The organism is Hymenobacter sp. BT559, from assembly GCF_017571525.1.
In the GTDB taxonomy this organism is placed as follows: domain Bacteria; phylum Bacteroidota; class Bacteroidia; order Cytophagales; family Hymenobacteraceae; genus Hymenobacter; species Hymenobacter ginsengisoli.
The window spans coordinates 1-112,731 of sequence record NZ_JAGETY010000014.1 but is presented as its reverse complement, the minus strand read 5'-3'; the positions used below and the strand labels follow the sequence as shown (position 1 = coordinate 112,731).

The following is a 112,731-nucleotide window of genomic DNA, read 5'->3' as shown; positions in this document are numbered from 1 at the left end:
TACTACACCCTCCTCAATGAAAAATAACTCCCGGCACACCTGGCCGGCTACTACTAACGGCTCGCCTTCGGCTAGCGCTCGCATGGTCCATGCGGCGTCAATGAGCGAGCGGTCGGCAGCTGGAATTGGTTTAGAAAGTTGTAAATACTCGATAAGGGAAGAAGGCATAGCGAGGGATACTTTTAAACCGCCTGCCTGGCTGCAAATGGCCACTTGGCCTGCCGCCGGCTCCAGAGCAGAAAGGCCCCCGTGCCCAACGCCATCATGCCCAGCGCGGCAAACTGGAAATAGAGCTTGAAATGCATTCCGCCCCATGTCACTTCCGCCGGGGCGATGCCTGCAAATACGGCTAGCCACACGATAACGGCCACGATGACGGGCAACGGGTAGAGTGGCATTTTGAAGGGCAGTGCGGTCGTGCCGCGCCGACGGCGCAGCAGCACTAGCCCCACCGCCTGACCCACAAACTGGACTAGAATGCGCATGGCCAAAATAGCCGAAATGACCTCCCCTAGCCGAAAGAGCAGGCTAAACACGAAGCCCACGCCGCCCAGCAGCAGCAGCGACACGTAGGGAAACTGCTTGGTAGGGTGCAGCTTGCCAAATACGGGCAGAAACTCGCCATCGGCCGCCGCCGCGTAGGGGATGCGCGAGTACCCTAGCAGCACCGCAAACAGCGACGCAAACGCCACCAGCAGCACCAGCGCCGTGGCCGCCTGCGCCGCCGCCGGCCCGTAGAGCCGCTCCATAAACACGCTAATAATGAACTGTGACTTGTCGCCGGCGCCGGCCTGCCAGCCCTGCACTTCTTCCCACGGAATGACCGTGCCCACACTCCAGTTCAGCAAAAGGTAGAGCGCCGCAATGCCCAGAATGCTCAAAAAAATACTGCGCGGAATGACGCGCTCGGGCCGCACGATTTCGGCGCCGAGGTGGCACACGTTGTAGTAGCCGAGGTACGAATAAATGGTTTTGACGGCCGCTTGGCCCATGGCCACGCTTAGCAGCAGCGCCGGCAGCTTGCCCACGCCGCCAGCCGGTAGCCAGGCCACCGGGTGGTTGGGGTGCGTGACACCGCCGAAAATCAGCCAGCCCATGAGGCCTAGCACGCCCACCCACAGCGCCACGCCGAGCTTGCCAATGTCCTCGATGCGGCGGTAGAGCAGCACTACGAGCAAGAGCACCACCGAGCCTGCCACCAGCTTGGGCTGCCACCACAGCGGCAGGGGCACGAGGTAGCTGAAGTACTGAGCAAAGCCGATGGCGCCTGACGCCAGCACCAGCGGCGATTGAATCAGCGTTTGCCACACGTAGAGAAACGACATGTAGCGCCCCCACTTCTGCTCGCCATAGGCCAGCTTGAGGAAGCGGTACGAGCCGCCCGCCTCGGGGTAGGCCGCGCCCAGCTCGCTCCAAATGAGGCCATCGATAGCAGCCAGGGCCGCTCCCACCAGCCAGGCCAGCAGGAAGTTGGGGCCCATAAAGCCCATCACGAGCGGCAAAGTCACGAAGGGCCCGATGCCCACCATGTCAATCATATTGAGCGCCGTAGCCTGAACCAGGCCCAGACGGCGTTGAAGAGTAGGCTGCGACATAAGCGACGAAAGTAGTAGCGCGGACTTTCAGTCCGCGAGTAGAGGCGCTGATGGGCTACCGGTACTTGCGGACTGAAAGTCCGCGCTACTAACCCTAGCGGAGGCTGGCGGTTGGGTTGGCCGCCGTTATTTCCTGAGCTAGCCCTACTAATTGCGCCAGTTCGGCGCGGTCTTCAGCAGCGCCACGGCTGGCCTGGGCTAGCTGGGCGGCGCTTTGATAGGTGGCCGTGCCGCGCTGCGGGCTCTGGCGCAGCAGCAGGCCAAACTCGGCCACGGCGGCGGCCAGCTGCTGGTCGGCCGAAGCCTGGGCAATGGGCCGAGCCATCCCGCTTAGTGGCTGGGCCAGCAGCTGGCTAGGCCCTCCCTGGGGCGCCTGGTAGCGCAGCTTCACGGTGAGCACGTCGCCGTCGGTGGTGGGCAGCGCAGCGGGGCTAGTCGCGGTTGGCTGATACTTCAGCTTGTCAACCAAGGGGCTAGTGGAGCCCACGGGCACCAGCTCGTAGAGGGCCGTCACGGTGTGGCCCGCGCCCAGCTCGCCGGCGTCTTTGTGGTCGTTGTTGAAGTCTTCGTTGGCAAGCAGGCGGTTTTCGTAGCCGATGAGGCGGTAGTCGGCCACGCGGGCGGGGTTGAATTCGACTTGCAGCTTCACATCCTTAGCCACCGTGAAGAGCGTGCCGCCAAACTGCGCCACCAGCGTGCGGCGGGCCTCGTCGAGGTTGTCGAGGTAAGCGTAGTTGCCGTTGCCTTTGTCGGCCAGCAGCTCCATGCGGCTGTCGCGCAGGTTGCCGCGCCCCACCCCTAGCACGGTTAAGAACACGCCCGACTCGCGCTCCTGGGTAATGAGTTGCTCCATCGCCGCGTCGGAGGTTTCGCCCACGTTAAAGTCGCCATCGGTGGCCAGGATAACGCGGTTGTTGCCTTCGGGCCGAAAGTTTTGCCGAGCCACCGCATACGCCAGGCGCAGGCCCTCGCCGCCGGCCGTCGAGCCGCCCGCTTCCAACCGGTCGATGGCATCGAGAACAGTGGCTTGCTCGGCGCCCGAGGTGGGCGGCAGCACCAGGCCGGCGGCCCCAGCGTAGGCTACGAGGGCCACGTGGTCTTGGGGCCGCAGCTGGCGCACCAGCAGCTGCAAGCCGGCGCGCACCAGCGGCAGGCGGTCATCGCCCATCATCGAGCCCGACACATCCACGAGAAAGACCAGGTTGGCCGGGGGCAGGCTAGCGGCCTCCATTTTTTTGGCCTGAATGCCGATGCGCGCCAGCTGGTGGCCGGGCGCCCAGGGGCAGTCGCTGAGCTCGGTGCTGATGCGCACTGGGTCGGGGCTGGCGGCGGCCGGCGCGGGCAGCTCATAGTCGAAATAATTGAGCAGCTCTTCCACGCGCACGGCATCGGCCGGGGGCAGCTGGCCTTCGCGCAAGTAACGCCGCACATTGGCGTAGCTCGCGCGGTCCACGTCGAGGCTAAAGGTGCTCAGCGGCTCGCGGGCTACTGGGCGGAAGGTGTTCTCGTCGATTTTGGCGTAGGTATCGCCAGGCAGGTCGCCGATGGTATCGGGCGCTGGAGTGGCGGCGTAGGTGGCCGGCTCGGCCGGGGCCGTGAGCTCGACTTGCTGCGTTTCGTGGCAACTGGCCAGCACAAAGGGCACGGCGAGCAGGCAAAGCACTTTTTTCATGGCTTATCCGGGGGTAAGGAGGTATCTGAAAAAGTGGCTCTTCTGCGCAGAAGTCAGTCCGCCCTATAGTACCCGGAAGCAGCAATAAGTAACCCGCTAGCCCCGCCGCAGCGCCGCTCGCCACACGGCCCACATGAGCAGCGGCTGCAACGGCAGCCGCGCCCACAGCACCCAGGCCGGCAGGTGCAGCTCGTCGGCTAGGCCAACCATATATACATTGGCCGGAAAAACGGCCACCAGCAGCGCCAGCAGCCCCCAGCCGGCCCAGCGCCGGCTAGCGGGCAGCAGCAGGCCTAGCCCGCCCGCTACCTCGGCCACGCCGCTCAGCAGCACTAGCAGGCGCGGCGCAGGCAAGGCCGGCGGCACGATACGCTCGAACACTACGGGCCGGATGAAGTGCAGCACGCCCGCGCTCACAAAAAGCAGCGCCAGCCCGTAGCGCAGCCAGCGACGGCTGGCCGGCTCACGGGCTGGCGCGGCGGTTGGGTCGGGCCTAGCGGCCAAAGTCGTCCTGCACCCGCACGATGTCGTCTTCGTCGGAGGGCTGGTTGGCGTCGGTGTGCTGCCAGATTTCGGCCACCACGCCCCAGCCGGCCAGGCCCACGAGGCGGTGGCGCTGGCCTTTGGTTAGAATAATGCGCTCGCCGGGCTGGTACGATTTCACTTCGGTTTGCTCGTCGGTGTCGCTGATGGCCACGCCCACCGGGCCTTCTACCACCTGCCAGATTTCGGCGCGGCGGTGGTGATACTGCCAGCTCAGGCGCTGGTGCGGGGCCACGAGCAGAATCTTGGGGCTCAGCTGGCCCGAGATGCGCAGCTTATCTACCTCCAGGCCATTGAAATACAAGTCAGCAAACTGCTGAGCCTGGCTTTCGTCGAGCACGAAGAAGCCGCCCCAGGGCCGGGTGGGGTCCTGGCGGTCTACGCGCAGGCCCTGGGCGTGCAGGCGCTCGGCAATGGTTTGGAAAAGCTGCTGTTTTTGCGGATCGGGAGCTGACATATGCAAAGCGCTGGCTGAATAAGTATGGCGCCGTTGCCGAGCCAGCTGCTGGCGGCAAAGCTAGTAGCAGGCCACGTATACTTTTAAGTAGCTGGTTGGGTTAATGAGGCTGGCACGCTGCCCGCGCGCCCGGTTTTACCTTTGCCGCATAGCCTATGATACTCCGCGCCGAGCACCTCATCAAGCAATACAAAGCCCGCACCGTCGTCAACGACATGTCGCTCAGCGTCGAGCAGGGCGAAATAGTGGGGCTGCTAGGCCCCAACGGGGCCGGCAAAACCACCTGCTTCTACATGATGGTGGGCATGGTTAAGCCCAACGCCGGCCGCATTTTTCTGGATGATGAGGAGGTGACCCGCCTGCCTATTTACCAGCGGGCGCGGCGCGGCATGGGTTATTTGGCCCAGGAAGCCAGCGTATTCCGCGACCTGAGCGTGGAGGAAAATATCCTCTCGGTGCTCGAAATGACGGACCTGCCCAAGCAGGCGCAGCGCGACAAGGTAGAAGAATTGCTCGACGAGTTCAGCCTGGGCCACGTGCGCAAAAACCTGGGCAAGGTGCTGAGCGGCGGCGAGCGCCGCCGCACCGAAATAGCCCGCGCGCTGGCCGTAAATCCCAAATTCGTGCTGCTCGACGAGCCGTTTGCGGGCGTTGACCCCATCGCGACCGAAGAAATTCAGGGCATCGTGGCCAAGCTCAAAAACCGCAACATCGGCATCCTCATCACCGACCACGACGTGAACTCGACCCTGAGCATCGTGGACCGTGCCTACCTGCTTTTCGAAGGCAAGCTGCTGAAAGCCGGCACCGCCGAAGAGCTGGCCGCCGACGAAACCGTGCGCCGCGTGTACCTGGGCCGCAACTTCGAGTTCAAGCGCAAGGTCTTTGAATAAGACGTAGCCAGCACCTACCCCATGTGTCATTGCTTCGCAGGCTCGCAATGACACACGAGTTTTAAGTCTTAATTTTTATTACATAAGTTGTGCTCGACCAGCTAGTTGCCCGCGCCGTTCAGCTGGCTAGCCTGCCCCGGCTGGCGCGGGTGCAGCACGAGCCCCTGGCGGCGCAGGCCGCCGTGCTGCGCTACCTGCTGGGCCGCGCCCGGGGCACCGACTGGGGCCGGCGCTACGGCTACGCACCCGCCCTGAGTGCCAGCGAGTTTGCCGAGCGCGTGCCGGTGAGCACCTACGAGCAGCTATACCCTGAGCTTGAAAAGGTGCTGCGCGGCCAGCCCAATGTGCTGTGGCCCGGCACGGCCCCGCGCTGGCAGGCCCGCAGCAGCGGCACTACCAACGCCCGCAGCAAGTACCTCCCGGTCACGACCGAGGCGCTGCACGACAACCACTACCGCGCCGGGCGCGACATGCTGGCCCTAGCCACCCACCACTACCCTAGCCAGCGCGTCATCGGCGGCAAAACGCTGAGCCTGGGCGGCAGCGTGGGCCCTAGCCCCTTTGGCTCGCACGCCGTGGCCGGCGATGTGTCGGCGCTCATTATGCAGAGCCTGCCGGGCTGGGCGCAGGCCCTGCGCACGCCACCGCTGCCGCTAGCCCTGCTCGACGAGTGGGAGGAAAAAATCGAGCGCATCGCCCAGCACGTGCTGCGCCAGGATGTGCGCGTGCTCGCCGGCGTGCCCACCTGGATACTGGTGCTGCTGCGCCGCGTGCTGGACCTGGCCGGCGCCCAAGACCTGCGCCAGGTGTGGCCCCGGCTAGGGCTGTTTTTGCACGGCGCGGTGGCATTTGGGCCCTACCGCTCGCTGTTTGACGAGCTGATGCCCGGCGGGCAGCTGCGCTACCTCGAAATCTATAATGCCTCGGAGGGCTACTTCGCCCTGCAGGATGAGCCGGGCTCGCCCGACTTGCTGCTGCTGCTGGAACACGGCATCTACTACGAATTTTTGCCGGCTGAGCAGTTCGATAGCCCCGACCCTCGCCCCGTGCCGCTCGAAGACGTGACCATCGGCCCGAGCTACGCGCTCGTTATCAGCAGCAGCGCGGGGCTGTGGCGCTACCTGGTGGGCGACACCGTGCGCTTTACCTCGCTGCGACCCTACCGGGTGCGCATCACGGGCCGCACCAAGCACTTTCTCAATGCGTTTGGCGAAGAAGTGGTAGTTGAGAATGCCGAGGCGGCCATCGCGGCGGCGGCCCGGGCCACGGGCTGCGCCGTGCGCGACTTCACCGCGGCGCCCGTCTACTTCGCGGCAGCAAGCGGCACCTCGCGCGGCGGCCACGAGTGGGCCGTGGAGCTGAGCGGCCCACCCCCCACCGATGCGGCCCGATTCAGCCAATTGCTTGACAGCGAGCTGCGAAAAATCAATTCTGACTACGACGCCAAGCGGCACCGCGACCTGGCGCTAGCTCCCCCACGCGTGCACTTCGTGCCCACTGGCACCTTCGAAACCTGGCTGCGGCACCGCGGCCGGCTGGGCGGCCAGCGCAAGGTGCCCCGCCTGGCCAACTCGCGCCAGGTGCTGGAAGAAGTGCTGGCGCTGGTGCGCTAGGGCTGCCCATCGGGCCTACAGTGTTCGCCCCTGCCGGGCCAGCACTTCCAGCGTTTCGCGGTGGCGCTTTTCGGCCAAGTCTTGCTGGTAGGAAGCCACCGCCCAAATGGCGGCCGGAATCCAACCGATAAGCGTCAGGTGCAGCACGCCGCAAAGAATGCCTTTGAGCACGTGGCCCCGAAAAATCATCGAAATACCGGGCAACAGAATGGCAAATAGCATAAGGCAAGGGAAATAACCCCGTAAACGTACGCTTTACGGAGTCGGTTGGTGATGATAGTGAATACCAGACGGTCGAAGCACATCTCTGCGGAGAATGCGCACCTCATCTATCGCTCACAGTGCACATTCATTACACTCCTGGTTCTGCCTCCCAATTATTGTGGCAGCACAAAGCGCAGGCAGATTTAGTACGGTGCTGGCTAAATACCTGTTGGGCTATCGCTGCGGCTACTACCTTTTACTAAAACTGGCTCTTAAATCAGCAAAATACTTGGCGCCTAAATTTCCCTATTGAATTATACAGTATTGGCAGCAGCAACCAGACTTAAGAAGCATTTGTCGTTTTTAAGGTACCCTATTTGCTCCCCTAGGCCCACGCCAAAGCTGCCCCACCGTGCCGCTAGGGGCTACTAACCCAGTGGAGGGAGGCAGATGCTTTTATCGGCGAACCTTAGTGCATCCTGAATTCCTTTTTACTCGCAACCTACCTCATTTAGTATTGGCAGTCGAACGTTATCTTCTGCATTAAACAGAAATAGCGCTCAAGACAAAAACTACTTTAGGGCAATGCCTGTATAGCTGCTATATCGCGCTTGATAAAAACCATTTTTTATACAAGCATAAGCGAAATAAGAAAAGCGATAGCAAACGCATTCTCTAATTCTCAGACTGTGGAGAATCAATTATTCAATTAGCTTGTACTATTGCATTAGTATTCACCTTTCCTTCCAAAACACATGGCAATTAACCTAAACGAATTGCAAGAATTGCTCGATAAAGCAGAAGCTACCGTTGCCAGCGATAAAGAAATTCGTCGCAGCCTCGCCCGCATTGAAAACCTGATGGCCACCGCTGGGGAGGAAGTAACAAAAGTGTATGCGATTCTGGACGGCGCGACGCCAGCCAGAAAAGAGCGCAAAGCGCGGGCCCCGCGCGAGGCAAGCCCGGCCGACGCCGAGGCCCCTTATGGCCGCAAAGCCGATGGAACGCCCAAAAAGCGCCCGGGCCGCGCCAAAGGGGGCGAAGCCGCCGGCTAGTGTAGTGCAAGCCCCGCCTGGTAGCGGGCCTCAAATAAAAAGCCCCTCCGGCTCGGTGCCGAAGGGGCTTTTTGGTGGGCAGTATCGGAATCGAACCGATGACCTCTACCATGTCAAGGTAGCGCTCTAACCAGCTGAGCTAACTCCCCATAAAGGCGGGCCTACTAGGCCCGCCGGGCACAAAAGTACGCCGGCAGGCCGATTGCCGGGCGCCTGGCTCACAACTTTCGGCCTGCTGGGGCGTTGGGTAGCGTATGAAACACGCATTGCTGCTTCTTGTCTCGCTGGCGGCCACTGGCGCCGCCCACGCCCAGGTGCGGGGCCTGCCCTCGGCCAGCGACTACTCCGAGGGTCAAAGTACGACCTCGCGCAATACCGGCTTTGGCATAAAGGGCGGTCTGAGCTACAGTGACTTGCAGGGTAGCGGCACCAGCATCTTTACCAGTCGCGACAAGCTTAACACCTTCCACGCCGGGGTATATGGGCAGTATGGCTTCACGCATTTTGCCTCCTTGCAAGTCGAGCTGCTCTACTCGCGCAAGGGCTTCCAGAGCACGACTGCGGCCAGCGGCAGCCAGCAGGATAATCGCCTCGACTACCTGGCCCTGCCGGTGCTATTTGTGGGCAACATCACCGAAACGCTCAGCTTGCACCTCGGCCCGCAGGTGTCGGTGCTCACCGGTGCCCGCAGCGGCGGCCAGGACCTCGACGTGAGCCAGAGCGGCTACCACCGCTTCGACTTTGGGGGCGTGCTGGGCGCCGAAGCCCGGCTAGGCCCCGCCCGCCTGGGCGTGCGCTACGACCTCAGCTTTGCCAACCTTTATAAAGATGGCGCTAGCCTCACCTACAACGGCCAGCCGCTGAGCACGCTCGTCACCGACCCCAACATCCGCAACTCGGTGCTGCAAGTGTATCTGGGGCTGGGCATCGCGCACTAGCCCCGAGGGGCTTACTTTGTAGCCATGCTGCTTTCTGTATTGCCGGCCGGGCCGGCCTGGCTCGCCTCTTACCAGCACCACGAGCTGCTGCTGGGCCGGGGATTGAGCGTGCTGGGCGTCTGGGCTTTGCTCAATTTGTGCGTGAGCGGCTACCACTTGCCGCGCACCGACCGCCGCGCGTGGTCCCACCACTTTCACCTCATGAACTGCGGCTGGGCCTTCGTCAATGCTGTGCTGGCGGCGGTGGGCATCTTGCGCACACATCCCGGCCGGCCCGCGCCCGGCTTCGGGCCAGCTGCGGCGCAGGCCGATGTGCACTTCACCGGCCAGGTTTTCCTCGTTAATGCGGTTTTGGATGTGGGCTACCTCTTGGTGGCGCTGTGGCTGCTGAATCGCGCCGCCTACCCAACGGCCAACCGCCCCGAGCGCCTTTATGGCTTCGGCCGCTCGGTGCAGCTGCAAGGAGCTTTCCTGCTGGTTTTTGACGTGGCTATGTGGTGGCTGCTGGGCCGCTAGCCCCCTATTAAGTTATCCGAAACTCAAAAGCCTGATTAGGCTGGGGAGCGCAGCGCTTCCCAGCCTAATCAGGCTTTTAGATGCTGGATGCAGGCCTAGCTGGCGGTGCCGAGCAGCTTTTCCTCAATCTTCTTGTTAAAGGCATCGAGGTCTTCGGGCTTGCGGCTGGTGATGAGGTTGCCATCAACCACCACTTCAGAATCCTGCCACTGGGCGCCGGCATTGCGCAGGTCGGTTTTGAGGCTGGGCCAGCTGGTCATGTGCTTGCCGCGCACCTGGTCCGCCTCAATCAGCGTCCAGGGGCCGTGGCAGATGGCGGCCACCGGCTTGCCCGACTGCATAAACTCACGCACAAAATTCACCACCTTGGGCTCGAGGCGCAGCTTGTCGGGGTTAATCTGGCCGCCGGGCAGCACCAGAGCATCGTACTGGCTTACCTTGACATCGTCGATTACTTTATCGACGTCAACTTTATCGCCCCAATCGGTTTTGTCCCAGCCCTTGATGGAGCCGGACTTGAGCGAAACAATATCGACCTCGGCGCCTTCGTGCTTGAGAAATTTCTGGGGCTCGGTGAGTTCGAGCTGCTCGAAGCCATCGGTGGCCACGATGGCCACGCGCTTGCCCTTGAGCTTATCGCTGCTGAAAAGTGACATACTACTTGTGGAAAAGAGAGAACGGCAGGCATTTGCTGCCGCAGGTTTCCACTTTACGCCCCAGCTTGCCGCGGGGTTGCCACTGCGTGGGCTAGCCTAATCGGGCTGGCCGGCGGCGCGGCGCACCTTTTTGAGCTCCTGGCGCACGGCCTTCACACGGTCGTCGAAGCCGTCGGGGTCATAGTCGATGCCCGGCACGTCGAGCTCGTCGAGCAGGTCCATGAGGGCGTCGGCGTGGTCGGTGCGGGTGCCGGCGGGCAGCTTCACAAACGCCATTTCTGACCACAGCAGGGCGAGCAGGCGCTGGCCATCCTGCGAGCGCATCTGCATCTCGACCACCAGGTTAGAGTTGTCAAAATGAATGATTTGGGTGCTGATGCGCACCGTGGCGCCCTGCCGCGCCGGCTTGAGGTAGCTGAGGTGGTGTTTGGTAATGACCCAGGCGGCCTGCTGCTCGCGGGCCAGCTCGCCCATATTCAGGTCGTAGTGCTCGGCCACCTGGTCTTCGCGGGCGTTGAGGAAGTAGTCGAGGTAGCGGGCATTATTGAGATGGCCCAGCATGTCGCAGTCCTGGAAGTGAATGCGGTGCTGGGTTTCGGGGGTGCGCAAGAGCTTAGCCATGCGGCAAAGGTCGGGCTAGCGGCGGCATTGCGCCGCCAAGTAGTCGGCACGCCTACTACTTGGGCAAAAAGCCCTTATCTTTTCTGCCTCAATCTCTGTGCGTAAGCTCGCTCTCCTGCCCCACCCATGTTTGTGCTCACTCCCACCCGCCTAACTACCCTGCGCGCCCTGGCCGATACGTTTATTCCGGCCGGGCCTTCCCCGGGGGGCCTGCCGCCCGGCTCGGCCTTGGTAGACCTCAACAAGCTGGCGGCCGCCATTCAGGCGCAGCCGCTGGGGGCGCAGTCCGAGTTTGGGCAATTGCTTGACTTATTGCACAAACCGCTGGTGGGGCTTACGTGGTGGGGGCCCTTGCGGCCGTTTCATGCCCTGGCGCCGGCCCAGCGCGAGCGCCTGCTTCAGAGCTGGGCCGGCTCGCGGCTAGCCCCGCTGCGGCAGGGGTTTCAGGCGCTGCGCAAGCTGTGCACCTTTCTGTATTATGGCGACAGCCCGGCCGATGGCTCGCCCAACCCGGCCTGGGCGGCGCTCGGCTACCCCGGCCCCCTGCCCCCACCCGATGGCGACCCGCCCGGCGCCACCGAGCGCCCCCTCACGCCGCTAGCCCCTGCTACCGACACCACCTATCACTGCCAGGTACTGGTAATCGGCTCAGGGGCCGGGGGTGGGGTGGTGGCCGGCGAGCTGGCCCAGGCAGGCCACGACGTGCTGGTGCTCGAAGCCGGCCCATACCTGCACGGCCCCGACTTCACGCAGCGCGAAGTAGATATGATGGGCCGGCTCTACGATACCCGCGGCGCCCTCTGCACCCGCGATGGCAGCGTGGGCCTGCTGGCCGGCGCCTGCCTGGGCGGTGGCACCACCGTAAACTGGGCCGGCGCCTTCCGCACCCCCGACTATGTGCTGGAGGAGTGGGCCCGTGAGCACGCTGCGCCGCACTTTCTTAGCCCCGATTTTCAAAAAAGCCTCGACGCCGTGGCCGCCGCGCTCAGCGTGAACACCGACTACCCGCGCCACAACGGCCAGAACCAGGCCCTGCGTGACGGCTCGGCCCGGCTGGGGCAGGCCACGCGGCTCATTCCGCGCAACGAGAAGGGCCTTAGCAGTTCCGACCAGCATTTTCAGGGGCTAGGGTACTCAACCTTGGGCGATGCCCACGGCATCAAGCAAGGCACCCTGAACACCTACCTGCGTACGGCCGCCGCCCACAGCGCTCGCCTGCTGCCTGATACCCGCGTGGAGCGCGTGACTATAGTGGGCGGCCGGGCTACCGGGGCCGAGGCCATCCATACTACCCCCAGCGGCCAGCAACTGCGCATTGTGGTGCGGGCCGAGCGCGTGGTGGTGGCGGGCGGCGCCATTCAAACGCCGGCCCTGCTGCTGCGCTCGGGGCTGCGGCACCCGCACCTGGGGCGGCACCTGCACCTGCATCCTACGGTGGCGGTGGCGGCGCACTATCCTCACCCCATGCACTCGTGGCATGGCCCCAGCATGAGCGTAGTCAATGACACGTTTACCCGGCTAGGGGGCACCAACTTTGGAGTGAAGCTCGAAACGCCCCCCACCCACCCCGGCCTGCTGGCCATGGTGCTGCCCTGGCAATCGGGCACGCAGCACCGCCAGCTGCTGCAGGCGGCCGACCACCTGGGCTCGTTTATCGTGCTCACGCGCGACCGCGACGGCGGCCGCGTGCGCACCGACCGGCGCGGCGCCCCGCTCATTGACTATCGCCTGTCGGCCTTCGACCGCCAGAGTATGCTGGCCGGCGTGCGCGCCGCTGCCGAAATTCACGTGGCGGCCGGCGCCCACACGGTGTATCTGCCCCACGGCACGCTGCCCACCCTCCACGCCGAAGACAGGGTGCTGCACAACCCCGAGCTGCTAGCCAGCCTGCCGCGCCTGCCCTGGCACCCCAACCGCTTTGGCCTGTACAGCGCCCACCAAATGAGCACTTGCCGGCTCGGCGGCCAGGCCCGCACGCACCCCCTGCGCCCCGATGGCGAAACCGCAGAAGTGAAGAACCTGTACGTGGCCGATGGCTCGGCTTTTCCGGCCTGTAGCGGCGCCAACCCTATGCTCACCATTATGGCCCTGGCTCACTACATGGCCCAAGGCCTGAAGGCTGGGCGGGTAGCCTAGCGGCCGGCTCCGGCGCTCACCCGCTAAGCCACACATTTTTTCTGACGGGGCAGGCACTACTGCTAAAATGGGTAAGCAAACAACCTGAGCACTTTTTTTAGATAACCCCTCTGAAAAATACAAATTAAACAAACTCATAGTGCCATTGAATGTACAATTAAAAGTCAGCTGGCAAAGTCTTTAGCGCATATCTTTCCCGTATATTTGCTACTAGTCTACTTGCGCTCTCTGATTTTATGTCAATTGCTTTTGATTCTACCTCTATCCTATCCGCTTTACCTACGCATCCTGAAGACGATAAGAATTGGCGTATACAAGCTGAGACTCAACTTGCTGAGCTACGGCAGGCCCTAGCCCAGGCGCAAACCCAGCTTGAGGTGCAAAGCACCCGCCTGCTGGCGCTGCTCGGCACCGTGCCCGAGAGCATGGCGGGGCAGCCAAGCCCCCAGAGTGTGGCGCGGCGCCAGGCCGTGCTAGGCCCCGTAGCGGGCCTCTGGCAGCAGGAAGCCCACCTGACGCAGGTGCTGGACCAGAATCCGCATCCCATTGTGCGCCTCACCGCCACCGGCGAAGTGCGCTACGCTAATCCTGCGGCGCGGGCCCTGGGCCCCGTCCTGGCCACCGTAGGCCAGTCCAACGGCTACCTGCTGTCGCTGGTGCGCGCTGCCCTGCGGCTAGGCACCACGCAGCAGCAAGAGGTAATGCTAGCCGAAAACTGGTACTCGCTGCAAGTAGTGCCGGGGCCCGGCGACACTTGCGCCACGCTGTACCTGACCAGCAGCAACGCCCTGCATGCCACCGAGCAGCGGCTGGCCGAGCAGCACGAGTTTTACGAAGCCATCCTGAATGCCCTGGCCGTGGAAGTGGCCGTATTTGACCCCGAGCAATGCTTCCGCTTTGTGAATACCAAGGCCATCAAGAATGTCGGGCTGCGTGAGTGGGCCATTGGCAAAACTGACACCGAATACTGCACCTACCGCCAGCTGCCCGCCGAAGTAGCTGCCGAGCGCCGCCGCTACTTCGAAGAGGCACGCCAGTTTGGCGCCCTCACCCAGTGGGAAGAAACCCTGCTTACCGACCAGGGCCCCGAGCACTGCCTGCGGCAGCTGCAGCCGCTATACGGCCCCGATGGCAGCCTGCGCCTGATGGTGAGCACCGGCGTGGACACCACGGCCCGGCGCCTGGCCGAGCAGAAACTCACCGAGCAGCAGGCTTTTTACGAGTTCATTCTCAATCAGCTGCCTACCGACATTGGGGTTTTTGACGCACAATACCGCTATGTATTTGTGAACGAGCGTGGTATTCGTGACCCGGAGGTACGGGAGTGGGCTATTGGCAAAGACAACTTTGCTTACTTTGAGCGCACTGGCCGGCCCCGCGAAATGGCGGAGAAGCGCCACAGCCAGCTGGAGCAGGCCATGCGCCGCCGGCAGCTGATGACGTATGAGGAGAGCTTTGAGCGGCCCGATGGCACGCGCCACCTGCTGCGGTGCCTGCACCCGGTGTTTCACCCCGATGGCTCGCCCTACCTCATTGTGTGCTACGGGCTTGACATTACGGAGCGCGTGGAGGCCGAGCAAACTCTGACGCAGGCCAAGCTGGCCGCCGAAGATTCGTCGCGCCTCAAGGAAGCATTTCTGGCCAACATGAGCCACGAGATTCGCACCCCCATGAACGCCATTCTGGGCATGAGCCAGCTGCTGGCCAAAACTCCGCTGGCCGACGACCAGCTGGGCTATCAGCAGGCCATTGCGACCTCGGCCGAGAACCTGCTCGTTATCATCAACGACGTGCTCGACCTCTCGAAGCTCGAAGCGGGCAAGCTGGTCCTCGAAATCATCGGCTTCTCGCCCACGCACCTGCTCGCCCAGGTCGAGCAGACGCTGCGCTTCAAGGCCGCCGAAAAAGGCCTCGGCCTGGTAACCATTCTGAGCCCGCAGGTGGCCCCCGTGCTGCTCGGCGACCCCTACCGCATTCGGCAGGTATTGCTCAACCTGGCCGATAACGCTTTGAAGTTCACCAATAAAGGCATCGTAACCGTGGAGTGCCTGCCGGCGCCGCCCCAGCCCAATGCCCCCGCCGATACGGTAGCGGTAGAGTTCCGAGTGACGGATACGGGCATCGGCATCGCGCCCGAGTACATGGCGACCATGTTTACGGAATTCAGCCAGGCCGACTCGTCGGTGACGCGCAAGTTTGGCGGTACTGGCCTGGGCCTCAGCATTTGCCGCGACCTAGTGCAGCTGATGGGCAGCGAGATAACCGTCAGCAGCCAGAAAAATAAGGGCACCACCACCCGGTTTGTCTTGCACCTGCCGGTGGGCTCGGCCCAGTCGGTGGTGCGGCGCAAGCTGCCGCCACTCACCTCCGAGCAGCGCCAGCACCTGCAGGGCAAGCGCGTGCTACTGGTCGAAGACAATACGTTTAACCGTCAGATTGCCAAGTCATTTCTTACGCAGGCCGACGTGCACGTTATCGAGGCCGAGCACGGTGCCCAGGCCGTAGAGGCAGTGCAGCGCCAGCGCTTCGACCTGATATTGATGGATGTGCAGATGCCCGTGATGGATGGCTACGCGGCCACGGCGCTGCTGCGCCAGCAGCTAGCCCTCACCACGCCCATTATTGCCCTCACGGCCAACGCCATCAGCGGTGAGCGCGAAAAGTGCCTGAGCGCCGGCATGAATGGCTACCTGGCCAAGCCTTTCCAGGAAATGCAGCTGCTGCAGCTGCTGCACGACTGGGTGCTGCCGTCCGCCGAGTTGGGGGCCGGCCCCGACGACCTGATAGCCCAGGCCGAGCCCACGGCCGAGCCGGTGCGCCCGGCCCCCAGCGCCAACCTCTACAGCATCGACGACCTGCTGAAAGCCGGCCAGGGCGACCCTGAGTTTGTGGTCTTTATGCTGCACACCTTCAGCGAAAGCTGCGAGGAGGCCCTGCTGGACCTGCGCCGGGGCCTAGCCGAGGCCAACCTGACGGCGCTCAAAGACACGGCCCACGCCCTCAAGCCCAGCTTGCAGCACCTCAACGCCTGGCAGCCTCTGCCACCGGTAGAAAAGCTCAACAACTGGACCGGTGAATTTGAAGCCGAGCCGCTAGGGGCACTGGTCGATGCCATCGAGCCGCTGCTGCGCGCCGTGCTGGCCCAGATTGCGCTCGACTTGCAGGAAGACAACGTGATGACCCGTCTCCTGACGGTGTAATGAGGCCGGCAAGCTGAACCTAGCTTGCCAACAATGAACTGCTTAGCAACCCTTGCTGCAGCACGGCTAGCCTTTCCGGGCCTGGCCGTGCTGCTCTTGTTTGGCCACTGCTCGCAGAATGTGTACCGGGTACCAAGCCCACAATCCAGTAGGTTTTAGATAGCACCGCGGCGGCCCGGCGCAGTACGAGCGGCTTACCATTTCGGCCAGGCAATCAGCTTTACCGCTGCGCTACCCGCGCCACCTGCCCCGAAACGACTGCCAGGGCCGGGCATTTTGAGAAGGAGCGTTACCCGGCCGGGCAGCTTTTGCGTACCGTAGCAAAAGCGCTCTTTCGCCCTTCTCTTTCGCCATGACACCCGCCCGCCTCCTCCTTTCCGCCCTCACGCTCAGCCTGGCGGCTTCCAGCTGCTCTATTTTTCACCGCCACCGCGATGCCGCGCCGCCGGTAGTCGAAACCGTGCGCACGCCCGACTCGCCCACGCCGCCCACCGCCGCCCGCGACCTGGCCGACGCCATGACCACGGTGCTGCACCTGCGCCCCGACCAAACCAGCAAAGTGCGCCAGGTGCTCAGCTCGACCGTGGAGCAGGTAAACAGCGCCCGCCAGCAGTACCCGGCGCAGTCGCCGCAGCTCAACGCGGCGCTGGCCCGCATCAATACCTCGTCGGATAAGCAGCTGCGCACCATACTAGGCCCCACCACCTACCACGAAATGCAAGTGAAGCGCACCCAGATTCAGGCCGAGATGCAGCGCCGCTAGGCCTACTCCAGGCCCGGCAGCACGCGGCGCGGGGCCACGTCGGTGTCTTCGTAGAGTTCGCGCAGGGGCAGGCTCAGGCCGAGGTCGGGTATTTCGAGCACGTCATCAACCATGCTGAGCAGGGTATAGACCCACTGCCCGGCCTCGTCGCGCCGAAACCATTCGACCACCCAGGCACTCTGCGAAATCAGTAAATAGTGGCGCAGGCTCGGCAGCTTTTGGTAGTTGGCAAACTTCTCGGTGCGGTCGTACTCGGCCGTGGTGGGCGACAGCACCTCGGCCAGCAGCAGCGGGTGGCGCACCAGGTAGGGGTCGCGGCGGTCGGCCGGGTCGGTAGTCAGCAGCACGTCGGGGTAGGTGTAGAAAGCATTGGCCCGCACCACCAGCAGCACGCTTTCGTCGAGCACCCGGCCGCCGCGGCGCCGCGCCTGCGGCCGTAGCGCCGCCACCAGGTTGCCCTTGATAAGATTGTGCGCCAGGCTAGCCCCGCCTACCGCAAACGCTTCGCCTTCAATATACTCGTACCGAGCCGCGCTTTTTTCCTGCAGCGCGAAGTACTCTTTTAGCGTGTAGTGGCGGGGCGGATTGGCGGGTTGTCCCATAAGCAGCAATTTTCGTCAAATGTACACCGCGCCGCCAGGGTCCAGCCTATAAATACCTCAACAGCAGGCCTAGCAGGCGGCGTACCCTCCCGGTATAGGGTGGATAAAACTGCTTGATGCCGGTAAAGCCCACGCGCTGCTGCAGCACCGCCTTTTCATTGCTAAACGCTAGGAAGCCCGCGTAGCCGTGTGCCTTACCCAGGCCGCTGTTGCCTACGCCACCGAAGGGCAGGTCGGGGTGGGCTAGCTGGATAATGGTTTCATTCACAGCGGCGCCACCGGCCGCCACGGTATCGAGCAGGTAGCGGCGGTTGGCGGGGCTAGTGGTAAATACGTACTGCGCCAACGGCGGTAGGCGGGCATTGATATAAGCCGCCGCTTCGGGCAGGCGCTCGAAGGTGAGCACCGGCAGCAGCGGGCCAAATATTTCTTCTTCCAGAATGGCTGCCCCAGTGGGCACATCGGTCAGGATGGTAGGCTCGAGGTAGCACTGGGCCTCGTCGAAGCTGCCGCCCTGGGCCACGGTGGCCCCGCGCGCTTCGGCGTCTTCGAGCAGCGTGGCTAGCCGGGTAAAGTGGTGGGCATTGACAATGCGGGCGAAAGACTTTGACGCTTTAATTGCCTCATTATCGGGACCATAAAAGACCCCAATAGCGCGCCGCAACTCCACCAGCAGCGCCTCGCGCACGCTGGCCTGCACCAGCAGGTAGTCGGGCGCCACGCAGGTTTGGCCGGCGTTCAGAAACTTGCCCCACACAATTTTCTCGGCCGCGTCGCGCAGGTTGGCCGTGTCGTCTACAATGGCCGGGCTCTTGCCGCCTAGCTCCAGCGTCACGCCGCTGAGGTGCTCGGCGGCGGCGCGCATCACAATTTTGCCAATCTGGGGCGAGCCGGTGAAAAAGATATGGTTCCAGGGCAGGCGCAGCAGCTCGCTAGCCACCTCTTTGCCGCCTTCTACCACCAGCACCTCATCGGGCCGAAATACCTCCTCGGCCAAGCGGCGCAGCAGGGCCGAGGTAGCGGGCGTTTGCTCGGCGGGCTTCACTACCACGGCGTTGCCGGCCGCAATGGCCGAGGCCAGCGGGTCGAGGGCCAGGTAGAATGGGTAGTTCCAGGGCGCGATGATGAGCACCACGCCCTTGGGCTCGGCCTGCACCCAGCTGCGGGTGCCGAGCAGTGCCATGGGCGTACCCACCGCCAGGGGGGCTAGCCACTTCTTGAGCTGCCGGCCGGCATGGCGCAGCTCGGTGAGCGAGGGCCAGATTTCGGTGAGGTCAGTTTCTTCGGGCGGCTTTTTAAAGTCCTGATATAAGGCCTCCTGAATAGCCACTCGGTTGGCCGTGAGCCAGTTTTCGAGCCAGGCCAGCCGCTGGCGGCGGGCCGCCACGCCCTCGGCGTGCAGGGTCGGCGCATTGGCCCGGAGAGCCGCAAACTCGGCGGCGAAGCGGTTGGGAGCCATTGCTAGGGGGGGCGCGGCGGGCGCAGGGCTGGCAAGGTGCGGCATGGCGTGGACGAGGAGGAGGCGGCCGGCAGCGCCGCCGGCCTATCAGCTTGAAAAGGTGAAAGATAGTGTTCCCCCCTCAACTGCGGGCAGCGCTGAAGAGCCCAGCTGGCGAGCGGGTTTCTGCCAGCTGGTTATAACGCAAAAAAAGCTCGCCTCCTGAATGGAGGCGAGCTTTTTTCTGGCAGGCCCACAGCTTAAAACAGGCCTTTTTTCACGGTGCGGTGGCCGTTTTCATCGATTTTAATCTTCGTGCCATCAGCACGCTTGATTTTCACCGAGCCATCGGCGCTACGCTTGATTTTGGCGCCGTTTTCGTATTTCACCTTGTGGTCGGCGGGCTTGTTCTCAAGCTTCTTCACGCCCGAGCCCTGGCCCACACGGGCACCCAGGCTAGGCCGGGCGGCGGTGGTCGTAGTGGTGGTAGCGGTGTAGGGGCCAGCGTAGTAGTTGCCCTGGTTGGCAGAGTAGGTGTTGTAAGCGGCCGGGTCGGTTACAACTGTTTTTACCTGGCGGGTAGTCCTGTCGTTGAGGTCACGCACAGCGGCATAGCGGCCTACAGTGTCAGTACGCGCGTCGATATCGCGCAGGGCGCGGCCGCGGCTGTAGTAAATCTGCTGGAGGCGGGCCTTGGTGGCGGCATCGGTGGCGCGCACATCGGTAGCTACCTGGTTGGCCAGCTGGTCGGCGTTGCTGCGGTAGCTGGTGGTATCGGTAGTAGTAGTTGTGGTGGTGGTTTCGGTAGTGCCGTTGGGCACAACGACGGTATCGGTCGTTTCGGTTTTCTTTTCCTGCGAGCAAGAGGCTAGGGCCACCGTAGCGGCCGTAGCCAGCAGAAGTAGGTTGGATTTCATCAGTTTAAGAGCAAGTAAGGTGCGGCTTGGCGCCTGGTTCTGCCTTCATACGGCCAGCCCTAAACGATGTTGCCAGCCCCTGCACAAGGAGCTGGCAATCAAATCATTCAGTCAGGAATATCAGCTAGGCATTCACTACCGAGCCGCCGTTGGGGTGCAGGGTCTGGCCCGAGAAATACGAGGCGTCTTCCGAAGCCAGAAACACGTAGGCCGGTGCTACTTCGGAGGGCTGGCCGGCACGGCCCATGGGCACGTCTTTGCCGAAGAAGGGCAGCTTGAGCAGGCCGGCGCCCGTCACGAAGGGCGTCCAGATGGGGCCCGGCGCCACCGAGTTTACCCGGATGCCTTTCTTGATAAGCTGCAGCGACAGGGCCCTCGTGAAGCCCTCGATGGCCCCCTTGGTTGCGGTGTAGTCGATGAGCTGCTCGTTGCCCTTATAGGCATTCACCGAAGTGGTGTTGATAATGGCGGCGCCTTCCTTGAGGTGCGGCAGCGCGGCCCGCACAATGCGAAACTGCGCGATAATGTTGAGATTGAAGATGCTATCGAGCTCCTCGTTGCTAATTTCTTCGAGCGAGTCGTGCCAGTTTTGCTCGGCGGCGTTGTTCACCACCACGTCGAGCTGGCCATATTCGGCCACGGTGCGGGCCACTACTTCGTCGCAAAAGGCGGGCTGCTTGAGGTCGCCGGGCAGCAGCAGGCAGCGGCGGCCGTGGGCCTGCACCAGCTCGCGTGTTTTTTCGGCATCCTGCTGCTCGGTGGGGAAGTACACAATGGCCACATCGGCGCCTTCCACGGCAAAGTGGATGGCCACGGCCCGGCCAATGCCCGAGTCGCCGCCCGTGATAAGGGCAATTTTATTCTTCAACTTATCGGCCCCTTTGTAGCCTTCGCGAATGTGCTCGGGCTCGGGGGTCATCTTGTATTCGAGGCCGGGCTGGCCGGCGCCCGCATCCTGGTGCTGGGGCGGGAAAACAGTGGGTTTATCAGACATGGAAAAGGAAGGTAGTCAGTATAAAAAAGAAAGTGGCTCTTCCTAACGCTAGCCAGGTCAAGAGGTTGAGTATGCCGAGAGCATCACGCATTGGCTGGCCCATTCTTACTCACAACTCGTTCATAATCATCGAAATAAACTTCTTGCTACTTTTTCTACGGTTCGCTTAAACGAAGAGAGCTGTGTCCCTTCTAAGCGACACACTCACCAGCTGGTACGCATGAAACCCGTAGAGTTAGTAGTAGTGGGCGGCTGCCACGTGGCAGGCTTCCCTATTGGCCCCGAACAGGCTTTTCCGACGCAGCTGAGCGCGCTGCTAGGGGGGCGCCTCGTGGGCGAAGTATCGTATTTGAAGTTTACGAGCCTGCCCGAGCACCTGCGGCTTATCGACCAGCTGCGCCCGTCGCACGTGGTGCTGCAGCTAGGCAACCACGAGTTTGCCAATAGCTTTCGGCCCTTGCTGCGGCAGCTGAGCGCTGCGCTACTGCCGCAGCGGCCGGGCCGGCCTCTGGCTAGCCCGCCGCGCAAGTCGGCCAAGCCAGAGGCCGGCCCGGCCGGCACCCAGCTCCCGTGGCTGGGCGCCCGGCTGCGCCACTGGGTGCGGGTAGGCGGCCTGAGCCTGCTCACGGCGCTGCTGTGGCTGGTATCGCCCGCGCACCGGCGCAGCTTTTGGGCGCTCAATGCCTGCATTCGGCGGCATCCGGGCACCGAGTTCGTTTTTCTATCGCCTTTTCCCAGCCTGAACCCCACGCAACACGCCGTGCGGCACTTTGGGGGCTGGCTGTTGCGCCGGCACCTGGTGGCCCGCGCCAACTGCCATTGGCTCGATTCGCACCGCCTGCTGCGCGCCGACCGGCAGCTGTTTGTCGATGCCACCCACCTCAACCAGCGCGCCCATCGGGTGCTGGCCTACGGCCTGGCCACCGCCATGCTGGCCAACCTGGACGTGCTGCTGTAGCCCAGCTACCTGGGCTAGGGACCGTATTTTTGCCGACTATGCTGCCAGCCCCCGACCCTGCGCTCCCCCACCGCCACTTCGTGCTGCACAAGCCCTGGGGCTATCTCAGCCAGTTTACCAGCGAGTTTGCGAAGGAAGTAAACAAGAAGCGCTTTCTGGGCGAGCTCGGCGATTTTCCAACTGGCACCATGGCCATCGGCCGGCTCGATGAGGACAGTGAAGGCCTGCTACTGCTCACCACCGACGGCCGCGTGAGCGAGCAGGTGCGCAGCCGCCACGTCGAGAAGGAATACTACGCCCAGGTCGATGGCCAGCTCACGCCCGCAGCCCTGGCCAGCCTGCAAAGCGGGGTCGACATCAGCATTCACGGCACGCCCTACCGCACGCGGCCCTGCCAGGCGCGCCTGCTGGCCGAGGCCCCCGACCTGCCGCCGCGCGGCCGCCGCATCCGCGACGACCGCCACGGGCCTACCAGCTGGGTAGCTATTACCGTGAAGGAAGGCAAGTTTCGGCAGGTGCGTAAAATGACGGCTGCCGTGGGCTTTCCGACGCTGCGGCTGGTGCGCGTGCGCGTGGGCGACGTGCGCCTCGATGGCCTGCCAGCGGGGGCTAGCCGCGAGGTCAGCGGTTTTTCAAAAAATACCGAGTAAATTCGGGACTTATTCCGGTGCGAGGTGGTTCTACAATAGTCCGTTGCCGCCCGGTGCTGGTTTCACGCCGGCAGCAGCCGAATATCCTATCAACCCCCTATGGCCAGAGCGCAAGAAAGTTTCAGCAAGAAAGAAAACGAGAAGAAGCGGCTGAAAAAGCAGCAAGAAAAAGCCGAGCGCCGTGATGAGCGCCAGGCCAACAAGAAGGATTCGAGCCTCGAGGAGATGTTTGCCTACGTCGATGAGAATGGCAACATTACTTCGACCCCGCCCGACCCGACCAAGAAGAAGAAAGAAATCAACGCCGAGGATATCCAGATTGGGGTGCCCAAGCAGGAAGACCGCGAGCCCGAAGACACCCAGCGTACCGGCACCGTCACGTTCTTCAACGCATCCAAGGGCTATGGCTTCATCAAGGACGCCGCCAGCCAGGAGAGCATTTTCGTGCACGCCAACGCCTTAGGTGGCCTCACGCTGCTCGAAGGAAACAAGGTCACGTTTGAGGTAGAGCCGGGCATGAAGGGCCCGACCGCCGTGCGCGTGAAAATGGCCAGCTAGGTCCTCGTGCCTTTTGACTTATAAAAAAGCGTCTGAAATCTCGGGTTTCAGACGCTTTTTTGTGTCCTAGTCTTTCGCTAGCCGGGAAGCTGCGCGGCCTCTTGCTTTATGGAATACCTGTTTGGCTTTATTTGCACACTGTTCAAAATCGCCATTCAGGCCGGGCTGTATGTCACGGCTGCCCTTTGGCTGACGGGGCTAGCCGCCCGGCGCCCCACCAGCCTAGTGAAGCTGAAGCGAATGGGCTACGCTGGCTGGCAGCTCTGGCGGCGCCTCTTCGTGGTGACGTATATGGCGCTGTTTGTGTTTTCGTGCACCTATTGGGGCGACCACGGTCTCGGCGACTCGGCGCGCATCCCGCTAGGCCACGGCGAAGAGATGAGCGAGCTAAATGGCACCGATACCTATTTTGAACCCAAGGCCCCTTTTGTTATATCAGATATGGGTGGCGCCCAGCAGATTGACAAGTTTAAGGTAGTTGATGATATCCTCTGCGGGCAAGCCGAAGAGACTCGCTACTTTACCTATAACTTGGTGACGAAGCAAAGCCGCGTATTTGCCGACAGCCTTGCCTATAATGCCTACGCTGCCCCGCGCGGCTTGCCACCCAGCGGCGAATTAGAATCCTTTTGGAAGCAATACAGCCGCTACTGGGGCGGCTGGCGCTTCTGGCTGCTGGCCTAGCGGCTACTCGTCCGTAGCCGTGCCAAACGTGTCGTTGCTAGCCCCGGCGCTGGCGTAGTCGGTATCGGCCGTGGTAGTTGGCTTGCCCAGCTTCTTGACCAAGTAGCGCACGCCAAGGGCCCCTAGCGTGGCGCCGGCAATCACCTTTTGGGTAGTGCTGAGCTTGCCTACGCTGCCTTTGCCTAGCTTTTTGAGCGACTTGGCGGCGCCGCCGAGTAGCGTGGCCTTTTTGGCGGCTTTCTTTTTCTTGTTCTTTTTCATGGGTTCGGGGGTAAGACGCGTGAATTATTAAGGCTAGTCCAGTATCCGCAGGCGAAGGCAAAAGGTTGCGAAAGCAGGTAAACTCCTTGCGCAGAACACAACTGCTAACCGGCCCGCTTAGTCGAGGTCGGGGCTGGCGGCCTTCTTGCGCTTGCGTGGTGTGGGCTCTTCACTGGCCGCCGTATTTTTGTCGGCGTCAGCCTCAGGCGCATCAGCTTGCTGCTGAGCCAGGTACGTGAGTCCGGCCGCCAGCAGGGCTAGGCCGCCCACCACTTTCTGCCCGGTGCTGAGCTTCCCAACTTGCTTGGTCACCTTGCGAAACTTCTTGAGCGTAAGGTTTGCCGCATCCAGAATGTCGCTCGACAGTTCGTCTTTTTTCGAATGCTTTTTCTTATCCTTAGGCATGAGCGTGTAGCGTAAAGCTTGGGTGAGAAGGAACTCTAACGGAAAGGCCATAGCACAGCAAGGCAGCAGGCAGCGCCGCCGGTGGGCTAGGGTATTCGTAAGGGGCTAGCCGAAGGTTGCCTAGGCAGCGCTTTGACGGCAGGCTGGGCACAAAAAAGCGGCTGATGCCCGCGAGAGCTTCAGCCGCTTTTGCTTTACTGCTAATGCGATAATTACATATGAATGGCGCGGTTCTCGGTAGCCGCCAGGCAGGCCTCCTTCATAGCCTCCGCATAGGTCGGGTGGGCGTGGCTCATGCGGGCCACGTCTTCGGCCGAAGCGCGGAATTCCATGGCCGTTACGGCTTCGGCGATGAGGTCGGCGATGCGCGGCCCTATCATATGCACGCCCAGGATTTCATCGGTGGCTTTGTCGGCCAGCACCTTCACGAAGCCATCGGTGTCCATGCTGGCGCGGGCGCGGCCGCTGGCCTTGAAGGGGAACGAGCCCACTTTGTAAGCACGACCTTCCTGCTTGAGTTGCTCTTCGGTGAAGCCTACGCCGGCCACCTCAGGCCAGGTGTATACCACGCCGGGGATAAGCAGGTAGTTGATGTGCGGCTTCTGGCCCGCAATGGTTTCGGCCACGAACGTACCTTCTTCCTCGGCCTTGTGGGCCAGCATGGCCCCGCGAATAACGTCGCCGATAGCGTAGATACCGGGCACGTTGGTTTGCAGGTGCGCATCAACCTTGATGCGGCCGCGCTCTTCCATCTCGACGCCGGCGGCTTCGAGGTTGAGGCCGGCCGTATAGGGCGCGCGGCCCACGGCCACGAGGCAGTAGTCGCCTTCCAGCTTCAGCTCCTCGCCCTTGGGCGTGGTGGCGGTTACGGTCACGGTGTCGCCCTCGCGGGTGGCGCTGGTCACCTTGTGGCCGAGGTAAAACTCGATGCCGATTTTGCCCAGAATACGCTTCAGCTCCTTGCCCAGCGCCAGGTCCATAGTCGGGATGAGGCTGTCGGTAAACTCGACTACGCTCACCTTGGCACCCACGCGGGCGTACACCGACGCCATTTCGAGGCCAATCACACCGCCGCCAATTACAATGAGGTGCTTGGGCACTTCGCGGATATTCAGCGCCTCGGTGCTGGTAATAATGCGCTGCTTATCCTGCGCGATGAACGGCAGCACTGTCGGCTTGGAGCCGGTGGCGATGATAACGTTCTTGGTTTCAATCTGCTGCGCCTCGCCACCCTCGGTGGGCGCGATGCTGATGTGCGTCTTATCAACAAACGAACCGACGCCCCGCAGCACGTCGATTTTGTTTTTCTTCATCAGGTAGGCGATGCCGTCCACATTAGCCTTCACGACGCCGTTTTTACGGTCTATCATCTGGTTCATGTTCACCTGCAGGTTTTCCAGCTCAATGCCGTGCTCCTTGAAGGTGGTGTGGGCATTGTGGTAGTGCTCGGTGCTGTCGAGCAGCGCCTTGCTGGGGATGCAGCCCACGTTGAGGCAGGTGCCCCCTAGCGTGGGGTATTTCTCGATGAGGGCAGTTTTGAGCCCTAGCTGGGCGCAGCGAATGGCTGCCACATAGCCGCCCGGCCCCGAGCCGATGACGGTGACGTCGTATTGATTCATAGGAACAAAAACAGGCTCAAACTGCCGGTTGGTTCCGGCAAAGATACGTGGGCACCAGAGGCCGCTAGCCCCGGTGCCCGCGCTTTTTGCCGCAATCGTTATCGCCCGGGCCGGGGGCTCAGCGCCACACCGCCAGCCAGCACCAGGGCATCTTCGCCCGAGCCAATGGTGGAGCTGGCGATGCCCGTTTTCTCGCTGAGGCTTTGGCGCAGGTAAAAGGTCAGGAACGTGGCCGCTACGGCACCCAGGCTGCCTACCAGAGCTCCTTTGAGGGCGCTGCCGCCCTGGCTCTTATACCAGGTGGCGCCTACCAGCGCGCCCGAGGCGGCGCGGGTAGTGAGCTGCTGCGGCACGGTGCGGTTGGGGGTGCCGGGTAGCTTGTCGCCCACCAACTCGCCGGCGGTCAGCACTTTTAGCAGGCTAGCCACACCAGGCTTGGCCAGAAAGCGCAGCGGCGACCCCGCCATACCCGGCGCCAGGGCGCGGTGCGATAAGTAGTCGCTGAGAAACATGGGGCCACTGGTAGCCCGCGAGCCCGTGATGGCGGCAAAGCCCAGCGCAGGCCAGAACTTGGCGCCGCGGGGCGCGGCGGGGGAATTTGAATGCTTGGATTTCATGAAGCAGGGAATCAGGAAAAGGATTTACGGTTTAACGCAAAGCCTCCCAAAACGGCTAGCCCCTGGCACGCAAAAGCCCGGCCGCAGGGCGCGGCCGGGCTCTATAAGTAGCCGTATTTCAGCACTATATTAGCTAATGGCGGCAGCGTGCGAGCGCAGCACTTCCCGGGCGATGGCCAGGTTGGTATCGCGCGAGTTCACTACGAGGTAGATAAACTTGCTGCCCGCCGGGTTGAGCTTGAGCAGGTGCAGCTGGTTGGTCAGGGTAATCAGAATGTCCTCGATGGTTTCGCCTTGCAGCTTGAGGGCGGCCATGGCCTTCTGCTTTTGCTTTACTACTTCGGTATTATAAGCGGCAGCCGTTTCGGGATTGATGCTGGGCGTGTTGGAGTGCGAAGCCAGGGCCATGCCCGAGTTTACGTCTACAACGGCCACGGCCATCAGGCCGGGTAAGTCGGTAATAATTGCGTCAATTGCTTGCCCGGCGGGGCTATTCTTAGAGTAGGCCATGGTGGCTGAATAAGGGGTAATAGAGGGAGTTGGATTGGGTAAAGCTTCTTGCTGTTTTAGAGCGTCTTCTTGTTGTTTGCGGGCGACTAGCTTGCGGTAGATTCTCGCTTTCACATCGTCGGGCGGGGGCCGCTAGGCCCCGGTAAATCAAAAGATTAGAAAAACAGCCAGTGGCGGCGCTTGGGCGCCTTAGGCTGCAGCGTAACCGTAGCGCTGGCGGTGCTTTGGGTAGCCGCTACTTCTTGCTCGGTGTAGCCACCGTAGCCGTATTGCAGCATGGCCAGGCCATCGGCAGGCACCCGCAGCGAGTAATTGCCCTGGGCATCGGTGCTTGTGCCGTGGGCAGTGCCCTTGCGCAGCACGGTAGCGCCCGCTAGGGGCTCGCCTTTTTCGTTGAGGATGCGGCCGTGCACAAGCACGGTACGGGCGGCAGCCGGGGCCACGGCCGAGGCAGCCTCCAGGCTGACCACGGCAGGCACGGCGCTGGGCACCGCTAGCTTGGTCACGGGCAGCACGCTAGAGGGGCGGTTGGAAGCGGCCATGCTCACGCCGGCCAGCAGGGCGCCCACGGTCACCAGGCTCAGGGCGCGGCGACGGAAGCGCTGGGGCTGCTCCCGAATAAACCGCAACTGCTGCTGCACCCAGCTAGGGGCGGCAGGGGCGTCGTCGGCCTGTAGCTCGTGCCAGCGCGTTACGGTGGTGTGGGCCTGGCCGGCATCGCGGTGCAGGTAGGCCTCCACGGCCTGGGCCGAGGCGCGGGCCAGGTCGCCGCGCAGGTAGGCATCGCGATACACTGGCAGTAGCTCGCCAGTCTGCGGGTCAAATGGGGTAGCCGTGAGCTTCATATAAGAGGGGAAAAAGGGTGGAAGTCGATTGTGTACTATTATTTATAAACATTTTATTATTATGAATTTACCTAAAGCAGTTGCACGGCCTGCTGGGCTAGCTGGCGCAGCAGGGCCAGGTTAGTATCGTGGCTTGCAACAGCCAGAAACAGCGCCTGCCGGCCGCCGGGCCAAAGCCGCACTAAGTGCAGCTGGCTGGCTAGCGTAAGCAGCACCTCTACAGGCTCTTCATCGGCTTGGCCGTGGCTCAGCAGGTAGGCCTGCTGCACCACCGCTGCTACCGAAGGGGCTAGCAGGCTGGGCTGGTAAGTCCGCTCGGCTGCGTAAGTGGCTAGCAGCTGGCCACTAGGCAGGTCGAGCACCGCGGCCAACAACAGCTCAGGCAACTCGGTAAGCAAGTAATTCAATGCCGCTTCGGCCGAGCCGCCAGGGCTACTGCCAGCGCCTCTCACTACTTGGCGTATTGGGGGGCTGCCTAAGCCGGGCAGATAACGTAAGAATGGTAGATTCATAGCACCCGGGCGTCAACGGACCCGCGAGGGATGATGCAAACAGGCCAATACTGGATTTACCCCGCTTTCACCAAATCTGTTGAATAGGATAAATTTATTAATCTTTAAAAACAGGTATCGCTGGCTAGACTGGTTAATTTGCCTTATTTGTTAAAAAGAATTTCGTATCTGGTTTTACAAATCTCTAAATGAGGGCATTTTTTAAAAATGACAGCCATCATTTTTTTTGCTGATTTATATCAAAATATGAGCTAACATAAATAAAAACTATTTGCACTTTTCCCATACAGTTCTATCCACATTATTTGCATTGTCCCGCTTTGAAAGCGACTATTCTCAAATTGGCTCTGAAAGGATAGCCTACAAAAAAGCCAGCGCCCGAGTTGTACTCCGGACCCTGGCTCTTGCTTGAATAGTAGCCGGTGGCTTCAATCGTAGCGCGTGGAAATCGCCTGCAATTGGGCTTCATCGAGCAGCATAATCAGGCTGCCACGCGTAGCTACGACACCGGCATCCTTATACTCAGTAAGTAAGCGGCTTACCGTTTCCTTGGCTGTGCCTACCAGGGCAGCCAAGTCCTCGCGCGAGAGGGCCAGGGTGTAGGGCTCCGCCGGCGCAGCCACCGAATCGAAGGTGCGGCGCACTAGCAGCAGGGCCTCGGCCAGGCGCTCGCGCACGGGCTTGTAGGCCAGGCGCAGCATCTGCTCTTCGGCCTGCCCCAGACCGTTGGCTAGTAGCTGCAGCAGCGTATTGGCAAACTGCCGGTTGGACTGCACGAGGCGCAGCACATCGGGCCGCGGAATAAAGCATATCACGCAGTCGTCGAGGGCGATAGCCGAACTGGTGTAGTACCCGCCGCCTAGCAGGGCCCGGAAGCCGAGCGCATCGCCGTGGCGCACCAGCCGCGTAATGTGCTCTTTGCCATCGCCGCCGGCCTTCACTAGCTTCACTTTGCCTTGGTGAATGCAGTGCATACCCTGCGCCTGGCTTCCCTGCTGGTAGATGGTTTGCCCTTTATGGTAGAATTGCGCCGACTTGGTAGTCGTAATAAATTCCAGCTCCTCCAAAAGACACGACCCTAGCAGGGGGCTTTGGCGGCTGGGACACGAGTGACAATTTGGGGAAATAAAGCGGCCCATCCTGTAAAAATTGCTAAACAACAATCTCTCAAATATACCGCTTAATACGTAGCGCGAACCAGGTATAAATACGCATTATATGGAAATAACCTCATTCAGTTTCTTCGCACACAATCACTTATAAACAGCAGTTTTTCAACAAAAAAAGCCGCCTTTTTCAAGGCGGCTTTTAAAAGTTCTATCTTTACTTACTTAAACACCTAGCAGCAAGCGAGTCGGGTCTTCGAGTAGCTCCTTCACGCGCACTAGGAACGAAACCGACTCGCGGCCGTCGATGAGGCGGTGGTCGTAGCTCAGGGCCAGGTACATCATGGGGCGAATCACCACTTGGCCGTTTTCGGCCACGGGGCGCTGAATGATGTTGTGCATGCCCAGAATGGCCGACTGCGGCGCATTGATAATGGGCGTGCTCATCATTGAGCCGAAGATGCCACCGTTGGTGATGGTAAACGTGCCGCCCGTCATCTGCTCGATGGTGAGCTTGTTGTCGCGGGCCAGGCCGGCCAAGCGTACCACTTCCTTCTCCACACCCTCGAAGCTCAGCTTCTCGGCGTTGCGGATAACCGGTACTACTAGCCCCTTCGGCGCCGACACGGCAATACTGATATCGCAGAAGTCGGAGTACACGATGCTGTCGCCATCGATGTAGGCGTTCACGGCCGGCCACTCTTGCAAGGCCACGCATACGGCCTTGGTGAAGAACGACATAAAGCCCAGGCCCACACCGTTTTTCTCCTTGAACTTGTCCTTGAACTTGTTGCGCAGGTCCATGACGGGCTGCATGTTCACCTCGTTGAAGGTGGTGAGCATGGCCGTCTCGTTTTTCACCGATACCAGGCGGCGAGCCACCGTTTTGCGCAGGTTGCTCATGCGCTCGCGACGCTGGTTGCGCTCGCCAGCCGGGGCGGCTGGCGCGGCGGGGCTAGCCGCTGTCAGAGCGGCAACAGGTGCTGCGGCCGGGGCCGGTGCAGCAGGCTTGGCCTGGGCATTTTGGGCGTCTTCTTTGGTGATGCGGCCATCACGGCCCGAGCCGGCTACGTCGGCTGGGTTAATGCCTTTCTCACCCAGGATTTTGCCAGCGGCCGGCGAGGGTACACCCGTGGCGTAGGTGCTAGCCCCACTGCTAACGGGCAGGGTGGCAGTAGTCGGAGCGGAGGCAGCAGGGGCATTAGGCGCCGGTGCGGCAGCGGCGCCGCTACCGCCTTCAATACGGGCAATAAGCGCGCCTATCCCAATAGTTTCGCCTTCCTTCACGGCGTGGCGCAGGGTGCCGCTGCCTTCGGCCGGCAGCTCAAAAGTCGCCTTGTCCGATTCCAGTTCGGCAATTACCTCGTCGCGGCTCACCTGAGCGCCGTCGGGCTTCAGCCACTTGGCCACCGTCACCTCGGTGATGGATTCACCGACGGCGGGAATTTTCATTTCAACTACGCCTCCGCCAGCAGCGGGGCTAGCGGCCACCGGGGCTGCTGCGCCAGGGGCGCCAGGCGTGCTAGGGTCAGTATTGGGGCGGTCGGCGGGTGTGCCGCCGTAGCCGCTTTGGTCGCTGGCCTGCGGGTTTTGCTCGCCCTGCGAAACCGGGTCGGCGGTGGTAGCCGAAGCGCTTGCGGCTGGCGCAGCCTGGCTGTTGTCAGCCCCGGCCCCCTCGAGCTGGGCAATGGCCGTGCCGATACCAATGGTTTCGCCTTCAGCCACCAGAATTTTGAGCGTGCCATCGGCCTCGGCGGGCAGCTCGAAGGTGGCCTTGTCCGATTCCAGCTCGGCGATTACTTCGTCGCGCTTCACGGCGTCGCCGTCTTTCTTAAGCCACTTGGCAATGGTGACTTCGGTGATGGATTCGCCGACGGCGGGAATTTTGATTTCGGTGGGCATGAGAAGATGGCAGAGGGTATTGTAGGCAAAGAAACGGCGCTGGACGCCAGACCGCCGACTGCTAAAACGTAAGTAAGGAAGACTATTTCGCCGTGGCTACCCTAGCGGAGAGGCCAGCCACGGCGAACGTATTGGATACGGAAGGAGGGCCTAGCCGTCGATTGCTTTGTCGGCGGTGGCTACTTCTTTTTTAATCTGCTCGGTGGCTACAGCTTCTTTAGGCTTGTCGAAGGCGCGGGCTACAATCTCTTTCTGCTCTTTTACGTGCACCTTGTTGTAGCCAGTGGCAGGCGAAGCCGAGGGCTTGCGGGCTACTACATCCTCGAGCTCGCGGCGCATGAAACGAACCATGTAGTTCCAGTAACCCATGTTTTCGGGCTCTTCCTGCACCCAGTAGATTTTGGCTTTGGGGTACTTGGCCAGCTCGGCGTCGAGCTGCTTTTTGGGGAAGGGGTGCAGCTGCTCGAGGCGCACGATGGCCACATCCTTGCGGTCCGACTTCTGCTGCTCTTCCAGCAGGTCGTAGTACACCTTGCCTGAGCACAGCAGCACGCGCTTCACTTTCTTGGCATCGGCAAAGCCGTCGCCGAGCACTTCCTGAAAGCGTCCGCTCGTGAAGTCTTCGACCGGCGACACGGCCAGCGGGTTGCGCAGCATCGACTTGGGCGACATCACCACCAGCGGCTTGCGGAAGCTCCAGACCAGCTGGCGGCGCAGGGCGTGGAAGAAGTTGGCCGGCGTCGTGATGTTAGCCACCACGATGTTGTTCTCGGCGGCGAGCTGCAAGAAGCGCTCGGGGCGGGCGTTGGAGTGCTCGGGGCCTTGGCCTTCGTAGCCGTGGGGCAGCTGCATCACAATGCCGTTCATACGCTGCCACTTGCTTTCGGAGCTCACCACAAACTGGTCAATCATGGTCTGCGCGCCGTTGGCAAAGTCGCCAAACTGCGCTTCCCAAATCACCAGCGCCGTGGGGTTGGCCATGGCATAGCCAAATTCGAACCCTAGCACCGCGTACTCGCTCAGCAGCGAGTTATAGATGTTCAGCTGCTGGTGCTCGCCCTCCAAGTGATTGAGCGAGTTGTAAGGGGCCGAAGTTTCGGCGTCGTGCAGCACCGCGTGGCGGTGCGAGAACGTGCCGCGCTGCACGTCCTGGCCGCTCACCCGCACCGTGTGGTTTTCGCTCATCAGCGAGCCGTAGGCCAGCAGTTCACCAGCAGCCCAGTTGAGCACGCGGGTTTCGTAGAACATCTTCCGGCGCTCTTTCAGCAGGTTATCAATCTGCTTGATGGGTCGGAAGTTGTCCGGAACAGTAGTCAGGGCCTTGGCCACGCGCTCCACCACTTCTTCGCTGATGCCGGTTTCCGGCGATTGGTCGAAGTCCTCGTTGGTGCTGCGGCGCAGCGTGCGCCACTCGTTTTCGAGCGCTTGGTACTTATAAGGCAGCGGCTGCTGCTTCACTTGGTCGAGGCGGGCTTGCAGCATGTCGCGGAACTCCTTATCCATCTGGTTGGCCAGCTCAGCATCTACGTCGCCACGCTTCACTAGGGTCGCGTTGTACACCTCGCGCGGATTGGGGTGCTTCGAGATGACGTTGTAGAGCGTGGGCTGCGTGAACTTAGGCTCGTCCGACTCGTTGTGGCCGTGGCGGCGGTAGCACACCATGTCGATGAAGATATCGGCGTGGAACTGCTGGCGGTACTCGGCCGCCAGCCGCACTGCGAATACCACTGCCTCGGGGTCGTCGCCATTTACGTGAATGACCGGTGCGTCGATAATCTTGGCCAGGTCGGTGCTGTAAATTGACGAGCGAGCGTCCTCAAAGTCAGTGGTAAAGCCCACCTGGTTGTTAATCACGAAGTGAATTGTGCCGCCCGTTTTGTAGCCTTCTAGCTGCGACATCTGCGTCACCTCATAGCCGATGCCCTGGCCCGCTAGGGCCGCATCGCCGTGGATGAGGATGGGCAGAATCTGGTGGTAGTCGCCGCCGTACTGGTGCTCAATCTTGGCCCGCACAAAGCCTTCTACCACGGGGTTTACCGCCTCTAGGTGCGAGGGGTTGGGGGCTAGCTTCAGGTTGACTTTCTCGCCGTTGGTGGCGGTCACTTCCGACGAGTAGCCCATGTGGTACTTCACGTCGCCGTCGCCCATCGTCAGGTCGGGCGTGGCCGTTCCTTCAAACTCCGAGAAAATCTGCTCATAGGTCTTGCCCATGATGTTGGCCAGCACGTTGAGGCGGCCACGGTGCGCCATGCCTATCATCACTTCTTTCACGCCCAGCTCGGCGGCGCGGTTGATGATGGCATCGAGAGCCGGAATGGTCGTTTCACCGCCTTCCAGCGAGAAGCGCTTCTGCCCCAAGAACTTGGTGTGTAGGAAGTTCTCAAAAACTACCGCCTCGTTCAGCTTCTTGAGAATGCGCTTCTTGTACTCCACATCGGGGTTGAAGGCCAGCGCGCCGTGCTCGGCTTTCTGCTGAAACCAGTCGAGCACCTTGGGGTCGCGGATGTAGGTGTACTCGAAGCCCACCGTGCCAGCGTAGATGCTGGTGAGCGCCGCCACGATTTCGCGCAGCGTGGCACCCTGCCCCAGCCCAAGGTCTTCACCCTGGCGAAACTTAGTATCCAGGTCGGCGTCGCTCAAACCAAAATCGGCCAGGTTTAGACGAGCCTGGCGGTCTTTGCGCTCACGCACCGGGTTGGTTTTGGCGCGCAGGTGGCCCCGGCTGCGGAAGGCGTGAATGAGGTTGCGCACGGCCGTTTCCTTGTCACCGGCCACGGTGCCCTGGGCCAGGCCAGGCGCGTTGTTGGTCGAGGCGTTGGTATTGAGCACGCCGTAGTCGTCGGGCTGGGGCACGGGGCCGGGCGCGGGGCTAGGGGCAGTTTTGGGCGCGCTGCCATTGGTGGCCCCGTTGGCGCCGGGCACTACGGGCGCGCCCTCAGGAAACTGTTGCGAAAAGTCAAACCCCTCGAAAAACTTACGCCAGCCAAAATCGACCGATTCGGGGTTGTTCTGGTACGCCTGATACAGCGTTTCAATGGCCGCCGCGTCGGCGTTGGCGATATAGGAGTAAGTATCCATGACGGGAATTTGAAAAAGACAGTCTGATTAGGCGCAAAAGTAAAGTAACTGGCAATAAGCAGAAAACTTACATTCGGTTACACAAATTCGTTTGATAGACAAGTAATTGTTTTATAAAATTTTTGCTCGCATTCTTCAGAACGGCTAATTTAACGAGGATAGCGACGAATAGATGGCGTTTTCAAGTATGAATTTCGGCACTACGTAAAATACAAGGAATTTATATGAGATACTCAACGGCCAGCAAACTCAACATGACTTATTCAAGAAATAGTATAATTTTCTAAGACCAGCCTGCCCCTATTAGCCACAAGCGTTTAGTAATATTGGACAATCGGCTTAGCTGACAACCATTGCATCTGATTCACTGTTAAGGACTTTCTGCCCCTACTGGCAGTGGCCCAAAACGCCAGGCATAAATGGCGGTCAACTAACCATTTAACTGATGGAGCATGCAAAACTGATAACCAACCTACTACTGGCGGCAGCAACGCTAAGTGTAGCCCATCACCCTACTACCCCTGCCCCTGGTGAGCCGACGTCCAGCATGACCATTTTTTTGGCCACGGAAGGCAAAAGCCTTACGCACTGGCCGGCTACGCGCACTGCCCGCAAGAAGGAAACGGCAAAGACCCTGGTATATACCGTCACGGCTACGGCCTACCAACCAGTTGAGAATCAGACTGACGATGAGCCGTTTGTGACGGCCGACAATTCTGACATCAAGCCGCATTATAGTAGCAAGACGCGCTGGATGGCCCTGTCGCGCGACCTGCTGGCCCGCTGGGGCGGCGATTTTCAATACGGCGACCAAGTGGTGGTAAGCGGTATTTCGCCGCAGCTCGACGGCGTGTATACGATACACGATACCATGAACCGACGGCACCATCACTGCATGGATATCCTGACGCACGTGCGCGAAAAAATAGATATATACACTAAAAACGTTAAAATTCAGCTCGTTGCGGCCACCTCTTCTGCCGACTCTTCCCACAATGTGAGCACGGCGCGCGCTACTTCGCTAGCCCGGCTTCGCAGTGGCGCAGCTACCCGGGCTAGCAGCCCCGACTTCCTGGCTATCGGAGGCGATAAAAAGCGGGTAGACTACTTTGCCAGCGCCACCTTCTAAGACAATGCGGAGCAGGATGCAAGGCTAGCGCAGGCCCTTAATGCAAAGCAGCGTTTTGTTGCAAGCCGTGGGTGCTGCTTAGTACTTATTGGTGCTGCTGGAGCACACGAAGCGAACGTACCGGGCCATTTGGGGTGTTAGGTCTTGCACTACACTTTCCCTTGGCCCTCATATGCAGGCCGCTTTGCAGCACTTAACAAGCAACTAATGGCCGATATTAAAGCGCTGATAGTCTTCTTATTACTCACTACAGCTGCGAATGCAGCTTCGCGCCACCCCTCTACGCGTGGTGGGCAGCGGGCCGCCAGCGCGGCCAGCCGACGGCCTCATGCAGCTAAGCCCAAGCGTGAGAGAGCGGCTGTTGCTAAGCATGGTGCAGCTTCGCGACATTTAGTAACGCACTCGGCAGTAACTAAGCATCGCAAGCCCCGCGCGGCAGCTAGGCACAGCCACCTCACAGCCCAGCACCGCCGCCCGGCCCGGCGGCTCGGCGGCCGCGCCTACACCGTCACGGCCACCGTGTACCAGGCAGTAGCCCGGCAAACTGATTCCAGCCCATTCATCACGGCTGACAACTCGCGTATTCGGCCGCACTACGGCAGCCACACGCGCTGGCTAGCCCTCTCGCCCGACTTGCTGAAGCGTGGCGGTGGCAAGTTCGACTACGGCGATAAGGTGCAGGTAGGCGGGGTTTCGCCGCAGCTCGACGGCGTGTACACGGTGCACGACACCATGAACCGACGCTACCGCCACCGCATCGACATTCTTACGCACCGCCGCGAAAAGCTGCACATACTTGCCCCGGGGGCCAAGCTGCGGCTAGCCCAGGCCCCACGCAAAAGCCGGGCGCAAGCCACTGCTGCGACTCACGCCCGGCCGGGGCATCATGTGTCCAAATCCGTTGCCAGTCATCCGTCTCGGCGGCTGAGCCGGCAGCAGGCGGGCTAGCTATTTAGCCAATGCCATTTTGTAGATGCGGAACGGCTCGCGGGGCTGACCTACGCCCTTGTTCCAATTCGGCATTTTGTGGATGGCTGAAGTGGTGAAGTAGATATTATTGCCATCGGGGTCCCAGGCGAAGGTATCGGGCCATTCGAGGCGCTGTTCCTTCACCACAGTCTCGATTTTGCCATCGGGCGTGCGACGCAGGATGGCGCCCTCTTCGAAATTGGTGAGGTACAGGTTGTTTTTGCTGTCGAGCTCCATGCCGTCGCAGGCGGGGGCGTCGGGCAGCTTTTCTACGGCGGCTTGTACCTGGGTGGCGCTCAGGGCCGCATCGCGCAGCACGGCGGTTTTGATGCGGTAGAGCGAGTGGCCCGACAAGGCGCGGTAGTAGAGGTACTGGTTGTCGGCGCTCAGCGCAATGCCATCGGCTTTGAACTGGCCGGGCTTGCCCATGGGGTCATAGAGCGCCTTGCCCTGGGCCTTGGTAATAAAGCCCTTATCAGGCAAGGTGGACGGCTGCTTTGCTAGCAGCTGGCGCGACTTGGTGGTTTTTAAATCAACCACTACCAGCGCCCCGGTACCCGAGTCGGTGAGGTAGGCATAGTTGTTTTGCAGGTCGATGCGCACATCATTGAGGTACGAGTGGCGCGGGGCTACGCTCTCGGGAAACGGGATGGTTTGCAGCACCTTATTGGTCTTGGGGTCGGTTTTGACCAGCTTCACGCCGCCGGGCACCGTCACCTTGAGCCCGGGCGCGGCTGGGTCAATAATCCAGAGCATACCCTGCTTATCGACGTAGCCAGCCTGCGGGCAAATCCAGTGCTTCATGGGCTCGTTCCGTACCGAGTCGTTCCACATGCACCAGCCAGCGTCCGGGTACGGCGTGAGCGTATTGCTAGGCCCCACCACGGCCACGGGGTAGGTGGGGTTGAAGTCCCAGCGCGGCGAAAAGGCGAACACCTTGCCGCCCGGCGCCACGGCCACCCCCGTCACCTGCGGGTCGGTAATCTCGGCTACGATGGTAAGCGGCGAGTTGGCCGGTACCGGGGCCGGCACGTGCGCGGCGGTCGAGTCGGCGGGGATAGTACCGCGCGGCTTGTCGGCTGTTGAGGTGCCCGAGTTGCAGCCCGCCAGCAGCAGGCCGGCCGCCGCGGCGTAAAGGGGAGAGAAAGCAGAACGCATAGTCATGTGGAAAAGGAATGAAAAACCCCGGCCTGAAAAGCAAGGCCGGGGTTTGGCATACGGGCAGGGCGGGCTAGCCGTTCGGTATACGTTAGTTAGGCTGGGTTTTATTTTGATAGGCCAGCACGGCTAGCTGCTCGGCCGCAGCGGCGGCCGGCTGCGGCTGGCTGGCGGCATCGTAGAGCAGGCTCAGCGGCTGAAACGGATTGGCCAGAATCTGGGCTTCGGTGAGGCCCCAGCGCGGCCACAAGCCCGCGAGGGTGTGGCCATAGGCGAGGTTTTCCCAGGGGTTGAAAATGGTCGAGGTCACGTCGTCCACCAGGGCATCGAGCACCAGCTCGGCGCCGGGCGCATCGGCGGGCGTGGGGCGCCGCGGATAGATGTCGGGCACCACGGCTAGCAGGTAAGCCCCGTAGTAGGCGCGGGCCTTAAACTCAGCCACTTGCGCCGGGTGCAGCGGGCGCTGGGCATCGGCATAGACCTGGCGCATGGCCTGGCCAATAAACCCGATATCTACGAGCGTACCTACTATGACGGCCTGCCCAAGCTTTACACTCATAACCAAAGTATTCAAGTCATCATCGAGCTCAAAAGCCGGGGCATCATAAGCGCTATCGGCTTCGAGCACGAACACCGAGCCGGGCACAAAGTCGGCATAGTCGGTGGGCACGCGCAGGCCCTGCAACAGCTGAAAAAACGCTCGAAACCGCTGCACTAGCTGCACATTCTCAGCTAGCGGGTACTGCGGCTTGATGAGGGGCTCCTGCTGCTGAATAAGCTCCGTGACAAAGATGCCGTAGAACATTTTGCCCAGCCACTGCCATAGGCGGTCGGGCGGCAGGGCGCGTAGCGCGGCGGGGCCGGCCTGGGCGGCAGCCTGCACTTCGGCCTCCAGCGCGTCGAGGCGCGGGCGCAGCGCGGGGGCTAGCGGCAGGCGCAGGGCACCGTAGGTGGTCTGGCTCTGGTCGAGCAAATAGAGGGGGCGCTCGGCCAGGCCGTAAGTGCCTTGCAGCCAGTCGGCAAACACCGGAATAGTATCGGCCTCCGTCACGGGCTGGCCAGTAAGAAAGCAGCGGCCGGGGCCAAACTGCATCCCCTCGAAGGGGTCGTAGAGGGTAATCATAGGCGGGGCTACTTGCAGCCGCAAAGGTCGGCTAGCCGGCCGCGAAACGCACAATGGCTGCCAGCCCTCCGCTTAAGCGAAAGGCCGGCAGCCATTGTAAACAAAGGCTAAATGCTAACGGGAGAGCAGGTTGCTGGCTTTAATCAGCACTTTGCTCAGGTTTTGCAGGGCGGGCGAGTAGCCATTAGCCGACTCTTCGGCTACTTTGCTGGCTTCGGCCCCGAGGCTGGCCAGCACCTCGGCCACCTCGTGGCTTTGGGTGTCGCTGGAGCTTAGCATCTGGCGCAGCAGGCTTACTTCCTGCTTTATCTTGGCCAGGCCGGGGCGGTCGCTGGCGGCCAGCACCGTTTCCCAGCGCTCCAGCTCGCGCTGGCCGGTGGCGCCGTCGGCGTTGGGCAGGCCCTGGCCGAGCAGGTTGAGGGTATCGGTAAGCAAGGCCGTGCTCTGCTCATCACTGACGTGCAGCTGAACTTCGGGCGTGGGCGGGGTATGTGGGGTGGAGGCAGTAGAGTCCATGAGCGGGGAAAGAATAGATTAGCTGGCTATACTTGGCCCAGCCCTAAAAAGTTAGTTGGCAGCCCCTGGCCAAAGGTTACCTTTTAGGGCGCAAGCCAATTAAGGTGGACAGTTTCACCACCCACTCCCTTTTCAATCATGACTACTTCGCTCAAAACCCTGTTTGCCGCTGCCGTGGCCCTGAGCTTCACCGCTTGCTCGACCGACACCACTAAAACCGCGAATGCCGACGGCACGACCACCACGACCACCGAGGTAACCACCCCCAGCGCTGACTCAGTAGGTGCCAAGATGGATGCTAAAATGGACGCCGCCGGCGATAAGATGGATGCCGCTGCCGACCGCGCCAAAATGAACGCCAAGGAAGCCGGCGCCAAGATGGATGCTAAAATGGACGCTGCCGGCGACAAAATGAATGCCATGGGCGACGCTGCCGCCAAGTCGGCTCACCAGACCAAAGAGAACATGAAGGCTGCTGCCCAGAAGTAGGCTGCACCTGCCCTAGCGAAAGCCCGCGCCCCCGGCGCGGGCTTTTTTGTGCGCCAATCGGGCCAGGCGGGCGTATTTTGCTGCCGTGTTGTTTCGTCGCCGTGCCACGCCTGCTCTTGCCGCTACCCTCCCCGACCAGGAGGTGCTGGCCCGCTACCGCCAGGGCGGCGACGTGGCCGCGCTAGGCCTGCTCTACGAGCGGCACCTGCCCGAGGTGTTTGCGGTGTGCCGCCGCTACCTGGCCCCGCCCGATGAGGATGCCCAGGATGCCACCATGCAGCTGTTTGAGCAGTTGGTGGTGAAGCTGCGCACGCACGCGCCCGACAACTTTGGCGCCTGGCTCTACACCACAGCCCGCAACTTTTGCCTGATGGAGCTGCGGGCCCGGCAGCGCGGCACCGCCAGTGGCGGCCCGCTGGTGCTGCTGCCCGAAGCCGCCGATGTGGAAAATGCCGCCGCCCGGCATCTGCCCGATGCCAACGCCGAGGCCGAAGCAGCCAGCCAGCACGAGGCCGACCTGCAAGCACTGGAGTTGGCGCTCAGCCAGCTGCCGCCCGAGCAGCGGCGCTGCCTGGAGTTATTTTACTTGGAAGAAAAATCGTATCAGGAGATTGTAGCGCTCACGGGGCTAGCCCTCAACCTCGTGAAAAGCCACCTGCAAAATGGCCGCCGCATGCTCAAACGAACTCTTGGCAAAGGGCTAAGAATGAGCAATGAAGAATGAGGAAGCATCCTTCACGCCAATCTCTGCTTCTTAGTGCTGCACCCCAACAGTTTTAATTCTTCATTCCACATTCGCACTTCTTAACGCAACCTCATGCTGCCTACCAACCCGCTGCTGAACGCCACTGCCCCGGCCGGCCCGCACCTGCCAGTGGCGCTGCTGCGCCAGTATGCGGCGGGCACGCTGGCTCCGGCAGCCCAGCATCGGGTGGAGGCGCACACCCTGGCCTGCTCGCGCTGCGCCGACATCCTGGAGGGCTTGCTGCAAACGCCGCCCGCCACCACCGACCAAGCGCTGGCGCAGCTGCACCAACGCCTGCGCCAGCGGGTACAGCAGCAGGCAGCCCCGGCGCGGCAGGTAGCCACGCCGCGCCGCCACCGCTGGCTAGCCCCGCAGCTGGCGGCCGCCGCAGCGTTACTACTAGGGCTGGTGGCTGGTGGGTGGTGGGCCTGGCAGCAGCGGCAACATACGCACCTGGCGCCAGCGCAGGTAGCCATAGCTAGCCAGCCCCAACCAGCAGCACCCGTTGAAGCGCCGGCAGCCCCGGCACCAGCTGTGACTGCGGTGGCGCCCCCACCAGCTGCAGCGCCCAGGGCGCCACACCGCCCGCACACTGCGGCGCCAGCGGTAGCTGCGCACTCCGGCCGCCAGCACCCCAGCGCGGCACCGGCTAGGGCCGGTAGCAGCCCAGGCGGGGCAGCTACCCCCGACTCGACCACGCTGGCCGAGGTAGTATCAACGCCCTCGCCCACACAAGATGCCGCCCCCACGGCAGCGCCAGCACGCGTGAGCGAGCCCATGGCCAGGATGAAGGCAGCCATGCCGCCCCCCCCGGCCCTGCCCGCCACCCCTAGCGGTGGCTATGCGGCGCTACGCGAGTATTTAAAAAAGGGCACGGCCGAGTTTGAGCCCGAAAGCCGTGATGGCGCCCGCCAGTCGGGCCGGGTGCTGGTGCGCCTACACCTCGGGGCCGATGGCAAGATTGAGCAAGCCGAGGCCGTGCGCAAGCTGCGCCCCGACTACGATGCCGAGGCCATCCGGCTGCTGCAGGAGGGGCCTAGCTGGGTGCCCGGCATCAGCGCCGGGCGCCGAGCAGCGCAGGTGGTCGAAGTACCGGTGGTGTTTGAGTAGCTAGGCCTACATTTTCATGCCGGCCTTGAAAGAGCCGTCATCTACCGTTTTCAGGAACTTGACAAAGCCCGTCATGTAGGTCTGCTGGTCGTCGTACATGGCCATGTGGCTGCCTTTGGGGCAGATGAGCGAAGCGCCCTGCTTCACCTGGGTAGCTATCCAGGCCATGTGGGCGGGGTCCATGGTGTCATACTTGCCGCCGATGCTGAGGAACGGAATGGTGAGCTTGGGCAGGTCCTTGGTGCGGTCCCAGGTGGTGAGCTTGCCTGAGATGCCGAACTCGCTAGGCCCCTGCATAGTCACGTAGAGCGACTGGTTGATTTTGCTCATTGCGCGGGTCACGGGCTCCGGGTTGGGCACAATGCGGCACAGGTGCTCGGCGTAGAAGTTGGGCTCCAGCAGGCCCATGTAACGTGGGTTGCTGAAGTCCTTTTTGGCCTCAATCGCCCGAATCTCTTTTAACACCTCGGGCTTCATCTGCTTGGCCAATACCTCGTCGGCGTACTTGCCGTAGGCGGGGCAGCTCATCATCATATTGCTAATGATGAGGCCCTTGAGGTTTTGCTGATACTTGAAGGCGTACTCGGCGGCCAGGATGCCGCCCCAGCTGTGGCCTAGCAGGTAGAAGTTGTCCTTATTCAGGTTCAGGGCCTGGCGCACCTGCTCCACTTCCTCCACGTAGCGCGGCAGGCTCCACATGCTGGTATCGCGGGGGTTATCCGAGTTGCCGCACCCTAGCTGGTCGTAGTAGATAAACTCGATGCCTTCCTGCGGCAAGAAGCTTTCCATGCACTCAAAATACTCGTGCGTGGCGCCCGGTCCGCCGTTGAGCAGCAACACTTTGATTTTGGGGTTATTACCGAATTTTTTGGTCCAAATATTAAACTTGCCCTTGGGCGTAGTGATGGGAATAACTTGGATGCCGCCGGTCTTCACGCCGCTTTCCACGGCTGGGAAGTAATTGGCCGGCATGGCAGTGCCCGGCGTGGTGGCAGTAGTGGTAGATTGCGACTGGCTGCAGCTGGCGAGCAGTGAGCCGCCTAGTAGGGCTAGCGCCAGCGCGTGAGTGGGGAAACGTGGGTTCATGGGATAGGGAAAGGAGAGAATTAAAAACCTAATAGAACGTCATGCTGAGCTTGTCGAAGCATCTCCCCCGCGCCGTTGAAATAGTTAGCCTAGTGGCGTGGCAGAGATGCTTCGACAAGCTCAGCATGACGTTCTTTTTATTCGTTTACAAATTAAAACGTGGCTTTACTGCGCGGCTACCCCCTTGGTGTGCAGGTAGCGCTCGAAGAACTCGTAAGTGCGCAGCATCTGGTCGATGCGCTGGCGGTTGTCGCCCGAGCGGGTGAGCTCGTGGGTGCCGCCGGGGTGGCGCACGTACTCCACGGGGCGGCCCAGCACTTTGAGGCTGCGAAACAGCATCTCGCCCTGGACAAAGCCCGTGCGGCGGTCGTTTTCGCCGTGGAAGAGGATGTAGGGGGTCGTAATATTTTCGACGTAGGTGATAGGCGACTCGCGGGTGAGCAGCGCCCGCACCGCCGGCTGCCAGGGGTAGCCCCCGAAGTAGTTGGGCACCAAGCGCCAGGCATTGCCTTCGCCAAAGAAGGTGGCTAGGTCATACACGCCGCGCTGCGAGCAGGCCGCCTGGAAGCGGTGGTCATGGCTCACAATCCAGGCCACGAGGTAGCCGGCGTACGAGCCGCCCGTCACGACCAGCTTGGCGGGGTCAGCCCAGCCTTCAGCCACGGTTTTGTCGAGGGCCGTGAGCACGTCGCTACTCGGGCCAGTGCCCCAGTCGCGGATATTGGCCCGCAAGAACTGCTCGCCGTAGCCGCCCGAGCCGCGCGGGTTGCCATACACCACGCCGTAGCCCTGGCTAGCGAAGTACTGAAACTCGTGCCACATGCTGGCCTCGCCCGGTCCCCACATGGCCGCCGGCCCACCGTGGATGTTGAGCAGCAGCGGATACTTCTGGCCGGCCTGGTAGGCGGTGGGCTTCATCACCCAGTACTCCACGGTCAGACCCTTGTCGTTCACAAACGTGTGCTTTTCGGGCAAGGATAGTTGCCGGGTTTTTACCCAATCGTTGAAGGTGCCGGCGCGGTGCACCTGGCGCAGGCTGGCATCGGCCACATACAGGTCGGAGGGGTTGCGAACGCCGGTTTGGGCGTACACCACGTGGCCCTGCGCCACGGCAAAGCTCAGGATACCCGTATCGTCGGCCGATAGCTTTTCCATTTTGCGCGTGCTGACATTCACCCGGTAGAGGGGCACGCCGCCGTTGGCTTGGGCCGTGAAGTACAAGTACTTGCTATCGCTGCTCCACATCAGGCCAGCCGGCGTGCGGTCGAGCGGAATGGTGATAACCTGGCCGCCAGCCAGCGGCCTAATCTGCAACTTGGGCACAGCTACGCGCCCGGTGGGCGCCTCCTGAAAGGCCAGCCACCGCCCCGAGGGCGACACCGCCGGCGTACCGTACGCGGTACTATCTTGGCTCAGCAGCGAGCGCAGGTGGCGGCCGTCGCGGTCGGCCAGAAACACCGCGTTTTCCTGGGCGCGGTCGGGGTGGCGCACCGAGTCGATGGCCGCCAGCAGCAGCAGGTGCTGACCGTCGGGCGTAAACTCGGCCTGGCTGAAGCGGTAGAAGCCGTGGGTAATGGCTACCGGCTGCGCGGCCGGAGCAGTGGCATCAATCAGGAAAAGCTGGCCCAGGCTTTTGTCGGCTGATACGTCTTTTTCATCCTGAAAGTCAAGGTTATCGAGCACCTTGGCTTTCTTATCCAGCTCATTTTTGTCGAGGTAGGCGCGCACCTCGGCTAGGGTGCCATCGGCATTGGGCCGCGCCGACCCTAGCGCATAATTCTTGGTGAAGCCCGGCTTCTCGTACGACCACAGCGGGAGGGCCTTACTGGCATTCAGCAGCGAGTCTTTCACAAAATCGCGCAGCGGAATAGCCGCCCCAAACAGCACCTGCCGGCCATCGGGGCTCCACTTGGGCGCCGTGGCGCCGTACTTGAAGCGCGTAAGCTGCCGGGCCTCGCCCCCATCGGCGGGCATCACGAATACCTGCGGCTTGTCATCGACGGGCCGCACAAAGGCCAGCTGGCGGCCGTCGGGGCTCCAGGCGGGCTGCGTGGCGCCATCCTTACTAAAGGTGAGCTGCCGGGGCTGGGCGCCCGCCTCGGTGCCGATGGTGTAGAGCTGGGTGAGGTTTTTATAGTCGGCCTTGCTCTTCTCGTCGGGCACCACCGCCAGCACCGTAAACGCCGCCCGCCGGCCATCGCGGGTCAGGGTGACGTTGTTGAGCTGCTCGATTTTTAGCAAGTCGGAGACTTTCACCGGCTCGGAGGCCGTTTGGGCGTGGGCCGCTAGGGTAGCGCAGCTGCCCAGGAGGGCTAGGGCAATTTTAGTTACGGCCATGTAAGTAGGCTTTTGATGCTCAGTATAGTTGCGAGCGCAACGACAAAAACTTAAGGGTCAATGAATGCCCATATCCCTTGGTTAGTCGGCTTACAGCACCTTAGGAGTAGCTGTAGCCGCTGCCTGGTTCACCTGCCCGGCAAAGCGGTTGATAGCAGCGGCAGTGCGCTGTATCTGCTCGTCGGCCTCGGCCCACTTGCGCTCTTCTATTGCCTCACGAATGCCCGGCATGGTTTTCACACCGTAGCCGGTATAGAAACCCGGCGCATAGAGCTGGTGCCGGTACCAGGGCCGGCGCGGCAGGCCTTCGGTACTGAGCAGCTGCTGCTCAGCTTGGTAGAGAAGCTGGTCGAGGGCTTTCTGGCGGTCAGCGGGCAGGGGATTCTGGCGGGCCTGCTCGTAGGCCTGGGCGCTCTGAGCTAGCTTTTGCAGGGCAGCATCAAGGGGCGCAAAGTTCAGTTGGGGCACAGGAGCCTGGGCTTTGGGGGCTAGCAGGGGCTGGTCAGGATTTGACACGGCCTCGTAGCGCTTCTCGGCCAGCAGCTTGGCTTGGCGCTCGGTTTCGGTACGCATGTCATCGGTCAATTTCTTAACCTCGGTGCCATACTTAGCCACGGTATTCGACAGATTCTGAAACTCGAAGGGCAGCACGTCGGCGTCGGCCAGGCGCAGTACGCAGCGGCCCATCGTTTGGGCTAGGGCCACGCCGTAGGCAAATGTGGGGTCTTTGAAGCGCGTGAAGTCGTCAAAGGAATCAAAAATCGAGTGGTACTCGCCGCCCGCGCCCTCTCCGCCAAAGCCCACGTTCATCGACGGGATGCCCAGGTGCTGGATGTAGGGCGAGTAGTCGGAACCCGCGCCCAGGGCGCCGATGCGCAGGTCGGCGCGCTCGCGGGCGTCTTTTTGCACCTCGGCGCTGCCATTCACGAGGTCGCTAGCCCGGCGCCGCTCCAGGATAGACATTGGTTTTTCGGGGTCGGGCACGTCCCGCGCCACCTGGTTGAAGAACTTCTCTAGCGTGTGCGAGCCCGCCACGCCCAAAAAGCCGCGGTCGCTGTTGTCGGTGTTCAGGTACGCCACCACGTGCTTTTGCAGGTCTTTGGCATTGGTTTCGGCCCATTCAGTTGAGCCCAACAGGCCGGGCTCCTCGCCATCCCAGGCACAAAACATGATGGTGCGCCGGGGCTGCCAGCCGGTTTTCACCAGCTCGCCGAGGGCACGGGCCTCTTCCAGCTCGGCCACCATGCCGCTGAGCGGGTCACTGGCGCCGTTGACCCAGGCATCGTGGTGGTTGCCGCGCAATATCCACTCGTCGGGCAGCTCCTTGCCGCGCAGCGTGGCGATAACGTTATACACCGGCTCGGTTTTCCAGTTGAACTCCAACTGCAAGTGCACCTTGGCCGGCCCCGGCCCGAGGTGGTACGAGATGGGCAGCGCGCCGCGCCAGTCGGGCGGGGCCATCGGCCCCGCTAGGGCCGACAGCAGGGGCAGTGCATCGGCATAGGAGATAGGCAGTACTGGTATCTGCGTGAGGGTGGGCGCAGTGCGGTAGTCAAGGCGTTTGGCGTTTTTGGTCGAGCCGTAGCCCGGCGTGAGAGGGTCGCCGGGGTAGGTAGGCATGTCGAGCACCGAGCCGCGCTGGGCGCCGGTTTCGGGCTTAAAGGGCCCTTTGGGGTACACATCGCCCTGGGCGTAGCCGTCGTCTTTGGGGTCGGAGTAGATGAGGCAGCCGATGGCGCCCATCTCGGCGGCCACCTTGGGCTTGATGCCGCGCCACGAGCCGCCGTACTTGGCAATCACTATTTTACCCTTCACATCGATGCCGCGGCGAGCCAGTTCCTCGTAGTCTTTCGGGATGCCCTGGTTCACAAATACCAGTTCGGCGGTCACGTCGCCGTCCTTCGAAAAGCAGTTGTAAGTCGGTAGTTGCTCGCTAGTCTGGCCCGATGTGGCATCTTCGGGCACCGGCTTTTCGGTGAGGCTAGCGGTGAAGGCGGTAGGCGCCACCAGCTCTAGCTTACGCAGCTTGGGCGTGGGAAAGAGTACGTACGACACGTCAATACGCGTGGCATAGCCCCAGCTTTTAAACAGGCTAGCCATAAACTCGGCGTTGGCTTTGTCGTAGGCCGAGCCCACATGGTGCGGGTGAGCGGCCAGGCGCTTCATCCACTGGCGCAGATTGTCGGCCTTGAGTTGGGTATCAAACTTGCTTTCGAGTTGGTACTCCGTGGCCGCCGTGGCTGGCGAGAAGCCCAGCAGTGGCTTGTCGGCGGGCGGGGCTGTTTGGGCGGTTAGCCGATTGGCCAATAGCCCGGCTGCGAGCAAGAGAAAGGGGTAGGGTTTCAGCATAAGCAGATTAGTAGCGAAAAAGAAGTACTACCTGCCGCTTCAAAACCCAGCGATAGGCCGGCGAAAGATAGCGCTAACCCGCTGCCCAATACTGCTATTTTTTCGTCTTATTATCAAATTGCTTACCGCTTGCACAAGAGCTGTTTGCCCCCACGCACAAGCGCCGCGCCACCCCTAGTGGGCAGCGCGGCGCTTGTGCGTGGTGGGGGTTAAATGCGGCCCTAGCCACTGTAGCCCCCGCCGCTTTCGGGCTCGGTGGCGCTGCCGCCGGCCTTGTCGGGCGTGGGCAAGTCGCTTTCGGTCTTGATTTCGACGTCGCTGTAGTCGGGTACGCCGTCGCCTTGCACGGGTACGGGTGGCTCGGTGTGGGGGTCGGGGGTGTGCGTGGGCTGGTTCATAGGAGAAACAAATAGATTGGCTGGGTGTACGGACTACGGCGGCTGGTGGCTGCCTGGCCCGGCTAGCCGGTGTACTTTTGCCGCCGTTACTACAGGCAGTTTTTCACTCCTTCCTTGTTCAAATGAGCCAGTTCCGCACCGAAAAAGATACCATGGGCCAGGTGCAAGTGCCCGCCGACGCCTATTGGGGCGCCCAAACCCAGCGCAGCATCGAGAATTTCCCGATTGCGCAGGATATCAATAAGATGCCGAAGGAAATCATCAAAGCCTTCGCCTACCTCAAGAAAGCTGCTGCCCTTACCAACCGCGACGCGGGCGTGCTCGACGCCGAAAAGGCCGACCTGATTGGCCGCGTGGCCGACGAAATTTTGGCGGGCCACCTGGCCGACCAGTTTCCGCTGGTGGTGTGGCAAACTGGCTCGGGCACGCAGTCGAATATGAACGTAAACGAGGTAATCGCCTACCGCGGCCACGTGCTGCACGGCGGCCTGCTGAGCGACGAGAAGAAGTTTCTGGCCCCGAACGACGACGTGAATAAGTCGCAGTCGAGCAACGACACCTTCCCGACGGCTATGCATATTGCGGCCTACAAAATCCTGGTCGAAACCACGATTCCGGGCATCACCAAGCTGCGCAACACGCTGCACGACAAGGCAGTGGAGTTTAAGAACGTGGTAAAAATTGGCCGCACCCACTTTATGGATGCCACGCCGCTGACGCTGGGCCAGGAGTTTTCGGGCTACGTATCGCAGCTCGACCACGGCCTGCGCGCCATCAACAACACGCTAGCCCACCTCAGCGAGCTGGCGCTGGGCGGCACCGCCGTGGGCACCGGCATCAACACGCCTCCCGGCTATTCGGAGAACGTGGCCAAGCACATTGCCGAGCTCACCGGCCTGCCCTTTATCACGGCCGAGAACAAATTTGAGGCCCTAGCGGCCCACGACGCCATCGTGGAAGCCCACGGCGCCCTTAAAACCGTGGCCGTGAGCCTGATGAAAATCGCCAACGATGTGCGCATGCTCAGCAGCGGCCCGCGCGCCGGCATCGGCGAAATCTCGATTCCCGACAACGAGCCCGGCTCCAGCATCATGCCTGGCAAGGTGAACCCTACCCAGTGCGAAGCCATGACGATGGTGGCCGCCCAGGTGATGGGCAACGACGTGGCCATCACGGTCGGCGGCTCGATGGGCCACTTCGAGCTGAACGTGTTCAAGCCCGTCATGATTTACAACTTCCTACACTCGGCCCGCCTCATCGGCGACGTGTGCGTGGCCTTCAACGACAAGTGCGCCGTGGGCATCGAGCCCATCCTGCCCAACATCAAGAAGCACGTTGACTCGTCGCTGATGCTGGTAACGGCCCTCAACCCGCACATCGGCTACTACAAAGCGGCCGAAATCGCCCAGACGGCCCACAAAAACCACTCGACCCTGAAGGAAACCGCCGTGCAGCTCGGCTACGTGACGCCTGAGCAGTTCGACGAGTGGCTGAAGCCCGAAGACATGGTAGGCGAGATTAACGTGGGCTAGCCCTGCGTTATATAATCTGCTGGCAATCCAAAACGCCTGTCATTGCGAGCTTGCGAAGCAATCGCACCCGAACGATACCCAACCGATTCGTTCTCGTGTGCTTGATTCGCAGGCTTGCAATGACAGGCGTTTTTTCTTTTGTAGCGTAGCGCTACGTTGACTTACTGATTGCTCTACCTCATGCGTCCAGCCGACACCCGCCACCGGGGCCCGCACCCCGCCGACGACACCTTGTTTGCCCCCAAGTGGGCGCCGGTGCTCCGTAGCGCCGTGGCCGAGCTGTCGTGGCTGTTGACGCGCGCTTACCCGCCAGCCGCCACCCTGAAGCTGGTAGGCGACCGCTACGCCCTCACCGAGCGCCAGCGCTGGGCCGTGGGCCGCGCCGCCTGCGCCGATGAGCAGCAGCTCCGCCGGGCGGCTACGCTACTACCGCCCGGCAGCCTCAACGGCCGGCCGGTGGCCATCGACGGCTTCAACTTGATTATCACGCTCGAAGCGGCGCTGAGTGGCGGCATTGTGCTGGGTGGTCGCGATGGCGCTTGGCGCGACCTGTCGAGCATTCATGGCACCTACCGCGCGGTGCAGGAAACCGACCGCGCCATTCGGCTGGTAGCGACGGCACTGGGGGCCCTAGCGCCGGGCCCCGTGCGCTGGCTGCTCGACCAACCCGTGTCGAACAGCGGACGGCTGGCGGCGCGCCTGCGCGACCTGGGCGCCGAGCTAGGCCTGCCCTGGACGGCCGAGGTAGTGATGAACCCCGACTCCGTGCTGGCCGAAACCACCGAGGTGGTCGTAACCGCCGACTCGGCCGTACTCGACCGGGCTGGGGCGTGACTCAACCTCGCACCACTGGCCTTGGCTGCCGAGCCGCCGCGCTGGCTTCTCGATTTGAGTGAAAAGCCACTGCAGCCTTAAACCCTGGGGCCACGCTGGACGTCTGCTAGCTATGCGTACGCTACTGCTAATTGCTCTGGTTTGCTTGTTCAGTCCGCTCATTGGCTACGCCCAGCTCACGCAGGCGGTGCCCGTCGATTCGGCTACGGCGCGCGTGTTGCTAGCCCAGGCAGCGCGGCAATACCCCAAGTTTGCCGCGGCGCTGGATGATGTGCGCCAGCACGACCCGCTGCTGCGGCGCTTTGTAGTGGTCACCAGCGCAGGGCCGCTCGGTAGCCCGGCCGCGGCTTTCCCCAACGGCGTGGTGCGGCTCGACCGGCGCTTTCTAGAGCACCCGCAGCCCGAGTTTGACGACAACCGGCTGGTGGTGGTACTGTACCACGAAATCGGGCACCTGCATTATTTCAGCACCGTGCCGGCTAGCCAGCGCGACTCGCAGGCCAGCGAGCGGGCGGCCTTCGACTACTCCTTACTCAAAACCAAGGCCCTAGCTGAGGCCGGCGACTGCGCTCCCCTGCAAACTGGTTTGAAGTTCATGCTCTTGCGCAGCCGCTCAAACGACCTGGCCGACCCGCACGTGCGCGCCCTCAAAAGCCTGGTGCAGGAGCCGGCCTATGCCGAGTACAAAGCCTACGTGGCTAGCCAGTGCGGGGTGAAGCCCTAGGGGCAAACCAGCCGACAGGCGTGGTTTTTTCGCATCTTTGCGGTCTACCATCTTGCCTGCTGCGCTATGGATTTTGCCCAAAACCTTGTCTTGGAAAACAGCCGCGTGCGCCTGCGCCCGCTCGAAGCCACCGATTTTGAAGAATTGAAGGTGATAGCCTTCGACCCCGCGCTCTGGGAATTTACCCTCACGCGCGCCGACGATGCCTTGAGCCTGGCCGACTACCTGGCCCAGGCCGTGCAAGACCGCCAAACGGGGCGTCGCTACGCCTTCGCCATTATCGACCGGGCTAGCGGGCGGCTGGCGGGCAGCACCAGCTACTACAATGATTTTCCGGCCGACCAGCGCCTGAGCATTGGCTACACGTGGGTGGGCACCGACTTTCAGCGCACCGGCCTCAACCGCGCCGCCAAGCACCTGCTGCTCGCTCACGCCTTCGACCAGCTCAACTACGAGCGGGTCGAGCTTGAAACCGACAGCCGCAACCACAAGTCGCAAACCGCCATGCGCCGGATGGGCGCCACCGAAGAAGGCACCCTGCGCAGCCACCGCCTCACGCAAGGCAACTACCGGCGCGATACCATGATATTCAGCATTATCCGGGGCGAGTGGCCCGAGCTGCGCCGCACCACGTTTGCCGAGTTCGACACCCGTGGCTAAGCCTTACACCTCTGGCCACCCCAGCTTGTGGCACCGGCAGGTGGCGAGCTTCGGCTACGCCTTTCGGGGCATTTGGGCAGCGCTGCGCTCCGAGTCGCACCTGCAGTTTCATGCCGTGGCCACGGTGGTGGTTATCGGCGGCGGGCTGTATTTCCGGCTTAGCCTCACCGAGTGGGCCCTAGTGGCGCTGGCGGTGGCGGGCGTGTGGACGGCCGAGCTGGTAAACACCGCCATCGAAACCCTCACCAACCTCGTCTCGCCCGATTTTCACCCCCTGGCCGGCAAGGCCAAGGACGTGGCCGCCGGGGCTGTGCTGCTGGCTGGCTTTGGGGCAGTGGCGGTAGGGGGCTGCATCTTCGGACCCAAAATCTGGGCGGTATGGCCGCGCTAACTATTCGGGGCGGTTGGCGTAACGTAGGGGGCTAGCGCTTCTTTGGCGCTCGTTCACTTTTACTAGTCCGCTCCGCAATGCGCCTGCTACTGATACCATTTACCGCGCTAGCCCTGCTGCTAGGGGCCTGCCAACAAGATGTGGTGGTGAACACGCCCACCACGCCGCCCGCTGAAGGCTTTGTGAGTGAGCGCGATACCCCTGCGCCCACCAGCGCCAACACCGTAGACCCGGTGCCCATTCGCGGCATGCGCCTCGACAGCACCGCCCGGCCTCAGTGGCTCCGCAATCGCATTCAGAACATCTTGGCCACCCGCAAGCGCAACCCCATTATCCGCATTTCGCGCTACCAATACGAGGGCGAAACGGTGTACTATGAGTCGGCGCCGTGCTGCGACCAGCAATCGGTGCTTTATGATGCCCAGGGCAAGGTGTTGTGCCACCCCGAAGGCGGCATCACGGGCAAGGGCGATGGCAAGTGCGCCAACTTTGAGAAGCGCCGCACCAACGAGCAGCTCGTGTGGCAAGACCCCCGCTGAGGGGCGCCTACCAGTACAAAAGGACGTTCTGCTGCGCTTGTCGAGGCAGGACGTCCTTTTCTTTGCAGTCAAACTACCTTTTGCTTTTCCTCTCATGATTAATACCATCGCTAAGCTCGGCGTTTTCAACGTGTGGGCCAACGAAACGCTTCTGCGCCGCCTCGACTCGTCGGTGGCCGCTGGCCAGGAGGCCCCCAAAGCCGCGCTCCGCATATTCAGCCACGTTATCAATGCCCAGGCCATCTGGATTGCCCGCCTCAGCGGCACGGCTAGCCCCCTCAAAGTGTGGCAGGAGCACGACCTGGCTGGCCTGCACCACTGGCACGAGCAAACCTCGCAAAAGTTTGCCGACCTCTGCGCCACTACCGACGAGGCCGAATTGAACCGCCACATTCAGTACACCAACTCGCAGGGCGATGCCTTCGACTCGCAGGTGAGCGACATCCTGACCCACTGCGTGGTGCACGCCAGCTACCACCGCGGCCAGGTAGCCACCAAGATGCGCGAAGCTGGCCTTGAGCCTATTAACTCCGATTTTATCACGTATTGCCGCGAGCAGGCCGGCCAGGTGCAGCCCCAGTTGTAGCCGCTCGTTGACTGCCCTAGCGGGCCGCCCGGCACTAGCTTGCGGGGCGGCCCGCGTTGGTTTTGAGGCCGGCGCCGGGGCACTGGTTAGCCTTTTTGCTTATGAAAATCTTGTTGGTGGAAGACGAGCCGCCGCTCGCCTCGTTCGTAAAAAAGGGGTTTGAGCACGAAGGCTACGACCTTACCGTGGCCTACGACGGGCGCACCGGCTGGTCGCTCTACGAGCAGCAGCCCTACGACCTGGTTATTCTGGACATTAATCTCCCCTACCTGAACGGTGTGGAGCTGTGCCGCCGCATCAGGGGGGCTAGCCAGCGCGTGCCGGTGCTGCTACTCACGGCCCTCGACAGCCTCGACGACAAGGAAGCCGGCTTCGCAGCAGGAGCCGATGACTACTTGGTTAAGCCCTTCGAGTTCAGGGAACTACTGATGCGCGCCCGCGCCCTTACCCAGCGCTACGCCGTGGCCAACGGCGAGCGTCGTGAGCTGCACATGGCCGACCTGGTGCTCGACCTCGACGCCAAAACCGTGACCCGCGCCGGCCAGCGCATCGACCTCACCACCCGCGAGTATTCGCTGCTGGAGCACCTGCTCCGCAACCGCGGCCGCGTGGTGTCGCGCGTAGACATCGCCGAGCGCGTCTGGGACCTGGACTTCGACACGACCACCAATGTTATCGACGTGTACGTAAGCTATTTGCGCAAGAAGCTGGACCGTGATTTTTCGCCCAAGCTCATTCATACTGTAGTGGGCATGGGCTACGTGATGCGCGAGCAATGAGAAGTCGCAAGTAGTAATCAGTTGTAATTGCGAGCGTAGCGTCGCAATCTTCCCTTCACGTTAGGGATAGTTTTACAACGAAGCATACGATAAAGAAGGATTGCCGCGCTTCACTTCGTTGCGCTCGCAATGACAAACGGGTATACTGTCACGCACCCATTGCTAACATGCTGATTCGCAATAAGCTGATGCTACGCTTTACGCTGGTGGTGCTGGCTATTCAGGTCAGCTTTTCGGCGTTCATTTACTATTTCAATGCCAGCACGCGCGCCCAACGCTTTGAGCATCGGTTGGGCACGAGCGCTACCCTAGCCACGCGCCTGCTCGTGCGCCCCGGCAAGCTCGAAACCGGGCAGCTCGGCAGCTTGCGTCGCCGCGATTTGGTAACGCTTCCCAACGAGCAAATCAGCATCTATGGCCCCGATGGCGGCTTGCGCTACAGCAGCGCCGATGACATCGACCAAACGCTGAACCAAGCGCACCTGCCGGCGCTGCGTCCCGGGCAGCAGGTAGCTTTTGCCACTGCCGGGCGCCGCGAGGCCGTGGGCATGGGCTACGACCACGAGGGTGAGCAATACACGATTTTTGTATCGGCCGAGGACCAGGTGGGCTGGGCCCGGCTGCACCAGCTGGGGCTGCTACTGCTGGTGGGCAATGTGGGCGCACTGGCCCTCAGCATTTTGGCCGGGTGGTATTTTGCGGGGGCCGCGCTGGCGCCGGTGGCGCGCATCAGCCGGCAGGCGGGACGCATCTCGGCCAGCAGCCTGGGCCGGCGCTTGTCGGAGGGCAATGGGCGCGACGAGCTAGCCCAACTAGCCCGCGTCTTCAATGAAATGCTGGCCGGGCTGGAGCAGGCATTTGAGGCACAAAAAAGCTTCCTGGCCCACGCCTCACACGAGTTGCGCACGCCGCTCACCACCCTCACCGGCACCCTCGAAACGGCCCTGGCCTACGACAATAACCTGCCCGCCGCCCGCGAAAGCCTCGCCCACTCGCTCGACGCCGCCCGGCATTTGCAAAGCCTCACCGCTAGCCTCCTGGCCCTGGCCAAGGCCGATGGCACGCTGCCCGCCTTCAAGCCCGTGCGCCTGGATGAGTGCCTGAACCAGGCCCTGGACTTTGCTCGGGCCAAATACCCCGGCCGTGAGCTGCGGCTAGCCTTCGGTACGCTGCCCGAAGCCTTCGAGGGCGACGTATTTATGATGCCCGGCAATGCCGAGCTGCTCACCACCGCCCTACTCAACCTGCTCGACAACGCCGCCAAATACTCAGTTGGCCCCGTGCTAGCTGAAGTAGGCTACGACGGCCCCGCCACCCTGCGCGTGCGCATCACCGACGTCGGCCCCGGCCTCAGCCCCGAGGAGCTGAGCCACATCTACGAGCCGCTGTACCGAGCCGCCGGCGCAGTGGGTCGCCCGGGCTACGGCCTGGGCCTGCCCCTCACGCAGCGCATTGTGCAGCGCCACGGTGGCCGGCTAAAGTTGACCTCGGCCGTGGGCGAGGGCACTACAGCCACGGTGTGGCTGCCAGCACTGCCGGTGTAGCTATTTATTACCTTGTGCCCCATGCCATTCCATTACGTTACCATCACCGACCAGCTGGCCTGGCTGCCCGACCATGCTGGCACTGCCGCGGCCTCGGTGCCAGGGTTGCCGGCTGGGTATGAGACTTATCTCAACCTACTGCCGCCGCTGGGTATCGACAGGAGTGTGCCGATTGCCGAATACTCGTTTGCCCGCAGCTCGGTGGCGGAGTTGAATGCTCGCGCGGCGTTTTGGAATAAGTACGGCATCGTGCAGGGGCAGCCGGCGGTTAGCCGCCTCCAGCCCATTACGCACCAGGAAATAGCTGCCTCGTTAGGCCTGGCCTATGGTACTGATTTTGACAGCGCAGCTATCAGCCGGGCCCACGGCGGCCACTGGCCGCCGCACCTGGGTAGCTCCTCGCTATTCACCGAGGCATTTGCCCAACGGTTAACTCAGGCTATGGGGCCAGCTATGGAGGCCTATTTCTACGGCTCGCAAGAAGAGGGAAACGGCACTTGGGACAGCGATGGCCTCCCCGCCGACTGGCTGGCCCTGGGTACCCTGGCTGACTTACCAAAAACCTATCGCCAGGATGGCTCCTTCCCAACCTACGTCTTTGCCGCCAACTATTCCTGGTGTTTTTACCAGGCCGAGCTAGTGGATTGGCTAGCCTTTGGCGGCCCGGCAGAAGTAGCGAATGCGTTGTTGGCTAGCCCCGGCATGGAAAGCTTTCGGCTAGCCTAGTGAGGTCATAGTGAAAGCGTACTTTCACTATGTTTTCATCTTTTCTAATACGGTTCTCATACCGTTTTAATATCGGTTAGGGTGCTTTGCGGGCAGTTGCCACTGCCCTGCTTTGCCATGCCTCGCCCTTCTCGGTCCTTAAATTTTTTATCGGTGCTGCTGGCAGGAGCGCTGGCGTTGTCGCTGGTGCTCAATGGGTTTTTGCTTTACAGCCGCCCCCTGGTGGCGGCCGACTACGATGACTTGCAGGAAGCCGAAGCCGACCTGCGCCTCACGCAGCGGCTGCTGGCCCGCTGCCAGGCCGACCACCACCAGCAGGACAGCCTGCTAGCCCTGCATCCTTCTCTCCTTCCGCAAGCCGTGCCCACGGCTGCCACCTCAGCCCAGTAGCAGGCCGGGGCTTTTCGACTTGTACATCCTTTCTATATGAACCCCTTGAGTAGCCGCTCTTTCTTTCATTACGTCGCCATGGCCAGCGCCGCGGGCTTGCTGGCGCTAGGCCTGGGCGGCTGCTCAGCCAAGGCCAAGAAGGACAACGCCGAGGCCCCGCCCGTGGTGCCAGTAGTGACCCTCAAAACCTCGGAGCAGCAGTTGCACCGCGACTACGTGGCCGATGTGCAGGCCGTGCGCAACGTGGAAGTACGCGCCCAGGTAGCTGGCTTTCTGGAGCAGATTTTTGTGGATGAGGGCAAGCCCGTGAAGAAGGGCCAGCCGCTTTTCCGCCTCAATGCCAGCGCCTACCAAAACAAGCTGCGCCAGGCTCAGGCGGCCGTAGCCAGCGCCCAGGCCCAGGCCGCCGCCGTGCGCGTAGAGCGCGACCGCGTGCGCCTGCTGGTCGATAAGAACATCATCGCCAAAACCGAGCTGGCCCTCTCCACAAGCAAGGTGAAGGAGGCCGATGCCCGCGTGGCCGATGCCCTAGCCGGCGTGGCCGCCGCCCGCCTCAGCCTGGGCTACACGCTGGTGCGCGCGCCCTTCGATGGCGTGCTCGACCGCATTCCGCTCAAGGTGGGCAGCGTGGTGGAAGAAGGCACGCTGCTGACCACGGTGTCGGACCTCAGCTCCATTTTCGCCTACTTCGACGTGGCCGAGGGCAGCTACATGAACTACACCAAGGCCCGCCGCGAGCACCCCGAGCTGCACTCCGACTCGGTGCGCCTGACCCTGGCCAACGGCGACCCCTACCCCCTAGCCGGCCACATCGAAACCGCCGAGAGTGAGTTCAACCCCAACACCGGCTCCATCGCCCTGCGCGCCCGCTTCCCTAACCCCGACCGCCTGCTTAAGCACGGCGCATCAGGTAAGATACGCCTAACCAGCCAGTTGCCTTCGGCGCTGTTACTGCCCCAAAAGGCGGTGTTCGAGATTCAGGACCAGAACTTCGTGTACGTGGTGGACCAGAATAGCATGGTGCACACCCGCAGCTTCACGCCTCAAACGCGCCTTGGCGACTTCTACGTGGTGAAAGAGGGCCTCAAACCCGGCGAGCGCGTGGTGTACGAGGGCGCACCGGAGCTGCGCGACAAGCAGCAAATCAAGGCCAAAGCCGTGGTGATGGACTCGCTGGCCGTGGCCGCGCAGTAACAGCAAGTAGCGCGGACTTTTAGTCCGCGAGTGAGGTCAGCCAACTCGCGGACTAAAAGTCCGCGCTACTACTCCCAACGATGCAAGCGAGATGCTACGCTCTGCATGACGGCTTTGTGGGGCCTGTCATCCAGTTAATTAGTTGATTACTAAGCAAGAATCAATGTTCGATATCTTCATTCGCCGGCCGATACTCTCGCTGGTTATTTCCGTGTTTCTGGTGCTGCTAGGCGGGCTAGCCCTGTACACGCTGCCCATCACGCAGTTTCCGGACATTGTGCCGCCTTCGGTGACCGTGACGGCCAAGTACACCGGCGCCAATGCCGAGGTGTGCGCCAAGGCCGTGGCCACGCCGCTGGAGCGCGCCATCAACGGCGTGCCGGGCATGACTTACATGAACTCGGTGAGCTCGAACAACGGCGTGACGCTCATCACGGTGTTCTTCGAAGTAGGTACCGACCCCGACCTGGCGGCGGTGGGCGTGCAGAACCGCGTCACGACCGTGATTGACGAATTGCCCGAGGAGGTAATTAAGGCCGGCGTGACTACGGAGAAGGAGGTAAACTCCATGCTGCTCTACCTCAACATCACGAGTGACGACAAGAAGGCGGGCGAGAAATTCATCTACAACTTCGCCGACATCAACGTCTTGCAGGAGCTCAAGCGCATCAACGGCGTGGGCTTTGCCGAGATTATGGGCTCGCGTGAATACTCGATGCGGGTATGGCTGAAGCCCGACCGCATGGCCGCTTACGAGGTGGGCACCGACGAGATTGTGGAAGCCATCCGGGCCCAAAATGTGGAGGCGGCGCCGGGTAAATCGGGCGAAAGCTCGGGCGGCGCGGCCCAGCAGCTGCAGTATGTGCTGCGCTACACCGGCAAGTTTTTCGAGCCCGAGCAGTACCGCAACATTGTCATTCGCTCTAACCCCGACGGCTCGGTGTTGCGCCTCAAGGCAGTGGCCGACGTGGAATTTGGCTCGCTCACCTACGGCATGTCGTCGAAGAACGACGGGCAGCCCTCGGCGGCCATCATGCTCAAGCAGCGCCCCGGCTCCAATGCCAGCGACGTGATTGCCAACGTGAAAAACCGCATGGCCGAGCTGCAAGCCACGAGCTTCCCGCCGGGCATGAAGTACAGCATCGCCTACGACGTATCGCGCTTCCTCGACGCCAGTATCCACGAGGTGCTGCGCACGCTGGTCGAGGCATTCCTGCTGGTGTTCGTCATCGTATACCTCTTCCTGCAAGACTGGCGCTCCACGCTCATTCCGGCCCTAGCCGTGCCGGTGGCGCTCATCGGCACGCTCGCCTTCATGCAGATGCTGGGCTTCTCGATTAACCTGCTCACGCTCTTTGCGTTGGTACTCGCCATCGGTATTGTGGTCGATAATGCCATTGTGGTGGTCGAGGCCGTGCACGCTAAGATGGAGGAGAAGCACATGGACGCCCGCAGCGCCACCTTCGAAGCCATGCACGAAATCAGCAGCTCGCTGATTGCCATCACCTTGGTGATGTCGGCGGTGTTCATTCCGGTGTCGTTTATGGACGGGCCAGTGGGCGTGTTCTACCGCCAGTTTTCGCTCACGCTAGCCATCGCCATCGTCATTTCGGGTGTCAATGCCGTGACGCTTACGCCAGCGCTCTGCGCGCTTATGCTGAAGCAGCACGAGGGCGAGCGCACGGGCTTGGTGGGCCGGTTCTTCAAGGGCTTTAATACCAAATACGAGGGGCTAGCCGGCGGCTACCAGCGGCTGCTGGGCGGCATTGCTGGCCGCCGGCTCGTGACTATCGGGGCGCTGCTGCTCTTCTTTGGGGCTACCTGGGGCGTGAGCCGCATCCTGCCCTCGGGCTTTATCCCGACCGAGGACCAGGGTATGGTGTACATCAACGTGACCACCCCAGCCGGCGCCACCGTGGAGCGCACCGAAGCCGTGCTGGCCCAGGTGCAGCGCATCGCCCAGAAAATGGGGCCGGTAGAGTCGGTTTCGACCCTAGCGGGCTATAGCCTCGTGAACGAAGTGGCCGGCTCCAGCTACGGCATGGGCATGATTAACCTCAAAGGCTGGGACGAGCGCGAGCAGTCAGTGACCGACGTGATTAAAGAGCTGGAAAAGAAGACGGCGGGCATTGCCGATGCCGAAATTCAGTTTCTGCCGCCGCCCACGGTGCCGGGCTTTGGCAACAGCAGCGGCTTCGAGCTGCGCTTGCTCGATAAGTCGGGCCGCGGCGACTTGCAGCAGACGGCCAAGGTATCGCAAACCTTCCTGGCGGCGCTGCAAAAGGAGCCGGCCATCAACGGTGCGTTCACGGGCTTCGACCCCAATTTTCCGCAGTACCTCATTCACCTCGACCAGGACATGGCCGCCAAGCAGGGTGTGACCGTGGACAAAGCCATGAGCACCCTGCAAACGCTGCTGGGCAGCTACTACGCCAGCAACTTCATCCGCTTCGGCCAGATGTACAAGGTGATGGTGCAGGCTAGCCCCGAGTACCGCGGCCGGCCCGACGACCTGCTGGCCCTGCACGTGAAAAACAACCGCGGCGAGATGGTGCCCTTCTCCACGTTCGTGACGCTGGAGCGCGTCTTCGGCCCCGACCAGCTCACACGCTACAACATGTACACCTCGGCCATGATAAACGGCGACGCCGCCGCCGGCCACAGCTCGGGCGACGCCATCACGGCCATCGAAAAAGTGGCCGCCGATGTGCTGCCCCGCGGCTTCAGCTACGAGTGGAGCGGCATGACCCGCGAGCAAATCCTGAGCGGCGACCAGGCGCTCTACGTGTTCGGTATCGTGCTCATCTTCGTGTACTTGCTGCTGGCCGCCCAGTACGAAAGCCTGCTGCTGCCGCTGCCCGTGCTACTGAGTTTGCCCACCGGCGTGTTCGGCGCCTTTCTCAGCCTCAAGCTGCTAGGGCTCGAAAACAACATCTACGCCCAGGTGGCGCTCGTGATGCTCATCGGCCTGCTGGGCAAAAACGCTATCCTCGTTATCGAGTTTGCCGAGCAGCGCCGCCGCGCCGGCGCCACCGTGCTGGAGGCCGCCGTGCAGGGTGCCGTATCGCGCCTACGGCCCATTCTGATGACCTCCTTCGCATTCATCGCGGGCCTAATTCCGCTGGTGCTGGCCGACGGCGCGGGCGCCCTGGGCAACCGCTCTATCGGCACGGCGGCGGCGGGCGGCATGCTCATCGGCACCATCTTCGGCATGGTGCTGATACCGGGCCTGTACGTGCTGTTTGCCAGCTTCGAGAAGCCTAAAAATTTGGATGCCGAGGTGAAAAAAGAGCCGGTGGCTAACCCTGCACACGCGTCGGAACCGGAGCTAGTGGCGCATTAGACCCTAGCGGGGCGCCTCACCCCCTGGCCCCCTCTCCGAAAAGGAGAGGGGGCCTGACAATTTTTTAGCTAAAACCTGAACTCGCACGCCGCCGTGGCTCCCCCTCTCTTTTTCGGAGAGGGGGCCAGGGGGTGAGGCGCCCCGATAGAACGACAACCACATGCTCCGCTCACTCGCCCTTTTCATAACCATTCTCTTGCTCGCCGCCGGCTGCCGCGTGGCGGCCCCGGCCGACCCGGCCGCTAGCCCCGCCGTCCCGAAAGCCTACAACCAAGCCGCTAACACGAGCGACAGCGTGAGCGTGGGCACCCAGCCCTGGCGGCAGTTCTTCCGCGATTCGGCACTAGTGGGCCTCATCGACACGGCCTTGCGCCAAAACCTCGATTTGCGGGTGGCTCTCACGCGGGTTGAGACGTTTCAAGCGCAGTACCTGGCTCGGCACGGCGCGCTGCTTCCGACGTTGTCGGCCACGGGCACGGCGGCACTCGACCGCTACGGCGAGTACACCCCGAACGGCGTGGGTAACTACGACACCAATTTTTCAAATAATACTGTGGGCAACCGGCGTATCCCCGGCCCGCTCACGCCCGACCTGTTTGTGGGCCTGCGCAGCTCCTGGGAAATTGACATTTGGGGCAAGCTGCGGAGCCGCCGCAAGGCGGCCTACCTGCGCGTGCTAAGCTCGGAGCAGGGCCGCAACTTGGTTATTACTAACGTAGTGACCGACGTGGCCCGCGCCTATTATGAGCTACTGACCCTGGACAGCCAGCTAGCCACGCTGGAGCGCAACGCCCGCTTTCAGGAAGAAGGCCTGCGCCTGACCAAAATTCAGAAGCAAGCCGGCCGCGTGACGGAGCTAGCCGTGCAGCAGTTTGCCGCCCAGTCGCTGCGCACCAAAAGCCTGGCCTTCGAAACCCGCCAGCGCATTGTCGAGACCGAAACTCAGCTCAACCAGCTGTTGGGGCGCTATCCGCAGCCCATCCGGCGCAGCCGACTGCTGCCCACCCAGAGCCTGCCTGCTAGCCTAGCGGCGGGCTTGCCCTCCTCGTCGCTGTTGCGTCGCCCCGATGTGCGTCAGGCCGAGCTAGAGCTGCAAGCCAACCGCGCCGAGGTCGATGCCGCCCGCGCTGCCTTCCTGCCTAGCCTCACCCTCACGCCCTACGTGGGCCTCAACGCCTTCCGGGCCAGCCTCCTACTCGACCCCGCTTCCGTGGTATTCGGGGCAGTGGGCGGGCTAGCCGGCCCCATCCTCAACCGGTCGCAGTACCGCGCCGACCTGCGCCAAGCCATCGCCAGCAACTACGAGAGCTACTACCGCTACCAGCAGGCCCTGCAAACCGGCTTCCGCGAAGTGGTAGTAGGCCTCAAAGGCCTCGAAAACTTCCGCGCCGCCGCCGACCTTCGCGCCCAGGAAGTAGACCAGCTGCGCAAGGCCGTGGCTACTTCGAATGAATTATTCATCGCCGGTTATGCCTCTTACCTAGAGATTATTACCGCTCAACGCAGCGTACTCGAAGCTGAACTGAGCCTGGCCGATGCCCGCCAGGCCCAATTGCTGCAAAGCGTGAACCTCTACCGCGCGCTGGGCGGCGGTTGGCAGTAGCGCGAACTTTGTAGTTCGCGTTTTCACGGCGCCGCAACGATGCTACCGGCGCGGGGACCCGAACTACAAAGTTCACGATACTCAGCACCCTAGCTACCGAAAAGTCACCCTTGCGGTGGCTTTTTCGTTAGGACTTCATCCGTTGCCCTTTCATTTTTATGTCGACTCCAAACGCTCCCGTCCTCACCGCCGACCGACTGGCTGCTAGCCTCACCTATGACGGCTTACGTCAGCATATTACGGAGGCCCTAGCCACGCCGCAGCCCGACGAGCACCTGGCCAAACAGCTGCCCTACTACCGCGAATGCAGCGAGCGCATAAACCAGCTTACCCCAACGATACACCTGCTGCCCGAGCTGCAAACCGCCCTCGCTAGCCTCACCCAGCGCTACGTGTGGGCCATTATTACCGAAGGCTGGTGCGGCGACGCCTCGCACACGGTGCCCCTGCTCGAAGCGGTTGCGCAGGCTAGCGGCGGCCACATCGAAACCCGCTACTTCCTGCGTAACGCCAATACCGACCTAATCGACCGCTACCTCACCAATGGCGGCCGGGCCATGCCCATTGCGGTGCTCCTGCACGCCGACTCGCTCACCGAGGCGGCCGTGTGGGGCCCACGCCCGGCTCCGTTGCAAGCCCTGATGCAAGACCTCAAAGCCCGCCAGACGGACCCCAAGGACATTACCGCCCAGGCCCACGCCTGGTACGACCAGGATGACACCCGCACTACCCAGCACGAGCTGCTATCTCTGGTGCAGAAACTCAGCTAGCCCCTCTCCCACAAAAAAGGCCATTCCTGCTCCGGAATGGCCTTTTTACTAGGTATACGAAAGGGTTAATTAAGCGGCGTCACGCCCAGGTCCGTCACCTGGTTGTTGGTTACCGTGATGCCGGGGCGCACCACCGATTTGTAGGCCGGCTGGCCCGTGGGAGCCGCCACGCTGGGGAAGAACTGCACCTGGTAGGTGCCCGCCGCTAGCCCATTGAGCTGATAGGCGCCCGAAGCGTCGGCGAAGGTGCTCACCGTATCGGGCCCCGTGATGGCGGCCCGAATGGCCAGCACCTGCGGCCGGGCCACGGCCGGGTTCACGGTGCCGCGCAGGCCCCCGCGCAGGTCCTGCGCCACCAGACGGATAACGGGCTTGAGCAGGTAACGCTCCTTCTTGTCGTTGCCAGCCTTCCAATTGCCGCGCTCCACGATAGACTTGGCTACGTCGAAATCGAGCAATAGCTGATAAGTGCTACCGGCCGCTAGGGTCACTTTATCCAATTTCAGCTTTACCCCCGAAGTCTGGCCGCTGGGCGTTTTGAGGGCGTACTGCTGGCCGTCGGTGCCCACCACATAGCTATTTGGCCCTAAGATGAGGCGGATTTCCTTGAGGTCGCCAGGGGCAAAATCAGTGTTTACCAGCAGCGCCGATTTGCCATTGACGTAATCGAGCACATTAACGGCCTGGGGCGTGAAGACCAGCGTTTGCCAGCCGCTAGGGTCATTTTCATCTTTGTCGTGCACCTCAATCTGCTGCACATCAAGCACTACAGCGTTGAAGTTGCCCGGTGCATCGGTCAGGCGCACTTCCAGCTTGGCCGCTGAGGCGCTGGCGTTATCGGCATTCTTCGAGCAGCTGGCAAGGGCTAGCGTAGCCGCCGCGGCCAGACTTAAGAGACGATAGTTTTTCATGGAAAGGAAAGGAATAGAAAAGCAGCCCAAATAAAAAGGCCCGGCCTACCATACGGCAGCCGGGCCTCCTTCCTCAAAAACACTGCCAAATGCCCACGCAGCTACTTCAAAATATCCTACTTCTTGGTAGTGTCGGCCGGCGCGGGGGTAGGCGCAGCTGCTTTCTTGCGGCCGCCAAACAGGCTGTTCAGCCCGGCGCCGATGGCTTGTTTGGCCTTTTCCTGCGCCTCCAGTCTCTTTTTCTGCAATTCGAGCTGCACCTGCTCTTGTGAGGTTTGCTGGGCCGTGGTAGTGGCTTTCTGGGTGCTGTCGGTTTTCGCCTTGTTCTTGTTGGCTAGCCCAATGAGCGCGTCGGTGAGCTTGGTTTTCACCACGTTGGTTACGATGGCTTTGCCCTGGTCTTTGAGGCTGCCGCTGGTTAGCTTCACCACCGGGCTCGCGATGTTGCCGCCGATGTTGAGGCCCAGCGTCACGCGGTCGGTACCCTGGATATTTTGCACCCCGGTCAGCTGCGTGAGCTTGCTGTTCAGGGCGTTGCCTAGCTTGCCGGTAGGCGTGTTGATGGCGGCCACGTAAGAGAGCAGGCCGCTGAGGTTGTTGGAGCCGCCCAGCGTCATCTTCACGTCGCCCACCGTCAGGTCAAACGGTTTCACCACGAGGTTGCCATTCACAATCTGCGCATTGACTATCTTATTGAGCACTTGCAGGTTTTTCAACTCGGGCAGGGTCGTGAGGCTGGCAATCTGGTTGAGCGTGGGCGATTGCAGCACGGCGGCCTTCACGATGTCAAACAGACCTGTGCCGCTTAGCGTGCTCAGCTTGGGCAGCATATCCTGGCCCATTTCGCCGCTGGCCGTAAACTTGGTATTGAACACGCCCTGCACTACCGCCGCGATGGGCGCCAGGGCCTTCACGGTGTTAAAGCTCGCGAAAGCCTTCTGGAAATCCAGGTTCTGAATGTTCAGCCCCAGGTCAAACTTGGGGTGCGCCAGGTCCTGGGTGTTGTAGCTACCGGTAGTGCCGAAAGAGGCACCTAGCGTGTTAAATGTCAAATCTTTGAGCGTCGCCACTTCGTTCTTCACCGTCACGGTGCCGGTGGCGTTGTTCAGTTTCAGGTTGTCGTAGGTCACGTTGTCGACCTTGCTGTTCAGCACCAGGTCGAAGAACTTCGGAATTGGCACTACGCCATCGGCCTTGGCGGGTGCCTTCTGCACGGCACCGGCGGTGGGCTTTTCGCTCACCGGGTCCACCATAAACTCGTTCACGTTGAAGTTGTGCGAGGTCACGTTTAGGGTGCCGCGCAGGGGCTGGCCGGGCGTGAAGAGGTAGCCCAGGTAGTTGCTCACCGTGCCGTTGGCGGCAAAGTCAGACGTGCCAGCCGTGCCGTTAAGCTGCTGAATGACAATCTGGTTGTTGTTGAACGTGCCGGCGGCGCTGCTGATGCTCACGCCCTGCGGCAGGTCCTTGCTCTTGTAGGTCACGTTTTTGGCCTGTACCGTGCCGCTAGCCTTCACGTTCTGGTAGCGGCCGGCTTCTACGTCGGCCATGTTGCCGGCGGCAGCCACGTTGCCCGATACGCGCCCGGTCACGGTCATGCCTTCGAGCGGGAATATTTTGGTCATCTTCGTCAGGTCCACCGTGCCCTTCACGTTGGCGTCGAAGATGGGCGAATTGATATTATGGGCCGTGAGGCGGCCGTCGAGCGGCTCGCCTTCCAGCACCATGTGAAACTGCGGCAAATTCACGTAGGTATCGTTCACCTGGCCCGTCGAGTTCACCACTGTGCCGCTCAGGTTAATATCCTCAATCGGCGCCGGAAACTTGTTCGATTTCACGTAGCCATTGGTCATCTTAATGGCGGCGTTCACCACCGGCATCTGGGTTTTTGAGTAAGTGCCCTTGCCGGTGGCATCCACAAAGAGCTGGCCCCTAGCCGTGACGCCGGCCACGGGGTACACTTTCAGCGCTTCGGCCAGGTTCACGTTGGCTTTCACGCGGCCATCTACCTTCATGGGCTCCAGGCCGTCTACGGTCACGTTGCCGTCCACGGGGTTGGTGCCCAGGTCGAGGTGAAACTTCGACACGTTGACTTTCACGTTGTTGGTGAAGCCCGAGGGGTTATCGACCACCATCGCCACGTTGATATTCTTGGCCTCCTGGGGCAGCTGCGGGTACTTGAAGCGACCATTGGTCACGTTCAGGTTCACGCCGTAGCCGGGCATGCGCAGCTTGTTTTGCACGCCCTTGTAGTAGCCGTTGAAGGCCACTTGCCCGCTAGCCTGCACGTCCTTAAACTGCGCATTGAACACGCCCGGCACTAGGCTCAGGATGTTCTTAAAGTCGGTTTGCAGCGCCTTGAACGTGATGTCGTAGGTAATATCCGTGGCATTGGGCAGCCCAATGGCGCCCGCAAAGCTGAACGGGAAATCGTTGAGCTTCACCTGGTTTTCCTTGAACGTGTAGAGGTTTTTGTTCAGGTCCATCGCCATCGCTACATCAGCGTTCACCTGCTTGTCGGTGAGGTAGTCGATGCCGTTGTAGTTGGCCGTGAGCTTGTCGATGGTGGTGTTCGAGGTCAGGTCGAAGATGTTCTTCGAGAAGTCGCCCTTGCCGGTGTGGTTCAGGCCGCGCGCGTCCATGCTGAACGGGATGCTGCGGTCGTCGTAGCGCAGGCGGCCGTTGGTCACTTTCCAGCCCTGAATAGCCAGGTTTACCGAGCTGGTATCCTGCCCTTTAGAAGCCGCGGCCGAATCCGAAATCATGATATCCCAGTTGGCTCGCCCGCTCTTGAGCACCTTCACGGCAATGTCGGGCTGGTCGAGAACCACGCTTTTCACGTCAATCTGCTGGCCTTTGATGACGCTCATCAGGTCGAGGCCCACCTTGAGGTCGGGCAGGTAGGCCAGCGTGTCGCGGCTGAACGAGTCGAGGCCGATAACGCGCAGGTTTTTGATATCGAGGCCTAAATCGGGGAAGGTGCTGAGCAGCGTCACATCGATGTCGGCGGGGTTGTACTGCACCTTGGCGCGCACGCGCTGGGCTATCTGCTTGTCGGCCAGCGCGCGCAGCTTGTCTTTAAAGAGGAAGGGCGCGGCGGCCAGCGCCACCACCAGCAGCAGCATAAACGCTAGAAAACCAAGCAGAATCTTACGCATCGAGAAAGGGAATAAGGGCTTCGGGCAAAAATAAGCGCCCGCTCAACCCAGCTTAACGCGAAAATGAAGCCGAATGCACCCTGACAACGCATTTATTCTACCAACACCAGAACTTCATCCACCAAAAAGCCCCGCGGCCGGGCGGCCAGGGGGCTTTTTGGTGGATGTTGGCTGTGAGTCCGGGTGTGGAGGCGTTGCGCAGGCGCGGACCTTGCGGCGCGGACTTAATCAGAGTCCGCGCTATACTAATCTAAGCGCGACTTCCTGCCCACGCAGCTCGTGGTGACAACAGGTGATAAGATACCGATTGGCCAATCTTACAAGGCTGATTTGGTGGCTTTTTTCAAGAAGTAAGGGCTGGCGTGGGGCCAACGCCAAGCTTTTTAAATTAAAAACGTCCGTCATGCTGAGCTTGTCGAAGCATCTCTCCCGCGCCGCTAGGGTGCCGTTCGGGAGAGATGCTTCGACAAGCTCAGCATGGCGGACGTTTTTCACGTCAAAAGAAGACCCTTTACTTACTAGCGTGCTGCTCCAGGAACTGGTAGCGCGAGCGCGTCTGGTCGGGCAGGGCCTGGGTTTTCACGTCGAGGCGCAGGTACTGGCCGTTCTGCTGGCTAGCGGCGGGCCACTGGGGCAGGCCGGCACCGTTGGGGTTGCCGGTTTTAATGAAGTTGGCGAAGTAGCCCTGCATGATTTTCGACACCTGATAATCTTCAGGCGTCCAGGCAAATACTTTATTAGTGGACAGATTACCGAGCGCGTACTCAATCTCGGCCGAGTGCACGGCGCCCTTGGCGGGCGGCGCGGGGGCAGCCGCACCAGCGTTGCGGGTGACGCCGCCGGCCAGGTTGGCGGTGGCGTTGCCCATTTCGGGCGTCATGGCCGGGCGGGGGCGGGCGTAGAGGTAGCGGTACACGGGTTTGCCGCCGGTCTGAATTTGAGCGTCGGCCAGCTTCCAGGTGCTGTAGGCGATGAAGCGGTCGCTGGCCAGGTTGGTGGCGGCCTGCTCCACCTCAGCATCGGTGGCAGCAGGGTATTGGCGCAGGGCCTCGGCCGACTGGTCGCCGTAGAGCTTCTGCACGGCAGTGCGGTAGTTTTCTACGGTAGGCGCGGCCGAGCCAAGCAGCCCCTGATAGCCCGACTCCTGCGAGTTCCAACCCACCAGCAGCGGCACGTGGGCCTGCTGGCCGGCGGCAAAAATCTCGGTAGGCTGCTTCGGCAGGAAGTAGCCATCGACCAGCGGCGAGAAGCGCGGCGCGCCCGGCTTGCCAGTGGCTTCGAGCACTTGCTGGGCCGGCAGCGCCCGCAGCGCGGCCAAGGTGCTAGCCCCCAGGCTAGTGCCAAAAGCCACTCCCGCCTGCTCGCCCTGCGCCAGGGTAAGCAGCGGCTGCAAGCCCAGCAGCGAGCCGCTTTCAGCAATGGCACCCACTAGCAGGTCTTTGGTGGCTGGCGCGGCCATCTGGGCGCTTACCGACCACGAGCCGGCCGACTCGCCCGCGATGGTGATGTGCGCCGGGTCGCCGCCAAAGGCCGCGATGTTCTTCTTTACCCACTGCACGGCCGCCTGCTGGTCGAGCAGGCCGTAGTTGCCCGAGGCGTGGTGGGGCGATTCCTTGGTCAATTCGGGGTGGGCTAGGAAGCCAAACACCCCTAGCCGGTAGTTAACCGTCACCGTCACGATACCATCTTTGGCCAGCGCCTCGCCGTCGTAGCGGGGTTCCGAGCCATCGCCGGCCACGAAGCCGCCGCCGTAGAAATATACCAGTACGGGCCGCTTTTCACTGGCCGCCTTGGCACCGGTCCACACGTTGAGGTAGAGACAGTCTTCGCTCACGCCGTTCGAGCGAAAGTTCATGTCGCCAAACAATGGCAGCTGCATAGCGCGCGGGCCGAACTGCGTGGCCGGGCGCACGCCTTTCCAAGGCTGCGCGGGCTGTGGCGCCTGCCACCGGCGCGGCCCCACCGGCGGCGCGGCGTAGGGAATGCCTTTAAACTCGTGGATGCCGCTAGGGGCCGTAGCGCCGGCCAGCCGGCCGCCAGCCACCTGCACCTGGTTGGCGGCCAGGCCGGCGCTTGCCGGCCGCCCTGGCTGCGCCAGGGCAGCCGAAGCAAGCAGGCACAACCCGCTCAGGGCTAACACTTTTTTCATGGGTGGGTTCAGTGAAAAGGATGATGCAGCAAGCTGCGTTGAAGGACAGCGTATTACTTGCCGGTAAGCTTCGGCTTCGTCAAATGCCTGCCTGGCCTCTACCTCAACCGGGCAGCCAGCCAGCGCGTTTGACGCCGCTAAGTACACCTTTTTTCTGCACTCCCGCCCATGCCTACCTCTCGCTTCCGCAGGTTTCTGTATGAAAACGGCCTGCTCCTGGTCACGCTCGTGATGATACTAGCCGCCCTGACGGGCCAAATTCTCACCGGCTGGCACGACAACAACGACGACCTCCAGCAGATGGGCCTAGCCCAGCTCACGCTAGGCCAGTACCTGCACTCGGGCCACCTGCTCGAAGCCACCTTCGAGAACTGGGAAAGCGAGTTTCTGCAAATGGGCGTCTACGTGGTGCTCACCATCTGGCTGCGCCAAAAAGGCTCGCCCGAGTCGAAGAAGCTCGAGGGCGAAGAGGACGTAGACAAAGACCCCGACCCTGGCAAAGCCGACGCGCCGTGGCCCGTGCGCCGAGGGGGAGGCTGGCTGCGCCTCTATCAAAACTCGCTAAGCCTCGTATTCTTCGCCTTATTTCTGGGGGCCATGTACCTCCACGCCCGCGGTGGCATGGCTGTCTACAACATCGAGCAGGCCCACGAAGGCAAGCTGCTCGTCAGCACCTGGGGCTATATGCACACGAGCCGGTTCTGGTTTGAGTCGTTTCAAAACTGGCAAAGCGAGTTTATTTCCATTTTCTCGCTGGTTGGCCTTTCTATCTTCCTGCGCCAGCAGGCCTCCCCGCAGTCGAAGCCCGTGGATGCGGCCACCAGTGAAACCGGCAAGTAGCACATTGCCACCAGCCCTTCTGGCACGAGTTACGCTACCCTAAACTCGCGCCACAAATGATGGAATAGCTAAGGCCAGCCGCAGCCGCTAGCCCCATATTACGCAAAAAAACCCTCGCTACCATTCTGGTAGCGAGGGTTTTTCATGTTGAAGCCTATTGCTTACAGCAGCTCGGTGCTGCGCTTCACGAAGGCCGTCAGGGCCTCGCCTTTCAGCAGGCCCTGCGCCAGCAGAGCCAGGTCGAAGGCCTGCTTGGCGATGGTATCGCCGCCCTCTGCTAGCACCTTGCTCACTAGGGGGCTGTTGGCATTCACGGTCACGTCAAACGAGTCGGGCATATTGCCAAACATCTGCATGCCGCCTCCGCCGCCGGTGCGCTGCATGTCTTTCATGCGGCGCATAAACTCGTTTTGGGTGATAACCACCGGCGCATCCTGCGGCGAGAGGGCCGCCACTTTGACGTGCATCGCCGGGTTCTGGATGGCGCCCTGGAATACTTCTTCGAGCTTCTTCTGGTCGTCCTCGCTCAGCACGCTGGCCGGGGCTTCGTCTTTTTCGATGAGCTGGCCCACGGTGGCCGAGTCGACGCGCTTAAACGTGGTTTTCTCCAACTTCTGCTCTAGCAGGCCGATGAAGTGTGCGTCGAGCACCTGGTCCATATTCAGCACGTCGTAGCCGCGCTCCTGGGCTGCCGCCACAAAGCCGTGCTGCTGCTCGGCATCGGTGGTATACAGCACCACGGTGTTGTCGCTCTTATCCTTCTGGTTGGCTTGTACGTGCTCGGTGTACTCAGTGAGCGTGTAGAGCTTTCCCTCCACGCTTTTCAGTAGCACAAAGTCTTTGGCGCGCTCGTAGAATTTATCATCCGAGAGCATACCGTACTTCACAAACAGCCCAATATCAGCCCACTTCTCCTCGTAGCCGGCGCGGTCCTTGCGGAAGAGCTCCGCCAGCTTATCGGCTACTTTCTTGGTGATATAGGTGTTGATTTTGCGCACGTTGGCATCAGCCTGCAGGAAGCTACGCGACACGTTCAGCGGAATATCAGGCGAGTCGATAACGCCGTGCAACAGCATCAGGAACTCGGGCACCACGTCCTTCACCTCGTCGGTGATAAACACCTGGCGTGAGTAGAGCTGAATCTTGTTGCGCGAGAATTGCAACTCGTCCTTCACCTTCGGGAAATACAAAATGCCCGTCAGGTTAAATGGATAGTCTACATTGAGGTGAATCCAGAACAGCGGCTCATCCATGCTCATCGGATACAGCTCGCGGTAGAACTTCTTGTAGTCCTCGTCCGTGAGGTCGGCCGGCTGCTTGGTCCAGATGGGCGTAGTGTCGTTAACCAGCTGGCCCTCAAACTCAATCGGCACCGGCAAAAACTTGCAGTACTTCTCCAGGATGCCGCGCAGCCGGGCCTCTTCCAAAAACTCGTCCGAGTCTTCGGCTACGTGCAGCACCACGTCGGTGCCGCGCTCGGCCTTGGCGTGCTCGCCAGTCGGCTCGTCGATGGTGTACTGAGTCGACCCGTCGCAGGTCCAGTGCGCCGTCAGGGTGTCTTCCTTGTATGACTTTGACCAGATTTCTACTTCGCTAGCCACCATGAAGGCCGAGTAGAAGCCCAGGCCGAACTGCCCGATTATCTGCTCCTTAGCTTGGGCATCTTTCTCCTTGTACTTCTCCACAAATTCGGTGGCGCCGGAGAAGGCAATCTGGTTGATGTACTTCTTAATCTCGTCGGCCGTCATGCCCAGGCCGTGGTCCGAGACGGTGATTTTGCGGGCCTCTTTGTCCACCGTCACGCGCACTTTGAGCTCGCCCAGCTCGCCCGTGAATTCGCCCTGCCGGGCCAGGCTTTGCAGCTTTTGGGTGGCATCGACGGCATTGCTGACCAGCTCGCGCAGGAAAATCTCGTGGTCAGAATACAAGAACTTCTTGATAATAGGGAAGATGTTCTCGGTATGGATGGAAATAGAGCCGGTTTCAGACATGGTACTAGCTAGGGGGTAAAAACAACAAAAGGCTGACTAACAGGCAGCGCCCGTCAATCAACCCAGTAGTTCAAAGGCTATTCCAATGCCCGGCTAGCTGCCAGGTTGGCAGTTAGTCGGGGCGCCGGGGTTGGTTATAGGGCGCGCGCGGCTCGGCTACTTCGTCGGTAGCGGGTGCAGAGGCGCCGCAGCTACCGGCCCATTCGCGCAGCAGCGCGGGCAGGCGGGGCGAGTCGTCGGTGAGCCAAGCCATTGCGGCTTCAGCCTGCGCAAAAAACTGCACGTCGAACCGAATATTCAAGGCCGAGGCCGATAATACACCTTCTACTACCTGCTGGTTATAGACGCGCCGTGCCGACAGCACCACCACTACCTGCTTGAGGGGCAGCTTCAGCAGGGCCGGCATAAACGTAGTGCTAAGCCAAATCTGGTCATATACCGGAATATCAGGCATTGCATTCAGCTCCAATACCACGCGGCTCGCCCCCAATTGCGTAATCACCTCACGCAGCTGCCTAAAGGCTTGCTGAAAATAACGCATGCTACGACCAGCCACCCAGGCCACCCGTACCAAATCCAACGGTTTGTCAAACTGAACACACAGTTCAGCTATTGAGCTGATAATCATAAAGTCCTTTCCCAGCCTCTCTGCTTGCTAGTGGCTGCCTGGCCGCTGGCGTCGTAGTGAAGCGGCACACATACGAAAAACTATTCGGCTTGGTCTGCCTTATGTGAAAAAAATTTGATTTTTCCGGGTTACTGTATCCGGCGGTATTCGACTTCTTCAGTTATGCCGGGAAGCTCAGTGCCAACCGGAAACGCTACTAGCGGCCGGCATCGGCTTCGCTGCATCACTTCTTGGCCAGCAAGCGACGAGCCCTCCTGCGTGCCGGAACTTTGCGCCAATAGGCTTTTATCTCTATTAGTATAGGTTTCGGTGTCAAGGCGAGCGGGCGGCCCCGACCGGGACACCGCAAGCTGCGCCGTGCCCCCAGCCAGTTGCTGGTTTAGCGTGGCCACCTCGCAATCATCCAGCTGTTCTAAAATGCCGGAGGGCAGCATTTGGTTCGCCACAAAGCTGCTTTGGTGCCTTTGCTTCTGCCTCAGCAGGGCGGGCACTCGCACGGAGCCCACCGCCGAGCCTAGCAGACTTATCGGCAATATAAACAGGCTGCAACGCTTGAGGCTAAATAGCATTATAAGTGGCGCCAACGCCATAAAGGGCAGCAAGATACACCGTGGGTTTAATATTTTACCCAGCGCTCTCAACCGCTGGCAAAATGGCCTGCCAGACCGGCTCATCGTTTATCATGTAACAATGTTGCAAACAAGACGCATTTTAGCTTTTAGTTCGCGTACCTTTGCCCGGCCGATGCAACCATTTCGCACCGGCGGCCTCCTTCCCATTGCTTACCTAGCGCTACTGTGTTGCGGCCCATCCTTCGCCCCTATCTCGCTTTGCTGCTGCTGCTCTGCCTCGTGCGGACGCTGCTGCCCGAGGCGTGGGTGCTGGCCCTGCACCGCCACGCGCACACCACCGAGGAGGTAGCTACTACCCGCCGGCCCACCGGCAAAGAGGTGTTAAGCCCGCAGCACACGCACTGCCACGCTGAAACGTTTTACAGTGTGCCCTTTGCGCCCGCCCTGCCGGTGCGCCTGCCGCAGCCACGGGTACAGGTCGTTTACCGGGCCCTGGCGGTGCCGGCGCAGCTGGCGGTTTCGGCGGCAGCGTTGCGACGCACGGCGCTGCGCGGCCCACCGCAGGCCTAGCAAATGCCCCGACGCAACCTTCTTAGTTTATTTCTGACTTTCGTTTACGCAGTAGCTTTCTAGTTGACTGCAAGCCACTTGCTACCTGGCCCACGGCGGCTCGGAGCTCCGATTTTTTCTCTGGTTTGGTTTTAGAGAAAATGCAGACAGACCCTGACCCCTGGCCGGGGTTTGTTTGCGGAGCCCATTTGCCTGGCCCGTAGCCCCCAGCGGCCCGAAAGTCTGCCCCCTTTATTTCGCGGTTTTTTATGCTTCGTACCTCTTCAGTAGTGGTGCTAGCCAGCACGTTAATTTTTTCATTTAAGGCGGCGGGCCAGGTGGCACCTGCTGCGGCGCCGGCCCGCACTCGGGCGGCGGCCACGTTTACCGGGCGCCTCACCGATGCGGCCACTGGCCAGCCCCTGCCGGGCGCCAACGTTGTTTTTCCCGACCTCAAGCAAGGCACCGCCACCGACGCCGACGGCCGCTTTGGCTTCGCTAGCCTGCCCCGAGGCCGGTTTTTGGTGCAAGTGACCTCGCTAGGGTATAATACTATCAACCAGACGGTTGATACCGGTAGCGGCCAGCCGCTCGACCTGAAGCTGACACCCGCCGCCACCGAAATCGGCCAGGTGGTGGTGACCGGGGTAAGCCAGGCTACCGAGCTGCGCCGCTCGCCGGTGCCCACTACGGTAGTAGACCGCACGCGGCTCAACCAAACGTCGTCGACCAACGTCATCGACGCTATTGCCCACACACCGGGCGTGAGCCAGATTACGACCGGCGCGGCCATCAGCAAGCCGGTGGTGCGCGGGCTAGGGTATAACCGGGTAGTGACGCTGAACAACGGCGCCAAGCAGGAGGGCCAGCAGTGGGGCGACGAGCACGGCATTGAGATTGATGAGTTTAGCATCGACCGGGCCGAGATTATCAAGGGGCCCGGCTCCTTGCTGTATGGCTCCGATGCCATGGCGGGCGTCATCAACTTTCTGGCGCCCGAGCCCATTGCCGAAGGCCATATTACGGGCACGGCTACGGCTAACTACCAGACCAACAACCAGCAGCAGGGCTACTCGCTCGAAAACGCGGGGAATATTAATGGTATCAACTGGCTGGTGCGCGGCACCCGCAAAGTGGCCGGCAACTACCAGAACCGCTACGACGGCAAGGTTTTCAACTCGGGCTTCAACGAGTGGGATGCCAATGGCTACGTGGGTCTCAACAAAAGCTGGGGCTATTCGCACCTCACTTTCAGCACCTTCAACCAAAACCTGGGCCTGGTGGAAGGCGGGCGCGACAGCCTGAGCGGGCGCTTTGTGCGCGACGTGGCGGTGGGCGGCCAGGTGGAGTCGCGGGTAGTGACCGACGACGAGCTGCACGGCTACGCGCTGGCGGTGCCGCGCCAACTGGTAAACCACCTGCGCCTGGGCACCGACAACAGCTTCATTATTGGAGAGAAAGGCGGCCGGCTAGCTCTGCAAGTAAACTACCAGCAGAACCTGCGCCGCGAATACGGCGACGCGCTAGCCCCCGACACGCCGCAGCTTTACTTTCAGCTGCGCACGGTAGACTACGCGCTGCGCTATTTCCTGCCTGAGCTCAACGGCTGGAACGTGGCGGTGGGCACCACCGGCCTGCGCCAACAGAACCGCAACCTGGCCACCGAATTTCTCATTCCGGCCTACGACATGACCGAGGGCGGGGTATTTGGGGTGGTAAAAAAGTCGTTTGGTGGCCTCGACCTCAGCGGCGGCCTGCGCTACGATGTACGTCGCATTTCGGCCCAGAGCCTCTACCTCGATGCCAACGAGCTGCCCACCGCGCCCACCACGCCGGGCGCCGAAACGAAGTTTCCGGGCTTCTTGAGCACTTTCCAGAACTACAGCGGCAGCCTTGGCGCGGCCTACAACCTGAGCGACCGCCTTACGGTGAAGGCTAACCTGAGCCGCGGCTTCCGGGCGCCCAATATTGCTGAGCTAGGGGCCAATGGCGTGCACGAGGGTACCATTCGCTACGAGGTGGGCAATGCAAACCTGAAGGCCGAAACCAGCTTGCAGGTAGATGCCGGCGTGAGCTACACCAGTGACCACGTGCGCTTTTCGGTCGATGCATTTGAGAACAGCATCAATAATTACATCTTCGAGCAGCGCGTGCTCAACCGGGCGGGCACCGACTCGCTTGTGTCGACAGGGCCCGACATTGGCCTGTTCAACTATGTGCAGGGCCAGGCGCAGCTGCTGGGCGGCGAGGTGACACTCGATTTTCACCCCCACCCGCTCGATTGGCTGCACTTCGAAAACTCGTTTTCGATGGTGCGCGCCCGCCAGCTCGACGTGCCCGCCGAGCAGCAGTTTCTGCCCTTCATCCCGGCCGACCGCCTGCAAAGCGAGCTACGGGGCAATTTCCGCCGCCAGGGCAAGCGCCTGACCAACGTATACGCTAGGGTGCAGCTGGAGCAGAATTTTGCTCAGAACCGCTACTTCGCGGCCTTCGACACCGAAACGGCTACGCCCGCTTACACCCTATTCAATGCCGGCGTGGGCACCGACGTGGCCGACGCCAAGGGCCGCACGCTGTTCTCGCTCTACCTCACGGCCAATAACCTCTTCGACGTGGCTTATCAGAGCCACCTCAGCCGCCTTAAGTATGAGAGTATCAATTACCTCAGCGGCCGGCGCGGGGTGTATAACATTGGCCGCACGCTGAGCGTGAAAGTGGTGGTGCCGCTGGCGTTTAAGTAGTGGCTGTTTTGCATTTCACATTCGGTGTAGAGACGCATCCTTGTAAGCTGCAAGGATGCGTCTCGGCAAACGCCTGGAACGTGTTTGCGGCAAGGAAAAATTGGCTAGCCCTGATGGCGACCGGTCGGACGGCTTTCAGCCGTCTGACCGGTGTACTGGCCCTAGCCTCATCCCCCTCAATATTAGCAGAAACCCGCCTATGCATCGCATAATCTCTTTTCTTACAGGCAATTGTGCTTAGACGCGAAGAAAAGCTGCTTTTTATTTTTGAGCGCTCCGGGTGATAGTTGCGCCAAAAATGGATTAACTAGTACCATGTCTGCTTTCTCGCTTTCTGACCCGGCCGCCCTGCGGCTAGCCCTGCTGGCTAACCGCGAGCAGGTCCTGACGGAGCTCTACGCTCACGCCTTTCCGCTGGTGCGGCAGCACGTGGGCCGCCACGGCGGCTCGGCGCACGATGCGCAGGATGTGTTTCAGGATGCCTTGCTGCTGCTCTATGAGCGGGCGGTGGGCGGCACACTCGTGCTCACGGCCTCGGCCAGCACCTACCTGGTGGGCATCGCCCGCAACCTGTGGCACCACGAGCAGCGCCGCCGCGCCCGCCTGCCTCACGAAACCCTGCCCGACCACCTGGAGCCGCTAGCCCCCGAGCCCGTCGAAACCGAGGTGGCCGTGCTCGACTACGTGGCGCGAATGGGCGAGAAATGCAAGCGCATTCTGCTTGATTTCTACTACTTCCAGCAGCCGCTAGCCCAGATTACGGCTAGCCACGGCTACGGCAGCGTTCGCTCGGCCACGGTGCAAAAATTCAAGTGCCTGGAGCGGCTGCGCCAAGCAGTGCGCGCCGCCTTTGGGGCCGAAACCCTAACTGCCTGACGCCATGCGCCCCGAACTCGAACGCCTCCAGCACATTGAGGAGCAGCTGCTGCGCGGCCCGGCGGCGCAGCCGGCCGCCGAGTGGCAGCTCCAGCTTTTGCTCGACCCCGAGTTGCAGGCCGATGCCGAGGCTCAGCAGCAGCTTTATGCGGGCCTGCGGGCGGCTGGGCGGCGGCAGCTGCGCAGCGAGCTGGCGGGCATTCATACGCGCCTCTACGGCCCACCGCCGGAGGCCTGGCCGCATCGGGTAGCCAGCTGGCTACGCGGTGCTTTCGGAAGGAATTGATTATCTGACTTAACGGGGCTTAACTTCTTCACTTAAAAAGTGAAGCTGGCCGCGCCTTGCCTATTCATTTCAACCACAATACCATGCTCACCCAAGCAGAATTTCGCAAATTTGCCGTGAAAGACCAGCGGCTCAACGGCTTGGCCGTAGACCAGTACCTGCGCCACACGGAGGGGCTAGCGCGGTCGCTACCTACCGGCATGACGCGAGCCGTGATAGAGGAGCGCCCGCAGAACTTTCGGGAAATCGACGTGTTTTCGCGCCTCATTATGGACCGCATCATCTTTCTGGGCACGGCGGTGGAAGAAACTATCGGCAACATCATCACGGCGCAGCTGCTGTTTCTGGAATCGGCCGACGCCAAGAAGGATATCTTACTGTACGTCAACTCGCCCGGCGGCTCGGTGTATGCGGGCATGGGCATCTACGACACCATGCAGTATGTGAACCCCGACGTAGCTACCATCTGCACGGGCTTGGCGGCTTCGATGGGTGCTTTTCTGCTGTGCGGCGGCGCGCTGGGCAAGCGCTCGGCTCTGCCGCACGCGCGGGTGATGATACACCAGCCCAGCGGTGGGGTGCAGGGGCCTTCCGCCGACATCGAAATCACGGCCCGTGAGGTGGTGAAGCTGCGCCACGAGCTCTACGGCATCTATGCCGAGCGCACCGGCAAAACTTATCAGCAGATTCACGACGACTCGGACCGCGACTACTGGATGCGGGCCCCCGAAGCCAAGGAGTACGGCCTGATTGACGAAGTCTTGACCCGGCCGGCCAGCTAGCCCCCTCGGGCACCCAATTGCGGGCCGGTTACGTTCTTTAGGCATTCACCCGTTCCGTTTTAGTTATGCCCCACGACCACCACGGCCACGACCACGCTGGCCATGTGCACGCCGCCCCCCCAGCCGGGGGCAAGTTCAGCGCCGCTTTTGCGTGGGGCATCGGCCTGAATCTGGCTTTTGTAGTGGCCGAGGTTATTGGCGGGCTAGGGGCCAACTCGGCGGCCTTGCTCTCCGATGCCGGCCACAACCTGAGCGATGTACTCAGCCTGGCCCTAGCCTGGGGTGCGGCCTGGCTGGCCGGGCGGCCCGCCACGGGGCGCTACACCTTCGGTTACCGGGGGGCCACCATTCAGGCGGCCCTGCTCAATGCCGCCCTGCTCTACGGCGCGCTAGGGTTCATTCTGTGGGAAACCATCGACCACCTGCGCCACCCCGAGCCCGTGAACGGCGTGATGGTAATGGGCCTGGCCGGGGCCGGCATCCTGGTTAATGGCTTCACGGCCTGGCTGTTTCGGGCCGGGCAGAAGGGCGACGTGAACGTGCGCGGGGCCTACCTGCACATGCTCACCGATGCCCTGGTGAGCCTGGGCGTGGTGGTGGGCGGCGCCATCACCTACTTCACGCACTGGACCTGGCTCGACCCCATCATCAGCCTGGGGCTGCTGGCCGTAATAGCTGTGGGCTCGTGGGGCCTGCTGCGCGACACCATCCGGCTGGGCCTGCAAGCCGTGCCCGATGGCATTGACCTGGAGAAAGTTCGGCAGTTTATGCTAGCCCAGCCTGGGGTGCAGAGCCTGCACGACCTGCACATCTGGAGCATGAGCAGCGACGGCCATGATACCGCCCTGATGGCGCACCTGGTGCGCCCCGGCGGCACCGACGCCACCTGGCTGGCTAGCCTTTCGGCGGGGCTGCTGCGCGAGTTTCACATTCATCACAGCACCGTGCAGGTAGAGGATGTGGAGCTGCCCGATGGCTGCCACAGCGGCTGCGCTGAGCCGGCGGCTGACCCTTCTTTAGTAGGTGCGCACCACGAATGAGGATAAAATCGCTTTTCCAAGTCATTGATTAATAATGGGGTTTTGACTAACAGCGCGTTCTTTCCGTGGAAGCTGGACCTAACCAATAAAAATCAAACGCGTTGAAAGCATAGCCCGCTACTTGTTAAAAGGGCTTCTACTTGATGAAATCTTTTGTAATGCTGGCGGCCGTTGGGCTCGTCAGCCTGGCCGCCACTTCGGCCCACGCCCAGACTTCTACCCCCAACCCGGCCACCGCCACCCCGCAAAGCACCCAAGCCACCTACGACCAGCAGCGTGAGCAGCGCCGCGCGGCCGACCAGGCCGTAGCTGACAACCGCCGCGCCCTCAAGCAGCAGGAAAGCCAGGCCCGCGACCTCAAGCACCAGATGCAGGAGCAGCGCCAGCAGGCCAAACAGCAGAAGGAGCAGCTCAACATGCAGCGCCAGCAGGCCAAGGCGGCCCACCAGCAGGAAAAAGCGGCCAAAGACCAGCTGCGCGCCGAAAAGAAAGCGGCCAAAGAAGCGCGCAAAGCCATGTAACCCAGTTGCGTAGCGGCCGCCTGGCCGTGCAGCTCGAAAAAGCTCCGGCCTGGGCCGGAGCTTTTTTAGTTTTGCCCGTATGCTTGCTTTTACCCGCTAGCCCCGCATTTTCGCCCCATGGCCGCCAAAAACCCCGCTCGCTACTATCCACTGCACCACTTCGTTTTGCTGCCCCTTACGCTGCTGATGGTGGGCTATACCATTCGGCGCTACGTGGGCGTGGCCGGCGACGACTCCGAGATTTCGCGGCTCTGGTTTTCGCTGGCGGCCGTAACGCTGCTCTTTTTTGCTACGCTCGTGATGCTGCGCCAGCACTATGCCCTGCTGCTGCAAGACCGAGTAGGTCGCCTCGAAGTGCGCCAGCGTTATTTTGAAATCAGCGGCCAGCGCTTTGCCCCACTTGAACAGAAGCTGACCCTCAAGCAGATACTAACTCTGCGCCTGGCCGGCGACCAGGAACTGCCCGCGCTGGCCCAGGCTGCAGCCGCCGAAAAGCTTGCCCCGCAAGCCATACTGGCCCGCATCAACGACTTCCAGCTTGACACCATGCGGGTATGAGTAGCCCGCACGCGCAATTGCTCTGCCGAACTACTATTTTGAGCTTATGAATGCTTTTTGCGAACGCCTGGCGCTGACCTACCCACTCATTCAGGCCCCTATGGCGGGTGTTTCGACGCTGACGCTGGCCCTGGCGGTATCAAGAGCCGGGGCGCTGGGCTCGCTGGCTACCGGGGCTACACCCGATGCCAGCCTGGTGGCCCGGCAACTGGCCGAACTGCAAGTAGCTACCGATAAGCCTTTCAACGTCAACGTATTTTGCCACCAGCCGGCGGCGCCCGACCCCGCCCACGATGCGCAGTGGCTGGCGTACCTACGCCCTTTTTTTGAGGAGCTGGGCAGTGAGCCCCCGGCTAGCCTTGCCGAGGTGTACCCAAGCTTTCGGGTAAATGATGAGCTGCTGCGCGTGCTGGTGGCTGCCCGGCCCCAAGTGGTGAGCTTTCATTTTGGCTTGCCCACGGCGGCGCAAGCAGCCGCCCTACGGCAGGCGGGCTGCCTGCTGCTAGCCTGCGTCACATCCCTGGTTGAGGGCCAGGCCGCCCTGGCGCTTGGGGCCGATGCCCTAGTAGCGCAGGGCATCGAGGCGGGCGGCCACCGCGGCGTGTTCGACGGCACCATTGATACCCACGAGCCAGCCCTGACCCTAACGCGGCAGCTGGCCCAGGCCCTACCGCTGCCCATCGTGACGGCGGGTGGGCTAATGACCGGCGCTGATATAGCCGCTGCCTTGCAGGCCGGCGCGGCGGCCGCACAGCTCGGCACGGCATTCGTAGCCTGCCCCGAGTCAGCGGCTAGCCCCGCCTACCGGGCAGCGCTGCTGCACCAGCCGCCCCTACCCACGCAGCTCACCGATGTTATTTCGGGCCGGCCAGCGCGCGGGTTGGTCAACCGCTTTATGCTCGACGTAGACCAGCCGGGGCGGCCACCGGTAGCCGCCTATTCGCGCGCTTACGCGGCCGGCAAAGCCTTGGTAGCAGCTGCCCAGCAAGCCGGCGAGCCGGGCTTTGCCGTGCAATGGGCAGGCACAGGCGCCGGCCGGGCCCGGGCGCTGCCGGCCGCCGAGCTGGTGCAGGTACTGGCTGCCGAATTGAAAGCGGCCCTGCCCACTACGACTTCATAACTTCTCTTGCAGGAGCGGGCCTGGCCTTAGTCGCTAGTCATCTCCGCTACCTTCTTACCCTTCAGCTTGTTGCCCTATGATTCTTTACAACGTAACCACCAGCCTCGACCCCAGCATCGCCGATGAGTGGGTAGCCTACATGCGCGACCACCACATGGCCGAAGTAGTAGGCACAGGTTGCTTTATCCGCAGCCAGCTGCTGCGTCTGCTCAACGAGGAAGACGACGGCGTGACCTACGCCGCGCAGTATTTCAGCATCAGCCTTGAGCAGCTAGAGGCTTATCAGCAGCACTTTGCGCCCGCCCTGCGGCAGGAAATGGACAAGAAGTTTCCGGGCAAATACCACTCTTTCCGTACCGTGCTGGAGGTGGTGGAGTAGCGCCAATGGGAGAATGAGTGAATGGGAGAATGAGTGAATGGGAGAATGAGTGAATGGGAGAATGAGTGAATGGCTGAATGATATTCGACGCTATTCACTCATTCTCCCATTGAAAACAGCGTGAAGCTCCACACGTCGGCCCACTCGGCTATTTGCAGCTGGGTGCTTTTGCCGGCGCCGTGGCCGGCGTTCACGTCGATGCGGATGAGCACGGGGCTAGGGCCAGCCTGGCACACTTGTAGCTCGGCGGCAAACTTGAAGGAGTGGGCAGGCACCACGCGGTCGTCGTGGTCGGCGGTGGTGATGAGCGTGGCTGGGTAGGCAGTGCCAGGCCGCAGGTTGTGCAAGGGCGAGAAGCTGAGCAGGTTACGAAACTGCGCCTCGTCGTCGGAGGTGCCGTACTCGGGCGCCCAGTTCCAGCCGATGGTAAATTTCTGGTACTTAAGCATGTCCATGACACCCACGGCCGGCAGGGCCACGCGGCACAGGTCGGGCCGCTGCGTCATGATGGCGCCCACGAGCAGGCCGCCGTTTGAGCCGCCCGCGATGGCTAGCTTTTCGGGGCTGGTGTAGCCTTGGGCAAACAGCGTTTCGGCAGCGACGATGAAGTCGTCGAATACATTTTGCTTGCGGGGCGTCATGCCGGCTTGGTGCCAGGCTTCGCCGTATTCGCCACCACCGCGCAGGTTCGGAATAGCCAGCACCCCGCCACGCTCCAGCCACAAGAGCCGCGCTACCGAAAAGCCTGGCGTCAAACTCACGTTGAAGCCGCCGTAGGCGTAGAGGTAGGTGGGGTTTTGCCCATCCAGCGCTAGCCCCTTTTTATGGGTGATGAACATCGGCACGCGGGTGCCGTCCTTGCTCTCGTAAAAAACCTGCCGGGTTTCGTACTCATCCGGCCGCACATCCACCGTCGGCGCCTTAAATACGGTGCTCGCGTTGGCTACCGGGTCGTAGCAGTAGATGGTAGTGGGATAGGTAAACGATGTGAAGGCATAGTATAACACCGCATCGGTGCGGCGCCCGCCAAAGCCGCCGGCCGTGCCAATGGCCGGCAAGGCCACCTCGTGCCGAAACTCACCGGCTTCCGAGTACACCTTCACCTGCGAGCTGGCATCTTGCAGATACATGGCCAGCAGGCAGCCCGCCGCCTGGCTGATGCTCTCAAGCTTTTCGGTGGTTTCGGGAATGACATCGTGCCACTCGGTGGGCCGGCCAGGGTGCACGCGCACCACGCGGTAGTTAGGCGCGTGGTCGTTGGTATAAAGCAGCAGCTCATCGCCCACGTTGCCGATTACACTCGTATCAAATTCGTAGCTCGGCTGAACGGTAATCCATTGCCCGGCCTGGCTAGGGTCGTGCAAGTTGCGCACTAGTAGTCCGTTGCCATCGGCTAGCCCATCGGTGAGGCTCAGGCAGAGCCATCGCTCATCCTCGGTGGTGCTGGCAATGCGGAAACCCAGCGCCCTATCCGGGTTTTCATACACCAGCTCATCCTGGGTTTGCGGCGTGCCAAGGCGGTGGTAGTACACCTTGTGAAACTCGTTTTTGCCGGCTAGGGCCGCTTCACCCGGTCGGGGCGCATCGTAGGCACTGTAGTAGAACCCCGCGCCGGCCCAGGCCACGTCCGATACTTTTACCCAGTCGAGCACCTCGGTCAGGGGCTGGCGGCTAGCCAACTCAAGCAAGTGAATCTGCTGCCAGTCGGAGCCGCCCCCGCTGGTGGTGTAAGCTAGGTGGCGGTGGTCGGGGCTGAAGTGCAGGCCCATGAGCGCCGTGGTCCCGTCTTCCGAAAACTGGTTGGGGTCGAGCAGTACCTCGGCGCTTTCGAGGGGCTGGCCCACCGGCAGGGCGTATACGACAGCCTGGTTTTGCAGGCCGTCGTTCTTACTGAAAATCAATAAAACACCCTCCTGGCTAGGCACCCCGTAGCGCTCGTAGTTCCAGAGCTGGGTAAGGCGCTCGCGCAGCTGGTCGCGAAATGGAATCTGGGCGAGGTAGCCAAACGTCACCTCGTTTTCGGCCCGCACCCAGGCCTGGGTTTCGGGCGCATCGGGGTCTTCGAGCCAGCGGTAGGGGTCGGGCACCTCGGTGCCAAAGTAGGTATCGGGCCGCGGGTCGCGGCGGGCGGCGGGGTAAGTCAAATCAGGCAAAGGCTAGTGCACCACTCCTTCAGAGTCTGGGGCCACGCGGGGCGCGGCGCGCTCCAGCGTAGGCTCCTCGCTAAGGATGTGCTTATTAGAGATGGCATTAGTGCGCACGGCTTCTTTATAGCCCGGCGCGTGCGACGTCGAGATGCGGCAGCTGGTGAGCACCAACCCGGTCAGTACACCGGCTAAAAGAGAAATACCGCGCATCATTCTTTGCATACGGCACGGCGGCCACAGTGGCTAGCCCGGTAGCTGGGCATCGGCGTCGGCAGGCAGGGTGGGGCGGGCGGTGCGCAGGGCCTCGGCCACGCGCTGGGCTACCAAGTCATCAAGCTGCTGGCGCTGGGCAGCCGTGAAGTCCCGACCGGCCGGGGGGCTAGCGCGGCGCAGCTCACGCAGGGTGCGGCCCAGGCTGAGGCGCAACATGCCGTAGAGCACCAGGCTCAGAATGCTCAGAATGAGGGCTAGCGGGGCAAAAATGCGGTTGAGCAGCGGCTCGGCGGCCACGGGGGCGCCTGGCCGCATGGCCGCAGCTGGTGTGCCACTAGCCTCGGCGGCTTCGGCCAAGCCGGCATTAGCGCTGGCTTCAGCGTCGGCCTCGGGCGCGGGGGCGGGGTCGGCGGGCGGCAGACCAGTTTGCACGTAGTCAGTCAGTTTTTTTTCTAGAGCCTGGAGGCCGGCCAGGCGGGCGGGGTCGCGCTGCCGGGCGGGAGAAGATTTTAACTTGTTAATGATGGCCTTAGTCAGGGCCGCCAGCCGCGCCGGGTTATCCTTCAAGCCCTTGTATATCTTCCCCTTTCCCTCGATGGGCGCATACAGCACCGAATAGATGCGCAGGCTATCGGGCCGCAGGCTGGCGGCCAGCGCCTGCAAGTTGCCGCCCTCGCAGCGCAGGGTGCGCTGTAGCTGGGGCCGGCCGGCATCGGCATACACGTAGCGGGCGGTGGCGCACCAGATTTGCACCTTCGACTCGTCGAGCGAGGGCTGGCCCAGCGGCGTTTGGGCGGGGCTAGCGAGGGGGCGTAGCAGCCCGGCTACCAGCAGCGCCGGCGCCCAGCCGCGGGCAAGTTGGTTTTGCATATCAAATACAGGCAGTGAGCAGATTGAGGGCCGGAAAGTACAACCCGCTCGGCGCTTAGTCCCACGGGGGCTAGCGGGGCGGCTATCTTTGTGGGCTTTTATAGTTTTCAGCTATGCATATCGAAGTTCTTAAATCTAAAATTCACCGCGCCAAGGTGACCCAGGCCGAACTGCACTACGTGGGCAGCATCACCATCGACGAAGACCTGCTCGACGCGGCCAATATGGTCGAGAACGAGAAGGTGACGGTGGTGAACGTCAACAACGGCGAGCGCCTCGAAACCTACACCATCAAGGGGGCGCGTGGCTCGGGTATGATTTGCCTCAACGGCCCCGCTGCCCGTAAGGCTGCCGTGGGCGACATCGTTATCATCATTTCTTACGGCCTTGTCGATTTCAAGGAGGCCCGCGACCATCAACCCACCGTCATCTTCCCCGACCAGCACAACCGGGTTTCTTAACGCTGCTAGCTAGTGGCTGTTAGCTGTTAGCTTCTTTTAGAACGACAGCTACTGGCTACTGGCTAACGGCTACTGGCCAACGGCTACTGGCCAACGGCTTAAAAATGAAAAACTTGCTCACTTTTCTAAAATACGCGCTGCTGCTGGGCATTTCGGGGGCGCTGATGTGGTATGCGCTGCGGGGACAGGATTTGTCGCGCATCGGGCACTATATCCGCACGGCCAACTATTTCTGGCTAGGCCTCTCGCTCGTCGTGTCGACTCTGGGCTACCTCAGCCGAGCCTACCGCTGGCAGATGCAGCTCGCGGCCTCGCGCACACCGGCGCCATTCGGGAAAGTGTACCACGCCATGATGGTGGGCTACCTGGCCAACCTAGTGCTACCGCGCGCGGGCGAGGTAATCCGGTGTTCGGTGCTGCGACGCACGAGCGGCGTGCCAGTGCAGGTGGCGCTGGGCACGGTGGTTACGGAGCGCGTTATCGACGTGCTGGTGCTGCTGGGCCTGCTCGGGGGCACGCTGCTGCTGGATTTCAACACCTTCTGGAGCTTCTTCAACGACAAGTTGCTAGGGGGCAAGGCCGACACTATTGCCCGCAACCCGCTGCCGCTGCTCATTGCTGGCGTTATTGCGCTGGTGCTGTTGGTGGTGGCCGGCTATACCGTGCTGCGCAACCTGGAGCGGCTGCGCCAGCACGCGCTTTTTGGCAAGGTTGTCGTGTTTATCGAGGGCCTATTAGCTGGCATCCTGAGCATTGTAAAGCTTGATAATAAAGCTGCTTTTCTGTTCCACACCTTTTTTACCTGGCTGGTCTACTACCTCATGGACTACTGGGCGTTTTTCTGCTTCCCCGAAACCTACGGGCTAGGCGCAAAGGCGGCCCTCGCTGTGCTCACCTTTGGGGCGTTTGGCATGGCGGCGCCGGTGGCGGGCGGCATTGGGCCATTTCACGTGCTGGTGCAGGGCATTTTGCTAGCCTATGGCATGACCAAAGAGACTGGTATTGCCTACGCGCTGGTGGTGCACGGCGCCCAAACCCTGCTGGTAGTGCTGCTGGGCGGCATCAGCTTCGTGGCGGTGGCCGCCGCCGACAAAGGCAGCGTAGTAGCAGAGGCCGAGGCCCTAGCCGACGAGCCTTTGACGACCGAATAACGTTTTAATGGTTAATTGATTAATGGTCAATGGTTGATGGAATCCCCTTTAGCCCTTGCCATTCATGGGCTATTAATCGTTGACCATTTATCAATTAACCATTAGACTCATGACTGCCGATAAAATCCTGACTCTTGAGCAGCTGCCCGCTACGCTGGCTGCATGGCGCGCCGCTGGCGAGCGCATTGTATTCACCAATGGCTGCTTCGATTTGCTGCACCTGGGCCACGTCGATTACCTGGAAAAGGCCCACGCGCTGGGCGACCGGCTGGTAGTAGGCCTCAATACCGACGCCTCGGTGAGCGCCCTCAAGCCCGGCCGCCCCTTGCAGGATGAAACCGCTAGGGCCCGCATTATGGCCGCGCTAGCCTTCGTCGATGCCGTGGTGCTGTTTGGCGAGGCTACGCCGTTGCAGCTTATCGAGGTGGTGCAGCCCGACGTGCTGGTGAAGGGCGACGACTATCCTATTGACGGAATTGTGGGCCACGAATTGGTGTTGAATAGAGGCGGGCAGGTACTTACGGTGCCCCTCGTGGCCGGCTATAGCACGTCGCGCCTCGTGGAGAAAGCCCGCCAGCTGTAGGCTTCACCTTTTTCTTCTCCATGTACCTCATTCTCATTCTGCTCACGCTCGTTAGCTTCGCTATTCAGCAGCGGCTGCGGAGCAAGTTTCGGCAGTATGCGGCCATCGGCCTGCGCTCGGGCCTTAGTGGGCGCGAGGTAGCTAGCAAGATGCTGCGCGACCACGGCATCTACGATGTGCAGATTATCAGTACCGAGGGCCAGCTCTCGGACCACTACAACCCCACCGATAAAACTGTGAATCTGAGCGCCGACGTGTACAGCGGCTACTCGGCTACGGCCGCCGCGGTGGCTGCCCACGAGTGCGGCCACGCCGTGCAACACGCCCAGTCGTATAGCTTCCTGCAGCTGCGCTCGGCCCTGGTGCCGGTGCTCTCGTCTATTTCGCGCTTTATGCCGCTGCTGCTCCTGGCCGGCGTGTTTATGCTGCGCACTACACCCGTCCCGCTCGAAATCGGGATAGCGCTGTTTGCGTTTGCCACACTGTTCTCCTTTATCACGCTGCCCGTCGAGTTTGATGCCTCGCGCCGCGCCCTGGCCTGGATGGACCGCAGCGGTGTAGTAACGACTGATGAGCATGCCGTAGCCAAAGACGCCCTGCGGTGGGCAGCCCTTACCTATGTAGTGGCTGCCGTGAGCTCGCTGGCTACGCTGCTTTACTATGTCTCGTTTTTAGGTGGCAATCGGCGTAACTAACTAGCCTGTTTAGGAGTTGAAACAAAGGCGCCGGGATGAGCAAACAGCTGCCGCGGCGCTTTTACCGCTTGAATGCGGGGCTAGGGCGTAATTTTGCCCCACATTCCTGCTCTCCCCACCCACCCCCTACCTCCCTCCCCGACCATGACGACTACTACGGCTACGGCCTCTCCCTTCCAGCTTACCGAAGAGCACCTGGCCGTGCAGGCCGCTGCCCGCGACTTTGCCCAGAACGAGCTCTGGGAAGGCGTGATTGAACGCGACGAACACCAGAAGTTTCCGGCGGCCCAGGTAAAGCGTATGGGCGAGCTCGGCTTTATGGGCATGATGGTGAGCCCCGAATACGGCGGCTCGGGCCTCGACACCATTAGCTACGTGCTGGCGATGGAAGAAATTTCCAAGGTCGATGCCTCCTGCTCAGTTATTATGAGCGTGAATAACTCATTGGTATGCTGGGGCCTGGAGAAATACGGCACCGAAGAGCAAAAGCAGAAGTACCTACCCCGCCTATGCTCGGGCGAGATTATCGGCGCCTTCGCTCTTTCGGAGCCCGAGGCTGGCTCCGACGCTACCAGCCAGCGCACTACCGCCGAGGACATGGGCGACTACTACCTGCTCAACGGCACCAAAAACTGGATTACCAACGGCACCACTGCCTCGGTGTACCTGGTTATTGCCCAGACGCACCCCGAACTGAAGTCGCGCGGCATCAATGTGCTGATTGTGGATAAGGATATGCCTGGCTTCGTGCAGGGCCCCAAGGAAAACAAGCTTGGCATTCGGGGCTCCGACACCTGCTCCCTTATGTTTACCGACGTGAAGGTGCCCAAGGAAAACCGCATTGGCGACGATGGCTTCGGCTTCAAGTTTGCCATGCAGGTGCTGGCGGGCGGCCGCATCGGCATTGCCTCGCAGGCGCTGGGCATTGCTTCGGGCTCGCTCGAGCTCAGCATCAAGTACGCCAAGCAGCGCAAGGCTTTTGGGGTTGAGATTGCCAAGCACCAGGCCATCCAGTTTAAGCTGGCCGATATGGCTACCAACGTCGACGCGGCCCGCCTGCTGTGCCTGCAAGCCGCCGCCGACAAAGACAACCACGCCGACTACGCCAAGAGCGGCGCCATGGCCAAGCTCTTTGCCTCGAAAGTAGCGATGGACGCGGCCGTAGAGGCTGTGCAGATTCACGGTGGCTATGGCTTCGTGAAAGAATACCATGTCGAGCGCTTCATGCGCGACGCCAAGATTACTCAGATTTATGAAGGCACTTCCGAAATTCAGAAAATTGTTATTTCCCGCGAGATACTGAAATAGCACTTTTTCGACAAAAAACGAGTATATTTGCACGGAACCCAGGCCAAATCGGCCTGGGTTTTTATTTTGCTGAATTTTTTTTAGAATATTTTGCAGTTATTTGTTGTAACTTTCGGTACTTTTGGCCTACCCGGTGTGAATTTTCCCTTACCAGCTGAAAACAAATGGAAGACTACAATAAAGTAATTGAATCACTAGGAGTACGATACATCAAGGCCAAGAACCTAGTGCTTCGTCAGGCCTTCACCGTACGCAACGCGTATGATGTCGGCAATAACCTTATTTTGCTACATAAGGGCAAAATATTTTTTGGCGAAGATGAGCAGGTAGTCGAAGAAGGGGAACTGCTGTTTTTGCCGGGCGGGCGGGCTACCCGTGTGGGCTACGGCCAGAGCGCTGCTAGCCGCGTCATTTCAAACGACGACTTAATTACGAATAAGGACCGGTTTTTTACTTCCAACGACAAGCTTGACTACATCGGCGACGCCGAGGAAAGCCACAGCTTCGTGTCGTTTGAGGCGAAAGTATTCGACTCGGTCAACTTCTTTGCCTCGCTCGATGTGCCGGCCTTCGTCATCAAAGGCAACTCGAAGCTGGCCAATCTGGTCATCAAAATCATTGAAGAGTCGCTGCAAGACCTACCGGGCCGCGAGCGCCTCATCAACATTTACACCGAGAACCTGGTAGTGGAAGTGGTGCGCTACATCTTGCGCAACAATCTGTTCGTGGAGCAATTAGCCACTAACAGCACTTACTTCAAAGACCCGCGCCTGATTGACCTGTTCAACTTCATTAAGGAAAACCTGAGCGGCGACCTTTCCAACAAGGTGCTGGCCACGGTAGCCAACGTGAGCGAGGACTATGTGGGCCAGTACTTCAAGATGCTGACCAACATCAATCCGCAGGATTACATTGAGTATCAGCGCATGGAGCGCGCGGTTTCGCTGCTGCGCACTACCAAGAAAAGCATCCGCGATATCGGGAAAGAAGTGGGTTACAAAGACACAGCTTACTTCTGCCGCCGCTTCAAAATGATGTTTGGCATTCCGGCTGGCAAGATGCGCCGCCGCGAAACGGCTATGAACATCTAGCTAACTAACAGCTACAGAGAGCTCAGCGCTCGTTATTGCATTTTTCAGGTTAGGCAAAAGGCTACTCGCATCAGTAGCCTTTTGTATTATTACCTACTGCCTACCGATGTACGCTGTCAGGTCCGCATTACAGCGCCTAGTAGCGAAGGCAGTAGCGCTCGGCGTACGAGCAGCCCCGGCTACTTCACTGACTGCCCAATAGTGGCTTCGCGCACGGCAGCCACGGCATCGGCCAGAAAACCGGGGTCGCGCTCCAGGTGATTGCCTACTACTACCACGTCGGCCCCAGCGGCTAGGGCCGCATATACCTTCTCACCGCTGTTGAGGCCCCCTCCCACGATGAGGGGCGTATCGACTGCGGCACGCACGGCACTTATCATAGCGGCCGACACGGGGTGTTGCGCTCCGCTGCCCCCGTCGAGGTACATGAGGCGCAGGCCTAGCTGTTCGCCAGCCATAGCCGTTGCCGCCGCAATACTTGGCTTATCGTGGGGCAGTGGGGCTGTGCCGCTGATGTAGGAGGCCGTGGTAGGCCGCCCACTATCGACGAGCATATAGCCAGTAGGCAAAACCTGGAGGCCGCTCTGGCGCAGCCGCGGCGCGGCCACTATGTGCTGGCCAATCAGAAAATCGGGGTTGCGGCCCGAGATGAGCGACAGCAGCAAAATGCCGTCGGCGCTAGGGTCCACATGCAGCGCGTGGCTCGGAAACAGCAGCACGGGCACCTGCGGCGCCTCAGCCTTCAGCAACGCAATAAGGGCAGCCTGGTGCTCGGTAAGCACCAGGCTGCCCCCTACGAGGAAGAAATCGATGGGGTGCTGCTGCGTAAGGTGCAGCAGCTGGCGCAAGCGCGCGGGCTCAAAGTCGTCGGGGTCGAGCAGCACCGCCAGGGCCTTACGCCCGCGCAGCCGCAGCCCGGCCAGCGTATCAAGCAAGCGGCTCGCGGTAGGGAGTAGTGTCGTCGTGGTGGGCGGCGGCAGTGGCATCCTGAGCGGCAGAGGTGGCGGGCCAGGTAGCGGGCGGAACCCCCACGCTAGCCGATGAAGCTGCAAGGTCGGCATTTTTGCCGGCTTCTTCCTCATACTTGGGCAGAAAGTCCTGCACGGCCTTGGTTACGAGGGCTAGCGCTACTGCGGCAGCCTGTGCTACAATCACGCGGCCGGTTTCGCTCTGGGCAAAGGAAATCAGAGCAGGGCCGATGAGGCTGCGCCTGGTTTTTGGCGCGGCGGGCGCAGTATCTGCCTCTTCGTCGTCTTGCTCGTCGGCAAAGCTAGTAGTGTGCGGCAGGCGGCGGCTGTCGTCGTAGGGCCGGGCCTGGTACGAGTTGCTGGAAGCGTAGGAATGCGCCGGACCTTCGTCGTCGCCGTGGTCTTCGCCTACGTGCAGCACGTCAGCGTCATTGCCGTGGTGCGAGGCCGAGTGGGCCGGGAAATCGGGGTAGTTGTGCAGGCCGTTATCATCGGCGTCGGCCTCGTCATCATAAGCTCGGTCGTCCGAGTTACCGAAGTAGTCGTCCTGCCCATCAAAGTAAAAGCCGTCGCTGGTGGCGTCGTTGCCGGCATAGCCATCGTCGTAGCCGGGGGCTTGAAAATCGGTAGCCAGCTCGTTCAGCTCTTGGTCGTTTTCGTCGAAACCATCGAAGCCGGCGTAGTCCTCAAAGTGCGAGCGATGCTTTTTGTGCTTGGCCTTCTTTTTCGCCTTGCCACCGCCAAACGCCTTGCGCAGCAGCCAGATGCCGCCTACTACGCCCGCGCCCACCAGCGCTACTTTGCCTACCTGCACGGTAGTTTCTTTTATTTCTTCTACGTCGCCGCGCAGCGCCCGCTCGTACTCCAGCTTTTTGCGCTCCAGAAAGTCTTTTTCGTCTTCAAACAACGGGTTGGTAGGCTCGGTCATGGTTGGGTTGAGTTAGCAAGGAGACCAGAAAGAATAATAGCGAGCTAGGCGCGCTTATCAGATTTATAGATGGTGTTGTTCAGCAGCTTATCGGCCACCCCCTGAAACAGTTTTTTATCAACGCCCACAAAAAACAGTACAGCCAGCACGAGATACAAGGCAGCCACCAGGCCAAAGCCGGCCGAGGGGCTATTGAGGGCATCATTGAGCACAAGGCCCAGGTAGATAGAGCCAAATATGATGAACAAGAAGCCTAGCACGCCGAGGGCCACGCCGTGCACCGTGCTCACAAATATGCCTTTAACTTTTTCCTGGGTTTCGAGGCGCACAATATCAATCCGGGTATCGAGGTAGCCTACGAGGTTGCTGATGAGGCTGTCGTTGTGCGGCGTTTTGTCGTCGGTCAGGGTGGCCATGGTTGCGGAATTGTTTAGCGAGGAAATGCGGTTAAGGAGCTGAGCCAGCCGCAACAGCTTGGCGGGCTAGGGCGTTCTTTACGCAAAACTTTCGGTCAGGGCTGCCTTTGCCCCGGGCTTTCGATAAATTTTCGTGGCGTGAGTCAAAATCATTACCAGGTGCTGGGGGTACCACCCACGGCCCCCGTTGCCGACATCAAGCGGGCCTACCGCCGCCTCGCCACCGAGCTGCACCCCGATAAGCACGGCGGCGACCGCCACTACGAAGAGCGCTTCAAGGCCGTGGCCGTGGCCTACGGCGTGCTTTCGGATGCCGACCGCCGAGCCCAGTACGACTATCAGCTTCAGCAGGCTAGCCGCCGGGCCGAGGAGCTTCGCCGCGCGGCGGCCGTGCCCGCCAGCGGCCCATCGGTGTACAAGATGCCCGGCGACCCGGCCACCGCCCCGCCCCTGCGCACCCGGCCCCCGGCGGGCGCCCGCGAGCGCCACTACCAGCAGCGCGCGCCGCGCCAGCACGTGCGCTTCAACAAGCAGGATTTTTGGCTGGTGGCAGGGCTCACGTTTCTGATATTCTTGTTTGGGGTATCGGCCAAGATTGTGATGGACCGTGTGCAAGCCAATCTGTATTACGAAGATGGCCGCACCGCTTTTGCCAAGGGGCAGTGGACCGAGGCCGCGCGCCAGCTCGACCAGTCGCTGGCCCTGCGCGAAGACCACCCGGCTGCCCTGCGCCTGCGGGGGCAGCTCAACCAAGATATCAATCATAACCTGCTGGCCGCCCGGGCCGACTACGAGGCCGCCCTGCTCAGCGCCGAAAGCCCGCCCCTGCCCCCCGCCGAAACGGCCCGCGTGCTCTACCGCCTGGGCCGCTGCCAGGCTAGCCTGCACCAGCCCGCCCAGGCCGAGCTCAGCTACTGCCGCGCGCTGGCCCTCGACACGGCCCTAGCCGAGGCCTACCTAGCCCGGGGCGAAAACCGCCTGCTCGACCTGCGCCAAACCCGCCCGGCCCTGGCCGACCTGCATCACGGCCACGCCCAGCTCAGCCGGGCCGGCCGGGCCGTGCCCCTGCCCTACCTGCAAGCCGAGGGCGCCGCGCTGGCCCACCTGGCCCGCTACCCCGAGGCCCGACTGGTTTATTTTGAGGCCCTGAAGGCGCAGCCTGAAGACGGGCGCACACTTTTCTTGCTAGGCCGGCTGGCCCAGCAGGCCGGCGATTCGGCCAGCGGCTGCGAGTTTTTTCGGCGCGGCGCCACGGCGGGGTACTCGTATGCCAAGGCGGCCCTGGCCAACTGCCCTTAAGCTGGTAGACAGCACTTTTATTTCAGCAGGTAAAGAAGATAAACTCGGCGTTTCAGCAGCCAGAAGCCTATATTTGTCCTGCACTCTTCTTCCTTTTACTGGTATGAAAAAACTTTGTCTCCTGCTAGCTTCCGTGGTAGTCCTGGGCTCTTGCAAAAAAAATGATGATACGTCGCCGAGCGCTGCGCCCACGCGCACCGCACTGCTGACCGCTAAGAGCTGGCGCCTGTCTACCGTCATCGTCACGGTGGGTGGGATGGCCGTGCCAAGCTCGTTGTTCTTGCAAGACTGCGATAAAGACGATTTTTATAAGTTCAACACCGACAAAACGGCGATAGTCGACGCGGGCCCTACTAAGTGCAGCCCTTCTGACCCCCAAACCGAGTCGGGTACCTGGGCCTTCAACAGCAACGAAACCAAGCTCACCCTTATGCTGCCGAACAGCGCCCTCAACGGCGATGCCGATATTAAAGAGCTGTCGGCCACTACGCTGCACCTTTATTCGAGCCAGTCAGTGAGTGGCACGGCGTATACCGTCGACGCCACTTTTGTGCCCAACTAGGTTGCGGCCAGCCGCTTATTGCCCGGGCCCTAGCGGGGCGCGAGTTCGACTGTGCCCGCCAGGGCCCGGGCGATGAGCTGCGCGTGGTGGCGCCCGTTTTCGATAAACCAGCGGCTGGTGGCTAGCCCCCCGCACACCGTGCCGGCCACGTACACGCCCGGCCGGGCCGTTTCATGCGTAGCGGGGCTGAACAGCGGCGGGCGGGCCGGGTCATTTTCATCGAGGGGCAGGGCTAGCGCGTCGAGTAGCAGCGCATAATCGGGACGGTAGCCAGTGAGTGCATACACATAGGTGGCCGGCAGGCTACGCGGTCCCTCGGGCATCGTCACTTCGACGGTGGTGGGCGTAATGGCGTCGATGGTGGTGTTGAAATACGCCTGAATGCGGCCTTCCTTGATACGATTGAGCAGGTCGGGCCGAATCCAGTATTTCACGCTTTCCGATACCTCGGAGCCGCGCACCACCAGCGCCACGCGGGCACCGGCCCGGGTGAGGGCTAGCGCGGCCTTGGCCGACGAGTTTTTAGCGCCCACCACCACTACGTCGCGGCCGGCGTGCGCATAAGGCTCTTTATAATAATGATTTACGTGGGGCAGTGCTTCGCCGGGCACGCCCATGTAATTGGGCACGTCGAAGAAGCCAGTGGCCACCACCACGGTGCGGGCAGCTAGCTCGCCCTGGTCGGTTTCGACTACAAAGTCGCCGGCCTGGCCGCGCAGGCCCGTAACGCGCTCGTAGAGGCGCAGGTCGAGCTTTTCGGCGGCAGCCACCCGTTGGTAGTAGTCGAGGGCATCTTCGCGGTGGGGCTTGTAGCTGGCCATCGGGAAAGGATAGCCGCCGATTTCGAGCAGCTCGGGGGTCGAGAAAAACTCCATCTGGGTAGGGTAGCCCACGATGGAATTGACGAGCGCGCCCTTATCGACTACCGCCACGGTGAGGCCCTGGCGCTGAATTTCGATGGCGCAGGCCAAGCCCACGGGGCCAGCCCCAATAATGACAGTATCCAGCATATCATGTAGTATTTAACAGGTAACAGCTTACCTGACTAACCAACTACCTGGCGCCTGGTTGGGTTCTGCTGCTGAACTTTACAGGGAGAATTATCGGCATTTGTCGTCTGCCTCCGGGTTGTTAATTGATAAATGTTAAATGATAATTGACAAGATGCGCCACTGCGACCTGTGCGGAGCCACCCGCTTCGAGCCCCTGCCCTTCTATTATCTCTTTGACGGCCAACGCCTGCAAGGCACCCGCTGCCTGAGTTGCGACCTGGCTTTTCTGGACCCGCAGCCCACGCCCGCGCAGCTCGAAAAACTGTATGGCAAGGAATACTTCACCGACCGGCCCAACTACGACCGCACCGAGAAGGATAGGGCCTTTATTGAGGAGGGCAAGGCGCTGGACCTAAGCAAAGTGCAGGAAGACAAGTTTACGCGCTACATGCAGCAGCACTACCCCGGCCGCAAGTTTCGGTACCTGGAGGTGGGCTGCGGCCCTGGCTACACCCTCAAAAGCCTGCAAAGCCTGGGCTGGGAAACCCACGGCCTCGAAATCAGCGCCCATGCCGCCGACTACGCCCGCCGCGAGCTGGGCCTGCCCGTGGTGACGGGCAACATCGAAACCACCGAGGATTTCCACGAAAATCAGTTTGACCTGGCTTACCTCGGCGATGTGCTGGAGCACCTGCTGTCGCCGGCGGCGGCCATCCGCAAGTTTGGGCGCATCCTGAGCCCCGGCGGGCTGCTAGTGCTAGCCCTGCCCAGCGTGACCAACCTGCCGAGTATGCGGCTGGGGTTTGCGGCCTACAAGGCCCTGGGCCGCCAGCGCCGCATGGATATTCCGCCCTACCACCTCTACGAATTCACGCCCGCCACTATTCATAAGATGCTGGCAAAGAACGGCTTTTCGGTAGTAGACCTGCAAAATCCGGTGAAGGCGCCGGCCAATATCCGGCTAGGGGGCAACGTGGTAGAGCAAGCCGCCAAGCTCGGCACGCAGTACCCCACCTATTGGCTGAACAAGCTGACCGGCCGCTTCGGCGACCGCATGTTTGTGGTGGCCAAAAACGAAAAAGCGCAGTAAGCAGTAGCGCGCAGCCTCCGCTTCGTGCTACCGCTTACTGCGCCCTACTTTTTCTTATTGAACACGCCGCAGCTCCAGAGGGCCGCGCCGATGAGCACGGGTTGCAGGAAAAGCCGCAGGTAGCGCTTGCGCTCGGTGTCGAGGCCTAGCGCAGGCAAGCCGCTGAGATACTGATGGATATTGCCCGGGAAAACGGCGGCGTAAAACGCGCCTAGGCCCACGCCCATCGGCAGCTTGTAGCGGTGGTTGAAGAGCATAAGCAGCCCGAGGCCAATTTCGGCCACGCCCGATTCGAGCACCACGGTGTCTTTATCCTGCGGCACCCAGTCGGGCGTCTGGGCCTGGAAGGGCTGGCGGGCGAAAGTGAGGTGGCCCACCCCGGCGCCCACCATAAAGGTGCCCATGGCGTAGCGCGCTACGTTTTGCAAGGTGGTCGTTTTAACGTCGGTTGCCATAAGGGGAAGAAGAAAGAATTTTCTCCTCTTACGGCCCGCTGCTGGCTAGGGTGCGCGGGCGCTAGCTCACGGCCTCTACCCGCACCTTTTTGCCGTTGAACAGCACCTCGTCGCCGGCCCGCTTACCAGCCAGCGCCGCCAGTATCGGGGCGGCTGGCGATACGGCCACAAACTCCTGCCCCTCTTCCGTGCGCAGCCGCCCGGCCCCCACGCTCACGTAGAACAGCCCCAGGCTGGTGGTCACTGCGGCGCCCAGGCGCACGGTGTCGCAGGGCAGCTCGGGGTGAAGCTTTTGCAGGTCGGCCAGCAGTTTCTGCGCCTCGTGCAGCTGCTGGGCGTGGCGGTCGCGCTCCTGCTGGGCCATCTCGCGGCCGGTTTCGTACTTATCGCCCGCGCTACTTTTGGTTTCAGAGTTGCTCGACTCCTGGGCGGCGGCCATGCCGGCGCGGGCCGCGTCGAGACGCAGGCTCAGGTGGGCGAGGCAGGCAGCGTAGAGGCTGTTTTTCAGTATCATGCGCGGGGTAAAAGCGAATTATTCGGCTAGCCACTGCGTAGCCCAATACTGGCCGTGGCCAAAGAAGAGGGCTAGCACCTCATCGACGAGCTGCGGACCGTTGGAGCTGTTCGTTAACAGAAGCAGGCTTTCCTGCTTGCCCGGCAGGGTCATAAAAAAGCCTTTGAAATTGCCGTTGTCGCCCCACTGCCACTGCGCCAGGCCCTGGCTGGTGGTGGCTAGCCCCACCCCACAGGCCCAATCTATGTGAGCGTCGGCAGCCGTAGTAGCATGGCCGCAGCGGTTGGCGGCCGTGGCCGGCGTGCGCAGCAGCCGGGCGGTGGCGGGCTTTAGCCCCTGCCCGGTGCGCAGGGCCTGCAAAAAGCGGTTGTAATCGGCGGCCGTTGCGTACAGGCTGTACCCTGCGTAGGGCTCTACAAAATGGTCGATAGGCGTGGGCTTGCCAGCGCCATCGTGGCCAGCGCTGGCCGTAGCCGCAAAGGCCGGGCGCCAGGCAAAACTGCTGTTTTTCAGCCCTAGCGGCGCAAATATTTCTTGCTGCGCCAGCTGCTCCCAGGTTTTGCCGGCAAGGTGCTCCAGCGTTTTTTGCAGAAATGTGTAGCCCTCGCCCGAGTAGTTCCAGCAGCTATCAGGGACGTATTTCACGGCTAGGGCCGAGGTTTTCCAGCTAGGAGCCGTGGGGTTTTCGGCCCAATTGGGTAGGCCGGTGGTGTGCGCCAGCGCCATGCGCGCCGTGATGCGGGCGGCGCGGGCCTGCCCGCGCAGGCGCGGGTAGGCGTAGTAGCTGAGCAGCGGCTTGTCGAGGTCGAGCACACCGCGGTCATGGAGGCGCAAGGCTGCGTAGGCCAGCATTTCCTTGCCTAGTGACGCCGCCTCGAAGATGGTTGTGGCTGTGACCAGCTGCTGGGTACCAGCTTCGCGCACCCCCAGGCTGTAGTTCTGCACGGCTGTGCCTTTCGTATAAACCAGCTGCATGCCAGGCACGTGGTGGCGCTGCATTAGGGCTGTGAGCTCGGCTTGGTGCTGGGCCATTGCTGCCCTACTGAATAGGGCTAGCAGGAGCAATAAACGTGTTTTCAGCATCGGGGCAGGGGCTACGCCGTGGCTAAGGGGCCGCGCGCCAAAGGTATGCCCGCAACTTCTACAGCGTGCGCTTGCGCATTTTCTCTAGCTCGTGCTCGTAGCCGCTAGCCGGCACTTTTTGCTGCCGGGCCAGGCTAGCGGCCTGCTGCTCGCGAGCTTCGGCTTCGGCATAATAGCCAAGCCGGTAGAGCAGGTGCGCTAAGGTATCGTAGTTGTAGGGCAAGGGGTCGAGGTCTACGGTGCGCTTGCTCCAGGTAGTAGCGTGCCACAGGTAGTTTTTATTGCGGGTGCCGGTTTGGTAAATGGCCCAGGCCCCGTTGTTCAACTCTTGCAGAAAAGACGCCGGTGGGCCACCCACGGCCACGGGTCGCACGGTCGTAGTAGCCACTGCAACGGGGGTGTGGCCCGCCGCGCGCTGCCGCGCCGCCGAATCGAGGTGGTGTAGCACGGCCGGCTGCCGCTGCCGAAAAGCACGGAGTGCTTCTAGTTGCTTCTTCATCGTGTCGGCTGGCAGGTTCAGGTAATACCGCTCGTAAAAAGTAACTGCCTGCCGCAGGTAGCTAGCCGTGTCTTTCACCGTTTGGTAGAAGTTGAGCATGTTGCGCTCGTAAGTGCGCTGGCCTTTCAGGTAGTCGCCGTTCCAGGTACCCCTAGCAAAGCTGGCGCCCTTCTCGGCCAGCGCCCGGTCTTTGGTAGCTTCGGCCTGCGCCAGCGTATTCTTAATAATAAGATTATTAAACACGATGCGCCGGGGCAGCGGCACGCTTTTATACAGGCTATCTATCAGCTTCTGGCTCAGGTGCGAAAGCTGAAAAGCCGGGCTTCCTACTACCGGCCCGCATTCGAGGATGAACAGCACTTCGGCGGGCTTATAAAACGCTTGGGCCGGGAGCTGCCGGGCGTAAGCATCCAGCAGGGCGGGCTCAATGGGCAGCTTTAGGTCGCGGCGCTTGGTGAGGTAGCGCCGGAGCAGGTCGGCACTCGCGTTGCCCTGCTGCACCTCGGCCGCCAAGTGGCTTAGGTTCTGCGGGTCTTGGCGCGCTTGCTCAGCGGCCGCGAGGTCGCGCAGGTACGTATCAACGTTGCTGGAATTGCCCAGGCGGCGGTACAGCAGGTTACCATCGGGGTTGAAATAGAGGTAGCTCGGGTAGCCCGTCACGTTGTAGCGGCGGGCCGCGGCCCCCGTTTCGGCCGTGCCAAAAACCAGCTCTTTGTTGAGAAAGCCCTGGTTCAGCTTTTCTACTACCGCTGGGGTGTACAGGCCCGACTTACTCCGCTCCGCTTTCAACGCCGGGGGGAGGTTAGCCGACGGCGGGGGCGGCGCGAACAGCAAAAAGACGGGTTTATTTTGCTGCCGGGCCTTGGCAAACACCTGGGTTAATGAGTCTTTCTCAAAGTGAATGGCTTGCGCCCGTAGCCGGCCCAACCCAGCCCAACAAAAAAACATAAATAGAAGCGTGTATTTCATAGACTATTGCAGTGCGTAGGCTGTAAAAGTAACCGGGATACAGAGGATAGCTGCTCGCTGAACAGTTTTTTTAATTGGCTAGATTCCAAGCCAGACAGTGCTACTACCCTAGGGCTTTCTTCCTACAACGCCCCTAGCGGCGCAGCTAGGCAGCCCAACTGTCGCCTCCTAGCCAAGTCATGCTAGGTTGGTATGCAGCTCAAACAGGCCGTGCGCAGGGCTAGTTAGGAAGTGCACGAAGCTTACTTCCGCTGCCGATACCAGGCCCGTACTTGCTCCACCATATCGGAAGTGGTGGGGTCGAGGCGCACGGTGGGCGTCAGCCCCACGTTATCAATGCCCTCGCCACGGTCGATGCGGAAGCTGCGCGAAATGGCCCAGCCTAAGCGTAAGTTGTAGCACGGCAAAGACTTAGAATGCACGTTCGAATAATCGAGTACGCCTGCTGAGTTTTCGCCGAAGGTGGTGGTTTTTTTGCTTTGGCGGGCTAGCAGCAAAAATTGCTCGGTAGTGCTCGCACAGAAGTGATTTTGCAGCACCGCTACCCGCGTTACTTCCGGATGAAGGTGACTGCGCTTTTGATGTATGGTATAGGTTTTTCCGTGCGCTGCCATTGATACCAGCTCTCCCGGGTGCTTGTCCAGTCGCTGCTTCAAGGCTGCGTAGTATTTCTTCTCGCTTGCCGACGTGCCGGGCAGCATTGGCCCACTAAATGTGCTGTTGTTTTCTGGCGTCGAGAAAATGGCCGCGCTCGCTTCCTTTACCGGATTGGTGTACAGGTAAGGTATCAGCGAGCCATAGCTGCCGTCGGAGCCACCACCGTTGCCTCGTACGTCTATTATCAGCAGCTTGGTGTGCGCCAGATTAGCCGCGTTGACTTTAGTGATGCTATCGATTTTTGGGCGCAAATAGCCATTAAATGAAGCAATGCGGTACAGCGCAGTGGTGTCATCGAGCATTCGAAAGCTGAATGGCGCGGGTGCTGGCGGCATCGGCACCGGCCGCGGATAGCTGCGGTACCAAGGCCCGTTGATGAGCAGCTCGCCATCGCTAACCACCCGCACGGGGCGACTCTCTAGGTTGTGGTTGCGCATGTAGTAGCGCGCTACAGCAGGACCAGCCTCCGGGTCAGTAAATGTAAATTTCACCTGGCCAGGCACCCAGAAAATACTGTCGGCCTTCAACACAACGCCTTGGTAGCCAGCGGCACCAGCCGATACGATGCCTATTTCGTAGCCTCCCCCATCACCGTCACGCCATATACCTTCCAGGGGCTTCTTTGGCCGGCTAGGGTCGTCGAGGTACTTGCGGAAGCTGGCCCGCGTCCAAGGCAGGCGCTCTGTATTGGCATAATAGGCCCGGATACTGTCATTGTTGAGACGCGTAGAGGAGTTGCTACTCAACTGCACGTGCCCATCGCGGAAAAACTGTAGGTACTGCTGCAATACTTGCTGGCATGCACTGGCACTCCCTGCCGCATCGGCCTGCAGCTGCAACACCCTCGTGAGCGAATCGAGCCGAGGCTTGGTAGCGGCAGTTACTTTATCGCGATACCCGGAGTAATTAGTCTCCAGCAGTCGGCGTGCTTCTGCAAAGTTTTGCGAGCACCCACAGGCAGCAGGCGCCTGGGCATAGGCTAGCTGCTGCAGCAGTAGCAGAAAAAGTAATGTTTTCATTAAAAGCACTAGATGAGAAGCCAGGGTGTAAGATACTACGCCCTTTCCTCCCATCTAGTGCTTTGCATGCCCCTAGTGCGCTTTCAGCCAGTTGTCGCCGGTGCCTACTTCTACCTCCAGCGGCACGCCATGGGGCAGCAGCAGGGCCGTGGTCATTAGCTCGCGGATTTTGGGCGTCACGTAGTCCACTTCCTCACGCACGGCGTCGAACACAAGTTCGTCGTGCACCTGTAGTATCATCTTGGTGCCGAGCTTCTCTTTTTCGAGCCAGTCGTGGATGTTTATCATGGCCATCTTAATGATGTCGGCGGCCGTGCCCTGAATTGGCGCGTTGATGGCGTTGCGCTCGGTGTAGCCGCGCAGCGTGGCATTGCGCGAGTTGATATCGCGCAGGTAGCGGCGGCGCTTGAGCAGCGTTTCGGCGTATTCAAGCTCGCGGGCGCGGTTGATGCTATCGTCCATGAACTGCTTCACGCTCGGAAACTCCTCGAAATACGTGTCGATAATATCGGTCGCTTCTTTGCGGCTGATGCCAATGCGCTGGGCTAGCCCGAAGGCCGAGATGCCGTAGATGATGCCGAAGTTCACTGTCTTGGCCTTGCGGCGCATCTCGCTGTCCACCTCATTCAGCGGCACATGAAACACCTTACTGGCCGTGCTGGCGTGCACATCCTGCCCTAGCCGGAAAGCTTCAATCATGGTTTTATCGCCCGAGAAGTCGGCCATGATGCGCAGCTCCACCTGCGAGTAGTCGGCAGCGAGCAGAATGTGCTGGGCATCGCGCGGCACGAAGGCCTTGCGAATCTCGCGGCCCTTTTCGGTACGAATCGGGATATTCTGCAGGTTGGGGTTAGTCGAAGATAACCGGCCAGTAGCCGTAACTGCCTGGTTGAACGTGGTGTGCACGCGGCCATCGGTGCACACCAGCTGGGGCAGCGCTTCCACGTAGGTCGAGCGCAGCTTGGTGAGCTGGCGGTGCTCCAGTATAAGGCCGGCAATGGGGTTATCGGCGGCTAGCTGGCTTAGGATTTCCTCCCCGGTAGCATACTGGCCAGTCTTGGTTTTCTTGATAGTGCCCTTGCCAATTTGCATCTTATCAAACAGCACCTCGCCGAGCTGCTTGGGCGAGCCGATGTTGAAAGCCTCGCCGGCTTCCTGAAAAATCTGCGTTTCGAGCTCCGAGATGTAGCCCTGCAGCTCGGCCGAATACTCGTTCATGGCATTCGAGTCGATGCGAACGCCCTCGTGCTCCACGTCGGCAAGCACCGGTACCAGGGGGTTTTCGACGTCGTTGAGGAGGCCTAGCAAGCCCAATTCCTGGAGCATGGGCTCGAAGGTGTGGCGCAGTTGCAGGGTCACGTCGGCGTCTTCGCAGGCGTAGTCGCTCACCAGGGCCGGGGCGAGGTCGGCCATCGTTTTCTGGTTCTTCCCCTTCGGCCCGATGAGGTCGGTGATGGGCACGGGCGTGTAGTGCAGGTACGTTTCGGCCAGCACGTCCATGTTGTGGCGCATGTCGGGCTCGATGAGGTAGTGCGCCAGCATGGTATCGAAGAACGGCCCGGCCACCCGCACGTTATAGTTCTTGAGAATCAGCAGGTCGTACTTGATATTCTGCCCGATTTTCAAAATCTGCTCATTCTCGAAGAAGGGACAAAACTCATCTACCAGCGCCTGGCTCGCTTCGGCATCATCGCTGGGCACCGGCACGTAGTACGCCTCGCCCGCATGCCAGCAGAAGCTCAGGCCCACGAGCCGCGCTGTCATCGTGTTCAAACCGGTAGTTTCGGTATCGAAGCTTACCTCCTTTTGCTGCAACAGGAAGCCTACCAGCGACTTGCGTAGTTCGGGTGTATCGACCAGGTGGTAGTTGTGGGGCACGTCTTCAAGCCGCCGGGTGGCGCCGTGATACTCGTGCCCCGCCTCGCCGGGCATAAACTCTCCGTTCTCAGCCGCGATAACTACCGCCGCGCTGCCCTCCCCAAACAGTGAGCCCTGCGCGCTAGGGGCCACCTTGGGCCGCCGCGCGCCACGCCCCACCGGGGCGGCCGGCCCGCGGCCCACGCTAGGAGCACTGCCGCCCCCCAGCACCCGGGCCGCCAGCTGCCGAAATTCCAGCTCGTCGAACAGCTGCCGCAGCTGGGCTTCGTCGGGCGCATCCAGCGTCAGGCTTTCGGGCTCAAAATCAATGGGCACATTCACATGAATGGTGGCCAGCTCCTTGCTCAGCAGGCCCTGCTCGGCGAAGTTGCGCACGTTTTCCTGCTGCTTGCCTTTCAGCTCATCCACGTTGGCCAGCAGGTTTTCGACCGAGCCGTATTTCTGAATCAGGGTCTTGGCCGTCTTTTCGCCAATGCCCGGGATGCCCGGAATATTATCGCTCGCATCGCCCTGCAAGCCCAGAATATCAATCACCTGCTCGACGCGCTCAATCTCGAAGCGCTGGAGTACGTGCGCTACATCGAGCACTTCAGCTGCGTTGCCCATAAAGGCCGGGCGGTAGATTTTGATATGCTCCGTCACAAGCTGGCAGTAGTCCTTGTCGGGCGTCATCATAAACACCTCAAAGCCGTGGGCCTCGGCCCGCTGCGCAATGGTCCCAATTACATCGTCGGCCTCGTAGCCATCCATCATCAGGATGGGAATATGAAAGGCCTTGATAATCTGCTTGATGTAGGGGATAGCAATGCCAATATCCTCGGGCATGGCCTGGCGCTGCGCCTTATAGGCCGCAAACTGCTCGTGCCGAAAGGTTTTCTTCGGTCCGTCAAAGCACACCCCGATGTGGGTTGGCTTTTCCTTCAGCAGCACCTCCACCAGCGTGTTGGTAAAGCCCAGTATGGCCCCCGTATTTACCCCCTTCGAGTTCACCCTGGGGTTCTTGGCGAAGGCAAAGTGCGAGCGGTAGATGAGGGCAAAGGCGTCGAGCAGGAAAAGCTTTTTGGCGGGGGCGGTGGGCTGGGATTGGTCAGTCATGATGAGGCAAAGGTCGGGCTAGTAGAACTACGGAAATACCGGCCTCCGTAACTGAGCAACAAAAAAGCCGGGCGTTTCCGTCCGGCTTTTGGCACAATAAGCGCGCCCTAAAAGTTAGGCGACAGCGAGTACTTGTGGTAGAAGTCGTCGATGATTTTTACCGCTTCGCTGGCGTCGTCCACGATGTGCACGAGGTCCAGGTCTTCGGGCGAAATATTGCGTTCGTCGCCTAGCATGACGTTCTTAATCCACTCGAACAGGCCGCCCCAGTAGGCCGAGCCCACGAGCACGATGGGGAAGCGGCCAATTTTCTTGGTTTGAATCAGGGTGAGCGCTTCAAACAGCTCGTCGATGGTGCCGAAGCCGCCGGGCATACCCACAAAGGCCTGCGCGTACTTCACAAACATCACCTTGCGCACGAAGAAGTAATCAAAGTTGATGCACTTATCCTGGTCGATGTAGATGTTGTGGGTCTGCTCGAAAGGCAGCTCAATGTTGAGACCCACCGACTTACCGCCTTCGGCACGGGCGCCTTTGTTGCCAGCTTCCATGATGCCGGGGCCGCCGCCCGTGATAACGCCGTAGCCGTGGCGCACCAGCTTGGAGGCTATTTCCTCCGCTTGCTTATAGTATTGGTTATCGGGCTTGGTGCGGGCCGAGCCGAAAATGCTGACGCAGGGGCCGATTTTGGACATCTTCTCGAAGCCCTCCACAAACTCGGCCATCACCTTGAAAATCTGCCAGCTGTCGGCAATCTTAATCTCGTTCCAGTCTTTATCGACGAAGGCTTTCCGGATGCGCTGCTCGTCGGGGTCGGTGCCGAGCTTGGCCACCCCGCCCGTTTGCTGGCGCAGCTCGGTGATGCTGGTCAGCTTGTTATCATTCACATTGGGCTGCACAATCGTCTTGCCCGAGCCCGCGTTGAGTGTTTCGTCGGAAGCTTTGGTTTTGCTGGTTTTTTTGAGTTTAGACATAGTAGCCAGGGTGGAAAAAATAAAACGCCCCGGCTCCTGGAAGCGGGGCGATAAAAAGCAAGGGCGCGAAGATAAGTAAACCAGTGCGAAGCTTCTTCTTCGCGCGCGAGTGACTAACGAGCAGGCGGTACTGGGCGCCCCTAGCGCGTTGCTTACTGCGCTCGCGCCCGAAGCAGAAGCGTGGCGCTACTTGGCCCGGATGGCAATAACTGGGTCGAGGTTGGCGGCCAGCACGGCCGGGATGATACCAGCCAGAATGCCGATGCCCACCGACACCAGCAGGCCGAGCGAGATGTTGCCCGCGCTCAGCGTGAGGGCTAGCGCATCCTGCGGAATAAGGGTGATGAGCCACACCAGGAAGATACCCGCCGCCCCGCCCAGCAGACACAAAAACACCGCCTCAAACAGGAATTGGAACAGGATGAAGTAGTTTTTGGCCCCTAGTGACTTCTGGATGCCGATGATGTTGGTGCGCTCGCGCACCGATACAAACATGATGTTGGCAATGCCGAAGCCACCTACCAGCATGGCAAATGAGCCAATAATGCCTCCGGCTATACCAATGACGCTGAATAATTTACCGATGGTATCGGCAATCATCTCGGGGCGATTGAGGGCGAAATTGTCTTCCTCGCGGGGCTTGAGGCCGCGGATAATGCGCATGTCGCCGCGCATCTCGGCTTCGAGGTTGAGCAGGCCGGGGTCGTCGTCGCGGCCCTTCACGCCGATGCTGGGCGAGGGTCCGCTCATGCCGGTGCTGCTCATGGCGAAGAGGCTAGCGAAGGCATCGTACGGAATGAGGCAGTTGGCGTCGTTGCTAGGGGTGTCGAGCAGCTTCTTGCCCTCCTTTTTCATCACCCCAATTACCGTGAAGTAGCGGCCGTGGGTTTTGAACTGCCGACCCACCGGCTCGCCCTGCGGAAACAGGTTTTCGGCAATGGTAGCCCCGATGATGGCCACCGGCCGCCCCGCCTCCACTTCTTGCGGCGTGAAGTAGCGCCCCTGCTCAATGGGCACGTCCGACACGTTGCGGTATTCGTAGCTCACGCCCTGAAAGGCGCAGTCGCTCACCGAGTTGATACCCGCCTTGAAGGTGTTGCCGCTCTTGGGCACGAAGATAGCAATGCCTTTCTGGCTGTTAGCGGGCAGCATGCGCTGCAGCTGCCGAAACTCGCGCACCGTAGGCACGGGGCGGTTGAAGTATTTCCACCAGGGCTGGTTGGGGTCAAAGACCCAGGGCCACTTGCCCACGTAGATAACCTTGTCGCCCAGGAAGTTCATGCTGGCGCGCACGTTCGACTCCAGCGAATCGACCACCATAAAAACGGCGATGATGGAAAAAATGCCCACCGTGACGCCTAGCAGCGACAAAATGGTGCGCAGCAGGTTGGCCCGCAGGGCCTGCCAAGCAAAGGCAAAGCTTTCGAGCATAAGGCGGAAGGTCAGGAACATAGCGGCATTGAATGAAATCAGCGCTCGCCGGGCAAGCGGAGCCGTGACAAACCTACTAAACGCCCGCTATTATTAGCGCTCTTAAACTCAACTTACAATTCATCAACAATCTAGCGAGAAAAGCGTACCTTTGCCCCCCGAATTTTCGGTAACTTCCCCCTAGTACTGCCCATCATGGCGATGAAACTGCATGAGTTCAAGTTTGAACTCCCCGAAGAGCTGATTGCCAGTCACCCTGCCCGCCACCGCGACGAATCGCGCCTGATGGTGGTAAACCGCGCCACCGGCCAGATTGAACACAAGATGTTCAAAGATATTCTGGACTACTTCGTGGAGGGCGACGTGTTCGTGTTCAACGATACCAAAGTGTTTCCGGCCCGCATGTATGGGCAAAAAGAGCGCACCGGCGCCCAGATTGAAGTATTCTTGCTGCGCGAGCTCAATAAAGAAGGCCGCCTCTGGGACGTGCTGGTAGACCCGGCCCGCAAAATCCGGGTAGGCAACAAGCTGTATTTCGGCGAGTCGGACATCGTGGCCGAGGTTATCGACAACACGACCTCGCGCGGCCGCACCATCAAGTTTTTGTTTGATGGCACCGACGAGGAGTTCCGCAAGGCGTTGTATGAGCTGGGCGAAACGCCCGTGCCCAAAGACGTGCTGAAGCGCGAAACCGAGCCGGCTGACAAGGAGCGCTACCAGACCATCTTTGCCGAGCACATCGGCGCCGTGGCGGCCCCCAGCGCCGGCCTGCACTTCTCGCGCGAGGTGCTCAAGCGCATGGAAATCAAGGGCATCGAGAAAGCCTTCATTACCCTGCACGTAGGGCTGGGCACCTACCGCAACGTGGACGTAGAGGACCTCACCAAGCACAAGATGGACTCGGAGCAGTTCTTCGTAGGCCCCGACGCCGTGCAGGTAGTCAACAAGTCGATTGATACCAAGCACCAGGTGTGCGCCATCGGCACTACCACCATGCGGGCGCTCGACGCTTCAGTGTCGGCCAGCAGCCGCATCAAGGTGACGCAGGGCTGGAACGATAAATTCATCTACCCGCCCTACGAGTTTAAAATCGCTAACTCGCTGCTTACCAACTTCCACCTGCCCGAAAGCACGCTGGTGATGATGGCCTCGGCCTTCGCCGGCTACAAGCTGCTGATGGAAGCTTACCAGGAAGCCATCAAGGAGAAGTACCGTTTCTTCGCCTTCGGCGACGCGATGCTGATTCTGTAAGCTGCGGCTAGTCAGCGTTGTAAAACGTCTGTCATTGCGAGCGCAACGAAGTGGAGCGCGGCAATCCTTCCTTTGCGTTGTGGTAGTACCCCCTAGCTCAACGGAAAGGAAAGATTGCCGCGCTCCACTTCGTTCCGCCCGCAATGACAGACGTTTTTAGTTCTTCCTCAGCTAGCCCGGCTGCGCCGCGCTACGCCATCCTGGTGGCCGGCGGCAGCGGGCTGCGCATGGGCGCTGACCGGCCCAAGCAGTTCTTGCTGCTGCGCGGCGAGCCGGTGCTGCTGCACACACTGCGGCGCTTTGCCGAGCCGGCGCTAGGGGTGACGAAAACGGTGGTAGTGCTGCCAGCCGACCAACTCGATTTTTGGCGGCAGCTGTGTGCCGAGTATGCGATTACCCTGCCCCATACGTTGGTGGTGGGCGGCGCTACGCGCTGGGCATCGGTGAAGGCAGGGCTAGCGGCGCTGCCCGCCGAGGCGCCAGCCGGCACGCTGGTGGCCGTGCACGATGGCGTGCGCCCGCTCATCACGGCTTCGGTCATTGAGGCGGCCTACGTGGCGGCCGCCGCCCACGGCGCCGCGGCCGTGGCGGTGCCGCCCAAAGACTCGGTGCGGATGCTGGGGGCGGCCGGCTCATCGCCGCTCGACCGCCGCCGCCTGCGCCTCATGCAAACGCCCCAAACCTTCGACCTGGCGCTATTGCGCCGCGCCTATCGCCTGCCCGAGCTGCCCACCTTCACCGACGATGCCAGCGTGGTCGATGACCTGCACCCGGTGCAGCTGGTGGAGGGCGACTACCGCAACCTGAAAATCACGACGCCCGAAGACCTCCTGCTGGCCGAGGCGTTGCTATCTGAACCACGGATTCGGACGGATTTATCGGAGTAATCGGATTTTGTAGCCGATTAGCTAACGGCAGTTTTGCTAGCCCAGCTTTGAGGCAGCACCCACAAAAGAAAGGCCACCCAACCGGGTGGCCTTTTTACTTTTTAATCGGCTACGAAATCCAATTACTCCGATAAATCCGTCCGAATCCGTGGTTCAGACACTACTTCAGGTAGATAGTGCGGGTGTGGCCATTCACCGTGACCGTGGCGATGTTGTCGCAGGCGGCGGTGCCGCTAGGGTCGTAATTAATGAGCATGGCCTTGGCATTAGAATTGGTCAGCTCGATGGTGCCGGCTACAAAATGCCGGGCGCAACCGGGGGCAAACTTCTTGATGAGCGGCTGCTGGATGGCGGCCGTGTACGTTACACCCCGGCGGTTGGTGCCCGTGAGCGAGCCCGTGATGCTGTAGGCATCGTCGAGGATGGTAGCAGTGCCAAAGCCCGCCGTGCGGGTGTAGCGGCGCTGCGACGACCACGAGGTGCTGCCCCCGTTATTGGCGAAAATGATGCTGGCATTCTGCACGCTCAGGTCAAACGAGCCACTGCCCAGATTAGTGATAATGCGGGTGCCCAGGTGCTGGTTGTCGTTCACGAAGTAGTTGGTGCGGTTGATGGTGACCACCGCGCCGGCCTGGCGGTAGGGACCGCTAAACACGGCCGTGATTTGGCCCCGGCGGTAGCGGCCATCGGCGCACAGGCAGTTGGTGGGGCCAAAATCGAGGGTGAGCGTGCGCGTGGCCGCGTCATAGGTGCGGGTGAGGCAGCCCGAGGCCAGGGCTTTCAGCTCGGCGGGGCCGGCAATGCTGGCGCTGCCCGAGGCCGTGGCATCTTGCGGGGCAGCGGCTTCTACCAGGTCGGCAGAGGTGGCATTTTCTTCGTCGCCCTGGCCATGGTCTTCGGCCGAGGTTATGTCGTCGGCCACCACGTCGGCGCGGTGGCAGCTAGTGGTGAGCAGCAGGCCGCTGGTGAGGGCAGCCAGGGCCAGCATGCGGAGAGAAGTAGTGTAGCGCATAGGGCAGGATGGGAAGAGGTAAGGTGTACTAGCTGAGAGCGTGCAGCTTTGTGGAGGTTTAATGAGGGTTAAAAAAAAATTTGGCCTGAACAGCAGCGCCGTGCGGCTGGCTATAAATCAGGCGCTTACACAGCAGCTCAACTTTTAGCTAAATCATTCGTAATCAATGCCTCACAACTTTCCCTTTTCCCCTCCAATCACTATGCTTCGCGCCTCTTTGCCCCTTTTCGCGGCCTGCCTGCTCGCCCTCAGCTCGTGTAGCTCCAACACCGAAACCAAAACTACTGACACGATAAGCAGCACCGGCACCTCGGGCGCCGACTCATCGGCCTCGGCCAACAGAAGCGCCGCTGGCGACAGCAGCTCAAAAATGGCCACCCAGGCTCCCGCCGGCTCCGGCAAGGCCGACCCCAATGGCCCCACCGGCCCTCATGCTACCGATGCCGAGTTTATGATGACGGCGGCCCACTCGGACCAGAACGAGATTCAGCAGAGCAAAATGGCGCTGGCCAAAGGTGTAACCGGCATGGCTAAAGAAATGGCCAACAAGATGATAGCCGACCATACCAAGAGCACCGCCGACCTCAAGCAGATAGCCGCTAAAAAAGGCGTGAAGCTGCCCACCGATATGGACGCCGAGCACAAGGCCATGGCCCCGGCCATGGAAAAGCTGTCGGGCAAGGCCTTCGAGCAAAAGTATATCAGCCAGATGGTGGCCGACCACCAGAAGACGGCCAATACCATGGCCGCGCACCAGCAGATGACCAAAGACCCAGCTTTGCAAGGCTTTATAACTAAAACCCTGCCCGTAGTAGAAAGCCACCTCCAGATGGCCCAGAACGATGCCAATATGAAGATGTAAGCACCTTCTGAGGAATAGCCGAAAGGGCAGCGCTTTACGTAGAAGGCGCTGCCCTTTTACTTTATTGCTTTCCACATGAAACTCAGCCAGCTTTCGCTCGCCGCGGCCCTCCTGCTAGGGGCGGCCAGCTGCAACTCCTCGCCCGACTCGGTGAAGGAGGCCCAGCAAACCAACGAAGCCAAAATTGACAGCACCACCAAAGGCACGGGCCAGAATGCGGCCGTGCGCGACGACAAGGAGAAAGACTCGGAGTTTTTGACCAAGGCCGCCAGCGGCGGCATGCTCGAAGTGCAGATGGGCAGCCAGGTAGCCAAGCGGGCGCAGACGCCCGGCGCCAAGCAGGCCGCCCAGAAGATGGTGAGCGACCACACCAAAGCCAATGCGGAGCTGAAAGCATTGGCAGCAAAAAAGAATATTACGCTGCCCACCGTGCTGGGCGAGGAGCAACAGAAAGTCTACAATGACGTGCTAGCCAAAAAAGGCATCGACCTGGACAAGGAGTACGTGAAGCAGATGGTGAAAGACCATAAGGATGACATCAAGGAGTTTACGGACGGCTCGACCAACACCGGCGACCCTGAAATTCGGGCCTACGCAAGCAAAAATATTCCGGTGCTGCAAATGCACCTGGCCATGTTTGAGAAGCTCCAACACGAAATGGACGCCAAGAAATAGCGCTAGCCCCCGCGCATAGAAAAAGCCTCCGCACAGCTTGGTGCGGAGGCTTTTTC

Annotated in this window: 106 protein-coding genes and 1 tRNA gene (1 of these 107 only partly in view); 56 read left to right on the top strand and 51 right to left on the bottom strand. The window is 61.2% G+C overall.

Features of this window, described 5'->3' with window-relative positions:
* The 5 genes from J4D99_RS17780 to J4D99_RS17760 form a co-directional block, all read right to left on the bottom strand.
* Positions 1–168: the 5' portion of a cyclic nucleotide-binding domain-containing protein gene (locus tag J4D99_RS17780; RefSeq protein ID WP_208133088.1), read on the bottom strand. Its footprint begins 147 nt before the window's first position; the window shows 168 of its 315 coding nt (coding positions 1–168); the start codon lies at positions 166–168; its stop codon lies beyond the left edge, outside the window.
* Positions 169–182: 14 nt separating this feature from the next.
* A complete protein-coding gene (locus J4D99_RS17775; RefSeq protein WP_208133087.1) occupies positions 183–1,595 on the bottom strand; it encodes an APC family permease in 1,413 nt (470 codons plus the stop codon).
* 94 nt (positions 1,596–1,689) lie between these two features.
* Positions 1,690–3,267 carry a vWA domain-containing protein gene (locus J4D99_RS17770; protein ID WP_208133086.1) on the bottom strand — a complete coding sequence of 526 codons (1,578 nt, stop codon included), beginning with the start codon at positions 3,265–3,267 and terminating at the stop codon, positions 1,690–1,692.
* Positions 3,268–3,363: 96 nt separating this feature from the next.
* The gene (locus tag J4D99_RS17765; protein WP_236018727.1) at positions 3,364–3,771 is read right to left on the bottom strand and encodes a DoxX family protein; all 408 of its coding nucleotides are present in this window, start codon (positions 3,769–3,771) and stop codon (positions 3,364–3,366) included.
* Complete coding sequence (locus J4D99_RS17760) at positions 3,761–4,267, bottom strand: cupin domain-containing protein (protein WP_208133085.1); 507 nt, start codon at positions 4,265–4,267, stop codon at positions 3,761–3,763. The genes J4D99_RS17765 and J4D99_RS17760 overlap by 11 nt, the downstream gene beginning before the upstream one ends.
* A gap of 155 nt (positions 4,268–4,422) precedes the next feature.
* Here J4D99_RS17760 and lptB point away from each other — a divergent pair, with 155 nt between their 5' ends.
* Complete coding sequence (gene lptB, locus J4D99_RS17755) at positions 4,423–5,160, top strand: LPS export ABC transporter ATP-binding protein (RefSeq protein ID WP_208133084.1); 738 nt, start codon at positions 4,423–4,425, stop codon at positions 5,158–5,160.
* Between the two features lie 89 nt (positions 5,161–5,249).
* Positions 5,250–6,773: a GH3 auxin-responsive promoter family protein gene (locus J4D99_RS17750; RefSeq protein ID WP_309509612.1), complete on the top strand. Its 1,524-nt coding sequence runs from the start codon at positions 5,250–5,252 to the stop codon at positions 6,771–6,773.
* Between the two features lie 15 nt (positions 6,774–6,788).
* Here the strand turns inward: J4D99_RS17750 and J4D99_RS17745 are convergent, their stop codons facing one another.
* Positions 6,789–6,995 (bottom strand): hypothetical protein, encoded by a 207-nt coding sequence (locus tag J4D99_RS17745; protein ID WP_208133083.1) that lies wholly within the window; start codon positions 6,993–6,995, stop codon positions 6,789–6,791.
* Between the two features lie 737 nt (positions 6,996–7,732).
* On the opposite strand from J4D99_RS17745, the gene J4D99_RS17740 reads away from it, so the two are divergent.
* Positions 7,733–8,032 (top strand): hypothetical protein, encoded by a 300-nt coding sequence (locus J4D99_RS17740; RefSeq protein ID WP_208133082.1) that lies wholly within the window; start codon positions 7,733–7,735, stop codon positions 8,030–8,032.
* A gap of 72 nt (positions 8,033–8,104) precedes the next feature.
* Here the strand turns inward: J4D99_RS17740 and J4D99_RS17735 are convergent.
* Positions 8,105–8,181: transfer RNA gene (locus tag J4D99_RS17735), tRNA-Val, on the bottom strand.
* Between the two features lie 105 nt (positions 8,182–8,286).
* On the opposite strand from J4D99_RS17735, the gene J4D99_RS17730 reads away from it, so the two are divergent.
* Positions 8,287–8,970, top strand: coding sequence for a porin family protein (locus J4D99_RS17730; RefSeq protein WP_208133081.1), 684 nt, complete (start codon positions 8,287–8,289; stop codon positions 8,968–8,970).
* A gap of 24 nt (positions 8,971–8,994) precedes the next feature.
* Positions 8,995–9,486, top strand: a complete 492-nt coding sequence (locus J4D99_RS17725; RefSeq protein WP_208133080.1) for a DUF6992 family protein — start codon at positions 8,995–8,997, stop codon at positions 9,484–9,486.
* Between the two features lie 95 nt (positions 9,487–9,581).
* Here J4D99_RS17725 and J4D99_RS17720 read toward each other — a convergent pair whose 3' ends face one another.
* A complete protein-coding gene (locus tag J4D99_RS17720; protein WP_208133079.1) occupies positions 9,582–10,142 on the bottom strand; it encodes a type 1 glutamine amidotransferase domain-containing protein in 561 nt (186 codons plus the stop codon).
* A gap of 96 nt (positions 10,143–10,238) precedes the next feature.
* Positions 10,239–10,763 (bottom strand): acyl-CoA thioesterase, encoded by a 525-nt coding sequence (locus tag J4D99_RS17715; protein WP_208133078.1) that lies wholly within the window; start codon positions 10,761–10,763, stop codon positions 10,239–10,241.
* Between the two features lie 126 nt (positions 10,764–10,889).
* Here J4D99_RS17715 and J4D99_RS17710 point away from each other — a divergent pair, with 126 nt between their 5' ends.
* From J4D99_RS17710 to J4D99_RS17700, 3 genes are all read left to right on the top strand, one after another.
* The gene (locus J4D99_RS17710) at positions 10,890–12,899 is read left to right on the top strand and encodes a GMC family oxidoreductase (protein ID WP_208133077.1); all 2,010 of its coding nucleotides are present in this window, start codon (positions 10,890–10,892) and stop codon (positions 12,897–12,899) included.
* A 236-nt stretch (positions 12,900–13,135) separates the two neighbouring features.
* Positions 13,136–16,099, top strand: coding sequence for a PAS domain-containing hybrid sensor histidine kinase/response regulator (locus J4D99_RS17705; protein WP_208133076.1), 2,964 nt, complete (start codon positions 13,136–13,138; stop codon positions 16,097–16,099).
* A gap of 352 nt (positions 16,100–16,451) precedes the next feature.
* Entirely contained in the window at positions 16,452–16,862 is a 411-nt protein-coding gene (locus J4D99_RS17700) for a hypothetical protein (protein WP_208133075.1), read from the top strand.
* 2 nt (positions 16,863–16,864) lie between these two features.
* On the opposite strand, the gene J4D99_RS17695 is transcribed toward J4D99_RS17700, so the two are convergent.
* The 4 genes from J4D99_RS17695 to J4D99_RS17680 form a co-directional block, all read right to left on the bottom strand.
* Positions 16,865–17,464 carry a Uma2 family endonuclease gene (locus J4D99_RS17695; protein WP_208133074.1) on the bottom strand — a complete coding sequence of 200 codons (600 nt, stop codon included), beginning with the start codon at positions 17,462–17,464 and terminating at the stop codon, positions 16,865–16,867.
* A 46-nt stretch (positions 17,465–17,510) separates the two neighbouring features.
* Complete coding sequence (locus J4D99_RS17690) at positions 17,511–18,968, bottom strand: aldehyde dehydrogenase family protein (protein ID WP_208133073.1); 1,458 nt, start codon at positions 18,966–18,968, stop codon at positions 17,511–17,513.
* A gap of 194 nt (positions 18,969–19,162) precedes the next feature.
* Positions 19,163–19,819 carry a hypothetical protein gene (locus J4D99_RS17685; RefSeq protein WP_208133072.1) on the bottom strand — a complete coding sequence of 219 codons (657 nt, stop codon included), beginning with the start codon at positions 19,817–19,819 and terminating at the stop codon, positions 19,163–19,165.
* 124 nt (positions 19,820–19,943) lie between these two features.
* The gene (locus J4D99_RS17680; RefSeq protein WP_208133071.1) at positions 19,944–20,813 is read right to left on the bottom strand and encodes an SDR family oxidoreductase; all 870 of its coding nucleotides are present in this window, start codon (positions 20,811–20,813) and stop codon (positions 19,944–19,946) included.
* Positions 20,814–21,033: 220 nt separating this feature from the next.
* On the opposite strand from J4D99_RS17680, the gene J4D99_RS17675 reads away from it, so the two are divergent.
* From J4D99_RS17675 to J4D99_RS17660, 4 genes are all read left to right on the top strand, one after another.
* Positions 21,034–21,771 (top strand): SGNH/GDSL hydrolase family protein, encoded by a 738-nt coding sequence (locus J4D99_RS17675; protein ID WP_208133070.1) that lies wholly within the window; start codon positions 21,034–21,036, stop codon positions 21,769–21,771.
* Positions 21,772–21,809: 38 nt separating this feature from the next.
* Positions 21,810–22,421, top strand: coding sequence for a pseudouridine synthase (locus J4D99_RS17670; protein WP_208133069.1), 612 nt, complete (start codon positions 21,810–21,812; stop codon positions 22,419–22,421).
* A 99-nt stretch (positions 22,422–22,520) separates the two neighbouring features.
* Complete coding sequence (locus J4D99_RS17665; protein WP_208133068.1) at positions 22,521–22,979, top strand: cold-shock protein; 459 nt, start codon at positions 22,521–22,523, stop codon at positions 22,977–22,979.
* Positions 22,980–23,087: 108 nt separating this feature from the next.
* Entirely contained in the window at positions 23,088–23,663 is a 576-nt protein-coding gene (locus J4D99_RS17660) for a hypothetical protein (protein ID WP_208133067.1), read from the top strand.
* A gap of 3 nt (positions 23,664–23,666) precedes the next feature.
* Here the strand turns inward: J4D99_RS17660 and J4D99_RS17655 are convergent, their stop codons facing one another.
* The 10 genes from J4D99_RS17655 to J4D99_RS17610 all read right to left on the bottom strand — a co-directional run bounded on the left by J4D99_RS17655 (position 23,667) and on the right by J4D99_RS17610 (position 34,518).
* Positions 23,667–23,924, bottom strand: coding sequence for a hypothetical protein (locus J4D99_RS17655; RefSeq protein WP_208133066.1), 258 nt, complete (start codon positions 23,922–23,924; stop codon positions 23,667–23,669).
* Between the two features lie 117 nt (positions 23,925–24,041).
* The gene (locus tag J4D99_RS17650; protein WP_208133065.1) at positions 24,042–24,380 is read right to left on the bottom strand and encodes a hypothetical protein; all 339 of its coding nucleotides are present in this window, start codon (positions 24,378–24,380) and stop codon (positions 24,042–24,044) included.
* A 161-nt stretch (positions 24,381–24,541) separates the two neighbouring features.
* Positions 24,542–25,948: a dihydrolipoyl dehydrogenase gene (gene lpdA / locus J4D99_RS17645; protein WP_208133064.1), complete on the bottom strand. Its 1,407-nt coding sequence runs from the start codon at positions 25,946–25,948 to the stop codon at positions 24,542–24,544.
* Positions 25,949–26,046: 98 nt separating this feature from the next.
* A complete protein-coding gene (locus J4D99_RS17640) occupies positions 26,047–26,565 on the bottom strand; it encodes a hypothetical protein (protein ID WP_208133063.1) in 519 nt (172 codons plus the stop codon).
* A gap of 129 nt (positions 26,566–26,694) precedes the next feature.
* Positions 26,695–27,075, bottom strand: coding sequence for a hypothetical protein (locus J4D99_RS17635; protein ID WP_208133062.1), 381 nt, complete (start codon positions 27,073–27,075; stop codon positions 26,695–26,697).
* Positions 27,076–27,230: 155 nt separating this feature from the next.
* Positions 27,231–27,920, bottom strand: coding sequence for a carboxypeptidase-like regulatory domain-containing protein (locus tag J4D99_RS21880; protein WP_220235710.1), 690 nt, complete (start codon positions 27,918–27,920; stop codon positions 27,231–27,233).
* A gap of 71 nt (positions 27,921–27,991) precedes the next feature.
* The gene (locus tag J4D99_RS17625; RefSeq protein WP_208133061.1) at positions 27,992–28,306 is read right to left on the bottom strand and encodes a hypothetical protein; all 315 of its coding nucleotides are present in this window, start codon (positions 28,304–28,306) and stop codon (positions 27,992–27,994) included.
* A gap of 554 nt (positions 28,307–28,860) precedes the next feature.
* Positions 28,861–29,499, bottom strand: a complete 639-nt coding sequence (locus tag J4D99_RS17620; protein WP_208133060.1) for a Crp/Fnr family transcriptional regulator — start codon at positions 29,497–29,499, stop codon at positions 28,861–28,863.
* Between the two features lie 264 nt (positions 29,500–29,763).
* Entirely contained in the window at positions 29,764–31,440 is a 1,677-nt protein-coding gene (gene odhB, locus J4D99_RS17615) for a 2-oxoglutarate dehydrogenase complex dihydrolipoyllysine-residue succinyltransferase (protein WP_208133059.1), read from the bottom strand.
* Positions 31,441–31,590: 150 nt separating this feature from the next.
* On the bottom strand, positions 31,591–34,518 hold the full coding sequence (locus J4D99_RS17610) for a 2-oxoglutarate dehydrogenase E1 component (RefSeq protein ID WP_208133058.1): 2,928 nt from the start codon (positions 34,516–34,518) through the stop codon (positions 31,591–31,593).
* 547 nt (positions 34,519–35,065) lie between these two features.
* On the opposite strand from J4D99_RS17610, the gene J4D99_RS17605 reads away from it, so the two are divergent.
* Positions 35,066–35,647, top strand: a complete 582-nt coding sequence (locus tag J4D99_RS17605; protein WP_208133057.1) for an RlpA-like double-psi beta-barrel domain-containing protein — start codon at positions 35,066–35,068, stop codon at positions 35,645–35,647.
* 207 nt (positions 35,648–35,854) lie between these two features.
* Positions 35,855–36,595, top strand: coding sequence for an RlpA-like double-psi beta-barrel domain-containing protein (locus J4D99_RS17600; protein ID WP_208133056.1), 741 nt, complete (start codon positions 35,855–35,857; stop codon positions 36,593–36,595).
* Here J4D99_RS17600 and J4D99_RS17595 read toward each other — a convergent pair whose 3' ends face one another.
* From J4D99_RS17595 to J4D99_RS17585, 3 genes are all read right to left on the bottom strand, one after another.
* Positions 36,596–37,774 (bottom strand): SMP-30/gluconolactonase/LRE family protein, encoded by a 1,179-nt coding sequence (locus tag J4D99_RS17595; RefSeq protein WP_208133055.1) that lies wholly within the window; start codon positions 37,772–37,774, stop codon positions 36,596–36,598. It lies immediately after the preceding gene.
* 91 nt (positions 37,775–37,865) lie between these two features.
* Positions 37,866–38,897, bottom strand: coding sequence for a hypothetical protein (locus tag J4D99_RS17590; RefSeq protein ID WP_208133054.1), 1,032 nt, complete (start codon positions 38,895–38,897; stop codon positions 37,866–37,868).
* 114 nt (positions 38,898–39,011) lie between these two features.
* A complete protein-coding gene (locus tag J4D99_RS17585) occupies positions 39,012–39,413 on the bottom strand; it encodes a hypothetical protein (RefSeq protein WP_208133053.1) in 402 nt (133 codons plus the stop codon).
* A 138-nt stretch (positions 39,414–39,551) separates the two neighbouring features.
* Here J4D99_RS17585 and J4D99_RS17580 point away from each other — a divergent pair, with 138 nt between their 5' ends.
* From J4D99_RS17580 to J4D99_RS17570, 3 genes are all read left to right on the top strand, one after another.
* Positions 39,552–39,902, top strand: coding sequence for a hypothetical protein (locus J4D99_RS17580; RefSeq protein WP_208133052.1), 351 nt, complete (start codon positions 39,552–39,554; stop codon positions 39,900–39,902).
* 88 nt (positions 39,903–39,990) lie between these two features.
* Complete coding sequence (locus J4D99_RS17575) at positions 39,991–40,626, top strand: RNA polymerase sigma factor (RefSeq protein WP_213019585.1); 636 nt, start codon at positions 39,991–39,993, stop codon at positions 40,624–40,626.
* 93 nt (positions 40,627–40,719) lie between these two features.
* Positions 40,720–41,757, top strand: a complete 1,038-nt coding sequence (locus tag J4D99_RS17570) for an energy transducer TonB (RefSeq protein ID WP_208133050.1) — start codon at positions 40,720–40,722, stop codon at positions 41,755–41,757.
* A 6-nt stretch (positions 41,758–41,763) separates the two neighbouring features.
* Here the strand turns inward: J4D99_RS17570 and J4D99_RS17565 are convergent, their stop codons facing one another.
* From J4D99_RS17565 to J4D99_RS17550, 4 genes are all read right to left on the bottom strand, one after another.
* The gene (locus tag J4D99_RS17565) at positions 41,764–42,843 is read right to left on the bottom strand and encodes a proline iminopeptidase-family hydrolase (protein WP_208133049.1); all 1,080 of its coding nucleotides are present in this window, start codon (positions 42,841–42,843) and stop codon (positions 41,764–41,766) included.
* Positions 42,844–43,008: 165 nt separating this feature from the next.
* Complete coding sequence (locus tag J4D99_RS17560; RefSeq protein ID WP_208133048.1) at positions 43,009–45,180, bottom strand: S9 family peptidase; 2,172 nt, start codon at positions 45,178–45,180, stop codon at positions 43,009–43,011.
* Positions 45,181–45,270: 90 nt separating this feature from the next.
* Positions 45,271–47,529, bottom strand: coding sequence for a M28 family metallopeptidase (locus J4D99_RS17555; protein ID WP_208133047.1), 2,259 nt, complete (start codon positions 47,527–47,529; stop codon positions 45,271–45,273).
* A gap of 221 nt (positions 47,530–47,750) precedes the next feature.
* Positions 47,751–47,927, bottom strand: coding sequence for a hypothetical protein (locus J4D99_RS17550; RefSeq protein WP_208133046.1), 177 nt, complete (start codon positions 47,925–47,927; stop codon positions 47,751–47,753).
* Between the two features lie 122 nt (positions 47,928–48,049).
* Here J4D99_RS17550 and fumC point away from each other — a divergent pair, with 122 nt between their 5' ends.
* From fumC to J4D99_RS17475, 15 genes are all read left to right on the top strand, one after another.
* Entirely contained in the window at positions 48,050–49,459 is a 1,410-nt protein-coding gene (gene fumC / locus J4D99_RS17545) for a class II fumarate hydratase (protein WP_208133045.1), read from the top strand.
* Positions 49,460–49,639: 180 nt separating this feature from the next.
* Entirely contained in the window at positions 49,640–50,293 is a 654-nt protein-coding gene (locus tag J4D99_RS17540) for a DUF434 domain-containing protein (RefSeq protein ID WP_208133044.1), read from the top strand.
* A 112-nt stretch (positions 50,294–50,405) separates the two neighbouring features.
* Positions 50,406–51,017, top strand: coding sequence for a hypothetical protein (locus J4D99_RS17535; protein ID WP_208133043.1), 612 nt, complete (start codon positions 50,406–50,408; stop codon positions 51,015–51,017).
* Positions 51,018–51,083: 66 nt separating this feature from the next.
* Complete coding sequence (locus tag J4D99_RS17530) at positions 51,084–51,677, top strand: GNAT family N-acetyltransferase (protein ID WP_208133042.1); 594 nt, start codon at positions 51,084–51,086, stop codon at positions 51,675–51,677.
* On the top strand, positions 51,670–52,068 hold the full coding sequence (locus tag J4D99_RS17525; RefSeq protein ID WP_208133041.1) for a diacylglycerol kinase: 399 nt from the start codon (positions 51,670–51,672) through the stop codon (positions 52,066–52,068). The genes J4D99_RS17530 and J4D99_RS17525 overlap by 8 nt, the downstream gene beginning before the upstream one ends.
* A 77-nt stretch (positions 52,069–52,145) precedes the next feature.
* Positions 52,146–52,607 (top strand): DUF6970 domain-containing protein, encoded by a 462-nt coding sequence (locus J4D99_RS17520; protein WP_208133040.1) that lies wholly within the window; start codon positions 52,146–52,148, stop codon positions 52,605–52,607.
* 94 nt (positions 52,608–52,701) lie between these two features.
* Entirely contained in the window at positions 52,702–53,193 is a 492-nt protein-coding gene (locus J4D99_RS17515) for a DinB family protein (RefSeq protein WP_208133039.1), read from the top strand.
* A gap of 101 nt (positions 53,194–53,294) precedes the next feature.
* Positions 53,295–53,972 (top strand): response regulator transcription factor, encoded by a 678-nt coding sequence (locus tag J4D99_RS17510; protein ID WP_208133038.1) that lies wholly within the window; start codon positions 53,295–53,297, stop codon positions 53,970–53,972.
* Positions 53,973–54,139: 167 nt separating this feature from the next.
* Entirely contained in the window at positions 54,140–55,516 is a 1,377-nt protein-coding gene (locus J4D99_RS17505; RefSeq protein ID WP_208133037.1) for a sensor histidine kinase, read from the top strand.
* Between the two features lie 21 nt (positions 55,517–55,537).
* Positions 55,538–56,242 carry a hypothetical protein gene (locus J4D99_RS17500; protein ID WP_208133036.1) on the top strand — a complete coding sequence of 235 codons (705 nt, stop codon included), beginning with the start codon at positions 55,538–55,540 and terminating at the stop codon, positions 56,240–56,242.
* 117 nt (positions 56,243–56,359) lie between these two features.
* The gene (locus tag J4D99_RS17495) at positions 56,360–56,632 is read left to right on the top strand and encodes a hypothetical protein (RefSeq protein WP_208133035.1); all 273 of its coding nucleotides are present in this window, start codon (positions 56,360–56,362) and stop codon (positions 56,630–56,632) included.
* 78 nt (positions 56,633–56,710) lie between these two features.
* Complete coding sequence (locus J4D99_RS17490; RefSeq protein WP_208133034.1) at positions 56,711–57,826, top strand: efflux RND transporter periplasmic adaptor subunit; 1,116 nt, start codon at positions 56,711–56,713, stop codon at positions 57,824–57,826.
* Between the two features lie 163 nt (positions 57,827–57,989).
* Positions 57,990–61,169: an efflux RND transporter permease subunit gene (locus tag J4D99_RS17485; RefSeq protein WP_208133033.1), complete on the top strand. Its 3,180-nt coding sequence runs from the start codon at positions 57,990–57,992 to the stop codon at positions 61,167–61,169.
* Between the two features lie 160 nt (positions 61,170–61,329).
* On the top strand, positions 61,330–62,772 hold the full coding sequence (locus tag J4D99_RS17480) for an efflux transporter outer membrane subunit (protein WP_208133032.1): 1,443 nt from the start codon (positions 61,330–61,332) through the stop codon (positions 62,770–62,772).
* A 158-nt stretch (positions 62,773–62,930) separates the two neighbouring features.
* Positions 62,931–63,542: a thioredoxin family protein gene (locus J4D99_RS17475; RefSeq protein WP_208133031.1), complete on the top strand. Its 612-nt coding sequence runs from the start codon at positions 62,931–62,933 to the stop codon at positions 63,540–63,542.
* A 65-nt stretch (positions 63,543–63,607) separates the two neighbouring features.
* Here the strand turns inward: J4D99_RS17475 and J4D99_RS17470 are convergent, their stop codons facing one another.
* From J4D99_RS17470 to J4D99_RS17460, 3 genes are all read right to left on the bottom strand, one after another.
* The gene (locus J4D99_RS17470) at positions 63,608–64,453 is read right to left on the bottom strand and encodes a DUF4382 domain-containing protein (RefSeq protein WP_208133030.1); all 846 of its coding nucleotides are present in this window, start codon (positions 64,451–64,453) and stop codon (positions 63,608–63,610) included.
* Positions 64,454–64,569: 116 nt separating this feature from the next.
* On the bottom strand, positions 64,570–67,608 hold the full coding sequence (locus J4D99_RS17465) for an AsmA family protein (protein WP_208133029.1): 3,039 nt from the start codon (positions 67,606–67,608) through the stop codon (positions 64,570–64,572).
* 511 nt (positions 67,609–68,119) lie between these two features.
* Positions 68,120–69,757, bottom strand: coding sequence for a carboxylesterase/lipase family protein (locus tag J4D99_RS17460; RefSeq protein WP_208133028.1), 1,638 nt, complete (start codon positions 69,755–69,757; stop codon positions 68,120–68,122).
* A gap of 168 nt (positions 69,758–69,925) precedes the next feature.
* On the opposite strand from J4D99_RS17460, the gene J4D99_RS17455 reads away from it, so the two are divergent.
* Positions 69,926–70,597 carry a DUF6766 family protein gene (locus J4D99_RS17455; RefSeq protein WP_208133027.1) on the top strand — a complete coding sequence of 224 codons (672 nt, stop codon included), beginning with the start codon at positions 69,926–69,928 and terminating at the stop codon, positions 70,595–70,597.
* A gap of 161 nt (positions 70,598–70,758) precedes the next feature.
* Here J4D99_RS17455 and htpG read toward each other — a convergent pair whose 3' ends face one another.
* The gene (gene htpG / locus J4D99_RS17450) at positions 70,759–72,588 is read right to left on the bottom strand and encodes a molecular chaperone HtpG (RefSeq protein ID WP_208133026.1); all 1,830 of its coding nucleotides are present in this window, start codon (positions 72,586–72,588) and stop codon (positions 70,759–70,761) included.
* A gap of 112 nt (positions 72,589–72,700) precedes the next feature.
* A complete protein-coding gene (locus J4D99_RS17445; protein WP_208133025.1) occupies positions 72,701–73,129 on the bottom strand; it encodes a hypothetical protein in 429 nt (142 codons plus the stop codon).
* A gap of 917 nt (positions 73,130–74,046) precedes the next feature.
* Between J4D99_RS17445 and J4D99_RS17440 the strand changes: the two genes are divergently transcribed.
* From J4D99_RS17440 to J4D99_RS17395, 10 genes are all read left to right on the top strand, one after another.
* Positions 74,047–74,358, top strand: coding sequence for a hypothetical protein (locus J4D99_RS17440; RefSeq protein ID WP_208133024.1), 312 nt, complete (start codon positions 74,047–74,049; stop codon positions 74,356–74,358).
* A gap of 248 nt (positions 74,359–74,606) precedes the next feature.
* A complete protein-coding gene (locus J4D99_RS17435; RefSeq protein WP_208133023.1) occupies positions 74,607–77,078 on the top strand; it encodes a TonB-dependent receptor in 2,472 nt (823 codons plus the stop codon).
* 315 nt (positions 77,079–77,393) lie between these two features.
* Positions 77,394–77,954, top strand: a complete 561-nt coding sequence (locus tag J4D99_RS17430; RefSeq protein ID WP_208133022.1) for an RNA polymerase sigma factor — start codon at positions 77,394–77,396, stop codon at positions 77,952–77,954.
* Positions 77,955–77,958: 4 nt separating this feature from the next.
* Entirely contained in the window at positions 77,959–78,240 is a 282-nt protein-coding gene (locus J4D99_RS17425; protein WP_208133021.1) for a hypothetical protein, read from the top strand.
* Positions 78,241–78,323: 83 nt separating this feature from the next.
* Positions 78,324–79,022, top strand: coding sequence for an ATP-dependent Clp protease proteolytic subunit (locus J4D99_RS17420; RefSeq protein ID WP_208133020.1), 699 nt, complete (start codon positions 78,324–78,326; stop codon positions 79,020–79,022).
* A gap of 65 nt (positions 79,023–79,087) precedes the next feature.
* On the top strand, positions 79,088–80,062 hold the full coding sequence (locus J4D99_RS17415) for a cation diffusion facilitator family transporter (RefSeq protein WP_208133019.1): 975 nt from the start codon (positions 79,088–79,090) through the stop codon (positions 80,060–80,062).
* Between the two features lie 143 nt (positions 80,063–80,205).
* Complete coding sequence (locus J4D99_RS17410; RefSeq protein ID WP_208133018.1) at positions 80,206–80,583, top strand: hypothetical protein; 378 nt, start codon at positions 80,206–80,208, stop codon at positions 80,581–80,583.
* A gap of 117 nt (positions 80,584–80,700) precedes the next feature.
* Positions 80,701–81,141, top strand: coding sequence for a DUF6526 family protein (locus J4D99_RS17405; protein ID WP_208133017.1), 441 nt, complete (start codon positions 80,701–80,703; stop codon positions 81,139–81,141).
* 46 nt (positions 81,142–81,187) lie between these two features.
* Positions 81,188–82,261: an NAD(P)H-dependent flavin oxidoreductase gene (locus J4D99_RS17400; RefSeq protein ID WP_208133016.1), complete on the top strand. Its 1,074-nt coding sequence runs from the start codon at positions 81,188–81,190 to the stop codon at positions 82,259–82,261.
* 76 nt (positions 82,262–82,337) lie between these two features.
* Positions 82,338–82,640: a DUF4286 family protein gene (locus tag J4D99_RS17395; protein ID WP_208133015.1), complete on the top strand. Its 303-nt coding sequence runs from the start codon at positions 82,338–82,340 to the stop codon at positions 82,638–82,640.
* Between the two features lie 98 nt (positions 82,641–82,738).
* Here J4D99_RS17395 and J4D99_RS17390 read toward each other — a convergent pair whose 3' ends face one another.
* The 3 genes from J4D99_RS17390 to J4D99_RS17380 are packed head-to-tail and all read right to left on the bottom strand — an operon-like array spanning position 82,739 to position 85,870.
* Complete coding sequence (locus J4D99_RS17390) at positions 82,739–84,793, bottom strand: prolyl oligopeptidase family serine peptidase (protein WP_208133014.1); 2,055 nt, start codon at positions 84,791–84,793, stop codon at positions 82,739–82,741.
* Positions 84,794–84,796: 3 nt separating this feature from the next.
* Positions 84,797–85,000 carry a hypothetical protein gene (locus J4D99_RS17385; RefSeq protein WP_208133013.1) on the bottom strand — a complete coding sequence of 68 codons (204 nt, stop codon included), beginning with the start codon at positions 84,998–85,000 and terminating at the stop codon, positions 84,797–84,799.
* Positions 85,001–85,030: 30 nt separating this feature from the next.
* Positions 85,031–85,870 (bottom strand): hypothetical protein, encoded by an 840-nt coding sequence (locus J4D99_RS17380; protein WP_208133012.1) that lies wholly within the window; start codon positions 85,868–85,870, stop codon positions 85,031–85,033.
* A gap of 113 nt (positions 85,871–85,983) precedes the next feature.
* Between J4D99_RS17380 and panD the strand changes: the two genes are divergently transcribed.
* From panD to J4D99_RS17350, 6 genes are all read left to right on the top strand, one after another.
* Positions 85,984–86,331 (top strand): aspartate 1-decarboxylase, encoded by a 348-nt coding sequence (gene panD / locus J4D99_RS17375; RefSeq protein ID WP_208133011.1) that lies wholly within the window; start codon positions 85,984–85,986, stop codon positions 86,329–86,331.
* A 104-nt stretch (positions 86,332–86,435) separates the two neighbouring features.
* Positions 86,436–87,482 carry a lysylphosphatidylglycerol synthase transmembrane domain-containing protein gene (locus J4D99_RS17370; RefSeq protein ID WP_208133010.1) on the top strand — a complete coding sequence of 349 codons (1,047 nt, stop codon included), beginning with the start codon at positions 86,436–86,438 and terminating at the stop codon, positions 87,480–87,482.
* 109 nt (positions 87,483–87,591) lie between these two features.
* Positions 87,592–88,065 (top strand): D-glycero-beta-D-manno-heptose 1-phosphate adenylyltransferase, encoded by a 474-nt coding sequence (gene rfaE2 / locus J4D99_RS17365; protein WP_208133009.1) that lies wholly within the window; start codon positions 87,592–87,594, stop codon positions 88,063–88,065.
* 20 nt (positions 88,066–88,085) lie between these two features.
* The gene (locus tag J4D99_RS17360; RefSeq protein WP_208133008.1) at positions 88,086–88,760 is read left to right on the top strand and encodes a zinc metallopeptidase; all 675 of its coding nucleotides are present in this window, start codon (positions 88,086–88,088) and stop codon (positions 88,758–88,760) included.
* A gap of 144 nt (positions 88,761–88,904) precedes the next feature.
* Complete coding sequence (locus tag J4D99_RS17355; RefSeq protein WP_208133007.1) at positions 88,905–90,068, top strand: acyl-CoA dehydrogenase family protein; 1,164 nt, start codon at positions 88,905–88,907, stop codon at positions 90,066–90,068.
* 164 nt (positions 90,069–90,232) lie between these two features.
* Positions 90,233–91,159: an AraC family transcriptional regulator gene (locus tag J4D99_RS17350; RefSeq protein WP_208133006.1), complete on the top strand. Its 927-nt coding sequence runs from the start codon at positions 90,233–90,235 to the stop codon at positions 91,157–91,159.
* Between the two features lie 179 nt (positions 91,160–91,338).
* Here J4D99_RS17350 and J4D99_RS17345 read toward each other — a convergent pair whose 3' ends face one another.
* The 3 genes from J4D99_RS17345 to J4D99_RS17335 are packed head-to-tail and all read right to left on the bottom strand — an operon-like array spanning position 91,339 to position 93,471.
* Positions 91,339–92,094, bottom strand: a complete 756-nt coding sequence (locus tag J4D99_RS17345; RefSeq protein WP_236018726.1) for a geranylgeranylglyceryl/heptaprenylglyceryl phosphate synthase — start codon at positions 92,092–92,094, stop codon at positions 91,339–91,341.
* On the bottom strand, positions 92,087–93,055 hold the full coding sequence (locus J4D99_RS17340) for a hypothetical protein (protein WP_208133004.1): 969 nt from the start codon (positions 93,053–93,055) through the stop codon (positions 92,087–92,089). Before J4D99_RS17340 ends, J4D99_RS17345 begins: the two co-directional genes overlap by 8 nt.
* Positions 93,056–93,099: 44 nt before the next feature.
* Positions 93,100–93,471, bottom strand: coding sequence for a phage holin family protein (locus tag J4D99_RS17335; RefSeq protein ID WP_208133003.1), 372 nt, complete (start codon positions 93,469–93,471; stop codon positions 93,100–93,102).
* A gap of 138 nt (positions 93,472–93,609) precedes the next feature.
* Between J4D99_RS17335 and J4D99_RS17330 the strand changes: the two genes are divergently transcribed.
* Together J4D99_RS17330 and J4D99_RS17325 are read left to right on the top strand one after the other, a co-directional pair.
* A complete protein-coding gene (locus tag J4D99_RS17330) occupies positions 93,610–94,770 on the top strand; it encodes a DnaJ domain-containing protein (protein ID WP_208133002.1) in 1,161 nt (386 codons plus the stop codon).
* Between the two features lie 103 nt (positions 94,771–94,873).
* Complete coding sequence (locus J4D99_RS17325) at positions 94,874–95,332, top strand: lipocalin family protein (protein ID WP_208133001.1); 459 nt, start codon at positions 94,874–94,876, stop codon at positions 95,330–95,332.
* A 29-nt stretch (positions 95,333–95,361) separates the two neighbouring features.
* On the opposite strand, the gene J4D99_RS17320 is transcribed toward J4D99_RS17325, so the two are convergent.
* On the bottom strand, positions 95,362–96,342 hold the full coding sequence (locus J4D99_RS17320) for a YpdA family putative bacillithiol disulfide reductase (protein ID WP_208133000.1): 981 nt from the start codon (positions 96,340–96,342) through the stop codon (positions 95,362–95,364).
* Positions 96,343–96,481: 139 nt separating this feature from the next.
* Here J4D99_RS17320 and J4D99_RS17315 point away from each other — a divergent pair, with 139 nt between their 5' ends.
* On the top strand, positions 96,482–97,414 hold the full coding sequence (locus J4D99_RS17315) for a class I SAM-dependent methyltransferase (protein WP_208132999.1): 933 nt from the start codon (positions 96,482–96,484) through the stop codon (positions 97,412–97,414).
* 44 nt (positions 97,415–97,458) lie between these two features.
* Here the strand turns inward: J4D99_RS17315 and J4D99_RS17310 are convergent, their stop codons facing one another.
* From J4D99_RS17310 to J4D99_RS17275, 8 genes are all read right to left on the bottom strand, one after another.
* The gene (locus J4D99_RS17310) at positions 97,459–97,869 is read right to left on the bottom strand and encodes a DoxX family protein (protein WP_208132998.1); all 411 of its coding nucleotides are present in this window, start codon (positions 97,867–97,869) and stop codon (positions 97,459–97,461) included.
* A 61-nt stretch (positions 97,870–97,930) separates the two neighbouring features.
* Positions 97,931–98,383, bottom strand: a complete 453-nt coding sequence (locus J4D99_RS17305; protein ID WP_208132997.1) for a 3-oxoacyl-ACP synthase — start codon at positions 98,381–98,383, stop codon at positions 97,931–97,933.
* Between the two features lie 18 nt (positions 98,384–98,401).
* Complete coding sequence (locus J4D99_RS17300) at positions 98,402–99,415, bottom strand: serine hydrolase domain-containing protein (RefSeq protein ID WP_208132996.1); 1,014 nt, start codon at positions 99,413–99,415, stop codon at positions 98,402–98,404.
* A gap of 109 nt (positions 99,416–99,524) precedes the next feature.
* Positions 99,525–100,913 carry a hypothetical protein gene (locus J4D99_RS17295; protein ID WP_208132995.1) on the bottom strand — a complete coding sequence of 463 codons (1,389 nt, stop codon included), beginning with the start codon at positions 100,911–100,913 and terminating at the stop codon, positions 99,525–99,527.
* A gap of 263 nt (positions 100,914–101,176) precedes the next feature.
* Complete coding sequence (locus J4D99_RS17290; RefSeq protein WP_208132994.1) at positions 101,177–102,610, bottom strand: S41 family peptidase; 1,434 nt, start codon at positions 102,608–102,610, stop codon at positions 101,177–101,179.
* Between the two features lie 72 nt (positions 102,611–102,682).
* Positions 102,683–105,583 carry a DNA polymerase I gene (gene polA, locus J4D99_RS17285; protein WP_208132993.1) on the bottom strand — a complete coding sequence of 967 codons (2,901 nt, stop codon included), beginning with the start codon at positions 105,581–105,583 and terminating at the stop codon, positions 102,683–102,685.
* A gap of 107 nt (positions 105,584–105,690) precedes the next feature.
* The gene (locus J4D99_RS17280) at positions 105,691–106,557 is read right to left on the bottom strand and encodes an LOG family protein (RefSeq protein WP_208132992.1); all 867 of its coding nucleotides are present in this window, start codon (positions 106,555–106,557) and stop codon (positions 105,691–105,693) included.
* A gap of 186 nt (positions 106,558–106,743) precedes the next feature.
* Complete coding sequence (locus J4D99_RS17275; RefSeq protein ID WP_208132991.1) at positions 106,744–108,009, bottom strand: ABC transporter permease; 1,266 nt, start codon at positions 108,007–108,009, stop codon at positions 106,744–106,746.
* Positions 108,010–108,189: 180 nt separating this feature from the next.
* Here J4D99_RS17275 and queA point away from each other — a divergent pair, with 180 nt between their 5' ends.
* Positions 108,190–109,239: a tRNA preQ1(34) S-adenosylmethionine ribosyltransferase-isomerase QueA gene (gene queA / locus J4D99_RS17270; protein WP_208133115.1), complete on the top strand. Its 1,050-nt coding sequence runs from the start codon at positions 108,190–108,192 to the stop codon at positions 109,237–109,239.
* 143 nt (positions 109,240–109,382) lie between these two features.
* Positions 109,383–110,126 carry a 2-C-methyl-D-erythritol 4-phosphate cytidylyltransferase gene (locus J4D99_RS17265; protein WP_208132990.1) on the top strand — a complete coding sequence of 248 codons (744 nt, stop codon included), beginning with the start codon at positions 109,383–109,385 and terminating at the stop codon, positions 110,124–110,126.
* A gap of 160 nt (positions 110,127–110,286) precedes the next feature.
* Here the strand turns inward: J4D99_RS17265 and J4D99_RS17260 are convergent, their stop codons facing one another.
* The gene (locus J4D99_RS17260) at positions 110,287–111,138 is read right to left on the bottom strand and encodes a hypothetical protein (protein WP_208132989.1); all 852 of its coding nucleotides are present in this window, start codon (positions 111,136–111,138) and stop codon (positions 110,287–110,289) included.
* Positions 111,139–111,340: 202 nt separating this feature from the next.
* Here J4D99_RS17260 and J4D99_RS17255 point away from each other — a divergent pair, with 202 nt between their 5' ends.
* Together J4D99_RS17255 and J4D99_RS17250 are read left to right on the top strand one after the other, a co-directional pair.
* Complete coding sequence (locus J4D99_RS17255; RefSeq protein WP_208132988.1) at positions 111,341–112,000, top strand: DUF4142 domain-containing protein; 660 nt, start codon at positions 111,341–111,343, stop codon at positions 111,998–112,000.
* A 75-nt stretch (positions 112,001–112,075) separates the two neighbouring features.
* Positions 112,076–112,675 carry a DUF4142 domain-containing protein gene (locus J4D99_RS17250; RefSeq protein ID WP_208132987.1) on the top strand — a complete coding sequence of 200 codons (600 nt, stop codon included), beginning with the start codon at positions 112,076–112,078 and terminating at the stop codon, positions 112,673–112,675.
* Positions 112,676–112,731: the final 56 nt, after the last annotated feature.

What these genes read in the sequence shown, in the direction of transcription:
- J4D99_RS17255 (WP_208132988.1), top strand. Translation starts at nt 111,341, where the DNA reads ATGCTTCGCGCCTCTTTGCCCCTTTTCGCGGCCTGCCTGCTCGCCCTC.
- J4D99_RS17355 (WP_208133007.1), top strand. Translation starts at nt 88,905, where the DNA reads ATGACGACTACTACGGCTACGGCCTCTCCCTTCCAGCTTACCGAAGAG.
- J4D99_RS17435 (WP_208133023.1), top strand. Translation starts at nt 74,607, where the DNA reads ATGCTTCGTACCTCTTCAGTAGTGGTGCTAGCCAGCACGTTAATTTTT.
- J4D99_RS17610 (WP_208133058.1), bottom strand. Translation starts at nt 34,518, where the DNA reads ATGGATACTTACTCCTATATCGCCAACGCCGACGCGGCGGCCATTGAA.
- J4D99_RS17775 (WP_208133087.1), bottom strand. Translation starts at nt 1,595, where the DNA reads ATGTCGCAGCCTACTCTTCAACGCCGTCTGGGCCTGGTTCAGGCTACG.
- J4D99_RS17340 (WP_208133004.1), bottom strand. Translation starts at nt 93,055, where the DNA reads ATGACCGAGCCTACCAACCCGTTGTTTGAAGACGAAAAAGACTTTCTG.
- htpG (WP_208133026.1), bottom strand. Translation starts at nt 72,588, where the DNA reads ATGTCTGAAACCGGCTCTATTTCCATCCATACCGAGAACATCTTCCCT.
- J4D99_RS17695 (WP_208133074.1), bottom strand. Translation starts at nt 17,464, where the DNA reads ATGGGACAACCCGCCAATCCGCCCCGCCACTACACGCTAAAAGAGTAC.
- J4D99_RS17300 (WP_208132996.1), bottom strand. Translation starts at nt 99,415, where the DNA reads ATGGCCCAGCACCAAGCCGAGCTCACAGCCCTAATGCAGCGCCACCAC.
- J4D99_RS17580 (WP_208133052.1), top strand. Translation starts at nt 39,552, where the DNA reads ATGACTACTTCGCTCAAAACCCTGTTTGCCGCTGCCGTGGCCCTGAGC.
- J4D99_RS17415 (WP_208133019.1), top strand. Translation starts at nt 79,088, where the DNA reads ATGCCCCACGACCACCACGGCCACGACCACGCTGGCCATGTGCACGCC.
- J4D99_RS17585 (WP_208133053.1), bottom strand. Translation starts at nt 39,413, where the DNA reads ATGGACTCTACTGCCTCCACCCCACATACCCCGCCCACGCCCGAAGTT.
- J4D99_RS17635 (WP_208133062.1), bottom strand. Translation starts at nt 27,075, where the DNA reads ATGGCCTACTCTAAGAATAGCCCCGCCGGGCAAGCAATTGACGCAATT.
- J4D99_RS17745 (WP_208133083.1), bottom strand. Translation starts at nt 6,995, where the DNA reads ATGCTATTTGCCATTCTGTTGCCCGGTATTTCGATGATTTTTCGGGGC.
- J4D99_RS17705 (WP_208133076.1), top strand. Translation starts at nt 13,136, where the DNA reads ATGTCAATTGCTTTTGATTCTACCTCTATCCTATCCGCTTTACCTACG.
- J4D99_RS17685 (WP_208133072.1), bottom strand. Translation starts at nt 19,819, where the DNA reads ATGAAATCCAACCTACTTCTGCTGGCTACGGCCGCTACGGTGGCCCTA.
- J4D99_RS17275 (WP_208132991.1), bottom strand. Translation starts at nt 108,009, where the DNA reads ATGTTCCTGACCTTCCGCCTTATGCTCGAAAGCTTTGCCTTTGCTTGG.
- J4D99_RS17640 (WP_208133063.1), bottom strand. Translation starts at nt 26,565, where the DNA reads ATGAAATCCAAGCATTCAAATTCCCCCGCCGCGCCCCGCGGCGCCAAG.
- J4D99_RS17770 (WP_208133086.1), bottom strand. Translation starts at nt 3,267, where the DNA reads ATGAAAAAAGTGCTTTGCCTGCTCGCCGTGCCCTTTGTGCTGGCCAGT.
- J4D99_RS17555 (WP_208133047.1), bottom strand. Translation starts at nt 47,529, where the DNA reads ATGCTGAAACCCTACCCCTTTCTCTTGCTCGCAGCCGGGCTATTGGCC.
- J4D99_RS17670 (WP_208133069.1), top strand. Translation starts at nt 21,810, where the DNA reads ATGCTGCCAGCCCCCGACCCTGCGCTCCCCCACCGCCACTTCGTGCTG.
- J4D99_RS17660 (WP_208133067.1), top strand. Translation starts at nt 23,088, where the DNA reads ATGGAATACCTGTTTGGCTTTATTTGCACACTGTTCAAAATCGCCATT.
- lptB (WP_208133084.1), top strand. Translation starts at nt 4,423, where the DNA reads ATGATACTCCGCGCCGAGCACCTCATCAAGCAATACAAAGCCCGCACC.
- J4D99_RS17570 (WP_208133050.1), top strand. Translation starts at nt 40,720, where the DNA reads ATGCTGCCTACCAACCCGCTGCTGAACGCCACTGCCCCGGCCGGCCCG.
- J4D99_RS17335 (WP_208133003.1), bottom strand. Translation starts at nt 93,471, where the DNA reads ATGGCCACCCTGACCGACGACAAAACGCCGCACAACGACAGCCTCATC.
- J4D99_RS17250 (WP_208132987.1), top strand. Translation starts at nt 112,076, where the DNA reads ATGAAACTCAGCCAGCTTTCGCTCGCCGCGGCCCTCCTGCTAGGGGCG.
- J4D99_RS17400 (WP_208133016.1), top strand. Translation starts at nt 81,188, where the DNA reads ATGAATGCTTTTTGCGAACGCCTGGCGCTGACCTACCCACTCATTCAG.
- J4D99_RS17540 (WP_208133044.1), top strand. Translation starts at nt 49,640, where the DNA reads ATGCGTCCAGCCGACACCCGCCACCGGGGCCCGCACCCCGCCGACGAC.
- J4D99_RS17320 (WP_208133000.1), bottom strand. Translation starts at nt 96,342, where the DNA reads ATGCTGGATACTGTCATTATTGGGGCTGGCCCCGTGGGCTTGGCCTGC.
- J4D99_RS17315 (WP_208132999.1), top strand. Translation starts at nt 96,482, where the DNA reads ATGATAATTGACAAGATGCGCCACTGCGACCTGTGCGGAGCCACCCGC.
- J4D99_RS21880 (WP_220235710.1), bottom strand. Translation starts at nt 27,920, where the DNA reads ATGAAGCTCACGGCTACCCCATTTGACCCGCAGACTGGCGAGCTACTG.
- J4D99_RS17715 (WP_208133078.1), bottom strand. Translation starts at nt 10,763, where the DNA reads ATGGCTAAGCTCTTGCGCACCCCCGAAACCCAGCACCGCATTCACTTC.
- J4D99_RS17560 (WP_208133048.1), bottom strand. Translation starts at nt 45,180, where the DNA reads ATGGCCGTAACTAAAATTGCCCTAGCCCTCCTGGGCAGCTGCGCTACC.
- J4D99_RS17505 (WP_208133037.1), top strand. Translation starts at nt 54,140, where the DNA reads ATGCTGATTCGCAATAAGCTGATGCTACGCTTTACGCTGGTGGTGCTG.
- J4D99_RS17260 (WP_208132989.1), bottom strand. Translation starts at nt 111,138, where the DNA reads ATGCGCTACACTACTTCTCTCCGCATGCTGGCCCTGGCTGCCCTCACC.
- J4D99_RS17370 (WP_208133010.1), top strand. Translation starts at nt 86,436, where the DNA reads ATGAAAAACTTGCTCACTTTTCTAAAATACGCGCTGCTGCTGGGCATT.
- J4D99_RS17725 (WP_208133080.1), top strand. Translation starts at nt 8,995, where the DNA reads ATGCTGCTTTCTGTATTGCCGGCCGGGCCGGCCTGGCTCGCCTCTTAC.
- J4D99_RS17710 (WP_208133077.1), top strand. Translation starts at nt 10,890, where the DNA reads ATGTTTGTGCTCACTCCCACCCGCCTAACTACCCTGCGCGCCCTGGCC.
- J4D99_RS17350 (WP_208133006.1), top strand. Translation starts at nt 90,233, where the DNA reads ATGGAAGACTACAATAAAGTAATTGAATCACTAGGAGTACGATACATC.
- J4D99_RS17455 (WP_208133027.1), top strand. Translation starts at nt 69,926, where the DNA reads ATGCCTACCTCTCGCTTCCGCAGGTTTCTGTATGAAAACGGCCTGCTC.
- J4D99_RS17470 (WP_208133030.1), bottom strand. Translation starts at nt 64,453, where the DNA reads ATGAAAAACTATCGTCTCTTAAGTCTGGCCGCGGCGGCTACGCTAGCC.
- J4D99_RS17535 (WP_208133043.1), top strand. Translation starts at nt 50,406, where the DNA reads ATGCGTACGCTACTGCTAATTGCTCTGGTTTGCTTGTTCAGTCCGCTC.
- fumC (WP_208133045.1), top strand. Translation starts at nt 48,050, where the DNA reads ATGAGCCAGTTCCGCACCGAAAAAGATACCATGGGCCAGGTGCAAGTG.
- J4D99_RS17655 (WP_208133066.1), bottom strand. Translation starts at nt 23,924, where the DNA reads ATGAAAAAGAACAAGAAAAAGAAAGCCGCCAAAAAGGCCACGCTACTC.
- J4D99_RS17600 (WP_208133056.1), top strand. Translation starts at nt 35,855, where the DNA reads ATGGCCGATATTAAAGCGCTGATAGTCTTCTTATTACTCACTACAGCT.
- J4D99_RS17325 (WP_208133001.1), top strand. Translation starts at nt 94,874, where the DNA reads ATGAAAAAACTTTGTCTCCTGCTAGCTTCCGTGGTAGTCCTGGGCTCT.
- J4D99_RS17675 (WP_208133070.1), top strand. Translation starts at nt 21,034, where the DNA reads ATGAAACCCGTAGAGTTAGTAGTAGTGGGCGGCTGCCACGTGGCAGGC.
- J4D99_RS17460 (WP_208133028.1), bottom strand. Translation starts at nt 69,757, where the DNA reads ATGAAAAAAGTGTTAGCCCTGAGCGGGTTGTGCCTGCTTGCTTCGGCT.
- J4D99_RS17530 (WP_208133042.1), top strand. Translation starts at nt 51,084, where the DNA reads ATGGATTTTGCCCAAAACCTTGTCTTGGAAAACAGCCGCGTGCGCCTG.
- J4D99_RS17445 (WP_208133025.1), bottom strand. Translation starts at nt 73,129, where the DNA reads ATGCGTTATTTTCAGCAAGCCTTTAGGCAGCTGCGTGAGGTGATTACG.
- J4D99_RS17760 (WP_208133085.1), bottom strand. Translation starts at nt 4,267, where the DNA reads ATGTCAGCTCCCGATCCGCAAAAACAGCAGCTTTTCCAAACCATTGCC.
- lpdA (WP_208133064.1), bottom strand. Translation starts at nt 25,948, where the DNA reads ATGAATCAATACGACGTCACCGTCATCGGCTCGGGGCCGGGCGGCTAT.
- J4D99_RS17485 (WP_208133033.1), top strand. Translation starts at nt 57,990, where the DNA reads ATGTTCGATATCTTCATTCGCCGGCCGATACTCTCGCTGGTTATTTCC.
- J4D99_RS17360 (WP_208133008.1), top strand. Translation starts at nt 88,086, where the DNA reads ATGTACCTCATTCTCATTCTGCTCACGCTCGTTAGCTTCGCTATTCAG.
- J4D99_RS17280 (WP_208132992.1), bottom strand. Translation starts at nt 106,557, where the DNA reads ATGTCTAAACTCAAAAAAACCAGCAAAACCAAAGCTTCCGACGAAACA.
- J4D99_RS17590 (WP_208133054.1), bottom strand. Translation starts at nt 38,897, where the DNA reads ATGATTACCCTCTACGACCCCTTCGAGGGGATGCAGTTTGGCCCCGGC.
- J4D99_RS17565 (WP_208133049.1), bottom strand. Translation starts at nt 42,843, where the DNA reads ATGAACCCACGTTTCCCCACTCACGCGCTGGCGCTAGCCCTACTAGGC.
- J4D99_RS17520 (WP_208133040.1), top strand. Translation starts at nt 52,146, where the DNA reads ATGCGCCTGCTACTGATACCATTTACCGCGCTAGCCCTGCTGCTAGGG.
- J4D99_RS17265 (WP_208132990.1), top strand. Translation starts at nt 109,383, where the DNA reads ATGACAGACGTTTTTAGTTCTTCCTCAGCTAGCCCGGCTGCGCCGCGC.
- J4D99_RS17310 (WP_208132998.1), bottom strand. Translation starts at nt 97,869, where the DNA reads ATGGCAACCGACGTTAAAACGACCACCTTGCAAAACGTAGCGCGCTAC.
- J4D99_RS17430 (WP_208133022.1), top strand. Translation starts at nt 77,394, where the DNA reads ATGTCTGCTTTCTCGCTTTCTGACCCGGCCGCCCTGCGGCTAGCCCTG.
- J4D99_RS17605 (WP_208133057.1), top strand. Translation starts at nt 35,066, where the DNA reads ATGACCATTTTTTTGGCCACGGAAGGCAAAAGCCTTACGCACTGGCCG.
- J4D99_RS17490 (WP_208133034.1), top strand. Translation starts at nt 56,711, where the DNA reads ATGGCCAGCGCCGCGGGCTTGCTGGCGCTAGGCCTGGGCGGCTGCTCA.
- J4D99_RS17405 (WP_208133017.1), top strand. Translation starts at nt 80,701, where the DNA reads ATGGCCGCCAAAAACCCCGCTCGCTACTATCCACTGCACCACTTCGTT.
- J4D99_RS17510 (WP_208133038.1), top strand. Translation starts at nt 53,295, where the DNA reads ATGAAAATCTTGTTGGTGGAAGACGAGCCGCCGCTCGCCTCGTTCGTA.
- J4D99_RS17380 (WP_208133012.1), bottom strand. Translation starts at nt 85,870, where the DNA reads ATGCAAAACCAACTTGCCCGCGGCTGGGCGCCGGCGCTGCTGGTAGCC.
- J4D99_RS17730 (WP_208133081.1), top strand. Translation starts at nt 8,287, where the DNA reads ATGAAACACGCATTGCTGCTTCTTGTCTCGCTGGCGGCCACTGGCGCC.
- J4D99_RS17550 (WP_208133046.1), bottom strand. Translation starts at nt 47,927, where the DNA reads ATGAACCAGCCCACGCACACCCCCGACCCCCACACCGAGCCACCCGTA.
- J4D99_RS17480 (WP_208133032.1), top strand. Translation starts at nt 61,330, where the DNA reads ATGCTCCGCTCACTCGCCCTTTTCATAACCATTCTCTTGCTCGCCGCC.
- J4D99_RS17295 (WP_208132995.1), bottom strand. Translation starts at nt 100,913, where the DNA reads ATGTTTTTTTGTTGGGCTGGGTTGGGCCGGCTACGGGCGCAAGCCATT.
- J4D99_RS17515 (WP_208133039.1), top strand. Translation starts at nt 52,702, where the DNA reads ATGATTAATACCATCGCTAAGCTCGGCGTTTTCAACGTGTGGGCCAAC.
- polA (WP_208132993.1), bottom strand. Translation starts at nt 105,583, where the DNA reads ATGACTGACCAATCCCAGCCCACCGCCCCCGCCAAAAAGCTTTTCCTG.
- J4D99_RS17680 (WP_208133071.1), bottom strand. Translation starts at nt 20,813, where the DNA reads ATGTCTGATAAACCCACTGTTTTCCCGCCCCAGCACCAGGATGCGGGC.
- J4D99_RS17475 (WP_208133031.1), top strand. Translation starts at nt 62,931, where the DNA reads ATGTCGACTCCAAACGCTCCCGTCCTCACCGCCGACCGACTGGCTGCT.
- panD (WP_208133011.1), top strand. Translation starts at nt 85,984, where the DNA reads ATGCATATCGAAGTTCTTAAATCTAAAATTCACCGCGCCAAGGTGACC.
- J4D99_RS17690 (WP_208133073.1), bottom strand. Translation starts at nt 18,968, where the DNA reads ATGCCGCACCTTGCCAGCCCTGCGCCCGCCGCGCCCCCCCTAGCAATG.
- J4D99_RS17425 (WP_208133021.1), top strand. Translation starts at nt 77,959, where the DNA reads ATGCGCCCCGAACTCGAACGCCTCCAGCACATTGAGGAGCAGCTGCTG.
- J4D99_RS17700 (WP_208133075.1), top strand. Translation starts at nt 16,452, where the DNA reads ATGACACCCGCCCGCCTCCTCCTTTCCGCCCTCACGCTCAGCCTGGCG.
- J4D99_RS17465 (WP_208133029.1), bottom strand. Translation starts at nt 67,608, where the DNA reads ATGCGTAAGATTCTGCTTGGTTTTCTAGCGTTTATGCTGCTGCTGGTG.
- odhB (WP_208133059.1), bottom strand. Translation starts at nt 31,440, where the DNA reads ATGCCCACCGAAATCAAAATTCCCGCCGTCGGCGAATCCATCACCGAA.
- J4D99_RS17595 (WP_208133055.1), bottom strand. Translation starts at nt 37,774, where the DNA reads ATGCGTTCTGCTTTCTCTCCCCTTTACGCCGCGGCGGCCGGCCTGCTG.
- J4D99_RS17495 (WP_208133035.1), top strand. Translation starts at nt 56,360, where the DNA reads ATGCCTCGCCCTTCTCGGTCCTTAAATTTTTTATCGGTGCTGCTGGCA.
- J4D99_RS17395 (WP_208133015.1), top strand. Translation starts at nt 82,338, where the DNA reads ATGATTCTTTACAACGTAACCACCAGCCTCGACCCCAGCATCGCCGAT.
- J4D99_RS17290 (WP_208132994.1), bottom strand. Translation starts at nt 102,610, where the DNA reads ATGAAAACATTACTTTTTCTGCTACTGCTGCAGCAGCTAGCCTATGCC.
- J4D99_RS17385 (WP_208133013.1), bottom strand. Translation starts at nt 85,000, where the DNA reads ATGATGCGCGGTATTTCTCTTTTAGCCGGTGTACTGACCGGGTTGGTG.
- J4D99_RS17410 (WP_208133018.1), top strand. Translation starts at nt 80,206, where the DNA reads ATGAAATCTTTTGTAATGCTGGCGGCCGTTGGGCTCGTCAGCCTGGCC.
- J4D99_RS17740 (WP_208133082.1), top strand. Translation starts at nt 7,733, where the DNA reads ATGGCAATTAACCTAAACGAATTGCAAGAATTGCTCGATAAAGCAGAA.
- J4D99_RS17650 (WP_208133065.1), bottom strand. Translation starts at nt 24,380, where the DNA reads ATGGCCTTTCCGTTAGAGTTCCTTCTCACCCAAGCTTTACGCTACACG.
- queA (WP_208133115.1), top strand. Translation starts at nt 108,190, where the DNA reads ATGAAACTGCATGAGTTCAAGTTTGAACTCCCCGAAGAGCTGATTGCC.
- J4D99_RS17420 (WP_208133020.1), top strand. Translation starts at nt 78,324, where the DNA reads ATGCTCACCCAAGCAGAATTTCGCAAATTTGCCGTGAAAGACCAGCGG.
- J4D99_RS17305 (WP_208132997.1), bottom strand. Translation starts at nt 98,383, where the DNA reads ATGATACTGAAAAACAGCCTCTACGCTGCCTGCCTCGCCCACCTGAGC.
- J4D99_RS17720 (WP_208133079.1), bottom strand. Translation starts at nt 10,142, where the DNA reads ATGTCACTTTTCAGCAGCGATAAGCTCAAGGGCAAGCGCGTGGCCATC.
- J4D99_RS17500 (WP_208133036.1), top strand. Translation starts at nt 55,538, where the DNA reads ATGCCATTCCATTACGTTACCATCACCGACCAGCTGGCCTGGCTGCCC.
- J4D99_RS17665 (WP_208133068.1), top strand. Translation starts at nt 22,521, where the DNA reads ATGGCCAGAGCGCAAGAAAGTTTCAGCAAGAAAGAAAACGAGAAGAAG.
- rfaE2 (WP_208133009.1), top strand. Translation starts at nt 87,592, where the DNA reads ATGACTGCCGATAAAATCCTGACTCTTGAGCAGCTGCCCGCTACGCTG.